Source organism: Paraburkholderia suaedae (genome assembly GCF_040812055.1).
Taxonomy (GTDB): Bacteria; Pseudomonadota; Gammaproteobacteria; order Burkholderiales; family Burkholderiaceae; genus Paraburkholderia.
Genome location: NZ_JBFOAH010000008.1, coordinates 172207 through 263761, shown reverse-complemented (window position 1 = coordinate 263761; position 91555 = coordinate 172207). Strand labels below are relative to the sequence as shown.

78 protein-coding genes, 1 tRNA gene, 1 pseudogene and 1 riboswitch (1 of these 81 cut by a window edge) are annotated in these 91555 nt (G+C 64.1%); of the genes and pseudogenes, 45 read left to right on the top strand and 35 right to left on the bottom strand.

The window, feature by feature from the left end; translation table 11 throughout:
- Positions 1-388 precede the first annotated feature (388 nt).
- Both ABQJ48_RS14545 and ABQJ48_RS14540 read right to left on the bottom strand, forming a co-directional pair.
- Positions 389-1129 (bottom strand): CbtA family protein, encoded by a 741-nt coding sequence (locus ABQJ48_RS14545; protein WP_367838703.1) that lies wholly within the window; start codon positions 1127-1129, stop codon positions 389-391.
- Positions 1130-1143: 14 nt separating this feature from the next.
- Complete coding sequence (locus ABQJ48_RS14540; protein WP_367838702.1) at positions 1144-1377, bottom strand: CbtB domain-containing protein; 234 nt, start codon at positions 1375-1377, stop codon at positions 1144-1146.
- A gap of 2 nt (positions 1378-1379) precedes the next feature.
- Positions 1380-1533, bottom strand: a riboswitch (adenosylcobalamin (AdoCbl) riboswitch).
- An 89-nt stretch (positions 1534-1622) separates the two neighbouring features.
- Between ABQJ48_RS14540 and ABQJ48_RS14535 the strand changes: the two genes are divergently transcribed.
- Positions 1623-2237 carry a histidine phosphatase family protein gene (locus ABQJ48_RS14535; RefSeq protein WP_367838701.1) on the top strand — a complete coding sequence of 205 codons (615 nt, stop codon included), beginning with the start codon at positions 1623-1625 and terminating at the stop codon, positions 2235-2237.
- 25 nt (positions 2238-2262) lie between these two features.
- Here ABQJ48_RS14535 and ABQJ48_RS14530 read toward each other — a convergent pair whose 3' ends face one another.
- Positions 2263-2706: a hypothetical protein gene (locus ABQJ48_RS14530; protein ID WP_367838700.1), complete on the bottom strand. Its 444-nt coding sequence runs from the start codon at positions 2704-2706 to the stop codon at positions 2263-2265.
- Positions 2707-2986: 280 nt separating this feature from the next.
- Between ABQJ48_RS14530 and ABQJ48_RS14525 the strand changes: the two genes are divergently transcribed.
- From ABQJ48_RS14525 to ABQJ48_RS14495, 7 genes are all read left to right on the top strand, one after another.
- Complete coding sequence (locus ABQJ48_RS14525; protein WP_367838699.1) at positions 2987-4504, top strand: ATPase domain-containing protein; 1518 nt, start codon at positions 2987-2989, stop codon at positions 4502-4504.
- 4 nt (positions 4505-4508) lie between these two features.
- Entirely contained in the window at positions 4509-6167 is a 1659-nt protein-coding gene (locus tag ABQJ48_RS14520; RefSeq protein WP_367838698.1) for an ATP-binding protein, read from the top strand.
- Between the two features lie 310 nt (positions 6168-6477).
- Positions 6478-7083, top strand: a complete 606-nt coding sequence (locus ABQJ48_RS14515) for a MarR family winged helix-turn-helix transcriptional regulator (RefSeq protein ID WP_367838697.1) — start codon at positions 6478-6480, stop codon at positions 7081-7083.
- A 6-nt stretch (positions 7084-7089) separates the two neighbouring features.
- Positions 7090-9201, top strand: coding sequence for an FUSC family protein (locus ABQJ48_RS14510; protein WP_367838696.1), 2112 nt, complete (start codon positions 7090-7092; stop codon positions 9199-9201).
- Between the two features lie 45 nt (positions 9202-9246).
- The gene (locus ABQJ48_RS14505; protein ID WP_367838695.1) at positions 9247-9456 is read left to right on the top strand and encodes a DUF1656 domain-containing protein; all 210 of its coding nucleotides are present in this window, start codon (positions 9247-9249) and stop codon (positions 9454-9456) included.
- Positions 9453-10499, top strand: coding sequence for an efflux RND transporter periplasmic adaptor subunit (locus ABQJ48_RS14500; RefSeq protein ID WP_367838694.1), 1047 nt, complete (start codon positions 9453-9455; stop codon positions 10497-10499). Before ABQJ48_RS14505 ends, ABQJ48_RS14500 begins: the two co-directional genes overlap by 4 nt.
- The gene (locus ABQJ48_RS14495) at positions 10496-12034 is read left to right on the top strand and encodes an efflux transporter outer membrane subunit (protein ID WP_367838693.1); all 1539 of its coding nucleotides are present in this window, start codon (positions 10496-10498) and stop codon (positions 12032-12034) included. The genes ABQJ48_RS14500 and ABQJ48_RS14495 overlap by 4 nt, the downstream gene beginning before the upstream one ends.
- A gap of 239 nt (positions 12035-12273) precedes the next feature.
- Here the strand turns inward: ABQJ48_RS14495 and ABQJ48_RS14490 are convergent, their stop codons facing one another.
- The 6 genes and pseudogenes from ABQJ48_RS14490 to ABQJ48_RS14465 form a co-directional block, all read right to left on the bottom strand.
- The gene (locus ABQJ48_RS14490; protein ID WP_367838692.1) at positions 12274-12738 is read right to left on the bottom strand and encodes a (2Fe-2S)-binding protein; all 465 of its coding nucleotides are present in this window, start codon (positions 12736-12738) and stop codon (positions 12274-12276) included.
- 61 nt (positions 12739-12799) lie between these two features.
- Complete coding sequence (locus ABQJ48_RS14485; RefSeq protein WP_367838691.1) at positions 12800-15079, bottom strand: xanthine dehydrogenase family protein molybdopterin-binding subunit; 2280 nt, start codon at positions 15077-15079, stop codon at positions 12800-12802.
- Positions 15080-15385: 306 nt separating this feature from the next.
- Entirely contained in the window at positions 15386-16585 is a 1200-nt protein-coding gene (locus tag ABQJ48_RS14480; RefSeq protein ID WP_367838690.1) for a sugar ABC transporter permease, read from the bottom strand.
- The gene (xylG, locus tag ABQJ48_RS14475; protein WP_367838689.1) at positions 16582-18141 is read right to left on the bottom strand and encodes a D-xylose ABC transporter ATP-binding protein; all 1560 of its coding nucleotides are present in this window, start codon (positions 18139-18141) and stop codon (positions 16582-16584) included. Before xylG ends, ABQJ48_RS14480 begins: the two co-directional genes overlap by 4 nt.
- 77 nt (positions 18142-18218) lie before the next feature.
- Positions 18219-19247, bottom strand: coding sequence for a D-xylose ABC transporter substrate-binding protein (gene xylF, locus ABQJ48_RS14470; RefSeq protein WP_367838688.1), 1029 nt, complete (start codon positions 19245-19247; stop codon positions 18219-18221).
- Positions 19248-19466: 219 nt separating this feature from the next.
- Positions 19467-20553: pseudogene (locus ABQJ48_RS14465) on the bottom strand (xylose isomerase).
- A gap of 272 nt (positions 20554-20825) precedes the next feature.
- On the opposite strand from ABQJ48_RS14465, the gene ABQJ48_RS14460 reads away from it, so the two are divergent.
- The 5 genes from ABQJ48_RS14460 (at position 20826) to ABQJ48_RS14440 (ending at position 25723) form a co-directional block, all read left to right on the top strand.
- Positions 20826-22043, top strand: a complete 1218-nt coding sequence (locus tag ABQJ48_RS14460) for a XylR family transcriptional regulator (RefSeq protein ID WP_367838709.1) — start codon at positions 20826-20828, stop codon at positions 22041-22043.
- Positions 22044-22075: 32 nt separating this feature from the next.
- Positions 22076-23161 carry an aldose epimerase family protein gene (locus ABQJ48_RS14455; RefSeq protein ID WP_367838708.1) on the top strand — a complete coding sequence of 362 codons (1086 nt, stop codon included), beginning with the start codon at positions 22076-22078 and terminating at the stop codon, positions 23159-23161.
- 158 nt (positions 23162-23319) lie between these two features.
- Positions 23320-23625, top strand: a complete 306-nt coding sequence (locus ABQJ48_RS14450) for a DUF4148 domain-containing protein (RefSeq protein WP_367838687.1) — start codon at positions 23320-23322, stop codon at positions 23623-23625.
- A gap of 430 nt (positions 23626-24055) precedes the next feature.
- Positions 24056-24889: an isocitrate lyase/PEP mutase family protein gene (locus ABQJ48_RS14445; RefSeq protein WP_367838686.1), complete on the top strand. Its 834-nt coding sequence runs from the start codon at positions 24056-24058 to the stop codon at positions 24887-24889.
- 201 nt (positions 24890-25090) lie between these two features.
- Positions 25091-25723, top strand: a complete 633-nt coding sequence (locus tag ABQJ48_RS14440) for a helix-turn-helix domain-containing protein (protein ID WP_367838685.1) — start codon at positions 25091-25093, stop codon at positions 25721-25723.
- 71 nt (positions 25724-25794) lie between these two features.
- On the opposite strand, the gene ABQJ48_RS14435 is transcribed toward ABQJ48_RS14440, so the two are convergent.
- Both ABQJ48_RS14435 and pcaQ read right to left on the bottom strand, forming a co-directional pair.
- Positions 25795-26931, bottom strand: a complete 1137-nt coding sequence (locus tag ABQJ48_RS14435) for a 4-hydroxyphenylpyruvate dioxygenase family protein (protein WP_367838684.1) — start codon at positions 26929-26931, stop codon at positions 25795-25797.
- A 296-nt stretch (positions 26932-27227) separates the two neighbouring features.
- Entirely contained in the window at positions 27228-28214 is a 987-nt protein-coding gene (gene pcaQ / locus ABQJ48_RS14430; RefSeq protein WP_367838683.1) for a pca operon transcription factor PcaQ, read from the bottom strand.
- 107 nt (positions 28215-28321) lie between these two features.
- On the opposite strand from pcaQ, the gene pcaH reads away from it, so the two are divergent.
- From pcaH to ABQJ48_RS14405, 5 genes are all read left to right on the top strand, one after another.
- The gene (pcaH, locus tag ABQJ48_RS14425) at positions 28322-29026 is read left to right on the top strand and encodes a protocatechuate 3,4-dioxygenase subunit beta (RefSeq protein ID WP_367838682.1); all 705 of its coding nucleotides are present in this window, start codon (positions 28322-28324) and stop codon (positions 29024-29026) included.
- A 3-nt stretch (positions 29027-29029) separates the two neighbouring features.
- A complete protein-coding gene (pcaG, locus tag ABQJ48_RS14420; protein WP_367838681.1) occupies positions 29030-29617 on the top strand; it encodes a protocatechuate 3,4-dioxygenase subunit alpha in 588 nt (195 codons plus the stop codon).
- Positions 29618-30009: 392 nt separating this feature from the next.
- Entirely contained in the window at positions 30010-30645 is a 636-nt protein-coding gene (locus ABQJ48_RS14415; RefSeq protein ID WP_367838680.1) for a LysE family translocator, read from the top strand.
- A gap of 312 nt (positions 30646-30957) precedes the next feature.
- Entirely contained in the window at positions 30958-31161 is a 204-nt protein-coding gene (locus tag ABQJ48_RS14410; RefSeq protein ID WP_028225987.1) for a cold-shock protein, read from the top strand.
- Positions 31162-31451: 290 nt separating this feature from the next.
- Positions 31452-31676 (top strand): hypothetical protein, encoded by a 225-nt coding sequence (locus ABQJ48_RS14405; RefSeq protein ID WP_367838679.1) that lies wholly within the window; start codon positions 31452-31454, stop codon positions 31674-31676.
- Between the two features lie 67 nt (positions 31677-31743).
- Here the strand turns inward: ABQJ48_RS14405 and ABQJ48_RS14400 are convergent, their stop codons facing one another.
- The 3 genes from ABQJ48_RS14400 to ABQJ48_RS14390 are packed head-to-tail and all read right to left on the bottom strand — an operon-like array spanning position 31744 to position 33930.
- Positions 31744-33249, bottom strand: coding sequence for an acyl-CoA synthetase (locus ABQJ48_RS14400; RefSeq protein ID WP_367838678.1), 1506 nt, complete (start codon positions 33247-33249; stop codon positions 31744-31746).
- A complete protein-coding gene (locus tag ABQJ48_RS14395; RefSeq protein ID WP_367838677.1) occupies positions 33246-33542 on the bottom strand; it encodes a hypothetical protein in 297 nt (98 codons plus the stop codon). Before ABQJ48_RS14395 ends, ABQJ48_RS14400 begins: the two co-directional genes overlap by 4 nt.
- Positions 33543-33576: 34 nt before the next feature.
- Positions 33577-33930 carry a transposase gene (locus tag ABQJ48_RS14390; protein WP_367838676.1) on the bottom strand — a complete coding sequence of 118 codons (354 nt, stop codon included), beginning with the start codon at positions 33928-33930 and terminating at the stop codon, positions 33577-33579.
- A 326-nt stretch (positions 33931-34256) separates the two neighbouring features.
- Here ABQJ48_RS14390 and ABQJ48_RS14385 point away from each other — a divergent pair, with 326 nt between their 5' ends.
- Positions 34257-34514 carry a hypothetical protein gene (locus tag ABQJ48_RS14385; protein WP_367838675.1) on the top strand — a complete coding sequence of 86 codons (258 nt, stop codon included), beginning with the start codon at positions 34257-34259 and terminating at the stop codon, positions 34512-34514.
- A 3-nt stretch (positions 34515-34517) separates the two neighbouring features.
- Here the strand turns inward: ABQJ48_RS14385 and ABQJ48_RS14380 are convergent, their stop codons facing one another.
- From ABQJ48_RS14380 to ABQJ48_RS14350, 7 genes are all read right to left on the bottom strand, one after another.
- Positions 34518-35660: a porin gene (locus ABQJ48_RS14380; protein ID WP_367838674.1), complete on the bottom strand. Its 1143-nt coding sequence runs from the start codon at positions 35658-35660 to the stop codon at positions 34518-34520.
- Between the two features lie 1171 nt (positions 35661-36831).
- Positions 36832-36919: transfer RNA gene (locus ABQJ48_RS14375), tRNA-Ile, on the bottom strand.
- Positions 36920-37071: 152 nt separating this feature from the next.
- Entirely contained in the window at positions 37072-39459 is a 2388-nt protein-coding gene (gene rpoD / locus ABQJ48_RS14370; RefSeq protein WP_367838673.1) for an RNA polymerase sigma factor RpoD, read from the bottom strand.
- A 91-nt stretch (positions 39460-39550) separates the two neighbouring features.
- The gene (gene dnaG, locus ABQJ48_RS14365) at positions 39551-41416 is read right to left on the bottom strand and encodes a DNA primase (protein WP_367838672.1); all 1866 of its coding nucleotides are present in this window, start codon (positions 41414-41416) and stop codon (positions 39551-39553) included.
- A gap of 79 nt (positions 41417-41495) precedes the next feature.
- Positions 41496-41942, bottom strand: coding sequence for a GatB/YqeY domain-containing protein (locus tag ABQJ48_RS14360; RefSeq protein WP_367838671.1), 447 nt, complete (start codon positions 41940-41942; stop codon positions 41496-41498).
- A 222-nt stretch (positions 41943-42164) separates the two neighbouring features.
- On the bottom strand, positions 42165-42377 hold the full coding sequence (gene rpsU, locus ABQJ48_RS14355) for a 30S ribosomal protein S21 (protein WP_027195291.1): 213 nt from the start codon (positions 42375-42377) through the stop codon (positions 42165-42167).
- Between the two features lie 49 nt (positions 42378-42426).
- Positions 42427-43662 carry a BaiN/RdsA family NAD(P)/FAD-dependent oxidoreductase gene (locus tag ABQJ48_RS14350; RefSeq protein ID WP_367838670.1) on the bottom strand — a complete coding sequence of 412 codons (1236 nt, stop codon included), beginning with the start codon at positions 43660-43662 and terminating at the stop codon, positions 42427-42429.
- Between the two features lie 121 nt (positions 43663-43783).
- Here ABQJ48_RS14350 and tsaD point away from each other — a divergent pair, with 121 nt between their 5' ends.
- A complete protein-coding gene (gene tsaD / locus ABQJ48_RS14345; RefSeq protein WP_367838669.1) occupies positions 43784-44812 on the top strand; it encodes a tRNA (adenosine(37)-N6)-threonylcarbamoyltransferase complex transferase subunit TsaD in 1029 nt (342 codons plus the stop codon).
- Between the two features lie 131 nt (positions 44813-44943).
- Here tsaD and folE2 read toward each other — a convergent pair whose 3' ends face one another.
- From folE2 to ABQJ48_RS14325, 4 genes are all read right to left on the bottom strand, one after another.
- A complete protein-coding gene (gene folE2, locus ABQJ48_RS14340; protein WP_367838668.1) occupies positions 44944-45750 on the bottom strand; it encodes a GTP cyclohydrolase FolE2 in 807 nt (268 codons plus the stop codon).
- A 269-nt stretch (positions 45751-46019) separates the two neighbouring features.
- Positions 46020-47927 carry a 1-deoxy-D-xylulose-5-phosphate synthase gene (gene dxs, locus ABQJ48_RS14335; protein WP_367838667.1) on the bottom strand — a complete coding sequence of 636 codons (1908 nt, stop codon included), beginning with the start codon at positions 47925-47927 and terminating at the stop codon, positions 46020-46022.
- Between the two features lie 86 nt (positions 47928-48013).
- Complete coding sequence (locus ABQJ48_RS14330) at positions 48014-48895, bottom strand: polyprenyl synthetase family protein (RefSeq protein WP_367838666.1); 882 nt, start codon at positions 48893-48895, stop codon at positions 48014-48016.
- Positions 48892-49200 (bottom strand): exodeoxyribonuclease VII small subunit, encoded by a 309-nt coding sequence (locus ABQJ48_RS14325; protein ID WP_367838665.1) that lies wholly within the window; start codon positions 49198-49200, stop codon positions 48892-48894. The genes ABQJ48_RS14330 and ABQJ48_RS14325 overlap by 4 nt, the downstream gene beginning before the upstream one ends.
- A gap of 285 nt (positions 49201-49485) precedes the next feature.
- On the opposite strand from ABQJ48_RS14325, the gene ABQJ48_RS14320 reads away from it, so the two are divergent.
- Both ABQJ48_RS14320 and ABQJ48_RS14315 read left to right on the top strand, forming a co-directional pair.
- Positions 49486-50592: an aromatic ring-hydroxylating oxygenase subunit alpha gene (locus tag ABQJ48_RS14320; protein WP_367838664.1), complete on the top strand. Its 1107-nt coding sequence runs from the start codon at positions 49486-49488 to the stop codon at positions 50590-50592.
- A gap of 174 nt (positions 50593-50766) precedes the next feature.
- Positions 50767-51636 carry a sulfurtransferase gene (locus ABQJ48_RS14315; protein ID WP_367838663.1) on the top strand — a complete coding sequence of 290 codons (870 nt, stop codon included), beginning with the start codon at positions 50767-50769 and terminating at the stop codon, positions 51634-51636.
- A 106-nt stretch (positions 51637-51742) separates the two neighbouring features.
- On the opposite strand, the gene ABQJ48_RS14310 is transcribed toward ABQJ48_RS14315, so the two are convergent.
- The 3 genes from ABQJ48_RS14310 to polA all read right to left on the bottom strand — a co-directional run bounded on the left by ABQJ48_RS14310 (position 51743) and on the right by polA (position 56953).
- Positions 51743-52615, bottom strand: a complete 873-nt coding sequence (locus ABQJ48_RS14310) for a dienelactone hydrolase family protein (RefSeq protein WP_367838662.1) — start codon at positions 52613-52615, stop codon at positions 51743-51745.
- 83 nt (positions 52616-52698) lie between these two features.
- A complete protein-coding gene (locus ABQJ48_RS14305) occupies positions 52699-54054 on the bottom strand; it encodes an NAD(P)/FAD-dependent oxidoreductase (RefSeq protein WP_367838661.1) in 1356 nt (451 codons plus the stop codon).
- Positions 54055-54211: 157 nt separating this feature from the next.
- Positions 54212-56953, bottom strand: a complete 2742-nt coding sequence (polA, locus tag ABQJ48_RS14300; protein ID WP_367838660.1) for a DNA polymerase I — start codon at positions 56951-56953, stop codon at positions 54212-54214.
- Position 56954: 1 nt separating this feature from the next.
- On the opposite strand from polA, the gene ABQJ48_RS14295 reads away from it, so the two are divergent.
- From ABQJ48_RS14295 to ABQJ48_RS14285, 3 genes are all read left to right on the top strand, one after another.
- Positions 56955-57698 (top strand): LOG family protein, encoded by a 744-nt coding sequence (locus ABQJ48_RS14295; RefSeq protein WP_367838659.1) that lies wholly within the window; start codon positions 56955-56957, stop codon positions 57696-57698.
- Between the two features lie 239 nt (positions 57699-57937).
- Positions 57938-58507 carry a chromate transporter gene (locus ABQJ48_RS14290; RefSeq protein WP_367838658.1) on the top strand — a complete coding sequence of 190 codons (570 nt, stop codon included), beginning with the start codon at positions 57938-57940 and terminating at the stop codon, positions 58505-58507.
- On the top strand, positions 58504-59034 hold the full coding sequence (locus ABQJ48_RS14285) for a chromate transporter (RefSeq protein ID WP_367838657.1): 531 nt from the start codon (positions 58504-58506) through the stop codon (positions 59032-59034). Before ABQJ48_RS14290 ends, ABQJ48_RS14285 begins: the two co-directional genes overlap by 4 nt.
- A gap of 87 nt (positions 59035-59121) precedes the next feature.
- On the opposite strand, the gene ABQJ48_RS14280 is transcribed toward ABQJ48_RS14285, so the two are convergent.
- Positions 59122-60648, bottom strand: coding sequence for an AMP nucleosidase (locus ABQJ48_RS14280; protein WP_367838656.1), 1527 nt, complete (start codon positions 60646-60648; stop codon positions 59122-59124).
- A 197-nt stretch (positions 60649-60845) separates the two neighbouring features.
- Here ABQJ48_RS14280 and ABQJ48_RS14275 point away from each other — a divergent pair, with 197 nt between their 5' ends.
- The 6 genes from ABQJ48_RS14275 to ABQJ48_RS14250 all read left to right on the top strand — a co-directional run bounded on the left by ABQJ48_RS14275 (position 60846) and on the right by ABQJ48_RS14250 (position 66157).
- Positions 60846-61241, top strand: a complete 396-nt coding sequence (locus ABQJ48_RS14275; protein ID WP_367838655.1) for a hypothetical protein — start codon at positions 60846-60848, stop codon at positions 61239-61241.
- Positions 61242-61404: 163 nt separating this feature from the next.
- Entirely contained in the window at positions 61405-62400 is a 996-nt protein-coding gene (locus ABQJ48_RS14270; RefSeq protein ID WP_367838654.1) for a homoserine kinase, read from the top strand.
- Positions 62391-63200, top strand: coding sequence for a BPSS1780 family membrane protein (locus ABQJ48_RS14265; RefSeq protein WP_367838653.1), 810 nt, complete (start codon positions 62391-62393; stop codon positions 63198-63200). Before ABQJ48_RS14270 ends, ABQJ48_RS14265 begins: the two co-directional genes overlap by 10 nt.
- A 184-nt stretch (positions 63201-63384) precedes the next feature.
- Positions 63385-63837 (top strand): MarR family winged helix-turn-helix transcriptional regulator, encoded by a 453-nt coding sequence (locus ABQJ48_RS14260; protein ID WP_367838652.1) that lies wholly within the window; start codon positions 63385-63387, stop codon positions 63835-63837.
- 191 nt (positions 63838-64028) lie between these two features.
- On the top strand, positions 64029-64448 hold the full coding sequence (locus ABQJ48_RS14255; RefSeq protein ID WP_367838651.1) for an organic hydroperoxide resistance protein: 420 nt from the start codon (positions 64029-64031) through the stop codon (positions 64446-64448).
- Between the two features lie 209 nt (positions 64449-64657).
- Positions 64658-66157 (top strand): cryptochrome/photolyase family protein, encoded by a 1500-nt coding sequence (locus ABQJ48_RS14250; protein ID WP_367838650.1) that lies wholly within the window; start codon positions 64658-64660, stop codon positions 66155-66157.
- Positions 66158-66356: 199 nt separating this feature from the next.
- On the opposite strand, the gene ABQJ48_RS14245 is transcribed toward ABQJ48_RS14250, so the two are convergent.
- Positions 66357-66533 (bottom strand): DUF3563 family protein, encoded by a 177-nt coding sequence (locus ABQJ48_RS14245; RefSeq protein WP_367838649.1) that lies wholly within the window; start codon positions 66531-66533, stop codon positions 66357-66359.
- Positions 66534-66649: 116 nt separating this feature from the next.
- A complete protein-coding gene (locus ABQJ48_RS14240; RefSeq protein WP_367838648.1) occupies positions 66650-67834 on the bottom strand; it encodes an extracellular catalytic domain type 1 short-chain-length polyhydroxyalkanoate depolymerase in 1185 nt (394 codons plus the stop codon).
- Between the two features lie 374 nt (positions 67835-68208).
- Here ABQJ48_RS14240 and ABQJ48_RS14235 point away from each other — a divergent pair, with 374 nt between their 5' ends.
- The 4 genes from ABQJ48_RS14235 (at position 68209) to ABQJ48_RS14220 (ending at position 71228) form a co-directional block, all read left to right on the top strand.
- Positions 68209-68913, top strand: a complete 705-nt coding sequence (locus ABQJ48_RS14235) for a phosphatase PAP2 family protein (RefSeq protein ID WP_367838647.1) — start codon at positions 68209-68211, stop codon at positions 68911-68913.
- Positions 68914-69047: 134 nt separating this feature from the next.
- Positions 69048-69821, top strand: coding sequence for a molybdate ABC transporter substrate-binding protein (modA, locus tag ABQJ48_RS14230; RefSeq protein ID WP_367838646.1), 774 nt, complete (start codon positions 69048-69050; stop codon positions 69819-69821).
- Positions 69822-69850: 29 nt separating this feature from the next.
- Positions 69851-70525, top strand: coding sequence for a molybdate ABC transporter permease subunit (gene modB / locus ABQJ48_RS14225; RefSeq protein ID WP_367838645.1), 675 nt, complete (start codon positions 69851-69853; stop codon positions 70523-70525).
- A gap of 1 nt (position 70526) precedes the next feature.
- Entirely contained in the window at positions 70527-71228 is a 702-nt protein-coding gene (locus tag ABQJ48_RS14220) for an ATP-binding cassette domain-containing protein (RefSeq protein WP_367838644.1), read from the top strand.
- 60 nt (positions 71229-71288) lie between these two features.
- Here the strand turns inward: ABQJ48_RS14220 and ABQJ48_RS14215 are convergent, their stop codons facing one another.
- Positions 71289-72125, bottom strand: a complete 837-nt coding sequence (locus ABQJ48_RS14215; RefSeq protein WP_367838643.1) for a TOBE domain-containing protein — start codon at positions 72123-72125, stop codon at positions 71289-71291.
- 241 nt (positions 72126-72366) lie between these two features.
- Between ABQJ48_RS14215 and ABQJ48_RS14210 the strand changes: the two genes are divergently transcribed.
- Complete coding sequence (locus ABQJ48_RS14210) at positions 72367-73161, top strand: SDR family NAD(P)-dependent oxidoreductase (protein WP_367838642.1); 795 nt, start codon at positions 72367-72369, stop codon at positions 73159-73161.
- Positions 73162-73259: 98 nt separating this feature from the next.
- Here ABQJ48_RS14210 and ABQJ48_RS14205 read toward each other — a convergent pair whose 3' ends face one another.
- Entirely contained in the window at positions 73260-73643 is a 384-nt protein-coding gene (locus ABQJ48_RS14205) for a tautomerase family protein (protein WP_367838641.1), read from the bottom strand.
- A 100-nt stretch (positions 73644-73743) separates the two neighbouring features.
- Between ABQJ48_RS14205 and ABQJ48_RS14200 the strand changes: the two genes are divergently transcribed.
- Positions 73744-74595: a LysR family transcriptional regulator gene (locus ABQJ48_RS14200; RefSeq protein ID WP_367838640.1), complete on the top strand. Its 852-nt coding sequence runs from the start codon at positions 73744-73746 to the stop codon at positions 74593-74595.
- A 171-nt stretch (positions 74596-74766) separates the two neighbouring features.
- Here ABQJ48_RS14200 and ABQJ48_RS14195 read toward each other — a convergent pair whose 3' ends face one another.
- On the bottom strand, positions 74767-75333 hold the full coding sequence (locus ABQJ48_RS14195) for a hypothetical protein (protein WP_367838639.1): 567 nt from the start codon (positions 75331-75333) through the stop codon (positions 74767-74769).
- Between the two features lie 112 nt (positions 75334-75445).
- On the opposite strand from ABQJ48_RS14195, the gene ABQJ48_RS14190 reads away from it, so the two are divergent.
- Both ABQJ48_RS14190 and ABQJ48_RS14185 read left to right on the top strand, forming a co-directional pair.
- Entirely contained in the window at positions 75446-75883 is a 438-nt protein-coding gene (locus ABQJ48_RS14190; RefSeq protein WP_367838638.1) for an MbcA/ParS/Xre antitoxin family protein, read from the top strand.
- Positions 75880-76581, top strand: coding sequence for an RES family NAD+ phosphorylase (locus tag ABQJ48_RS14185; protein ID WP_367838637.1), 702 nt, complete (start codon positions 75880-75882; stop codon positions 76579-76581). The genes ABQJ48_RS14190 and ABQJ48_RS14185 overlap by 4 nt, the downstream gene beginning before the upstream one ends.
- Before the next feature lie 37 nt (positions 76582-76618).
- Here the strand turns inward: ABQJ48_RS14185 and ABQJ48_RS14180 are convergent, their stop codons facing one another.
- Positions 76619-77356 (bottom strand): metallophosphoesterase, encoded by a 738-nt coding sequence (locus tag ABQJ48_RS14180; protein WP_367838636.1) that lies wholly within the window; start codon positions 77354-77356, stop codon positions 76619-76621.
- A 282-nt stretch (positions 77357-77638) separates the two neighbouring features.
- Here ABQJ48_RS14180 and ABQJ48_RS14175 point away from each other — a divergent pair, with 282 nt between their 5' ends.
- From ABQJ48_RS14175 to treZ, 6 genes are all read left to right on the top strand, one after another.
- On the top strand, positions 77639-78301 hold the full coding sequence (locus ABQJ48_RS14175) for a DUF1345 domain-containing protein (protein ID WP_367838635.1): 663 nt from the start codon (positions 77639-77641) through the stop codon (positions 78299-78301).
- Positions 78302-78738: 437 nt separating this feature from the next.
- Entirely contained in the window at positions 78739-82191 is a 3453-nt protein-coding gene (locus tag ABQJ48_RS14170) for a maltotransferase domain-containing protein (RefSeq protein ID WP_367838634.1), read from the top strand.
- Positions 82188-85655 (top strand): maltose alpha-D-glucosyltransferase, encoded by a 3468-nt coding sequence (treS, locus tag ABQJ48_RS14165; protein ID WP_367838633.1) that lies wholly within the window; start codon positions 82188-82190, stop codon positions 85653-85655. Before ABQJ48_RS14170 ends, treS begins: the two co-directional genes overlap by 4 nt.
- Positions 85648-87858 carry a 1,4-alpha-glucan branching protein GlgB gene (glgB, locus tag ABQJ48_RS14160; protein WP_367838632.1) on the top strand — a complete coding sequence of 737 codons (2211 nt, stop codon included), beginning with the start codon at positions 85648-85650 and terminating at the stop codon, positions 87856-87858. The genes treS and glgB overlap by 8 nt, the downstream gene beginning before the upstream one ends.
- A 107-nt stretch (positions 87859-87965) precedes the next feature.
- Positions 87966-90185, top strand: coding sequence for a glycogen debranching protein GlgX (gene glgX, locus ABQJ48_RS14155; RefSeq protein ID WP_367838631.1), 2220 nt, complete (start codon positions 87966-87968; stop codon positions 90183-90185).
- 202 nt (positions 90186-90387) lie between these two features.
- Positions 90388-91555, top strand: the 5' portion of a protein-coding gene (treZ, locus tag ABQJ48_RS14150; RefSeq protein WP_367838630.1) for a malto-oligosyltrehalose trehalohydrolase. The gene runs 755 nt beyond the window's last position; only the first 1168 of its 1923 coding nucleotides appear in the window; it begins with the start codon at positions 90388-90390; its stop codon lies off the right edge, out of view.

The window sequence follows — 91555 nt, the reverse complement described above, 5'->3', positions numbered from 1 at the left end:
CAGACCTTTCTTTCATTACTGTGTGAGACTTGATACTTTTGCCTGCAGGCAGATTCCTCGGAACCCGCCCACCGCATCGCGCATCAAGCGCCCACACTTATCGGCTGTTAGTTTTTAAAGATCATTCGCTCAGAAGCTCTGCTTTCTTCGCGTCCGTCATCAAACGGGAGGCGAATTATGCGATGCAGCCCGCACACCGTCAACCCCTTCGCGCAATTATTTTCATAAAGTCGAGAACATCGCAAATTGAGCGTCACAGCGACGACGCCGGATTGATTAGATGTCCGATGTAATTTGCATCTATTCACCAGACGCCACGATGTCGGGCTTTGCATGCGCCGCACAACCGCCTGCGCGGTTGCACGGCCAATCCAGCTTCCGACAACTATCAAGCCGACTTCACCACCCCACGCCCATGCGAACGCATGAAAGCGCTGCGCTCGACCAGCGCGCCGAACAGCAGTCCGATAGTCGCCCACATGATCGACTGCATGCCGATCGCGGCGACGCGGAACTTCCATAGCACCACCGCCGGAAAAGCCGCCGGCACTTCGTTGATGGCCGGCATCGATAACTGCACCGCCGCGATGATTGCGACGAACACCACTGCCGCCGCAATCGAGCCGTTCCATGCACCGAACCTCATTACTGCGCGGCGCCGCACCTTCAGTGAAAAGACGACGGCGGCCAGCGAGATCGCGATCATCAGAAAGAACAGCCCGGTGCGCGTGCCGATCGTCTCAGGATCGCCGACCGAGGGCGGATTCGCCGGATACTTCAAGGTCGGCACGATCACCAGCGCAATGAACGCGCCGAGCGCGAGCCATGCGGACAGCGCACGCGCACTGAGCGTCCCGACCCGTCCATACGCGTACGCGAAGACCAGCGAGAACAGTCCACCGAACGCCGCACCGTAAGTCACCACGCCCGTCAGCAAACCCACGCCCGCTTGCGTCTGGCGGCTCACCAACTCGGGCTCGGGCGCCTCGCCTTGCGCGGCGTCGGCCTTCTGTTCGAACGAGATCGCCTGATCGACCTGCGGCTCACCGACCCATCTCGCGAAGCCGAACGTGAGCAAGCCCGCGGCGATGCCTGCGAGCATCCCGCGTACCAACAATTTACCAACCATGTTGTTCTACTCCGTCAGTGGCAGGGAAAGCCGAGCAGATGGCGGCCGTCGTGCACGAACTCGTGCACGTACATGCCGGAAACCAGTGACGTGGCGCCCTGTTCCGCCCCGACGAAGTAAAGCGCGAGCAACAGCAGCAAACCGCCGAACACGACCCATGGCAGCAACTCGCGTAGCGGAATCGGCGTGGGTTGATCAAAGGGCTGAGAAGCGGACTGGGAAGCCGGATTGAAGACAGTTTCAGTCATGATGGACATCTCCTGGGGTAGCGCGCCCCGATAGCAGATTGCAGAGGAAGAGTGCGAAGCTCAGGTCTGGCTTTCGGCTCTATGTGCCGATTACAGTGGCGCGACCGCGCCGGGCTTTCACCGGCTTCCGCGCTTCGCAGTCCCGCCATTCTACGCGCTAAACTGCGGCCTCCGTGACGCAAAGTCGCGTAAAGCCGACGCGCCCACGAATCAGCACGGACGTCACATCAATGGAAACCAATCGAATGCACGCGCGACTCCTACTGGTCAGCCACGCATCGACGGCGGCGCAGCGCGCCGGCCGCTTCCCCGCCGACGATCCGCTCGACGCCCTTGGCCTCGCGCAAGCCAAGGCCGCACGGGCGCGCATCGTGCTTCCCGACGACGCGGCGGTCTTCGTCAGCCCGGCCACTTGCGCGCGCGAAACCGCCTCGGCGCTCGGCCTCGCCGCGACGGTCGACGGGATGCTGGCGGACATGGACTACGGTTGCTGGCAAGGCCGGCGCCTTGCCGATCTTGCCGTTGACGCGCAAGCGGCGCTAGCCGCATGGACGCGCGATGCGGACGCGGCGCCGCACGGCGGCGAGTCGTTCAGTCAATTGGTGAAGCGCATGGGGACATGGCTCGACGCACCGCAAGCGGCGATCAGCGGCTCTTCCAGCAACCCGTCGAAAGCAAACCCTACGCGCAACATCGTCGCCATCACGCACGCGAGCTTGCTGCGGGCAGCGGTCGTTCATGCGCTCGGGGCGTCGCCCGCAGTGTTTGCGCGCATCGAGATCGGCCCGCTGTCGGTGATCGAATTACGTCATTCACAACGCGGCTGGACATGGTGGCCGGCATCCCCGATATCTATCTAACGGTGCACGGTGCGTGCTGCAGCCCTCACTTGCCCGACACCACCAGCCGCAACCGGTTCGACCCCGCGGGCGTCAGCGTGATATCAGTGCGGCTACCCTTCGCGCCCAGATAGAAATGCTGGCGGCCAGGCGAGTTCTGATCGTGCGTCGCGTCCGGCAAGCACGACGCGATGTCCGCCGCCACCGCCTCGAGCGCGCCCGCATTCGAGCCGGCGTCGCGATGCGGCGTCCACATGCATTGGAAGCTGCGATGACTCGCCGAACATTGCGCGTCGTCGCCGTAGGGTTGCGCGACGCCTTTGCCGTCGTCCGGCGTCAACGAGGCGAGACCGTCCGGCGCGGCCGCCACGATTCGTTTGAGCGCGGCGCAGGGACTCGGCGCATCGTCGGCGTAGGCGGCACTGGCCACCGCCAGCGCGCCGAGCGTTCCAACGGCAAGCGCGGCGGCGAATAGTCGGATTCTGTTCATATGAGCATACGTCCTTCGCAACAAGCCAACGGGTGACACTGACGCCAGCCAGCGAGCGCGATGAGGCTGGCGTTGCCGTTGCAGCACGCGCCGTGCCGAACGAAAGCCCGCCGCTCCTTAGTTCGCTACCAAGGGGGAGTTCCTTTGCTCACCGCTTGCGTCGAGTGCACACCAATCGCCTCCGGGGGACTCACCAACCAAAGCGCTGGCACGGCAATTGCGTCTGCGCCGTACCGGCACGGCAACCGCCGGCCACCCATTCGACGCACCACGCTACACCATGCCAAACACACATGCCGCAGGCGCGCCGGCGCGCCTGTCTTGCGGAATCGACGGGATCGACGACATCCTGGGCGGCGGCCTCACCCCTTACCGCATGTACCTCGTGGAGGGTGCGCCGGGAACAGGTAAAACTACCCTGGCCTTGCAATTCCTACTCAAAGGCGTCGAGGAGGGACAGGCCGGCCTTTACATCACGCTTTCGGAAACCCGTCCCGAATTGCTTGCGGTCGGCGAGAGCCACGGCTGGGATGTGAGCCGCTTCACGATCCTGGAGCTGCTCTCCGACGAAGGCCTCGACCCACAATACGAGCAGTCCGTGCTGCATCCCGCGGAAGTCGAACTGGGCGAGACGGTGCGCGAGGTGCTCAAACAGGTCGACGAACTCAAGCCTGCGCGCATCGTGCTCGACAGCCTGTCCGAACTGCGTCTGTTGTCGCAAAACCCGCTACGCTACCGGCGGCAGATTCTCGCGCTCAAACGCTATTTTGCGACCCGCGAATGCACGGTGCTGCTGCTCGACGACAACTCGTCGAAACCTGGCGACGTGCAATTGCACAGCATCGCGCACGGCGTGATCAGTCTCGACAACATCACGCACGACTACGGCGGCAACCGTCGCCGTGCGCGCATCGCGAAGATGCGCGGCATCAAGTTCCGCGAGGGCTTTCACGACTTCACGCTCGACACGGGCGGCATCCACGTGTATCCCCGCCTCGTCGCCGCCGAGCACCACGCGCAATTCGACCCGGCAGTGGTCAGCACCGGCACGGCGGGTCTGAACGCCCTGCTCGGCGGGGGCCTGATTCCAGGCACCAATGCGCTGATGATCGGCCCGTCGGGTGTAGGCAAGACGACTACCGTGGTCTCGTGTCTGCTCGCGGCCCTCGAGCGCGGCGAGCGCTGCGTGTACTACGTGTTCGACGAAACGCTCACCACCTTGATGATCCGCTGTGCCACGCTCGGCATGCATCTCGCGCCGCACGTGGAGAGCGGTCTGCTGACGCTGCGTCAGATCGACCCGGCGGAAATCTCGCCCGGCGAATTCGCGAGCGACGTACGTATGTCGGTAGAGAAGAAAGGCGTGCGCTATGTCGCGATCGACAGCCTGAACGCCTATCTCCAGGCGATGCCCGGCGAACGCTACCTGCTGCTGCAAATGCACGAACTGCTCGGCTATCTGAACCAGCAAGGCGTTATCACGATGCTGGTGCTCGGCCAGCACGGCATCATCGGCGAAGTGCAGAACGATATCGACATCAGCTATCTGAGCGACGTCGTCGTGCTGTTCCGCTATTTCGAGTATCACGGCGAAGTGCTGACCGCGGTGACCGCCGTGAAGAGCCGAGCGAATGCCCACGAACGCTCGATCCGCCAGTTCCGGCTTGCCCACGGCGGTGTCGAGGTGGGCGAAGCGCTGCGCGACTTCGAGGGCGTGCTCTCCGGCCTGCCGTCCTATCGCGGCGGCACCGCGCTGCTCGGCGTGCCCGACCGTATCATCGCCACGCCCGGGCAGTAAGGTCATGGAGCAACGCGTCCTGATTCTCGCGCCGTTCGGCCGCGATGCCGATGTGATTGCCGAAGTCCTGCATAAGGATCAGCGCACGTGCGTGACGTTCCGCGACGCCGATGCGCTCTCCGACGCGCTCGACGCCGGCGCGGGCGCCGCGCTGATCGCCGAGGAAGCGTTGGTCGACGAGCGCGCGTCGCGCCTGTTCACATGGCTGGAAAAACAGCCGGCGTGGTCCGACTTTCCGTTCATCCTGCTCGCCGCGTCGCGCGTCAGGCAGCGCTCCGCGCGGGGACTCGAAGTGCTCGAACGGCTCGGCAACGTGGTCGTGCTCGAGCGTCCACTGAATTCGGAGACGCTACGGCGCGCGGTCGCGTCGTCGCTGAGGGCACGCGCGCGGCAGTACGAATCGCGCCGCCATCTCGCCGAACGCATCGAGGCGCAGCAAGCGCTGGTGCAGCTGAACGATTCGCTGGAAAGCCGCATTGCCGCACGCACGCACGAACTCGCGTCCGCCAACAACCGCCTGATGATGGAGATTCACGAGCGCGCCAAGGTGCAGGCGGTGCTGGTGCAATCACAGAAGATGGAAGCGCTCGGGCAGCTCACGGGCGGCATCGCGCACGACTTCAACAATCTGCTGAACGTGATCATGGTCAATGCGGAGTTGATCGCACGGGTGAGCGGCGACGAACGCATTCGCGGCATGGCCGCCACCGTCAAACGCGCGACCGAACGCGGCGCGAAACTGACCGGTCAGTTGCTGACCTTCTCGCGCAACAGCAACCTCGATCTGAAAGCGGTGGACGTGGTCGCGTTGCTGCAAGGCATGCACGACATCATCACGGTGTCGCTCGGATCGAGCATCCGCTACACGAACGAATTCGAGCGCAACGAGATGTGGACGCATGCGGACGCGAATCAGCTCGAACTGGCCATCCTCAACCTGGCGATCAACGCGCGCGACGCAATGCCGGCCGGCGGCCAGCTGCGCATTCGCGTGAAGGAGCGCGCGGCGCCCGATCAGCTGCTCAAGGACGGGCGTTACGTGGTGCTCGAAGTCGCCGATACGGGTTCGGGTGTGCCGCCGGAAGTCGTGTCGCGCGTGTTCGATCCGTTCTTCACCACCAAACCCATCGGCAAGGGTACGGGACTCGGCCTGAGCCAGGTCTACGGCATCGCGACGCAGGCGGGCGGCACCGCGCGTCTGTTCAGCGAAGAAGGCGCCGGCACCACCGTGGAGGTCTGGCTGCCGTTGCGCGAACGCTCGATCCCGCAGACCGAGGTGGCTTCCAACGCGGAAGCCAACGCGGTCGGTGAGAAGCGGGTACTGGTGGTCGAAGACGACGGCGAGGTGCGGGCCATGCTGGTCGAGTCGCTGCGCATGCTCGGCTATACCGTGACCGAAGCAGCGGACGGACAAGCCGGCCTGAACCGACTCGAGGACGACAAGCCCGACCTGCTCATGGTCGACTTCGCGATGCCCGGCATGAACGGGATCGACGTCATCGCTGAAGCGCGCAAACTGCGCGAGGATTTGCCGGTGATTCTCGCGACCGGTTACGCGGACGTGGACATTTCCGGTTTGGCGGTGAAGCGCTGCACGATTCTGCGCAAACCGTTTCAGCTCGACGATCTGGCGCGCACCGTGCGGCTTGGGCTGGCGGCGTGACGGCTGAATGGTCGGGCTCGCACGCTAGTTGGCGGCATCCCATCGCAGGTGTGATAAGCGGCCCGCTGCGCTGACCTGGCGGTTGCATCATGCGGGCATCGCCCCGCGGCGCGCTGTGAGCGGCACTATCGCATTCCCAATCTACTGGCTTCGCCAGGTTACCACGCCCTATCCCCTACGCATTGCAACGGCTCGGCCCCGCAGCGACGGTCGGACCGCTATCGCGTTGCGCCTCTAGACTGTCCCCGCCTCGCAACAATTCCCAATTCAATAGTTTGCTAACGAATATTTTGGAAATACAATACCGGCCATGCCAAATCTCGATGCGCTGCGCCGCACCGTCAGCAGCACCCTGGTCGTGGCCGCCCGGAAGTGGCGGCGCACGAGTCACGGCGCGCTGGCGGCCTTCAATGTCTCCGAGGCGTGCGCCACGCCGCTCCTGATTGCCAGCCGGCTCGGCTCGGCGGTGCGCCAGGTGACGCTGGCCGACCACATCGGCATCGAGGGGCCGTCGCTCGTGCGGCTGCTCGATCAACTGTGTGCTGCGGGCCTGATGCGCCGCGAAGAAGATCCCGACGACCGCCGCGCGAAGACCGTGGCACTCACCGACGAGGGCCGGGCCGTCACCGCGAAAATGGAAGAAGAACTGGTCGCGCTGCGTGCTCACGCGCTCAAACACGTATCGCGCAGCGATCTCGAAGCAGCCTTGCGCGTGCTGAACGCCTTCACGACCGAGCCCGCTGCGCGCACCGAGCAAGGTGGCGCCGAGCCCGCCGGGCACCCCGCGTCCAAGCCCGCGCCGGCCAGGCCGGCATCCGCCGCAGGCAAGCCGACCCGCAAGGCCGAGAAGGCGCCAGGTTCCAACGAAGGCAAAGCACAGGCAGCGGCGCCGCACCACGCCGGTGATCCGGCGTAACGTTTCATGGTCTATCCCTCCCTGCGCGACTGGCTGTTCTCGGTCAAGACCTTTGCCGCCGCCATGCTCGCGCTGTACATCGGTCTCAGGTTCGAACTGCCACGGCCGTACTGGGCGATGGCCACCGTCTACATCGTCTCGAATCCGTTCGTCGGCGCGACCCGCTCGAAGGCGCTGTATCGGGCGCTAGGCACCGTGCTCGGCGCAGCGGGCGCGGTGCTGCTGGTGCCGCCCTTCGTCGAATCGCCATATCTGTTCAGTGTGATCGTCGCGCTGTGGACCGGCACGCTGCTGTACCTGGCCGTGTCCGACCGCACCGCGCGCAGCTACGTGTTCATGCTGGCCGGCTATACGATGCCGATCATCGCGCTGCCCTCCGTAACGAATCCGGCCGGCGTCTTCGATCTGGCGATCAGCCGCACCGAGGAAATCACGCTCGGCATCGTCTGCGCGAGCATTGTCGGCGGGGCGCTGTTTCCGAGCCGGCTTGCCCCCACCATCATCGAGCGGACCGACGCATGGTTTCGCGATGCCGCATTCTATGCAACGGAAACGCTATCCGGACGGATTGCCGGCTCGGCGATCTCGGGCGCCCGGCAGCGGCTCGCGGCCACCATCAACGGTCTGGAACTGCTGCTGAGCCAGCTCGCGTACGATCACACGCGGCCGGACCTGGTGGCGCGCGCGCACGAACTGCGCGGACGCATGCAACTGCTGCTGCCGATCATGTCGTCGCTCGCCGATCCGCTTATCGCGCTATACAACAGCGGCCGCCACCGCTGGCCGGAAGGCCTCGAAGCGTTGCTCGCCGATGTCATCACATGGTTCAACGAGCCGCTGCCCGCCGTCAGCCGCGGCTATCATCCGGACGAAACCGCCAACGCGCTGCGCGAGCGCATCGCCGCCATGCGCCCGCCGGCCGCCGCGCTCACCGGCTGGGACGGCGCGCTGCTGTCCAATGCACTCTGGCGCATGAAGCAGGTCATCGACGTGTGGCAGGACTGCCGGTCGCTACGGATCATCATCACGCGCGAAGAAGGCACGTGGCGGCCGCGCTTTCGCCACTGGCGGCTGGGCGGCACCGAGCGCTTCTACGACCGCGGCATCATGCTGTTCGCGACGACGTCGGCAGCGGCGGCGGTCATTCTCGCGTGCAGTCTGTGGATCAGCTCGGGCTGGAACGACGGCGCCAGTGCGGTGACGCTCGCGGCGGTGGCCTGCTGTTTCTTCGCCGCGCTCGACGAACCCGCGCCGATGGTGTTTCGCTTCTTCGTCGCGACCGGCATCAGCGTCGTCGCGGCAGGCATCTATCTGTTCGCAGTGCTGCCGCACGTACATGACTTCCCGATGCTGGTCATTCTGTTCGCGGTGCCGTTCATCATGGTCGGCACGCTGATTCCGCGTCCGCAGTTCAACATGGCGACAGTGCTGGTCGCGGTGAATACCGCCACTTTCATCAGCATTCAGGACGCGTACGACGCGAACTTCCTGACGTTTCTGAACAGCAATCTCGCGGGCCTCGCGGGTCTGCTCTACGCGTACGTGTGGACCCGCGTGACGCGCCCGTTCGGCGCCGAACTCGCGGCCTCCCGCCTGCTGCGCTCGAGCTGGGCCGATGTCGCGCTCACGGCGACGACGGCGCGGCACATCGAGGACCAGCGCAACCTCGCCGCGCGCATGCTCGACCGGCTCATGCAACTGATACCGCGCCTCGCCGCAACCGACGATCACCGTCATCCGTCGATCGAAAGCTTCCGCGATCTGCGCATCGCCTTCAATGCGCTCGACCTGCGGCGCCTGACCCACAAGCTCGGCGGCGAAGCGCCGGCCGCGATCGAACATGTTCTCGACGGCGTGCGCACCTACTATGAGGAGTGCGTGAACCGCCGCAAACGCGGGCCGGTGCCCGCTAGCCTGATGAGGTCGATCGACGCAGCCGTCACACGCGTGACCGCGCTGGGGCTGGCCAACGCGAGCGCGCCCAGCCCGACTTCGCAAGCCTCGGCGCGCCATTTGCGCGACGCGCTGCACGCGCTGGTCGGCTTGCGTCTTTCGCTGTTTCCCGCGGTGGTGACGGCACCGACACCGCCACCGCCCGAACCGCAGGCCGCCAGCTGATGCACCCGTCCCGCAACCCGTTCCACCTCTTTCCGAGTGCCCGCGATGATCGGTGAAATCGACGTCTTCGGTGTGTTCGTGCCGGCCGTCCTCGTGCTGATGTTGATCGCGTACCTGATCAACCTGGTGATCCGCGCGGTGCTCGCGCGCGTGGGCTTCTACCGCCTCGTCTGGCATCGCTCCATTTTCGATCTCGGCGTCTATGTGCTGGTGCTGGGCCTTGTCGTTGTCGTTTCGCACAAGCTAATAACGTGAAAAAAACCTGGTTCTCCGTCGGTCAGATCCTGCTGACCTTGATCGTCGTCGTGGTTGCAGCACTGGTGCTGTGGAAGCTGATCGCCTATTACATGTTCGCGCCGTGGACCCGCGACGGACACGTGCGCGCCGACGTGATCCAGGTCGCGCCGGATATCTCCGGGCTGGTGTCGTCGGTCGAGGTGGTGGATAACCAGCAGGTCAGGCAAGGCCAGGTGCTGTTCGTGATCGATCAGGCCCGCTACTCGCTCGCGCTGCGCCAGGCGCAGGCCACCGCGTTGCAGCGCCGCGCGACGCTCGATCAGGCGCGCCGTGAAGATGCGCGCAACCGCAAGCTCGGCGACCTCGTCGCAGCCGAAGTCGCGGAAGAAAGCCGCTCGCGCGTCGAGGCGGGCGAAGCCGCGCTGGCCGATGCGAACGTCGCGATCGACACGGCCAGGCTGAACCTGCAGCGCGCGACGATCGTGAGCCCGGTCGACGGCTATCTGAACGATCGCGCGCCGCGCGCCGGCGAATTCGTCGCCGCGGGGCGGCCGGTGCTCTCGGTGGTCGACATGCACTCGTTCCGCGTCGACGGCTACTTCGAGGAAACCAAGCTGCGCGGGATCGAAATCGGTCAACCGGTCGACATCACGGTGATGGGCGAGCCCACGCCGCTGCGCGGTCACGTGCAAAGCATCGTCGCCGGCATCGAGGATCGCGACCGCACGCAAGGCTCGAATCTGCTGCCGAGCGTGAATCCCGCGTTTAGCTGGGTGCGGCTCGCACAGCGCATTCCGGTGCGCGTCGCACTCGACGAAGTGCCCGCCGACTTCCGCATGATCGCGGGGCGCACCGCGACCGTGTCGGTGCGTGATCTGTCGCCGGTCGGAAGGCGTCAGGCGGTGGGGGCTTCGGCTTCTTCGTCCGCTTTGTCGTCCGCTTCTTCGTCCGCTTTTTCGTCCGCTTCGGCTACGGCTTCCGTTGCGGCTGTGTCCGCGGCTTCCACTGCGTCGGCCGCACAGCCGGCATCGGTGTCAACTTCCTCGGGCGCCTCGCAATGAAGCTGTCGCGGGCTCTGCCCTTCCTGCCGCTGCTGCCGTTGTTGCCGCTCGCCGTCGCGCTCGGCGGCTGTGTGAATGTCGGCCCCGACTACTCGCTGCCGCAACAGGCGCTCGTCAACGCGCCGCTCGCCAACGCGCCGATCGAAGGCGCCGACCCCACGCTGACCTCGACGGGCAACGTGCCCGCCGTGTGGTGGAAGCTGTACGACGATCCGGTGCTCAACGGTCTCGTCGACGAGGCCCTGCAATCGAATACCGACTTGCGCGTCGCGGCCGCGAATCTCGCGCGTTCGCGTGAAGCGCTGGGCGTGGCGCAAGCGCAGGGCGGCTTCTCGGGCAAAGCATCGGCGCAGGTCGAGCGTGCACAGGAATCGGCCGAGCAGTTTCTGCTCACGGAGAAAATACCGGTCGTCAACGAAGGCGACATTGGCATCAGCGTCGCGTATGAAATCGATCTGTTCGGCAAGCTGCGGCGCGGCGTGGAAGCGGCGGCGGCGGATACCGAGTCCGTGCAGGCCGCTGGCGATCTCGCGAAGATCACCGTGGTGGCGGACGTGGTGCGCTCGTATGTCGAACAATGCTCAGCCGCCGAAGAACTGAGGATCGCGCAGCAATCGCTCGCGTTGCAGAAGCAGCGCGTGGACGTGTCACGCCGCCTGCGCGACGCGGGCCGTGGCAATCAGACCGAGGTGACGCGCGGGCAGACGCAGGTTGATACGTTGTCGGCGGATATTCCGCGCTATACGGCACGGCGCAAGATTGCACAGTACCGGCTTGCAGCGCTGCTCTCGCGCGCGCCGTCCGACCTGCCGCCGGCTGTGCTGGCGTGCGACCGGCTGCCGCAGATCCGTCAGCCGATTCCGGTCGGCGACGGCGCCGCGCTGCTCAAGCGCCGCCCGGACGTGCGCGAGGCCGAGCGTCAGCTGGCGGCTTCGACGGCGCGCATCGGCGTCGCCACCGGCGCGCTTTATCCGACGGTCAGCATCGGCGCGTCGGCGGGCCTGACCGGGGTTCTCGAGGACCTCGGCACGGCGGCCACCGCGCGCTGGGGCTTCGGTCCGCTGATCAGCTGGACCTTCCCGGCCAATGGCGCGCGCGGCCGCGTGCGGGAAGCGCAGGCGTCGAGCCAGGTGGCGCTCGCCAGGTTCGACGGCGTCGTGCTGACCGCGCTGCGCGAGACCGAAACCGATCTGGCCACTTATGCATCGGACTACGCGCGCGCCGACGCGCTGCGCGCCGCGCTAAAGTCGGCGACCGAGTCGGCGGACGAAACCCACCGGCTCTATCGCGCCGGGCGCGAGTCGTTCATCTCCGATCTGGATGCGACGCGCACGCTGACTTCGACGCGATCGCAGGTGGCGGCAGCGGAAGGCCAGGTGGCCATCGATCAGGTCAATCTGTTCCTCGCGCTAGGCGGCGGGTGGGAAACCGATGCGGCAAGCACCCACGGGGCCGCCACCCCTGATGTAGCCGTGCCCGGGAAAGCCATGCCGGGTGCAGCAACGGCCTCCGCCACGGCAGGCAAAGCCCCGTGACCTTCCGGTTTATTCTGGCAATCTTTCTTTTCCTTTCATTTCCGGTCAAATAGGTGACACTCACTTCACACGTTACGGAGTCACCTATGTCGCCATTCCTGCCAGGCGCAGTCACATTGGGCGGATGCATCGGCATTTTCGCGGCGGCGGTCGCCGTCGTCGAAATGCTGGCGAATTGAGCCCGCCTGGCGTCCCGACCGGGAAAAGCTCAGTTCTGCGAAAGATGCGCCAGTATGCCGCTAAGCCGGCCGGCGCTTTCCCGCCGCCTGATGAATCGCGGCACGCACGCGCGGATAGGTCCCGCAACGGCACACGATGTTGAACATCGCCGCGTCGATATCGGCGTCGGTCGGATCGGGTTTGCGTTTGAGCAGCGCACACGCCGCCATCAATTGCGCGCTTTGGCAATAGCCGCACTGCACCACGTCGACATCGATCCACGCCGCCTTCAACGCTTGCGCTTCGGCGCCCTGCACGCCTTCGATAGTCGTGATCTTCTGGGTGGCGTGCACGGACGACATCGGTGTCTGACACGCAAGGCACGCCGCGCCGTCCAGATGAATCGTGCACGCGCCGCAGATGCCCACGCCGCAGCCGAACTTGGTGCCGGTCATGCCGAGTTCGCAGCGCAGCACCCATAGCAGCGGCATATCCGGTTCGGCCTGCACGGCCACCGCCCGGCCGTTGATGTTCAGTGTTTCCATGCTTGCCTCCCGAGTCGCGGCGCCGTGGCATCGCCGTGAGTCATGTCGAAGCGCCGTTGCGTCACGCGAGCCGCAACGGCAACGTGCGCAAACGCGTGCCGGTCAGGGCGAATACCGCATTCGCGACCGCGGGCGCGATCGGCGGCACGCCCGGCTCGCCGACGCCTTGCGGATGCATCTGGCTGGGCATGATGTGCGTTTCGATCACAGGACAATCGCTGATCCGCACGACCGGGAAGTCGACAAAGTTCATCTGCTTCACCTGTCCCTTCTCGATCGTGATCTCGTCCTGCAACGCGGCCGACAAACCGAACACGATCCCGCCTTCCATCTGCTGACGGATCAGGTTCGGATTCACCGGCAAGCCGCAATCGATCACGCAGACCACCCGATGCACGCGAATCTGCCGCTGCGGCCCGATCGACACTTCCGCCACCTGCGCAACCACGCTGCCGAACGCCTCGTGCAGCGCGACGCCGCGCGCGCACGGCGCGCCATCGGCCGCACGCTTTAACGCACGCCCCCACTGCGACAACACCGCGACGCGCTCGAGCACCGCGAGATGGCGCGGATGGTCGACCAGCAGCGCGGCGCGAAACGCAATCGGGTCCTGGCGGGCGGCGGCGGCGACCTCGTCCGTGAAACTTTCGGTGAAGAAGGCCTGATGCGAATGGCCGACCGAGCGCCAGAAACCGACCGGCACCGGCAACTCGACCACCTTGTGCGCGACGCGCGCGGCAGGCCATTCGTAGGGCTGATCGAACGCACCTTCGCAGGTGGTCTTGTCGATCGGAACGCGGGGCACGCCGTAATAGCGCTTCAGCGATTCCGGCACGATCGCCTGCCCAGCCGACGTGCTGCGCCACGCAAGCAGCTTGCCCTGCGCGTCGACGCCCGCCTTGAGCCGCGACACGCACGCCGGCCGATAAAAGTCGTGTGTGAAATCTTCTGCGCGCGACCAGATGGTCTGCACCGGACGCCCGTCTGCCTCGCGCGCAATTGCGGCCGCCTGCGCGATGAAGTCGAGTTCGAGCCGCCGCCCGAATGCGCCGCCGAGCAATTGCGTCTGCACGTCGACCTTGTCGCTGTCGAGGTTCAGCACTTGTGCGACGTGCGCCCGCGCAAGCGCGGGCATTTGCGTCGAAACCCATACCGTGGCCGCGCCGTCCGCCACTTGCACTGTGCAGTTGACCGGCTCGACCGCGCCATGCGCCAGATACGGCGCGCGATATTCGGCGTCGACGGTCTGTTTCGCTCGGCTCATCGCGGCGTCGACATTGCCGCGATGCAAGTACGCGTAACCGTCGCTGTCATCGAGCGCTTGAGCGAGGCGCGCCTGTGCGTCCGCGCTCGACAGCGTCGCGGCGGCGCCGTGCTGCCACGTGACGCCAGCCGCGCCTATTGCGCTGGCCGCGTTCATCGCGCGAAACGGATTCTGCGCGATCACGGCGACGCCGCCGGTGCCGCCGCTATACGGCGCGACCACGAACGCCTTGACGAAGCCCGGCATTTTTTGCGCAGGCGCCGCGTCGAAATGCGCGACCGTGCCGCCGAGCGTCGGACACATCACGACGCTCGCGTACAGCAAGCCATCGGGCAGCGCGTCGATGCCGAAGCGCGCCGTGCCGTTGATCTTCGATGCCGCTTCGACGCGGCGCAGCGGTCGGCCGATCAGCTTGAAGTCGGCGGGATCCTTCAGCGTCACTTTGCGCGGCAGCGCCTGCTGCGCGGCCAGCGCCGACAGTTCGCCGAAGCTCGCCCGATGGCCCGCCGCGTGCACCACGTGACCGCTTTCAGCGCGGCACTCGCCGGGCGGCACTTGCCATTGCGACGCTGCCGCGCCGATCAGCATCGCGCGCGCCGACGCGCCGGCTTCGCGCATCGGCGTCCACAAATCGTTGATGCTCGACGAACCACCCGTCATCATCGTGCCGCCCTCGCGCACCAGTTTGCGAGTGAACCAGACTGTGGTGCGTTTTACCAGGCCGTCGTCGTCGGGGCGAAACGGCAAGTCGTCGACGATGTTCTGCACGCTGTTGTAGATCTTGTCGATCGGCGCTTCTTCCACCCGCACCTGGGACCAGTCGGCGTCGAGTTCCTCGGCGAGCAGCATCGCAAGACCCGTGTGGATGCCCTGGCCCATCTCGGCCTTGCACACGATGATCGTCACGCTGTTGTCGGCGGCAATCTTGACCCAGCCGTTGAGCGCGACTTGCGAGCCTTCTGCCGGCAGCGGCGTCGACGTATTCAGCCGTTGACGCGGCGGCAGCACCGACCAGCCGACCAGCAATGCGCCCACTGCGCTCGCGCCGCCGAGCAGGAAGGTTCTGCGCTTTAACATGACATGGCTCGATCAGCCTGCACGATGATGACCAACGGAAGCTGCTAAAGCGCGCGGGGCGCCTCGGGGGTTGTTGCGCAATAGTAATAAGACGGATGAGCAGACGGGAGACTTAAATTCGTTTGCTCGGGTCGAGCGGCGTGGGGCGGGGAATCAGGCGACTGCTACGGGGCGGGGTTAATCGTGGTGTGTTTCATTAAATGAGCGGGAACGTGCGCTGCCGCGCGCCGCGTACCGACGCGTCGCGGCGCAACCGGGCGACGGGCCCGGCGCGAGCGCACGTTGAAAGCGGGCTAGCGTGTCACCTCATCGCCGGTTCGATCCCGACACCACATCGATCCACACCGCCAGCACGAGAATGCTGCCCTTCACGATCATCTGCCAGTAGGCGTCCACGTCCAGCATCGACATGCCGTTATCGAGGCTCGCCATCACCAGCGCCCCGATCAATGCACCGTACACGGTGCCGGAGCCGCCGCGCATCGACGTACCGCCGATGAAGCACGCGGCGATCGCATCCAGTTCGCCCATCGAGCCCGCAGAGGGCGAGCCTGCCGCGAGCCGCGCCGTATTGACGATGCCGGCGAAAGCGCACATCAGCCCCATCAGCGCGAAGATCGCCAGCTTCACGCGGTTGGTATTGACGCCGGAGAGCCGCGTCGCTTCGAGGTTCGAGCCCACTGCATAGACGCGCCGCCCGAACACGGTCTGCGTCGCGATCCACATGAAAACGCCGAGCAGCGCAAGCAGCAACAGGACCGGCACCGGAATACCGCCGTAACGATCCAGCGTAGCAACGAAGCCCGCCAGAATCGCGCCCGCGCCGACCCCCTTCGCCACGTCCTGCCACAACGGCACCACCCGCAACTGATAGCGCCGGCGATTCGCACGTTGCCGGATCGTCAGGAACGCGAGCAGCAGGAACAGCACGACCGCGAGCGTGTCGCCCGCGAGCCGCGGCAGATACCCTTGGCCGACGAACACGAAACCGTCGGACACCGGCGCGACGGTCGACCCGCCGGTCACGCCCAGCAGAATGCCGCGGTACGCGAGCATCCCGCCCAGCCCGACGATGAACGAAGGCACGCGCCGGTAAGTCGACCACCAGCCGTTGAACATGCCGACCAGCAAGCCGAGCAGCATCACCACCGGTACGGTGACGGCGATCGGCCAGTGCCGGTTGACGTCGAGTATCGCCGCCGCGCCGCCGAGCAGACCGAGCAGCGAGCCGACCGACAGATCGATTTCACCCGCGATGATCACGAACACCATTCCGCATGCGAGCATGCCGGTGATCGACATTTGCCGCAGCAGGTTCGACAGATTGCGCGGCGTGATGAACGCGCCATGCGTGAGCAGGGAAAAGAAAATCCAGATCGCGGCCACCGCGATCAGCAACGCGAGAATCTTGTAGCGCGCGAACAGTTGCTGAATACGCTGCGGACCGCCGAACGCGCCTCGCGGCACGGTGTTGTCGGCGCGTTGGGAGGTAAGGTCAGGCGTCATGCTGCACTCGCTGCGGTAGGGTTCGTTGATCGCTGCACGGGACGGATCGCGGCGCCGAGGATGTCCTCCTGCGTGAGGCCGTCGTTGACCAAGTCGCCGCGCAGTTCGCCTTCGCCGATCACCAGCACGCGATCGCTGATGCCGAGCACCTCGGGCAATTCGGACGACACCATCACGATCGACATCCCGCGCTGCGCCAGCTGGAAAATCAGCTTGTAGATTTCGTACTTCGCGCCGACGTCGACGCCGCGCGTCGGTTCGTCGAGGATCAGCACTTTCGGATCGGTCAGCAGCATGCGCGTGAGCACGGCCTTCTGCTGATTGCCGCCCGACAGGCTCGCAATCGACAACATGGGATGCGCGGCGCGCACCGAAAGCCGCTTCATCTCCGTGTGAATCGTGTCGAGTTCGGCGGCGGAGTCGATTCGCCCACCGGATGCAAAACGCTCCAGCACCGCGAGCGTGATGTTATGACCTACGCTCATGCCCGGCACGATGCCGTGGCGCTTGCGATCCTCCGGCACCATTGCGATGCCCGCGCGAATCGCGTCGATGGGCGCGCGAATCTTCAGCGGCTTGCCGTTCACCAGCACGCTCGCTTCGCTCGCGCCGGGATACGCGCCGAAGATCGCCTGCATCAACTCGGTGCGGCCCGCGCCCACCAGTCCAGCCACGCCGAGAATCTCGCCCTGACGCAACGCGAACGACACGTCGTTCACGCGCTTGCGGCGAGGGTTGGTCACGTCGAAACAGGTGACGTTACGCGCTTCGAAAATGACCTCCCCCACCGGATGCGGCTCGCGGGGAAACAGGTTCTTGATCTCGCGGCCCACCATGAGCGAGATGATGCGGTCGGTGGTGAGCGCGTGCATCGGCTCCGTCGCGACATGACGGCCGTCGCGAATCACGCTGATCGTGTCGCAGACCGCCGCCACTTCGTCGAGCTTGTGCGAGATGTACACGCAGGCAATGCCGCGCCGCTTCAGATCGCGCACGATATCGAGCAGGATGCTGATTTCCGACGTGGTCAGCGACGACGAAGGCTCGTCCAGAATCAGCAGCTTCGCGCGCTTGTTCAGCGCCTTGGCGATCTCGATCAACTGCTGGTGGCCGCCGCCATAGTTCATCACCGGCTGCGCGGCATTGATACCGCCAATGCCGAGTTCGCGCAGCAATTCGTCGGCGCGCTGGTACATCGCGGCGTAGTTCATGCGGCCGCCGGGCAGCGTGATCTCGTTGCCGAGAAAGATGTTCTCGGCCACCGACAACTCCGGCACCAGCATCAACTCCTGGTGGATGATGATGATGCCGGCGCGTTCGGTATCGCGCACGTTCGCGGCCTTCAGCGGCGCGCCTTCCCAGCTTATTTCGCCATCCCAGGTACCGTGCGGATACACGCCTGATAGCACCTTCATGAGCGTCGATTTGCCCGCGCCGTTCTCGCCGCACAAACCGACGCACTCGCCCGGCGCGACCGTCAGGTCGATGCCGTCGAGCGCCTTCACGCCGGAAAACGCCTTGACGATGCCGCGCATCGCCAGTAGAGCTTGCGTCATTCGCTATGCCTCGCTGCAAGGCGCGCGGCGGCGTCGGTGCTTGTCACATGCGCCGGAGTCCGCCGCGCGCGCGTTACTCATTGGCTCGCAAGCTGGGCCTGGCTATAGAAGCCGTCCTTGACGACTACATCGACATTGCTCTTGGTGAGCAACGTGGGTTGCAGCAGCACCGTGTCGACTTTCTTTTTGCCGTTGTCATACTGCGCGTTGAACGCGGGCTTCTCGCCCTTGGCCAGCGCGACCGAGAGCTTGGCCGCTTCGCTCGCGATCAGCTTCAGCGGCTTGTACACGGTCATGGTCTGCGTTCCGGCGATCACCCGCTTGACCGCCGCGAGGTCCGCATCCTGGCCCGACACCGGCACCTTGCCCGCCATGTGCTGCGCGGCGAGTGCCTGGATCGCGCCGCCCGCGGTGCCGTCGTTCGACGCGACGATCGCGTCGATCTTGTTGTTGTTCGCGGTCAGCGCGTCTTCGACGATGCGCAGCGCCGTCGAAGCGCTCCACTCAGGCACCCACTGCTGGCCGACCACCTTGATGTCGCCCTTGTCGATGGCGGGCTTGAGCACCTTCAGTTGCCCTTCGCGCAGCATCTTCGCGTTGTTGTCGGTCGGCGCGCCGCCGAGCAGGAAGTAGTTGCCCTTCGGCTGCGCGTTGTAGACGCCTTGCGCCTGCAGTTCGCCGACCTTCTCGTTGTCGAACGAGATATAGCCGTCCACGTCCGCGTCCAAAATCAGACGGTCATACGACACCACCTTGATGCCCGCCTTCTTCGCTTCCGCAACCACGTTGCCGAGCGTCTTCGAATTGAACGGCACGATCACGATCACATCCACGCCGCGCGAGATCAGGTTTTCGATCTGCGAAATTTGCCGCTCCTCGCTCGCGTCGGCCGATTGCACCGACACTTTCGCGCCGAGCTTTTCCGCCGCAGCGACGAAATAGTCGCGATCGCGCGACCAGCGCTCGACGCGCAGATCGTCGATGCAGAAGCCGATTTCCGGGTGATCCTTGCTGGCGTGCGCAAGCGGCGCGGCAAGCGAAAGGCTGGCGAGTACCGCTACGCACACGAGGGAACTCAGTACGTTACGACGCGTTTTGAATTGCATGTCTGTCTCCTTTGTCGACCGTAGCGGGTGCGTGAGCACTGACTTCGGACCCGTGAAAGATGGTTTCGTTGTATTAGCGGAATACCGGATTGGTCGGTCCGCGCTGCGAGCGACAGAACCGGTCAAGCGACAAGCCAAAGCTTCCCCTGCGCGCGGTCGACGTGGCCGCGCGATCTTTATGTAATGCCCTCTGTTTCTATTGCATGCGCCGGGCGCGTTTCAGCGTCCGCTATAAATCGCCTGATTGACGATGTTCTCCATCCTCTCCTGCTGACCGCTCGCGTGCTGCGGATTGAGCTCTCGCGCCAGTGCATCGGTGGCGAGGGTCGACAGCGAATAGTCGCCGGAGAGAATCTTGCGGCCGAACTCCGCGTTCCAGCCCGCGTAGCGCTGCTGCCTGAACTGTTCCAGCCGATCGTTTTCGACCAGCACGGCCGCGCGCTCGAAGGCTAGCGCGAGATTGTCGATGGCGCCGATATGGCCGTAGAACAGATCTTCGGGATCGACGCTTTGGCGCCGCACTTTCGAATCGAAGTTCATGCCGCCCGTCGTGAAGCCGTCATGCCTGAGAATCTCGTAGAAGGCCAGCGTCAGTTCTTCGACGCTATTGGGAAACTGGTCGGTATCCCAGCCGTTTTGCGGATCGCCGCGATTCGCGTCGACGCTGCCGAAGATCCCCAGCGCGTAGGCCGACGCGATCTCGTGATGAAACGAGTGGCCCGCGAGCGTTGCGTGATTGGCCTCGATGTTCACGCGAATTTCCTTGTCCAGCCCGTGCTGCAACAGAAAGCCGTGCACGGTCGCGACGTCGTGGTCGTATTGATGCTTGGTCGGCTCCTGGGGCTTGGGCTCGATCAGCAGCGAACCTTTGAAGCCGATCTTGTGCGCGTGATCCACCACCATGTGCAGAAAGCGCGCAAGCTGCTCGCGTTCGCGCGCGAGGTCGGTGTTCAGCAGCGTATCGTAGCCTTCGCGCCCGCCCCACAGCACATAGTTCTCGCCGCCGAGCCGGTGCGTCGCATCGAGCGCGTGGCGCACCTGCGTCGCGGCGAACGCGAAGATCTCCGGATCGGGGCTGGTCGCGGCGCCCGCCGGGCTGCTGCCACGGACGCTTGAAGGTGGCTTGCCCAAAAATGTCGACGCCCGGCCACACGAACGTATGCCAGTAGCACACGGCAATGCGCAGCTGTTCTTCGAGGCTCTTGCCGAGTACCCGCTTGCTTTTGTCGTAATGGCGGTACGCAAGCGGGTTGTCCGATTGCGGGCCTTCATAGCGGATCTCGGGAATGTGTTCGAAGTAGGACATCAGCGTCTCCAAGGTATGCTGCACTGCAACCCTCGCCGGTTCTTCACAGCGGTCTACAGGGTGACGCCATGCTGCCGCGTGCGTGAGGCATCGGCAATTGCGAAATTGCGCAGTTCGCTTGATGTTTCTTACCGCCCGCGCGTTTGTTTGGCACCGGCGCCCGCTTCGGGGCCTAGAATAACCGGACGCGTAAAAATGGCGCTCCATTGAGCGGCCAACAAACAGGAGACAAAGGTGCGGCAGATCCCACCATCTGCGCGCCCCTCACCGCCATGCCCCGTCCGCAGACACCCCAGACGACCCATCGGATCGCACTGCTGTTCAATGCGAACAAGGTTTACGACCGCGAAATCATCACCGGCATCGGCAATTACCTGCTGTCGACCCGGGTTGCGTGGGATCTCTTCCTCGAAGAAGATTTCCGCTGCCGGCTGACCGGCATCGAGCGCTTCGACGGCGACGGCATCATCGCCGACTTCGACGACCCGGCTGTGGGCGAAGCCCTGCGCGGCTGTCCGTTGCCGGTGGTCGCAGTTGGCTCGTCATTCGAAGACCCGGCGCACTACCCTCCCGACTTACCCTATATCGCGACCGACAACAGCAAGCTCGTGTCGCTCGCCTATACGCATCTGATCGGCGCCGGCCTCGAACACTTCGCGTTGTACAGCCTGCCGCAGGCGCAGGAAAACCGTTGGGCGCAGCAGCGCGAACTTGCGTTCGCGCATTTGCGCCGCGCCGATGGTCGCAGCGGCGCGCAGATCGACAGCGAGATGTATCGCGGGCTGTCCACCAGCGCGCCGTCATGGAACCAGGCGACCGAGCAGCTCACCGCCTGGCTCAGGCAATTGCCGAAGCCGGTCGGCATCATCGCAGTGACCGATGCGCGAGCGCGGCATCTGCTGCAGGCGTGTCTGATCGCGGGCATTCCGGTTCCCGAGGAAGTCGCGATCATCGGCATCGACAACGACCCGCTGACGCGCACGTTGACGCGCATTCCGCTTTCGTCCGTGATTCAGGGCACCGAGGAAATGGGGCGGACCGCCGCGCACGTTTTGCATCAGATGCTGCACGGCGCGCGTTTTCCGGGGCGGCGCATTCTCGTGCCACCGGTCGGCATCAATGTGCTGGAATCGACGCGGTATCAACCGCTAGCGAGCCCCTATGTGATGCGCGCGCGGCACTTCATCCGCCAGTACGCGTGCCAGGGAATTCGCACCGAGCAGGTGGCCGACTATGTGGGCGTATCGCGCTCGTCGCTAGAAGAGTACTTCCGGCGCGAGCGGCAGTGCACCGTGCATCAGGAAATCCTGCGCCATAAGCTCGATGTCGCGAAGGCGCTGCTGGCCAAACGCGATGCGTCGAGCGCGGAAGTGGCGATTCGTTGCGGCTTCACGTCATTGCAATACATGTATGCGGTTTTCCGCCGGGAACTTGGCTGTACGCCGCGCGAATATCAGGCGCGCGCGAATCCGGCGACCACCCCCGGCTGAACGTGGCTTTCCCTTCTCCTTCCACCGACGACATGATCAGCATTGCACAACTTTCTTCAGAGCCGTGGGGCACGCTGCAGGGCGGCGATCCCGTGCGGCTCTATACGCTGCGCAACGCGCATGGCATGAAGGTCGCCATCAGCGACCTCGGCGCGACGCTGGTTTCCTGGCACACACCGGATCGTGCGGGACGCCTCGGCGACATTCTGCTCGGCCACGATACGCCCGCCGAGTACGTGGCGGCGACCACCTACATGGGCGGCCTGATCGGCCGATGGGCGAACCGCATCGCCGACGCGCGCTTCACGCTCGACGGTATCGAGTACACGCTCGACCGCAACGAAGGCACGAACCTGCTGCACGGCGGCACGGTCGGTTTTCATCGCGCGTTGTGGGACGTGAGTGAGGACAACGGCGCATTGCTGATGCGTCTGGAGTCGCCCGAGGGAGACGCCGGTTTTCCGGGCAACGTGACCACGCAAGTGCGCTATTCGCTCGACGACGACGGCACTTTGACCATCGAATACGAAGCGATCGCCGATGCGCCGACGCCGCTCAATCTGACGAGCCATGGGTACTTCAACCTGACGGGGCGGCCGGGCAGCGACATTCGCGGGCATGTGTTGTCGATCGACGCGGAGAAGTTCTTCGAAGTCGACGCCGCGATGATTCCCTGCGAGCTTGCCGAGGTAGCGGGCAATGCGTTCGACTTCCGCCAGAGCGCACCGATTGGCGCACGCCTGGACTGGCCGCACGCGCAACTCGGACGGGCTGGCGGCTTCGATCATTGCTACGTGCTGCGGGAGCCAGCCATCGCCGGCGCGAGCGAACGGGCGCGGCCGCTGCGCCAGGTGGCCTGTGCATACGATCCCGGCAGCGGACGCGAATTGACCGTGTCGACCGATCAGCGCGGCTTGCAGTTCTATACCGGCAACTTCCTGAATGGCAACCCGGGACGTGGCGGCGTGCGGTATCAACGGCATGCGGGTTTGTGTCTGGAAGCTGGCGGTTTTCCGAACGAGATCAACATGGCCGCGCGGGACGAGGTCATCTTGCGACCCGGCGATACCTACCGGCAAGTGACGGCTTATCGGGTCGACGTGCGCAAGGGTGTTTGACACTATTCTTGCAAACCACATTACATGACGCCGACTTATTGTTTGCTGCAATACTGAATTAACGATGAGGTGGTTCCCCCTGGATCGAGCGCTTTTTAGACTGCGTGCATGGCGCCAGAGATTGCGGTGCCGCAAACGCAATCCTGGAGGGAAGCATCATGAACTCGCTTGTCAAAACGGTGGCGCTGCTGGTTGTTCTTGCTGCGCCGGTCGCGTCGTTCGCACAAACCGAGCAACCGCTCACGCGTGCCGAAGTCAAGGCCCAGTTGAAGCAGATCGAGCAGGCGGGCTATAACCCCGCCCGGTCCAGCGACCCCAATTACCCCGCTGACATTCAGGCCGCCGAAGCGCGCGTCGCCGCGCAGAACGGCACCGCTGGAGCCGACGGCACCGGTTATGGGACGACGGCAACGGGTTCGTCGCAAGCGGGTGGCGGTGCGGCTGGGCAGAACATGGGGCAATAACTCGCCGCAGCCATGGGGTATGGACGAGCACGTGTGCGGCGACGCAAGTGCTCGTTTTTGTTTGTTGGGCGGCGTACGACGATCGCGCTTCGTGCGTCGGAAAGTCGATCGAAGAAGTTCGCGGCCCGCTTGCCGCGACGCTAATCCCTTCCCGCTTTCGCAGCTGCTCAATCCGGCAACGGGCGCGGCTTCGCGCGTCGCAAGTTTTCTTGCGAGACGCGGGTATCTTATGCTTCATCACAAGTGGCAAAAAGCGGCGAATGCAAATCGCCGGCTAGCCGCAAACATCGGCCATACTCCAAATAGCACATCGCTCAAACGACCTCGAAACTGAATGCGCAGCAAGCGGGAAATAGACTTTCCCGTTGTCGGTCCCGAACGCGCAGGGTCAACGTGGGAGCCTCGGCTCCCTCATTCCCAGGAGACACGCATGCCCCGCACCATCGCTGAAAAACGCACCGCCTTCCGTGCGATGCACACGTCCGGCTGTTTCGTACTACCCAATCCGTGGGATGCGGGTAGCGCCCGCTATCTGCAAACCCTCGGCTTCCAGGCGCTCGCCACCACGAGTTCGGGCTTTGCATGGTCGACCGGCCACGCCGACAACACGCTGCCGCGCGAGGCGATCCTCGCGCACTTGCGCGATATGGTTCAAGCGACCGACCTGCCGGTGAACGCCGACTTCGAGAACGGCTTCGGCGACGATCCGGCAGGCGTCGCCGAAAGCGTGAAGCTGGCCGTGGCGACCGGTGTTGCGGGTCTGTCGATCGAAGACGCCACCGGCGACCCGGCCGGCGCCCTCTTTCCCATCGATATCGCCGTGCAAAGGCTCGCCGCAGCGCGCCGGGCGATCGACGAAACCGGCGGCGAGACGTTGCTGATCGGCCGGGCGGAGAACTTCTTCGCCGGCAAGCCCGATCTCGATGACGCTATCGCGCGCCTGCAGGCCTATGCCGAGGCCGGCGCCGATTGCCTGTACGCGCCCGGCATCCAGACGCGCGAGCAGATCGAGGCCGTGGTCGCCGCCGTCGCGCCGAAACCCGTCAACCTGTTGATCGGCGCCACGTCCACGCTCACGCTGCAGGAAGTTGCCGCGCTGGGTGTGCGGCGTGTCAGTGTCGGCGGTGCACTGGCCCGCGCGGCATGGGGCGGCTTCATGCAGGCCGCGCAGGCGCTGGCCGAGGGGCGCTTCGACGGGTTTGCGGGGGCGGCTTCGGGCGCGCAACTCAACGAACTCTTCCGCAAAGGCGGTGAAAACCGGTGATGGCCCCGCGTCCGCCCTTGGGCCGCCCTCGATGAACGGGAACGTGCCCCGGGTTTCCGATGCGAAAAGGATGCGCGGCTCCTTTCCTGCTTCGGAGCCCGCGTAAGATCGCGCCTGCACGTCTGGCGGTTGGGCCAAATGTTATTATCGGAAACACAATTCGCCACCGTGAAGCGCGTACCCGATAAAGCAGCAAACTCCATGGATACCCATCTCAGCAAACCCGCCGACCCGTCGACCACCGACCTCGGCCGTCGCGTGCGCGCCGCCCGTCAGGCGCAGGACCTGACGCTGGAGACCGCGAGCCGCCTGTGCGGCGTCTCGCGCTCCACGCTATCCAAAGTCGAAAATGGCCTGATGTCGCCTACTTTCGACGTGCTGCAAAAAATCGTCCTCGGGCTGAAGATCGAAATCGGCGAACTGTTTGGCTCGACCCCAAAGGTAAGCGCCAGTGGCCGCCGCGCGCTGACCCGCAAGAACGAAGGTCAGCGCCATGCGTACCGCGGCTACCAGATGGAACTGCTCGCCACCGACCTCGCGCACAAGGCGATGCTGCCGTTTCGCATCCGCATCTCGGCGCACACGCTCGACGCGTTCGACGACTGGGGCCGCCACGAAGGGGAAGAATTCCTGTACGTGATCAGCGGCAGCGTGTGCCTGTATTCGGAGTTGTATGCGCCGACGCATCTGAACGCCGGCGACAGTCTGTACTTCGACAGCCGCACCGGCCACGCCGCGGTCTCGACTAGCGAAGAAGATGCCGAAGTGCTGTGGATGGCGACGAGCGCGGATCTTCCGCAAGCGCCTGCAAACGGCGAGCCGCGCAAGAAGTGACATAGCGCCTGCGCCACCGCGGCGCGCCACTTGCCGACCGTGGTGAGCTCCAGCGGTGCAGCCGGACGCCGTCAATGATCGGCGCCCGGCTCGCGTGCCTGCGCGAGCGCGGCGAGATTGCCTTCGCCGAAACCGTGATGCCCTTGGCGCTGCACGATCTCGAAGAAAATCTCGCCGGTTCTGCGGCGCATGAAGGTCTGGAAAAACAGTTGCGGCACGCCGTCTGCGCCGATCTCGCCATCCACCAGAACATGCGCGCGCTTGAGCCGCTCGACATCGAGCCCATGGCCCGGCAGACGCGCGTCGAGCTGATCGTAGTAGCGGGGCGGCGGCTCGACGAATTCCACCCCGTTCGCGAGCAGGCGCTCGACGCACGCGAAGATATCGTCGGTGGCGAGCGCGATATGCTGCACGCCTTCGCCAGGATGATCCGGCAGGTACTCGTGCATCAGGTCAGTGCGGCGCGTGCCTTCTTCGTACAGCGGCACGCGAATCGCGCCGCACGGCGATACCATCACGCGCGACTCCGCCGACACATGCCAGTTAGCATGCAACTCGTGAATCTCGCGGAAGTTGAGCAGGTCGCGATAGAAGTCGAGCCACTCCTGCATGCGGCCCTCGCCGACCGTTTGTGTCAAATGGTCGACCGCAACGAGTCCGATGCCCTGGTGGCTCAGGTCGGCGTGGGCAGTGTCGATTTCGATCGGCCGGAAGTCGATGTCGAAGATCGAGATGTCGCCGAGCCCGCCGCGCTGGCCGCCCCGTCCGCGCCAGCGGTCGACGAAATAGATGTGCGAGTCGCCGATACCCTGAATTGCGGGGATCAGCAGTTCGCCGACGCCAATCTTCTCGCCTTCGAACGCCCACGCGCCCAGTTCGATCGCCCGGTCGAAAGCGCGCTGTGCGTCAGCCACGCGAATGCCGATCGCGCAGATGCCCGCGCCGTATTCCTCCGCGTAGCGCGCGGCGAACGAATCCGGCTCGGCGTTGATGAGGAACTGCATCTCGCCCTGCCGATACAGCGTGACGTCCTTGCTGATATGGCGCGCGACCGCCTTGAAGCCGAGCTTCGCGAAGGTCTCGCCGAGCGCCTGCGGGTCGCGCGCGGCGAACTCCACGAATTCCAGGCCGGCGGTCCCGAGCGGGTTATGCTCAGGCGCCGACACGGCGCGCAGCGCGGCGTCTGGAGTGGGCAGGTCGTTGGGCATGGCAATCTCCTTGTACGGTCTTTCGGCGCTGGTTCGGGTGGATTCGATTTTCGATGTTCGATGCAACCGTCGACGGCCTGCAAGTGGCGTCGGCTACATGACATGCCGCAGCAAACGCTGCCCGCGACGGCTTCTGCACCGTGTTTGTACACCGGGTGCCGGGGCGTTCGCAACCTTCATTTGTACTGGATGGTTCACCTTGGCCGGCCTGGCGCACTCGCTGCTTTCCGCTGCCGTCGCCACATGCTCTGCGGCCGCCAAGCGGCGCTGCTGCGCGACGATTCGTCCAATCCGTATCAATCCCTTGCTGCTTTGCTCCTGCGGGGCTTTCGCGCCGGTTTATCGGCCTCGGCCGCCGTGCGCTGTTGCGCGACCTCGCGCACCGCCTCGATGAACGCGCGTCCCACCGGTGACGGCTGCGTGTCCGAGCGCCGGATCAAACCTACCGGCTCGCCGGTGCCCGCGAACGGCAGGGCCAGGCGCACCAGCATGCCGCGCGCCAACTCATAGTCCACCGCGCTCGAGGGCACCAACCACACGGCGCCGTTTTCCAGCGCCAATGCGCGCCCCGTCGACACCGACAACACTTCGACGAACGCCGACAGCGGCTGCACGCCCCAGGCGTTCAACAGACTGTCGGCCGATTGCCGGATCAACGTGCCGAACGGCGGGAGCACGACTAGAAAATCCTTCAGCGACGCAGCCGGCAAACCCGGCCCTTTCGCCAACGGATGCCCGGCCCGCACCACCGCGATCAGCGGCTCGGTGAAAAGCTGCTCGAAACTGAGGCCGACCATCCGTTCGGGATCGGCGAGGCGCCCAATCGCGAATTCGATCGTGCCTGCTTTGAGCCGCTCGAGCAATTCCGGGTTTGCGCCGGTCGCCAGACGCACGATCACGCGCGGCCAAAGCGCCGCGAACCGTTTGAGCGCCGGCGGGATCACCGCGGGCGCGACGGTCGGCAGGACGCCGACTTCCAGCGTCGCCGCAGCCGCGCCTTCGGCGCGCGCAAGCAGGTCGACGCCCTCGCGCAGTGCGCTGACGCACGCGCTCGCGTGCGGCATGAAAAGCTGCCCCTCGCGGGTCGGCGCGGCGCCATGGCGGCCCCGCTCGAACAGCTTCACGCCCAGAATCTCCTCTAGTTCGGCGACGGTCTTGGAGACGGCGGGCTGGGTGATCGACAGACTGTCTGCGGCCCGCTGGACGCTGCCGAACTGCGCGACGGCCAGAAAGCACTGCAGATGACGGAATTTGACGCGGGTGTCCGCGAGACTGCGTTGCATAACGAAAGGTTATACCAAAAGCGCGAAAACGTCACTTTGCATAACCGCTTGCGTTCGATACAGTCGCTTCATATCGCCGCACGCAACGATTCCCCAAGGAGACACTAATGGAAGATTCCTTCCTTACCCCGCGTGATTTCCCGTCCCATCCCGCCTACGTCTACCCCAGCTACGGTTCGTCGGCCAAACGCGGCCCTACGCGCCCGCTCATTGCGCTGAAGGAAAGACTGCGCGACCAGCGCGTGCCAGTCTACGGCGCGGAAGACCTGGGTCCGCTCGACAACGACCTCACGCGCAATGCTGTCCGCAACGGCGAGCCGATTGGCGAACGGATCATTGTCACGGGCCGCGTGCTCGATGAAGGCGGCCGCCCGGTGCGCAATACACTGGTCGAAGTCTGGCAAGCCAATGCGGCCGGCCGGTATGTGCATAAGGCCGATCAGCATGACGCGCCGCTCGACCCGAACTTCCTCGGCGCGGGCCGCTGCCTCACCGACGACGAAGGCCGCTATCGCTTCATGACGATCAAGCCTGGCGCCTATCCGTGGGGCAATCACCCGAACGCGTGGCGCCCCCAGCACATCCACTTCTCGCTCTTCGGCGACCACTTCGGCTCGCGTCTGGTTACCCAAATGTATTTCCCGGGCGACCCGCTGTTGGCCTTCGACCCAATCTACCAGGGCACGCCGGCGCATGCGCGCGAGCGCATGGTCTCGCGTTTTTCGCTCGACACCACGCAGGAAGCCTACGCGCTCGGCTACGATTTCGACATCGTGCTGCGCGGCCCGAACGAAACCCCGATGGAGCGCTAAGCCATGACCACTCTCAAGCAAACGCCTTCGCAAACGGTTGGACCTTATTTCGCCTACGGTCTTTGCCCGCAACAATACGACTTCGACTTCAAGAGCCTGTTCACACCTGTTCTGGCCGACCGTGAAGCGGACGGCGAGCACATCACGATCATCGGTCAGGTATTCGACGGCGACGGCAACGTGATCAGCGACGCGATGATCGAAATGTCGCAAGTCGATCCGAACGGCCATTACCCGGACTCGCGCGAGGAAATCCTGAAAAGCGGCTTTCACGGCTTTGCGCGCGTCGGCACGGGTACGGACCCGCACAAGCGTTTTTTCGTCGAAACGGTGAAGCCCGGCCGCATCAGCCCGGATCAGGCGCCGCACGTGAATGTGATTCTGACGATGCGCGGCATGCTGCTGCACACTTTCACGCGCATCTATTTCGAGGACGAAGCCCAGGCGAACCAGCAGGACCCGGTGCTGGCAGCGGTTCCTGCCGACCGGCGCGGCACGCTGATCGCGCGTCGCGAGCCGAATACCGCCAATGTGTACCGCTTCGACATCCACATGCAGGGCGATAAGGAAACCGTGTTCTTCGATTTGTGAAGTGGAGGTTTAGCGGTTTCATCAGGCTTTGCACGTGCTTTGCGCGAGCCGCGCCAGCGACTGGACCGTGAAACCCGAGTAGTTGAGCCCGCCTCGTGCGGGCTTTTTTTCGGCTGGCGAAAAAGGGCTACCGCGTGCTTCGAAAACAGCGATTTGGAGCGCACTCGTTAGTTTGGACCCCGAATCGATTGACAAGACGACGCCCGTGCCCTTTTTCCGTATAGGTTCGTTCATCGACGACATGTGCGGCTTTCGCGCGAAGCAGTGCACGCGCCCAGGCGTGAAGCCAGAATACGCAAATAATCCCGGCTCCCAACGCGCGCATCGACCTAAAATCCAACGCCGTCATGTTATGTTTCATCCATCGACCTCCGTGCACGGGAGACTGGACCATGCCCGCCTCAACCGCCATCCTCACTATCCTCGCCGCGCTGCTGCTGGGCGCCATGAGCCCGGGACCGAGCTTCGTCATCGTCGCTCGCAATGCGATCGGGCTGTCGCGCGGCGACGGTCTCGCCACTGCCCTCGGCATGGGTATTGGCGGCGTCTTCTTCAGCGGCATCGCGCTGCTCGGCCTGTACACGCTCCTGGCAACGGTCGAATGGCTGTACGTCGGCCTGAAGGTTGCCGGAGGTGTCTACCTCATTTACCTGGCGTCGAAAATCTGGCGCGGCGCTGCAAGACCGCTCGCGTTTCACGCCGCGCAAGGCGCTTCTGCGAATCCGCGCAAGTCATTCTGGATCGGCTTGAGCACGCAACTCAGCAATCCGAAAACGGCTGTCTACTACGGCAGTATTTTCGCGGCGCTGCTGCCGCAGCACCCGCCGGTGTGGTGCTACTTCGCGCTGCCGCCTGCCATCTTCGCGATCGAGGCCGGCTGGTACACGATCGTCGCACTGTGCTTCTCGAGCAAACGGCCACGCGAAATTTATCTGCGGTGGAAAGCCTGGATCGATCGCGTTGCCGCGAGCGCGGTGGCCACGCTCGGCTTGCGCCTGATCCTGACCGCACATAAAGTGGGCATCTGAAACATGTCTCGCTGAGGGCGCTTGTCCGTCGCATGGTCGCAACCGCTCGAACGTCGTGTCGCGCCCGGGCAAGCGCGGCAAGGGGGAGCCAGCGCTCAGCGCAACGATTTGCGGCGTCGGGCAACACAGTTACAAGTTATATGTTGACGCTGACTGACCTTGGCGGTTATTGTCTCACCCGAAGTTCAAGAAGTTCGATTGCTGTTCATCAATGTCTCGCTCGTCAGCGGTATTCGTTGTCCTCTCCCTCCTTGACGCTTCACGCGCTCCTAAACCGAGCAACTTCAACTATTTTTTCATCAAGGATTCTTCATGGATACCGGTACCGTTAAGTGGTTCAACGACAGCAAAGGCTTTGGCTTCATCACTCCGGACAAGGGCGGCGACGACCTGTTCGCGCACTTCTCCGAAATTCGCAGCGACGGCTTCAAGACGCTGGCTGAAAATCAGAAGGTGAGCTTCGAAACGAAGCAAGGCCCGAAGGGTCTGCAAGCGGCTAACATCAAGCCGCTGTAAGTTTGAAGGGCTCGGTGTCCGGCAACGGACATCGGGCTGCAGCGACACCCTCGCGGAGCTTCGTCTCCCACAGCTGGCGCGACCGCTTTTAGCTGCATTCATTCAGCAGCTTGCCCAAGCGCCAAACGCCTCGTTGCACTTCATTCTCCCCTCCGGCTTCAACGCCCTTTTTTCGCTTCCCGACTGCGTCAGGATTCGGCTCCCAACGGCTTTGAATCAGCTCGTCCGTGCAACTCGTAGAACGGGTTCGTGCGACCGGGGCGCACTCGAAAAAATCATTCAAATATAAAATGCAAAACCAACATATTCATCATTACAACGGCTATGCCGTCAAGCCCTCGGCGCATCGTTTGCCCGACGGCAGCTTTTCGTCCAATCTGTTGCTCGAACGAGCCGACAGCGCGCGCAGCGAAGGGCGCTATCAGTTCTATTCGCTGGATTACTTCACGAACGAAGAGCAGGCGCTACAGCACTCGACGCGCTGGGGCCGCCATTGGGTCGACACGCGCGGTTGAGCGCCATCAAAGGCAACCAGGCGCGTCCCGGCAGGCTACGTGAACCGCGTGCTATCGCGCTCACGCGCTATTTAGCGTCATTTTTTTCTCTCTTGATTCGCGCGCGCAGTTCGAACTTTTGAATCTTTCCTGTCGACGTTTTCGGCAGTTCGCCGAAGCGCACGGCTTTTGGCAGCTTATAACCGGCAAGAAATAGCCGGCAGTGCGCGATGATTTCCGCTTCGCTCACCTCAGCGCCTTCCTTGAGTTCGACGAACGCGCAGGGCACCTCGCCCCACTTCGGGTCGTCCATCGCCACCACGGCGGCAACCGACACCGCCGGGTGACGGTATAGCGTGTCCTCGACTTCGATGCTCGAAATATTCTCGCCGCCGGAAATGATGATGTCCTTGCTGCGATCGCGGATGCGGACATAACCGTCGGGCGTCCGCACCCCCAGATCGCCGGTATGGAACCAGCCGCCCTGGAAGCTTGCCTGGGTCGCTCGCTCGTTCTTCAGATAACCTTTCATGCAGATGTTGCCGCGGAACATGATCTCCCCGATCGTTTCGCCGTCGTCCGGCACGGGCGCGAGCGTATCGGGATCGACCACGGCGACCGCCGCCTGCAGGTGATAGCGCACGCCTTGGCGCGCGTTCAGTTCAGCGCGCGTGCGGTCGTCGAGCGCGTCCCACTCCTGCTGTTTAGCGCAGACCGCGGCGGGCCCATAGGTTTCCGTCAGCCCGTACACGTGCGTCAGATCAAAGCCGATCTCCTTCATCTTCGCAATGACCGCCGGTGCCGGCGCGGCGCCTGCCACCATCGTCGATACACGATGCACGATGCCCTCGCGCCATTCAGCCGGCGCATTGGCGAGCGCGCTCTGCACGATCGGCGCGCCGCAATAGTGCGTGACGCCCTCGCGGCGAATCAGCTCGAACACCGCCTTCGCGTCGAATTTGCGCAAGCAGACGTTCACGCCCGCACGCGCGGCAACGGTCCACGGAAAACACCAGCCGTTGCAGTGGAACATCGGCAACGTCCACAGGTAGACCGCGTGCTTCGGCATGTCCCATTCGAGGATATTGCTGAGCGCATTCAGATGCGCGCCGCGATGATGATAGACCACGCCCTTCGGGTCGCCGGTCGTGCCGGACGTGTAGTTGAGCGCGATCGCGTCCCACTCGTCGGCTGGCTGCATCCATGAGAAGGCCGGGTCGCCGGATTCCAGGAACGCTTCGTAGTCCGTCGCGCGCAGGAATTGGGCGGGGTCGGCCGGCATCGCGTCGGCCACGGCAATCATGCGCAAGTCGGGCAATTCCAGCGCGGCGCGATGCGCGAATTCACCGTATTCCGTATCGACGATCAGCGCCTTGGCCTCGCCGTGACGCAGCATGAACAGCAGCGACGACACATCGAGCCGGGTATTCAGCGTGTTCAGCACGGCGCCGGCCATTGGCACGCCGAAGTGCGCCTCCACCACCGCCGGCCGATGGCCGTAGACCTCGGCTGCGCGCACGATGAAGTCGATCGGCGTGAGCGGGACATAATTGGCCTCGCGCTGCTCGAGGCCTTCGTCGAACGTGTGCTTCATGGATCGTCTCCTGAGGCGCGGGCCGCGCCGTCGATTTTTCTGATTGTTCCGATTGGTTGATGAGCCAGGCAGGCAATTGTGATGATGAACCGTCTGTCATTCAAATGACAGAGCTGCGGTTCCGAGGCGCCATGGGATGCGAGCTTTAGGCGGACGCGCGCAAGCAGTGGGCTGAGCGGCCCGAACGGATCCCGCGCGCGAAGCTGGCGCGGTTGTTCGAGCGCTGCGTGTCGTTGAGGGTGCCCGGCGGCAAGCATCAGGCGCTGTTCGGTGTCATCGCGGGTGCGAAGCATATGGCGCCCGCCGAGAAGGAAGCGCTCAGTAACCCTACGCCCTGCGGGTACGGCTCTTACGGGTGGCCGGCCGCTCGAGGAGCTCGTCGGTCCTGTACAGCGCCAACGCGACCGCGGCCATGACGCCCGATCTCTTCCAGCGCAGGTAATAGCGATGCGCGGTTTGATACGGAACATAGTGCGCGGGCATCGCGCTCCATGGCTCACGGGTATGCAGCACCCATATCACGCTATCGAGGACCCACCGAATGTCGATGTGGGGACGCCCGCGCCGAGGTCCGTGATTCAGCATTTCAGGCAGCAACGGCACGATGGTCTGCCATTGCTCGTCGGTCAGGTCGTGACTAGCCGGAGGCTGAGCCGCTGCGTTTGCTGGAGGAGTCTTCATGCAGTAACAACGACGGCCGCATCAGCGTGAGTGCTGATATCGCCGCGAAGATTGGGTCTGTGGATCGGGGTTTTTGAGATTAACCGAAGCTCCCCTTCGCGAAAGTCAACTTTTGTCAAATGGCCTGGCGCAATCGTCCAAAGGCGCAATGACTTTGCTGCAACGGCGCGATGGCGCGATGGCGCGATGAAAGCGGTGTCCCATCATTGGCGCAGTTGCACCCGGCGCGTGGCCGCCCGTACGCGTCATGCGTTCAACACCGCGATCGGCAATGGTCAATTGGCAGCGGCTATCGCTCCACGTTCGTGGCGCTAGTTGAGTTTGGCATGTCTAGGCGCACCGACGCGTATGGCACGGTCGATTTCGACAAGATCTCGGGCGCGGGGCGGATCGAAGTTCCGCGCAGTAAAGCTCAGACCGGCGTTGCACTCGGTCCGTGCACGATCTTTGAACCGCACGGCAGCGGCGTCAATAGCAGTGCAGTGCAGTGCAGTGCAGTGCAATGCGCGGCAACACGATTGCCGCGCTCACAAAAAAAGGTGCCGCGAACGGCACCTTTTTGTACTACAGGCAGCTTCTGCTGAAGCTTAGAAGCGGTGACGCAGACCGACCGTAGCAGCCGTCTGGTTCTTAGACGACGACGGCAGTTGCGAGTTGTCGCCGCTGTAGATGGAAGCGACACCACCGTCGCCCATGGCGTGCTGATACACGGCCTGAGCGTAGACGTCGGTACGACGCGACAGCGAGTAGTCAGCCTGCAACCCGATCTGGTGGTAACGGGTCTTCATGTCGTTGCCGTCCGCGTTGACGCCGTAGCCGCGTGCGTCCGTGAACGTGTAAGCGATGCCCAGACCCAGAGCCGGGGTCACGTTGTACTTGCCGTTGACTTCGTAATTGTTCGAATGGCCCTGGCGTTGGCCCGGTGCTGCGCCCACGAGGTTATCCACACGCGACTGCGTCCAGGCCACGCCAAGCGTGGCCGGGCCGAAATCGTACGAAGCAGCTGCGCCGAACTCACGCTGACGGAAGTTGCCCGTCATGATCCCCGAGGTGTTCGCCAGAACGCCGTCCGAAGCACCGCTGGTGTTTGCAGCCGGGTTGTTCTGCTGTGCGTAAGCAGCGCCCAGGTGCAGACCTTGCCACTGATATGCGGCACCGACGCTGTACTGACGGTTGTTTGCGAACGCGCCAGCCTGGTTCGAGAAGCCGTACGTGCCGCCAAACGTGAAGCCGGCGTAGTTAGCGCTCGAATACTTGATCGAGTTGTTGACCGACAGGCCGCCGTTGGTGTTCAGGTTGTCGTTGTTGAACGGGTGCGCGAAATACGTACCGCCCCAGCTTCCCGTCGCGGTCAGCGGTGCCAGGTAGTCTTGCGCTGCGTCGTATTGACGGCCCAGCGTGACCGCACCGAATTGCGCGCTCGACAGACCGACGAACGCTTGACGGTTGAACATGCCGTTGTTGTTAGCAAACTTGCCGTTGTTGACGTTGAAGCCGCTTTCCAACGTGAAGATTGCCTTCAGGCCGCCGCCCAGGTCTTCCGAACCGCGCAGACCGAACATGCTCTGGTTGATGCCGCCGCTGCCTGCCGCCCACTTGGCGTTGTGCGCAACGTTGCTGGTGTACGTCAGGCCCGCGTCCAGCAGACCATACAGCGTCACGCTGCTTTGTGCGTGAGCGACGGAGGCGAACGATGCGGCAACCGCAACGACGATGAGACTCTTCTTCATGTGGGACTCCATTTCGATAAATTTACGCGGGGAGCGGGACCTGCCTCGACAGCGCATGCATCGCATGCGCTGCCGCCCTTTTGGCCGAACCTTTGCGAACAGCCGGGCACCCTTGAAACGAAGCGTGAGTGTAGGGGGACACCCTAATAGCGGCGCGGGCAATTCTCACAACAGGATTTTTCGAATTCCGCAACAATGCTGGGTGGCCAAGCTTAAGTTATTGTTTTGCGGACGTTTATCGCTATTCCGCACGCGTCGCTGAAATGCTCTCGCCATTAATTATTGGCAACGCCTCAATAACCGAAGTTGTGCGCATGCAACAGTATTGTTAATTTGACGTGACGTGATCGACGGAAATGATAAAGACTGAAAATTGCTGATTGCGCAATTGCACGGTTGTAATGGCGCACCAAAATATTATTTCGTAAAACGGGGAACTAAATCCATTTAACGCAGTCTCGGCGGGTTTCAGGCTCGAGTGCCGTTGCTATTGAGATTTTGATTACCGCAATTCGAGTTACATTGAATTACACACTCGCAAATAGCACGCATGTTGCCGAGGGTGAATCGGCCCGTGCGTCGTCCGAAGGCGGTGCGTTGTTGCCCACAAGCCGTGGTGTTCGCTGGGCGAGGCGGTCGAGGATCGGAGCCTTCAGCACAGGCATTGCCCGGAGGTGAACTGCGGCGCCGACCGCCGCGTGACAAAAGCCCGTGCTGAAAGCGGACGGCCAATATCGAACTGCCTTCCGGATTCATTTAACGGCGCGGCCGGCGCCTTCTTGACACGAGGTTTCCCTGGTTGCCAAGCCGCCAGAGCTTACGCTGGCTCGGTGCTTTTTGTGGAAGGCGACTTCCTCGCCACCGCCTGGCCGCAGCACTGACAATCTCGGCGCGCCGCATGTGACTATGCGCGCTGCGCGGCCCAAAACGGCCGCCGACAAAAGCTTGAATCAGCGCTTTTAGCAATGTGGGGCGGCAATGAAGCGCGCTATTGGTCGAATGGGAGATAAGACGAATTAACAAACCTGTCTGCGCCAGGCAGACTACAATCGCGCGCTTTTGAATTCGCCGGATCCGGCGGCACGCGCAATCCGGCGCAACACGTGAATAAGCCGCCTTCCCCTCAAATAAAAAAAGGCTCCGGAAATCCGGAACCTTTTGATTCAAGCTTTGGTGGGCCGGGTCGGATTCGAACCGACGATGTCCTTTCGGAGGCGGATTATGAGTCCGCTGCCTGCAACCAACACGGCGTCCGGCCCAACAAAAGGACTCGGTCGTGAAGGCCGGGCCCATTCGTTGATTGGCCGACATACTACACGAAAAAGGGGCCGCCGCAACCGCCGCGCTTGCGCGACACAGCCGGGAAGCCCCTCCAACGTCAACATGATCCGCCGCGAACCGCTGACCTCGATCAATTCCCTTCGAGGAACGACTTCAGCTTATCCGAGCGGCTCGGATGACGCAGCTTGCGCAGCGCCTTGGCCTCGATCTGACGAATGCGCTCACGCGTCACGTCGAACTGCTTGCCGACTTCTTCGAGCGTATGGTCGGTGCTCATCTCGATGCCGAAGCGCATGCGCAGCACTTTCGCTTCGCGCGGCGTCAACGAGTCGAGCACGTCCTTCACGACATCGCGCATGCTCGCGTGCAGCGCGGCGTCGGCCGGCGCGACCGTGTTCGTGTCTTCGATGAAGTCGCCGAGATGCGAATCGTCGTCGTCACCGATCGGCGTTTCCATCGAGATCGGCTCCTTCGCGATCTTCATGATCTTGCGGATCTTGTCCTCCGGCATTTCCATCTTCTCGGCCAGCGTTGCCGGATCCGGCTCCAGGCCGGTTTCCTGCAGAATCTGCCGCGAGATGCGGTTCATCTTGTTGATCGTTTCGATCATATGCACCGGAATCCGGATCGTGCGCGCCTGGTCAGCGATCGAACGCGTAATGGCCTGGCGAATCCACCACGTTGCATACGTGGAAAACTTGTAGCCGCGACGATATTCGAACTTGTCCACCGCCTTCATCAGGCCTATGTTGCCTTCCTGAATCAGGTCGAGGAACTGCAGACCGCGGTTCGTGTACTTCTTCGCAATCGAGATCACGAGACGCAGGTTGGCCTCGGTCATTTCGCGCTTGGCCTGGCGCGCCTTCAGTTCGCCGGCCGCCATCTGGCGGTTGGTTTCCTTCAGGTCCTTCAGCGGCAGCACGACCCGCGCTTGCAGATCGAGCAGACGTTGCTGCTGTTCGCGAATCGCCGGAATGTTACGCGTGAGGATCGCGCTATACGCGTGACCTTCACCGACGATCTTGTCGGCCCACTCGAGGTCCGTCTCGCTTCCCGGGAAACGCGCGATAAATTCCGCGCGCGGCATCCCGCATTTGTCGACAACGGTATGCAGAATCTGACGCTCGACCTGACGCACTTCGTCCACTTGCGCGCGCAGCGTATCGCACAGACGCTCGACTGTGCGCGCGGTGAAGCGGATCGTCATCAGTTCGTTCTGGATCGTTTCTTGCGCCTTCAAGTACGACTTGGACTTGTAGCCTTCCTTCTCGAACGCGCGGCGCATCTTGTCGAACCATTCGCTGATCATCGCGAATTTCTCGAGCGATGCACGCCGCAGCGCTTCCATCTGCGCGGCGTTGGCCGTGGCTTGTGCGGTGCCGTCGTCCTCTTCCTCGTCTTCCTGATCGTCCTCTTCGACTTCCTCGTCCTCGCTCTCGATCGCTTCCGCTTCTTGCTCGGAGAAGCCGTCCGCGTCTTCCGCGTTGGCGTCCATCAGCCCATCGACCAGTTCGTCGATACGGATTTCCTCGTTCGCCACGCGTTCGGCCATCGCGAGGATGTCGGCGATCGTGGTCGGACACGCGGAGATGGCCATCACCATGTGCTTCAAGCCGTCTTCGATCCGCTTGGCAATTTCGATCTCGCCTTCACGCGTGAGTAGCTCGACCGTGCCCATTTCACGCATGTACATGCGGACCGGGTCGGTGGTGCGGCCGAATTCGGAGTCGACCGTGGAAAGCGCAACTTCCGCTTCCTCTTCCACTTCGTCGTCGGACGAAGCGGCGGGCGCGTTGTCGTTCAGCAGCAGCGTTTCGGCGTCGGGTGCCTGCTCATAGACGGCCACGCCCATGTCGTTGAACGTGCTGATGATGCCTTCGATCGCCTCGGTCTCGGTGAAATTGTCCGGGAGGTGGTCGTTGATTTCAGCGTACGTGAGGAAGCCGCGCTCCTTGCCGAGCTTGATCAACGCTCGCAGTTTGGAGCGGCGCTCTTCGAGTTCCTCCAGCGTGCCGGGCTGCGACGACGCGAAAGCGTCTTTGAGCAGCGCTTTTTCCTTGGCGCGACGGTCGCGAGCCTTGACCTTTTCCACTTTGCCCGGTGCAGCTGCGGGAGTGTCTTCGGCCTGGGTTGCATCGTCGTCGACGGGTACTTCGTTCAGCTTTTTCGTCATGGGGTTCGCCGTACCGGCTGTAGTCTCGACTCGCGGCTGGTGGACAACAGCCGGTAGAACCGTGGATACTGGACTCTCGCGCACTGCCGCATTGTCCTGCGCGGCAGCCGCTTCCCTTGCGCTTCTGACATCTGACCGCTTCACAGTCGGCGACACGGCTTGCGCCGCCCCCACCGGATCGGCTCTCACCGCCGAAGTGGTCGAAGATTTCTTCCTGGCAGCCGGTGCAACGCTGACAGCAGACGCTTTTCTGGCGGAAGAAGCTAACCTGGCCTCGGTGACCTTTCTGGTCGGCTCCTTCGAGCGTGTGCCGGTTGCCTGATTTCCACCTGTAGTCTTTGCCATCGCATCGCCTTTTCGCCTTTGCTAGGAAAACCCTTAAAAAACAAATCGCTAAGAACCTTTTATTGTACCACCCAGGCTTCTAGCCTTTCCGTTACAGACCTAGCTGACGCTTCATGTCAGCCCGTTTCCGATTCAACTCCGAAAGCTCCGCAAACTCTTCCGGCGTGTGCCGGGATTGCCGCGAAAGCTGCTCGAGCCGGTCGCAATAAGCGTCGTACCGCATCTTCAGAATCGCAGCCTTCAGTTCCTCGCCGACGATCCGTTCCTGCTCGCGCCGCTCCTCGATGACGGCCGCGTCCGCCGGGTCTTTCAGCAGCAAATCCCGGACATTTTCATCATAGTCCAGAATTTTGCGAAAGATTTCCTCGAAAGTTGGGGCGTTTGCTCCGTTTCGCAAGAGGTCGGAAAGCAACTGAAACTCCGCCGAATCGCCCAGGGCGCGCGCATGCGTCGTCACTTCTTCGAACAACTCGCCGTGGCGCGTCACGCTCAGCAGCGCCCGCTCGGCGTCCTCATCGAGCACCGCCACCGTGCGGGGATACATCACAAGATTGCGCAAAGTTTTTTCTTCGATCCCCGTCACACTGCGCCGGTCTTTGCGGGCCGGCGCGCGACGCGCGGCGGCCGCGATGCGCGAATCGACCTCACAGAGCGCGGCGACTTCTTCGAACGGCACATCGAGCCGGTCGGCGAACATATGCATGATCTGCGCGCGCAGCGCATTGGCCGGCAGCGCCTGCAACAGCGGCTTCGCGTCGAACAGCGCGCGGGCCTTGCCTTCCGGCTGGTCCAGCTCCTTGCCGGTCAGCACCTCGTTGAGCATGAACTGCGACAGCGGCATCGCCCGTTCCACCTGCCCGGCGAACGCCTCGGTTCCGAACTCGCGCACGTAGCTGTCGGGGTCGTGCTCGGGCGGCAAAAACAGGAAGCGGATCGTCCGGTTGTCCGCCGCGTGCGGCAAACACGCGTCGAGCGCGCGGCGCGCGGCGCGCCGGCCAGCCGAGTCACCGTCGAAGCTGAAAACGACGGTGTCGGTCTGGCGCATCAGCTTGTGGACATGAACCGGCGTGCAAGCGGTGCCGAGCGTCGCGACCGCGTTCTGGAACCCCAATTGGGCCAGCGCGACAACGTCCATATAGCCTTCGACCACCAGCACATAGCGCTGTTCGCGAATCGCCAGACGCGCTTCAAAGAGACCGTACAGCTCGCTGCCTTTGTTAAATAGAGGCGTTTCGGGCGAATTCAAATATTTGGGTTCGCCGCCGTCCAGCACCCGGCCGCCGAAGCCGATCACCTGCCCCTTCACGTTGCGGATCGGGAACATGATCCGCTCGCGAAAGCGGTCATAGCGGCGGTTCTCCCCCTGCGCATCGGACTTTTCGCTGACGATCACGAGACCCGACTCGACCAGCGCATCGTCGCGATAATTCGGAAAGGCCGCTTCGAGGTTCTGCCAGCCGTCCGGGGCATAACCCAACCCGAAACGGGCCGCGATCTCGCCGGTCAAGCCGCGTTTCTTCAGATACTGGATCGCCACCGGTGCGCCGCGCAATTGCTTGCGGTAAAAGTCGCAAGCGGTCTGCATCACATCGGAAAGCGCCGTGGTGACGGCTTTGGACGCCGGCGGCGCATAGCCGCCGGAAGCGCCGCCGTATCCCGGCGACGGCTCGTTGGGCACAGTCAAGCCCACCGATTGCGCCAGTTCGTTGACCGCCTCCGGAAACGACGACCCGACGTGCTCCATCAGAAATCCGATGGCGGTCCCATGCGCGCCGCAACCGAAGCAGTGATAGAACTGTTTAGTCGGACTAACCGTGAACGAAGGGCTCTTCTCGTTGTGAAACGGGCACAGCCCCATGAAGTTCGCGCCGCCCTTTTTCAGCTGCACATACCGGCCGACCACGTCGACGATATCGACGCGGTTCAGCAGATCCTGCAGAAATGACGGTGGAATCACAGTAAATGACGCTACCTGAAAAGCTCGACGGTGCGCGCGCTATCGAGCGACGGCGCGCGCGGGCCGGGCAATACGGAAATCACTTCGCGAGCGCGGCTTTGACTTGCGCCGACACAGCGGTCATATCGGCGCGGCCTGCGAGCCTGGGCTTGAGGACACCCATCACCTTGCCCATGTCCTGCGGACCCGCCGCGCCGGTTTGCGCGACCGCGGCCTGAACCTCGGCAACGATCTCCGCTTCTGACATCTGCTCGGGCATATACGCGGACAGGATGGCCAGCTCCGCCTTCTCCTTGTCGGCAAGATCCGTGCGGCCGGCGGCTTCGAACTGGCTGATCGAGTCCTTGCGCTGCTTGATCATCTTGTCGACGACCGCGATGATCGCGGTGTCGTCGAGCGTCACGCGCTCGTCGACTTCGCGTTGTTTGATGGCGGCAAGCAACAGGCGGATCGTGCCGAGACGCTCGGTCTCGCGCGCCCGCATCGCAGCTTTCATATCGTCGTTGACCCGGTCTTTGAGACTCATCACTCACCTGAATGCGTTGAAAGTTGAAAAAGCGGCCGGGTCGACAGCGTCAACACGAATACCCGCTTGGGACTGCTTCCTCAAGCGGGTTGGCGCAATGTGCGTAGTGGTGCGACCCTGCCGGCTGGCCCGAGGGGCCGTGTTTTCCGTGATGGCAGCTGGCGTGCCGTCACTGGTGGGATGTCGCCGCTCCGGCCGACCGGAACCGCGGCAACGCCAGAATCAGTAGAGCTTTTTTGGCAGCATCTGGCCACGCAGACGCTTGAAATGACGCTTCACCGCAGCGGCCTTCTTGCGCTTGCGCTCGGCCGTAGGCTTTTCGTAAAACTCGCGAGCGCGCAGTTCGGTCAGCAGGCCCGTTTTCTCCATGGTGCGCTTGAAACGGCGCATGGCGACTTCAAACGGCTCGTTGTCTTTTACGCGGATGGTCGTCATTTTTCAATAACGGAACTTTGTAAAGGTTCAGGAGTATATCAGAGCTTTCTCACAAAGCCACTGCGCCGTCAACCCCCCGCACGTACTCCGCGGCCGCCTGGCCAGCGGCCACGCCGGAGGCCCACGCCCACTGGAAATTGTAGCCGCCGAGCCAACCGGTTACGTCGACCGCTTCGCCAATGAAGTAGAGCCCCGGCGCACGCGCGCTCATCATCGTGGTCGAGGACAGCTCGCGTGTATCCACGCCGCCGCGCGTCACTTCCGCCTTGCGATAGCCTTCGGTGCCGTTCGGCGTCAGCGTCCAGCGCGACAGCGCCTCGCCGACGCGGCGCAGTGTCTTGTCCGGCAGATCTGCCACGCGGGCTTCGGCGGGAATCTGGTGAGTCTCCAGCCAGACATGGGCGAGTCGTTGCGGCACCCATTCGGACAGCAGATTGGCGATCTGGCGCTTGGTGGTGCGCTTCGCTTCCAGCAGCGCGGCCGTCGCCTCGCGCTCCGGCAGCAGGTTGATGTGAATCGGCTCGCCGGGTTGCCAGTAGCTCGAGATCTGCAGAACGCCCGGACCCGACAGGCCACGGTGCGTGAGCAGCAGATCCTCGTTGAATTCGGCGCCGGTTTTTTTGCTGCCTGTGGCCAGTTGCACCGGGAGCGACGCGCCGGAGAGCGCCGCGAACGGCGCCCAGTCGGCCGGCGCGAAAGTCAGCGGCACAAGCGCGGGGCGGGTGTCGATCAGCTTGTGGCCGAACTGCCTGGCAAGACGGTAGGCGAAATCCGTAGCGCCGATCTTCGGAACCGACAGTCCGCCCGTCGCGATGACGAGCGCGGGGGCGCTGATCGAGCCGGACAGCGTGTCCAGTGTGAAGCGGCCGTGCGTGTCCTGACGCACCGCCTCCACCGACAGCGGCGTGCGCCATGTCACTCGGCCGGCGTCGCACTCGTGTTTCAGCACGTTGATGACCGCATCGCTCGACTGGTCGCAGAACAGCTGCCCCTTGTGCTTCTCGTGCCAGGTCACACGGTGGCGCTTGAGCAGTGCCATGAAGTCGCGCGGCGTGTAGCGCGCGAGCGCAGAGCGGCAAAAATGGGGGTTTGCCGACAGGTAGTTGGCCGGCCCGGCATACAGATTGGTGAAGTTGCACCGGCCGCCGCCGGAAATGCGGATCTTTTCCGCAAGGCGCTGCGAGTGGTCGATCAGCACCACGCGACGGCCGAGTTGCCCGGCCACCGCCGCGCACATCATGCCGGCCGCGCCTGCGCCGATCACCGCGATATCGAAGGATTCCATGCGGCCGCATTGTACCCGCGCGCCCGTGACACGATGCCCGCACTGCTATACTTTCAGGCTGGCCTTTACATTCGGGGCGCCGAACGGAGTGTTATTCGCGCGTCCGCACATATTTACCCTCATGCTCGTACTCGGCATCGAAAGCTCCTGCGACGAAACCGGCCTCGCTCTCTACGACACCAAGCGCGGGCTGCTCGCGCACGCGCTGCATTCGCAAATCGCGATGCATCGGGAGTACGGCGGCGTCGTGCCGGAACTGGCGTCGCGCGATCACATCCGCCGTGCGCTGCCGCTGCTCGAAGAGGTGATGGAGCGTGCCGGCGCCGGGCGCCGCGACGTCGATGCAATCGCCTACACGCAAGGACCAGGGCTCGCGGGCGCGCTGCTGGTCGGCGCAAGTGTCGCCAATTCGCTGGCAATGGCATGGGACAAGCCCACCATCGGCATCCATCACCTGGAAGGGCATCTGCTGTCGCCGCTGCTGGTGGATGAGCCGCCGCCGTTTCCGTTCGTCGCACTTCTGGTGTCCGGCGGTCATACGCAACTGATGCGAGTGACCGACGTCGGCGTCTACGAAACGCTGGGTGAAACGCTAGACGACGCCGCCGGCGAAGCATTCGACAAAACCGCCAAGCTGCTCGGCCTCGGTTATCCGGGTGGCCCCGAAGTGTCGCGGATGGCGGAGTTCGGCACGCCCGGCGCGGTGGTGCTGCCCCGCCCGATGCTGCATTCCGGCGACCTCGATTTCAGCTTCAGCGGCCTGAAGACCGCCGTCCTCACACACGCGAAAAAACTCGGCGGCGCCAATATCTGCGAGCAGGCGAAAGCCGATCTGGCGCGCGGATTCGTCGACGCCGCGGTGGACGTTCTGGCGGCGAAATCGCTGGCGGCGCTCAAGCGAACCAGGCTTAACCGGCTGGTCGTCGCCGGCGGGGTAGGCGCGAACCGGCAGTTGCGCGACGCGCTATCCGCCGCCGCGAAGAAGCGCAATTTCTATGTGCACTACCCGGACTTGTCGCTTTGCACCGACAACGGCGCGATGATCGCGCTGGCCGGCGCGTTGAGATTGCAGCGTTGGCCCGAGCAATCGGGCAAGGACTACGCTTTCACGGTAAAGCCGCGCTGGGATCTGACTTCTCTCGCGCGCTGAACGGTAGTTTCGAAGCCATAAAAAGCCACTTTGCGAACTGCACTTCGAAATCGTAAAACGGGTGTCCGACCGGCAGGGCAAAGCGGCTTTTTCCTCGACGCCCGTAACCCCATGGGCAACGAACACGCCTATCAACCGGCGCGCTTATCCCGCTCAATCACCGCATACGCGCTGTGATTGTGAATCGACTCAAAGTTCTCGGCTTCGAGCACATACGCAACGATCCGCTCGTCGGCATTCAGACGCTGTGCGACGTCGCGCACGAGGTCTTCGACGAACTTCGGATTTTCATACGCGCGCTCGGTGACAAACTTTTCGTCCGGGCGCTTGAGCAAACCCCACAGCTCGCACGACGCTTCTTGCTCGGCGATCTGAATCAGTTCCTCGACCGCCACTTCGTCGGCCAGCTCGGCGCTGATCGTGACGTGCGAACGCTGGTTATGCGCGCCGTACTGCGAGATTTTCTTGGAGCATGGGCACAGACTGGTGACCGGCACCAGCACTTTCAGGAACAGGCTCGTCGCGCCATTGCGGGTGTCGCCCGTCAACGTGACCTCGTAGTCGAGCAGGCTTTGCACGCCCGAGACCGGCGCGGTCTTGTTCACGAAATACGGGAACGATACTTCGATGCGCCCCGCCTCGGCTTCGAGCCTTTCGAGCATCGCGGCGAGCATGGTGCGGAACGCGGCAGGTTCGAGCGGCACCTTGTTCTCTTCGAGCAGCGCGACGAAACGCGACATATGCGTGCCCTTCTGCCCAGCCGGCAAATGCACATCGAGATTCCACGTGCCGACCGTCGGCTGGGCGTCGCCGCTTTGCGTGCGCACGATCAACGGATGACGCACGCCCTTGACGCCGACCCGCTGGATCGGGATCTGGCGCATGTCGGGCGTGCTTTGCACGTCGGGCATCACAAAGGCGGGATTCATCTGATTCATCTTTTTGTCCTTTCAAGAAAACGCCGGGCTGTCCCAGGTTCTCCGCTTCCAGCGGAGCCCCCGCTGGGGAGCGAGGCGTAGCCGTTCAGGGTCCATCGCCACTGACAGGTTCGCGAAGCGCCCGGCGGCGGCCGTGCGGATCAGCGCACGCAACGGCGAACGCCGGCCCCTGCCCGCGTTCGAAGACAGGCCCCAAGGTCTATCACTTCAGTTGGGGATGGCGCGGGCGGCCGCCACCGCACCGCGGCGGCAACACGGATGGCGAAGCCTTAAGCGACCCGCTTTACCGACGACTGACCGCCGACCACGCCATTCGCCTCAAAGCGCTCGCGAATCGACTTCAGGATGCCGATGGCGTCGAGACCGCACGCGGCGAGCAGCTTGGCCGGGTCGCCATGATCGATGAACCGGTCCGGCAGGCCCAGTTGCAGCACGGGTCGCAGGGTCCCGCTTTCGAGTAGCGCTTCGACGCAGGCCGAGCCCGCGCCACCCATCACACAGCCTTCTTCGACCGTGACGATCGCGTCATGCGTCTCCGCGAGCTGACGGACCAGCGCGGCGTCCAGCGGCTTCACGAAGCGCATGTTGGCAACCGTGGCGTCCAGTTGCTCGGCCGCCGCCAGCGACGGCGCGACCATCGTGCCGAACGCGAGGATCGCAATGCGCTTACCCACGGGCTGCGACGATTCGCGACGCAGTTCGCCCTTGCCGATCGGCAACGCGGCCATCTGCTTGACGGTTGCGACGCCCGCGCCGGCGCCGCGCGGATAACGCACCGCCGTCGGATTCGACTGCTGCAGCGCGGTGTACAGCATCTGCCGGCATTCGTTTTCGTCGGAAGGGGCCATCACCGTCATATTCGGGATGGAGCGCATGAACGCGAGGTCGTAAGCGCCCGCGTGCGTTGCGCCGTCCGCGCCGACCAGGCCCGCGCGGTCGATCGCGAACACCACCGGCAGATTTTGTAGCGCGATGTCGTGGATCAGTTGATCGTACGCGCGTTGCAGAAAGGTCGAGTAGATCGCCACCACCGGCTTCATGCCGTCGGCAGCCATGCCGCCGGCAAACGTCACCGCATGCTGCTCGGCAATGCCGACGTCGAAGTAACGGTCCGGGAAGCGCTTTTCGAACTCGACCATGCCCGAGCCTTCCCGCATGGCCGGCGTGATGCCGATCACGCGTGAGTCCAGTTCCGCCGCATCGCACAGCCATTCGCCGAATACCTGCGTATAGGTCTTCTTCGACGGCGTGGCGGCCGGCTTGATGCCTTCGGCCGGATTGAACTTGCCGGGGCCGTGGTACAGCACCGGATCGGCTTCGGCGAGCTTGTAGCCCTGGCCTTTCTTCGTCACCACGTGCAGGAACTGCGGACCGCGCAGCTCCTTGATGTTCTGCAGCGTCGGGATCAGCGAATCCAGATCGTGACCGTCGATCGGGCCGATGTAGTTGAAGCCGAACTCTTCGAACAACGTTGCCGGCACGATCATGCCCTTCGCGTGCTCTTCGAGCTTGCGCGCCAGATCGAGCATAGGCGGCGCGACGCGCAGCACGCGTTCCACACCTGCGCGCGCGGCGGCATAAAACCGCCCCGACATCAGACGCGCCAGATGGCGATTGAGCGCGCCGACCGGCGGCGAAATCGACATGTCGTTGTCGTTCAGGATGACCAGCAGCGGCACGTCGTCTTCGACGCCGGCGTTGTTCATCGCCTCGAAGGCCATGCCGGCGGTCATGGCGCCGTCGCCGATCACGGCGATGCCCATGCGGTTCTCGCCCTGCAGCTTGCTCGCGATCGCCATGCCGAGCGCGGCGGAAATCGACGTGCTGGAGTGCGCGGTGCCGAACGTGTCGTATTCGGACTCGTCGCGCTTCGGGAAGCCGGAGATGCCACCCAGTTGACGCAGGGTGTGCATCTGGTCGCGGCGGCCCGTCAGGATCTTATGCGGATAAGTTTGATGGCCGACATCCCAGACGATCCGGTCATGCGGCGTGTCGAACACATAGTGCAGAGCAATGGTCAACTCGACCGTGCCGAGGTTGGACGAAAGATGGCCGCCCGTCTGCGATACGCTTTCGAGCACGAAGGCACGCAACTCGTCGGCAAGCGGTTGTAATTGGCGGCGATCGAGGCGGCGCAAGGCGGCCGGGTCGTCGATGGTTTTCAGCAAGTCGTACATCGTCGTTCCATGGTAGGAAAACTTGCGCGCCCGCACTTCATACATGCACCCCGGGCCTGAAGGTGCGCGGCGGCGGGCTTTCGCGTTCAGCTGACCCGGTTCACCACCAGGTCGGCCAATTCGGCAAGACGCTGCGCGCGCGCGCCGAACGTCGCCAGTGCGGCGTGCGCGTCGCTGCGCAACTGGGCCGCGAGCGCGCGCGACGCGTCGAGCCCGATGATCGACACATAGGTAGGCTTGCCGTCCTTCGCGTCCTTACCCGCGGTCTTGCCGAGCGTGGCGGAGTCGGTCGTGACGTCGAGAATGTCGTCGACGACCTGAAAGGCGAGACCGACAGCGCTCGCATACGCGTCGAGCGAACGCATCGCGTCCGCATCCGGCGCGACGCCCGCCAACGCACCCATGCGCACCGCGGCGCGTAGCAATGCGCCGGTTTTCATCCGGTGCATGGTTTCGAGTTGGCCGCGCGTCAGAGTGTGACCGACGCTTGCAAGATCGATGGCCTGCCCGCCGCACATGCCGATCGAGCCGCTCGCGAGCGCCAGCTCCCGCACGAGCGAAGCCTGCTGCGACGCCCCCAGCGCCTCCGAAGTCAGCGCGACGAAAGCCTGCGACTGCAGCGCGTCGCCGACCAGCAGCGCCGTGGCCTCGTCGTACTGCACATGCACCGTGGGCTTGCCGCGGCGCAATGCGTCGTCGTCCATGCATGGCATGTCGTCGTGCACGAGCGAGTACACGTGGATCATTTCCAGCGCCGCCGCTGCCGCGTCGAGGGATTCGGCGCGCGCGCCGGTCAATTCGCCCGCGGCATGGCACAGCAATGGCCGAACCCGCTTGCCGCCGCCCAGCACCGCATAGCGCATGGCCTCATGCAGTCTGGCGGGCTCGGTGGTCACGCTCGGCAGGTAGTGTTCCAGCGCCGTTTCGACGCGTTCGAGCACCCCGCGCGTCCATTGTTCGAATGTCATAGGTCGTCCCCGCTCTCCGCAACGGCTGTACCTGCAATATTCATGGGCAGCGGCTTGAGCGTCTCGCCGTCGAGCACGCGGACCTGCTGCTCGACCTTTTCGAGCTGCTGCTGGCAAAACGCCACCAGAGCTGCGCCGCGCCGGTACGCGGCGAGCGACTCCTCGAGGCTGAGACTGCCGCCTTCCATGCGCGCCACCAGTTCTTCGAGTTCCGCCTGCGCGGCTTCGTAAGTCTCCGGCAGCTGAGCCGTATCGACGCCTTCGGCTGGCGCGGCAGCAAGATCCTTCGACGCAGTTTTCGCCATGAATAGTCGCAAAATTAAAACAAGTCGAACATTCTACGGCAAAAGCGACATTTCCGATCCGCTCGCCGGCCTGCCACGCACACGCGCATCGCGCGCCGCCCCAAAGTCTCGCAGAAAAAAAACGATCGGTCTGCGGCAAAAACCCCGAACTTTCCTGGGATTTTTGACCCGAATCAGGTACTTAAGCGCCCCGGGAAAGGGGAAACGGGTATAATCGCGGGCTCCCTAAATCGAATCTTCGATGGTTGGGTTGTTCACTGCTTTCACGTCTTAACGGGAGTGGGAATGTCCAATCTGAGCAATGCATTGCAGTTGCGGTCTATCCACAGCCAGCTGCCAGTCACGGCTTACTTTGACCAAGCGCTTCTAACGCGCGAAATCGAAACCCTTTTCAAGAAAGGTCCTCGTTACGTCGGCCACGAACTCATGGTGCCCGAAGCGGGGGATTACTTTGCGTTGCCGAGCGAAAGCGAGGGGCGCGTGCTCGTCCGTAACCAGCGCTCGCAAGTCGAACTGCTGTCGAACGTGTGCCGCCACCGGCAAGCCATCATGCTCAACGGCCGGGGCCACGCAGAGAATATCGTCTGCCCGCTGCATCGCTGGACGTACGACCTGAATGGCCAGTTGCTCGGCGCACCGCATTTTGCGGACAACCCCTGCCTGAATCTGGGCGCCACGTCGCTGCAGAACTGGCAAGGTCTGCTGTTCGAAGCCAGCGGGCGCGACGTCGCACGCGATCTGGCACGGCTTGGCACCAAACAACACTTCGATTTTTCGGGCTTCATGTTCGATCACGTCGAAGTGCACGAGTGCAACTACAACTGGAAGACCTTCATCGAGGTCTATCTCGAGGATTACCACGTCGCGCCATTCCATCCAGGCCTCGGCAGCTTCGTCAATTGCGACGACCTGACCTGGGAGTTCGGCGAGTGGTACAGCGTCCAGACAGTTGGCGTGCATAGGGGCCTGGAGCAGCCGGGCAGCCCGACCTACCGGAAGTGGCACCGCGAGGTGCTGCGTTTTCGCGAAGGCAATCCGCCCGAGTTCGGCGCGATGTGGATGGTGTACTACCCCGGCATCATGATCGAGTGGTATCCGCATGTGCTGGTGGTGTCGTGGCTGATTCCCCGCGGCCCGCAGAAAACCACCAATGTTGTCGAGTTCTATTACCCCGAGGAAATCGCGCTGTTCGAACGGGACTTTGTCGAAGCCGAGCGCGCCGCCTATATGGAAACGGCTCGCGAAGACGACGAGATCGCCGAGCGCATGGACGCGGGCCGCCGTGCGCTGATGGACCGCGGTGAATCGCAGGTGGGCCCGTACCAGAGCCCGATGGAAGACGGCATGCAGCACTTCCACGAGTTTTTGCGGCGCGAACTCGGCGAAATCTGAGCGCGCTCGGGCGGCCGGGACCACTGCGCTCCGGCTCTCGCAAGCAGCATCGGCACATGGAAAGACAGGCTTCGGCCTGTCTTTTTTGTTTAGACTAACAAGGTAGCCCGGCCATCCGTTGCCCGTTGCCGAACGCGCCAACGGAGCCGCCATCGCCCGTATCGAGGAGACGCCATGCCCCACACTCACTACACCACCCTGATCTCCGCGACCAACCTCGCCGAACGGCTCGCCGCCGCGCCCGGCAGCGTATTCGTGATCGATTGCCGGTTCGATCTGGCCGACCCCGAAGCGGGCGAGAAAGCCTACCTGAGCGAGCATTTGCCTGGCGCGCATTACCTGCATCTGGATCGTGATCTGTCCGGCCCGAAAAGCGGCACAAATGGCCGGCATCCGCTGCCGGATCGTGCGCGGCTCGTCGAGACGCTGGTGTCGCGCGGGCTGAAGCAAGGCCAGCAAGTGGTCGCTTATGACGCACAAGGCGGCATGTACGCCGCTCGCGCGTGGTGGCTGCTGCGCTGGCTCGGACACGATGCGGTGGCGCTGCTCGACGGCGGCCTGCCCGCCTGGCAAGCCGCCGGTCTGCCGTTGACGCAAGACGTGCCGGCCCAGAACACCGGCGACTTCTCGGCCGGAGCGCCGCTCTCCGTCACGGTAGACGCGCAGACCGTGGAGCGCAATCTGGGCTCGAAGGAGCGCGTGGTGATCGACGCGCGCGCGGCCGACCGCTATCGCGGCGAGAACGAGACGCTCGATCGCGTCGGCGGCCACATTCCGGGCGCGCTCAACCGCTTCTTCAAGGACAACCTCACTACCGACCAACGCTTCAAGCCCGCTCACACGCTGCGCGAGGAGTTCCATGCGCTGCTCGGCGACACCCCGCCGGAGCATGTCGTTCTGCAATGCGGCTCCGGCGTGACAGCGTGTGTGAACGCGCTGGCGATGGAGGTGGCAGGCCTGCATGGCGCGGCATTGTATGCGGGCTCATGGAGCGAATGGAGTTCGGATCCGAAGCGGCCGGTTGCGACGGGGCCGAATCCTTAAGCGGGAGTCTCACCGCAAGCGCCAAGCAAAAGGCCGTCGCCGCCCATGACCGGCGACGGCCTATCGCGCATCGTCACAGCCAGCCGAATGCGTCAGGCTAGCCCCGTCAAGCCACCCCATGCTGCTTGAACCACACTAGCGTCCGGCGCCAGCCATCTTCGGCATCGGTCTTCTTGTAGCTCGGCCGGTAATCCGCGAAAAACGCGTGGCCCGCATCGTCATACACGACGAACTGCGAGCCGCGCCCCGCCTGTGGACCTTGCGCGATGGCCTGCTTCATCTGCTCGAGCGAGGCTTGCGGGATGCTCTGATCCTGCAAGCCGTAGAGCCCCAGAACCGGCGCATGCAGATCGCCAACCAGGTCGAGCGGATTGGCCGGCGTGGTCGCGGTATGGTCTCCGCCCACGCGCCCGTACCATGCGACCACCGCCTTCAGCCGCGGGTTATGCTCCGCATACAGCCAGGCGATGCGGCCGCCCCAACAGAAACCGTTCACCCCGAGCCGGTTCAGATCGCCGCCATTGTCGCCCGCCCATGCGACGGTCGCGTCGAGATCGGCCAGCGCCTGCGCGTCAGGCACCTTGTCGAGGATCTGCGTGCTGAGTTGCTGGATGGTCGGATACACCATCGGATCGCCTTCGCGGACAAACAGATCCGGCGCAATCGCCAGATAGCCGAGCTTCGCAAAGCGGCGGCATACGTCGGCGATATGCTCATGCACGCCGAATGCCTCATGGATCACGACGATCACCGGCAAATGCGTCTTGCCCTTGGGCTGCGCACGATACGCGGGCACCAGCGTGCCGCCCGAACGCACGGCCACTTCGCCGGCTTCGAGACCGTCACTGTCGGTATGGATGGTTTGCGCCGAAACCGGCAGCACGGCCGCCGCGAAACCGGAGCCGAGTGCCGCCTTGAGGAAGGTGCGCCGATCGAAGGGTACGTGGGGGACGAGGCTATCGATTTCAGGTTTAAGCATGCGTGCTCCTCGGTTGAATGACAGAAGCAACAGGATACGCCCGGCCCGTATCCTGTTGCAGATTCAACCGTTGCTAGCAGCCGTCAGTGCAGCTTGACGCGCGGCAGCGCGGAGCGCCGCAGCCAGTGCGCGAAGGTGTCGAGCATCATGCGCGCGTAGCCGTGCAACGCCGCAACATGCAGCCGGTACAGCGACATGTACATGAAGCGCGCGAACAGCCCCTCGATCAGCATGTTGCCGCCGATCACCCCGCCCATCAGGTTGCCGACCGCGCTGAAGTGCCCGAGCGACACTAGCGAGCCGAAATCGCGATAGGTGAACTCAGGCAGCGGCTTGTTGTCGAGCCGCGCCGCCAACGCTTTCAGCAAGAAGCTGGCCTGTTGATGGGCAGCCTGCGCGCGCGGCGGCACATTGCGCTCGTTGCCCGGCCACGGACATGCGGCGCAATCGCCAAGTGCGAAGACGTTGTCGTCGATTTCGGTTTGCAGCGTGCGGCGCACGTCGAGCTGGCCCAGCCGGTTGACCGTCAGGCCGTCGAGCTGGCTCAGCACGGACGGCGCCCTGATGCCCGCCGCCCAGACCGTCAGGTCGGCGCGCACGGTATGCCCGCTCGCGGTGCGGATAATGCCGGGCGCCACCTCGGCCACCGTCTCGCCGATCATCAGCTTGACACCGAGCTTGGTGAGCAGCCCGGCGGTAGCGGTCGAGACGCGCTCCTGCAAGGCCGGCAAAATACGCGGCCCCGCCTCGATCAGCACGATGCCGACGTCATGCCGCGGATCGAGCTTATGCAGACCGTACGCGGACAACACCTGCGCGGTGTTGCGCAATTCCGCCGAGAGCTCGACCCCCGTTGCACCGCCGCCGACAATCGCCACCTGGATGCGCGGCTCGCTGGATGTCGACGTGCCGGGTCCCGGTCTGGATTCGACGGGCTCATGAACCTGATGCTCCGCGCGCATGCACGCCGCGATCAGGCGCTTGCGGAAGCGCTCTGCCTGGCCGACCGTGTCGAGCGCCATCGAGAATTCCGCTGCGCCCTTCACCCCGAAGAACGCCGTGGTGCTGCCTATTGCGATGATCAGCGTGTCGTATTCCAGCTGCCGTTCGGGCAGCAGTTCGGCGCCGTCGTCGTCGAGCACGGGGCTGAGCGTCAGACGCCTGTTGGCGCGGTCGAGGCCGGTCAGCTCGCCCTGCTGAAACTCGAAGCCATGCCAGCGAGCTTGCGCCGCGTATTCGAGTTCCTGCGTGAACGGGTCCATGCTGCCGGCCGCCACTTCGTGCAACAGCGGCTTCCAGATATGCGTGGGATAACGGTCGACGAGCGTGATCAGCGCCCGCGCGCCACTCTTGTTTTTCAGGGCGCCATAGCGATCACCCAGACGTGTCGCCAGCTCGAGCCCACCCGCACCCCCGCCCACGACGATAAATCGATGCATTGAACTCTCCGTGTTTGCCGATGAATATGCGTCGCAACGGCGCGCAGCAAACGCGCCTTATTTCAGCGATTGTCCGTGAGCAGCATCGGTTGTCACAAGCTGTCAAATTGGCATGTGTGACATGCGCACGACGATATCGCGTGTCTTCACGAGCGCGTCAATGCGCTTCCTCCCAATTCAGCCCGGCCCCCACTTCGGCGACCAGCGGCACTTTCAGCTCGGCGACACCGCACATCAGCTCGGGCAAACGCTTGCGCACGTCGGACAGTTCGGCGTCGGGCACTTCGAGAACCAGTTCGTCGTGCACCTGCATGATCATGCGCGTGCCGATCTGCGAGTCTTCGATCCACTTCTGCACCGCGATCATGGACAGCTTGATGAGGTCGGCGGCCGTACCTTGCATCGGCGCGTTGATCGCGGCGCGCTCGGCGCCCTGGCGGCGCGGGCCGTTGCCGCCGTTGATCTCGGGCAGCCACAGGCGGCGGCCGAACACCGTTTCGACGTAACCCTTCGCCTTCGCGCTCAGACGCGTTTCGTCCATATAACGTGCGACGCCCGGATAACGCGTGAAATAGCGGTCGATATACATCTTGGCCGCGTCGCGCGTAATGCCGAGATTCGACGCGAGACCGAACGCGCTCATCCCGTAGATCAGGCCGAAGTTGATGACCTTGGCCACGCGCCGCTGATCGTTCGACACTTCGAGCGGCGTCACGCTGAAGATTTCCGCCGCGGTGGCACGGTGGATGTCTTCGCCCTGAGAAAACGCGCGCAACAACGATTGGTCGCCGGAAAGGTGCGCCATGATCCGCAGTTCGATCTGCGAGTAGTCCGCCGACACGAGCTTGTGCCCCGGCGCCGCAATGAATGCCTCGCGAATCCGGCGGCCCTCGCCGGTGCGCACCGGAATGTTCTGCAGGTTCGGGTCGTTCGACGCGAGGCGCCCCGTCACCGCGACGGCCTGCGCGTAGTTCGTGTGCACGCGGCCCGTTTGCGCGTTGACCATGCGCGGCAGCTTGTCGGTGTACGTCGACTTCAGCTTCGACAAGCCACGGTGCTCGAGCAGAATCTTCGGCAGCGGATAATCTTCGGCCAGCTTCTGCAGCACTTCTTCGTCGGTGGACGGTGCGCCGCTCGGGGTCTTCTTGACCACCGGCAACTCGAGCCTCTCGAAGAAAATCTGGCCAATCTGCTTGGGCGAGCCCAGGTTGAATTCGCCGCCGGCCAGCGTGTACGCCTCTTCTTCGAGCTGGATCAAGCGCGTAGCGATTTCACTGCTTTGCTGACGCAGCTTTTCCGCGTCGATGAGTACGCCCGCGCGCTCCATTTTGCGCAGCACACGCGAAGTGGGCACTTCGATCGCGCGGTACACATGCTCGAGCGCCTTTTCGACGACTAGCTGCGGATGCAGGGCCTGATGCAAACGCAGTGTGATATCGGCGTCTTCCGCCGCATATTCGGCGGCTTTGTCCAACGCGACCTCGTCAAAGCCGATCTGCTGCGCGCCCTTGCCGGCAACCTCTTCGTACGTGATCGTCTTGATGCCGAGATGGCGCAGCGCGAGGCTGTCCATGTCGTGCGTGCGATGCGATTCGAGCACGTACGATTGCAGCAGTGTGTCGTGTTCGATACCGCGCATTTCGATGCCGTAATTCGCCAGCACCTGCTCGTCGTATTTCAGATGCTGCCCGACCTTCTTGTGCTCCGCGCTTTCCAGCCATGGCTTGAGCTTCGCGAGCACTTCGCCGCGCGGCAGTTGCACGGGCGCGTCCGGGCCGCGATGCGCGAGCGGGACGTAAGCGGCGTGGCCGGCTTCCACCGACAACGACAAGCCTACGATCTGCGCGGTCATCGGATCGAGCGCGGTGGTCTCGGTATCGAACGAGGTCAGTGCGGCCGCGTTGATTTTCTCGAACCATGCGTCGAATTGCTCCCACGTCTGCACGGTGTCGTAGTGCCGCTCGTGATCCACCGACAGCGCCGGCGGCACGTCGGTTTCCGGGCCTTCCACGGCGTCCGCGATTTCGACTTCGCGCAGCCAGGTCTTGAAGCCGTGGCGCGTGAACAGGTCGCGCAGTTCCTCGCGCGATTCGGGCCGGCTTTGCAGGCTTTCCTCGATCGACACGATATGCTCGGTCAGATCGCAGTTGCGCTCGACGGTGACGAGCTTCTTCGCCATCGGCAGAAAATCGAGCGCACGTCGGAGATTGTCTCCTACCGCACCTTTGATCTCGTCCGCATGTGCGACGATGCCATCCAGCGACTCGAATTGCGTCAGCCATTTCAGCGCTGTTTTCGGCCCGCATTTCTCGACGCCCGGCACGTTGTCCACGGTATCGCCGATCAGTGACAGGTAGTCGATGATGCGCTCCGGCGGCACGCTGAACTTGGCGATCACGCCAGCGCGGTCGAGCTTTTCGTTGGTCATCGTATTGATGAGGGTGACATGATCCGACACGAGCTGCGCCAGATCCTTGTCCCCAGTCGACACGATCACGTTCATGCCGAACTGTTCCGCCGTGGTGCTGAGCGTGCCGATCACGTCATCGGCCTCCACGCCGTCTATCATCAGCAGCGGCCAGCCGAGCGCGCGCACGGCCACATGAATCGGCTCGATCTGGCGCGACAGGTCGTCGGGCATCGACGGACGATTTGCCTTGTAGTCGGGATACCAGTCGTCGCGGAACGTTTTGCCCTTGGCGTCGAACACGCACGCGCTATACTCTGCTGTGACTTCCTTGCGCATGCGCCGCAGCATGTTGATCATCCCATAGAGCGCACCCGTCGGACCGCCCCCGGGGCCGCGCAGATCAGGCATCGCATGGTAGGCCCGGTACAGATAACTCGAACCGTCGACCAATAGCAGGGTCTTACCTTCAAGGCTTCGTTCTTCAGGCATTATGACTAAGAGAAAAGTGATTCCGAGTCTGCGATCACTCGCAGATCAAGAGCGCGCAACGGCCAAAAAAGCCCGCGCATCGTGGCAGATGTTCACGATTATGGCAGAGTTTATCGAGGCGACCGAGTACCTCTCGGAGATTCGCCCGGCTGTCAGTATTTATGGTTCAGCGCGCCTGAAACCGAATTCGCCGTACTACAAACTCGCTATGCAAATCGCGCGCAAGCTGTCGGACGCCGGCTTTGCAGTGATCTCCGGCGGCGGTCCCGGCATCATGGAAGCGGCGAACAAAGGCGCCCATGCGGGCAAGGCGCCTTCGGTCGGCCTGAACATCGAACTGCCGCATGAGCAATCGGGCAACCAGTGGCAAGACATCTCGCTGCGCTTTCGCCACTTCTTCACGCGCAAGGTCACATTCGTCAAGAACTCGGACGCGGTGATCGTCATGCCGGGCGGCTTTGGCACGCTTGACGAACTCGCCGAAGTGCTCACGTTGATCCAGACCAAGAAGTCGCGCCATGTGCCGATCATTCTGGTCGGCGGGGAGTTCTGGGAAGGCCTGCTTACCTGGTTCAAAAACTCGCTGACGCCTATGGGGCTGATCAACCCGACCGACATGGACCTGATGCAGGTGATCGACGATCCCGACCAGGTGCTGGAAGCGGTGCTCAAGTTCTATGAAGACCGCGAAGAAGCCGAACCGCATCCGGCCAAGTCGGATGAGGACCGGATGTTCTACCTGTGACGTGATGTTGCGTCTTCGGTTCGCGCGTCGGCGTGAAGCGATTGCGCGCGCGGCAATGAACTGGTGCATTGATTGTGCGAGCAACCTCCCGGCTGCCCGCTTTCATTTCGCCCGCCCGCCTGAATAGCCCGCTTCACGGTCCTCTTCGGGTGGCCGTCGCGGTCGTGGCCAAAAACCGTTTTGCCCGCCGCGAGTTCGGCGCTAAGCTCCCGAGCTTGAACTGGAAGCTCGCTAGCGACATGGACGACAACCTCTCCTCCTCCAACTCCGCACTCGCACCCACACCCACCCTGCGCCAAATCTTCGGCGGCTTTCTCGGCCTTGGACTGATCTCATTCGGCGGCGCGCTGCCGCTCGCGCGTCGCGCGCTGGTCGAACAGCGCCGCTGGCTGAGCGCGGACGAATTCACCGACCTGCTCGGCCTGTGCCAATTTCTGCCGGGCGGCAACGTAATCAATCTTTCCGTGGCAATGGGCATGCGCTTTCGCGGCGTGCCCGGCGCGCTGGCTGGCCTGCTCGGTTTGATTGCGGGACCGTCGCTGGTCGTGATCGGCTTGGGCGTACTGTACGAACACACGCAAAACGACCCGCACGTGCGTCATCTGTTCGCCGGTCTCGCTGCGGCGGCGGCAGGCCTGTTGATCTCGATGGCCGTCAAAATGGTGCGGCCGTTGCGCCACAAGCCGCTTGCCGCGCTCATTGCCGCGCTCGGGTTCGTCGCGATTGCGATTCTGCGACTGCCGCTTTTACCCAGCATGCTGGTGCTGACGCCGCTCAGCATCTACCTGGCGGCAAGGAGCGCACGATGAACGGCACGCTCGTTTCGCTCGCCGCGATCTTCAGTCAGCTTTCACTGCTCGCGTTCGGCGGCGGCAATACGATTCTTCCCGAGATGCAGCGTCAGGTAGTGGACGTGCATCACTGGATGCCCGCCAGCGAATTCAGCGCGCTATTCGCACTGGCGCAAGCTGCGCCAGGCCCGAACCTGATGATCGTCACGCTGGTCGGCTGGCATGTGGCGGGCTGGGCGGGGATGCTCGTGACGTCGGTGGCGAAGTTCGGACCGTCGTCGCTCGTGACGATCGTCGCGCTGCATGCGTGGGACCGCTTCAAGGGACGTCCGTGGCGACGCCACGCGCAATCGGGTTTGATCCCGGTGACGGCGGGCATCGTCGCGGCTAGCGCAGCCCTGATTGCGCAGGCGTCGAACCCGACCGCCATCGCGTGGGCCATCACCGCGTTCACCGCCGTAATGGCGCTGAAGACGCGGATTCATCCGTTGTGGCTGCTGGCTGCGGGCAGTTTGATCGGGCTCACGGGCTTCGGCCAGCCGTGACGCGAAATGCCCAGGCAAGAGGGGTCACGCGAGGCCGCCTGCCGATGCGTCACAGCAGCGTAGACGAGCCGTCCGCCCAGGCTGCCCTTACTGAAACGCCACCTCGGCGAAGCTGCGCAGCTTGCGACTATGCAAGCGATGCAAGCCGTTCGTGCGCAATATCTCCATCGCCTTCACGCCGATCTGCAAATGCTGATCCACTTGCGCGCGATAGAACTGATCCGCCATGCCCGGCAGCTTCAGTTCGCCATGCAGCGGCTTGTCCGACACGCATAGCAAAGTGCCGTAAGGCACCCGGAAGCGGAAGCCGTTCGCGGCGATCGTCGCGCTTTCCATATCGAGTGCGATCGCGCGGCTTTGCGACAGCCGCTGCACCGGCTCGCGATGATCGCGCAATTCCCAATTGCGGTTGTCCACGCTCGCCACCGTGCCCGTACGCATCACGCGCTTCAACTCGACGCCGTCCAGCTGCGTGACCTGCGCGACCGCGCGCTCCAGCGCCACCTGCACTTCGGCGAGCGCCGGAATCGGCACCCATAGCGGCAGATCCGCGTCGAGCACGTGATCCTCCCGCACATAGCCGTGGGCGAGCACGTAGTCGCCCAGCCGCTGCGTATTGCGCAGACCCGCGCAGTGGCCGAGCATGATCCACGCGTGCGGACGCAGCACGGCGATGTGATCCGTGATGGTCTTCGCGTTCGACGGCCCGACGCCGATGTTGATCATCGTGATGCCGCTGCCGTCCCCGCGTTTGAGGTGATACGCGGGCATCTGCGGCAGACGCGGCGGCGCCGTGCCTTCCTGCGACTGTTCGCCGAGATTCTCGTTGTACGTGACCACGTCGCCAGGTTCGACGAACGATGTGTATTCGCTGCGATAGGCGCGCAATTCGGCGTCGCCGGTATGAGCCATCATCGTGCGGCCGAGTTTGACGAACTCGTCGATATAGAACTGATAGTTCGTATACAGCACGTAATTCTGGCAATGGGTGGGCGAAGTCGCCGTGTAGTGCTTCAGCCGGTGCAGCGAGAAATCGACCCGCGCCGCCGTGAATAGCGCGAGCGGATACGGCTCGCCCGCCCCCGGTTCATACGTGCCGTTGACGATACGGTCGTCCAGCAGTGCGAGGTCCGGTGTGTCGAACACGTCGCGCATCAGGAACAGGCGCTCGCGGTCCAGATCGCCTTCCAGATGAATGCCCTCGGCGAACGCGAAATGAATCGGGATCGGCTGATCCGACACGCCGACCTCGATTTGCACATGATGATTCTTCGACAGCAAACGCAGCTGCTCGCGATAGTAGTCGCCGAACAGATCGGGCCGCGTCACGGTCGTCTCGAACACGCCCGGACCCGCGACGAAACCGTATGAGCGGCGCGAGTCGACATGCGTGTTCACTTCGGTGCAGACGCGCACGAACGGATAGCAGGCGCGCACGCGGCGCTCGAATTTTTCGTTGCGGCGATAACGCGCGAACGCGTCGCGCAAAAACGAGGTGTTCGCTTCATAGATCGCCGAGAGACGGGTGACGGCCTCGGTCGCGTCGTCGAACGACTCGGTCGGAAAGCTGTTGGCGGGAGTCTGCACCGCGCGTTGATTGGTATCGTTGTTCATCTTCATTCGCCTCTATTGATGAGACGACATTACCACGGAACACGGCTTCGCCAAATCACCGGCGTTGCCTGCAACCCATGCCGCCACACGGTTTGCGCGATTGTCGGCGCGTGCGGCGAAAGCGGCGCAAAATAAGGCCATGCGCCCGATCCGCAGGCCGGATTTGCTAGAATCGGGGACCCTATCGGAGAATCACCATGAAGCCGCTCCTTCCCGTCGCCGTTGCACTGGCCCTCGCCTTTGGCAACGCCGCGATGGCTGCCCAGCCAGTCGATGACGCTCCGCCTGCCAACGCGCCACAGACCGCCAATGAACGTGCCGGTCTGCCCGACCTGCGGCAGATCAATCGTCCTGCCGCCGAGGTCAGCTCGAAGGTCGAAATCAACGTGCCGCGCAAGCCCAGCTTTTACGAGCGCAGCGGCAACGGCACGGAAATCATCGAATACCGCGACAAGGGCAAGCCGGTCGAGATCGACGTGCGTTCCAATCTGGGTACGCGCTACCAGATGAGCGCGCCGCTCGACACGTCGCCCACCGTGCGCGAGAACGGCCGCCCAAGCACGCGCCTGCCGTCGGTGGGTTTGCACTATTGACGCCTGGGTGAGCGGCGCCGTCCCCGAGACAGCGCCGCCCCCTGCCGCATTGGCTGCGCGGCCCGAGGGACCAGCGCTCAACACCGTTTTCCAGCACCGCATTTGCCTGCTATCGCACTGGCCGCACCGCGCCAGCCCGACCATCTGACCCGACGTTTCCCGCATGGCTGTCTTCACCGCTGTCAACGAACCCCAACTAGCAGAATGGATGCGTCACTACGATCTCGGCGATGTCGTCGAATTTCGTGGCATCTCCTCCGGCATTGAAAACAGCAACTTCTTTCTGACGACGACGCGCGGCGAATACGTGCTGACGATTTTCGAAAAGCTGACGGCCGCCCAACTGCCTTTCTACCTCGAACTCATGCGCCACCTTGCCGCGCACCGCGTGCCGGTGCCGGACCCGATGCCGCGCGAGAACGGCGCGCTATTCGGCATGCTGCTCGGCAAGCCGGCAGCCATCGTGACCAGGCTCGAAGGCGCGCCTGAGTTGTCGCCGGGCGTCGAGCACTGCATCGAAGTGGGGCAGATGCTCGCGCGCATGCACCTCGCCGGACGCGACTTCACGCGCTATCAGCCGAATCTGCGCAGCCTGCCGTGGTGGCAGGAAACGGTGCCCACCATCCTGCCGTTTCTGGAAGGCGCGCAGCGCGAGCTGCTGTCGTCCGAGCTGGCGTATCAGGAAGCCTTCTTCGCATCCGCGGATTACGCCGCGCTGCCTGAAGGCCCATGCCACGCCGATCTGTTTCGCGATAACGCAATGTTCGCGCACGCCGCCCCGGATACCGGCCACGAAGTGCGCCTCGGCGGATTCTTCGACTTCTATTTCGCCGGTTGCGACAAGTGGCTATTCGACGTCGCGGTGACCGTCAACGACTGGTGCGTCGACCTCGCCACCGGCAAGCTGGACGATACGCGCACCGAGGCCATGCTGCGGGCGTATCAGACCGTGCGCCCGTTCACTGACGAAGAGAACCGCCATTGGGGCGATATGCTGCGGGCCGGCGCGTACCGCTTCTGGGTCTCGCGCCTGTATGATTTTTATTTGCCGCGCGCGGCCGAACTGCTCAAGCCGCACGACCCCGGCCATTTCGAGCGCATTCTGCGCGAACGCCTGTCAGGCGTTGCACATCCAGGCATCCATACCCCATGCAATTGATCGAAGTCCCCGCGAAAACCGGCTACGTGTGGTTCAGGCAGGGTATCTGGCTGTTCCGCAAGAATCCGCTCGCATTTCTTACACTGTTCTTCACCTATCTGCTGGTCATGACGCTGGTCTCGCAGATTCCGGTGATCGGCGGCGTGCTGCCGCTCGCGCTCATTCCGGGCGTCGCAGTGGGCTTCATGGCGGCGTGCCGCAACACGATCGCCGGCAAGCCGGTGTTCCCGACCCTTCTGGTGGATGGCTTTCACTCGTACGGCCCGGTGGTCGCGAGGCGGCTATTGGTGCTCGGCGTGCTGTATGTCGTCGCGATGGCCCTCGTGCTGGCGGGCTCGGCGCTCGCCGACGGCGGGATGCTGCTGAAGGTGATGCTCGGCGGCGGCGTTGCGATGGATCAGGATGCGATTGCCAACAGCAATATTTCGCTCGCGGTGATCACGGCACTCGCGTTCTACCTTCCGGTGGCCATGATCTTCTGGTTCTCGCCGATTCTCATCGCGTGGCATGATGTGCCGCCCGTCAAGGCGATGTTCTTCAGCATCGTCAGTTGCTGGCGCAACCGCGGCGCGTTCATCGTGTTCGGCGCGCTGTGGTTCGCCGTTGCGGTCACGGTATCCCTCGGCCTGTCAGCGCTGATGCAGGCGCTGGGCGCGGCCGATTTCGCGTTCGCGGTCCTGATGCCCGCCACGATGATCGTCACGACCATGCTGTACTGCTCGTTTTACGCAACTTATCGCGGCTGCTTCGGGGTGCCAACCCCTGCAGCGCCGGATCTGCCGACCACGCCGGCACCGTAGATGGCAGCTTGAGTCGTTGGACTCGCGCTGTTCTGGCGCCCGCCCCTATTCTTGCCGGCCGCCCCGCGACGGCGCTCGCCGTCCCGCTTCGCTCGATCCCGTCTTCACTCGTCAAGCGCCAGTAAATTGCGGCACAATGGTTTGAGCGCAATCCATTTGTGCGCTCTTTTACCTGAGATGCACCATGACCCAGCGCCCCGCCTTGCCGTTTACGCTCGACGAGCAACTGTGCTTCGCCCTGTACTCGACCTCGCTCGCCATGACGAAAGCGTACAAGCCGTTGCTCGAGAAACTGGGGCTCACGTACCCTCAATATCTGACGATGCTGGTGCTGTGGGAGAACAACGACGTCACCGTCAAGGACATGGCCACCCGTCTGAACCTCGACTCCGCGACGGTCACACCGCTACTCAAGCGCCTGGAAACGCAGGGCCTGCTACAGCGCGTGCGCGGTGTCGACGATGAGCGGCTCGTCTATATCCGGCTCACCAAAGCCGGCCGGGCGCTCAAGCGCCAGGCGCGCGAAGTCCCTGGGGAAATCTTCTGCGCGACCCAGCAAACGCCGGAATTCCTGCTGCGTCTGCGCGACGACCTCACTCGCCTGCGGGCCACGCTTAACGATCATCTGGATCGCTAGCCGGCGTGCGGCAAACGCAGGCTATCGGCTAAATACCAAAAATTAGTTTGCACACAAATGATTTGTACTCTATCTTTGACACACGCCGCTCCGATAGCGCACCGCCACAACGGTGGCCGGGAAATCGCGGCAAGCATGCAAACCCAGGCAAATCCAACCGATCCAGAACGATCCAGACAAGGAGCAACACCATGAACATCCTCTACAAAGCAAGCGCAACGAGCACTGGTGGCCGCGACGGTCACGCCGTATCGTCGGACAATGCGTTGGACGTCAAGCTGGCCGCGCCGCGTGAGCTGGGCGGCAATGGCGCCGCGGGCACCAATCCGGAACAGCTGTTCGCGGCTGGGTACTCGGCCTGCTTCCTGAGTGCAATGAAATTTGTTGCGGGCCAGAAAAAGCAGGCTTTGCCCGCCGACACGCAAGTGACCGCGGAAGTGGGCATCGGTCCGAACGACACAGGCGGCTTCGCGCTCGACATCGATCTGCGCATCTCGCTGCCTGGCCTGCCGGCTGACTCGGCGAAGGAACTGGTCGACGCGGCGCATCAGGTGTGTCCGTATTCGAACGCTACTCGCAATAACGTGGCTGTGCGGCTGCACATCGCGTAAGCGGCAGTCTCAACCAGGCGCCTATGAAGCAGGTGCGCGGCGCACGGCAAGACGGTCCCGCGCCACGGCGAGCGCCCGCACCGTGCAAAATGGGGCGGGCGTTGATCCATTTGTGAACGTGGCAGGCCATCTGTAACATCGGTGGACGTCGCCATCGCTGGTGGCCTGCAATCGCTGGAGCAGCAAACCCTCATCCCAACGACAACCCGATGACACGCGTCCGGCGTCTGTACGACAGCTTGAATACCGGCCTGGTGTGGTTTCGCCGCGATCTGCGCAGCACGGACCATGCAGCCCTCTACTACGCGCTCAAGCATTGCGAGCGCGTCTGGTGCACGTTCGTGTTCGACACGACCATCCTGCAGCCGCTCGTCGATGCGTGGCAGGCGCGCCATCCGGGCAGCCAGGCGCAGGACCGCCGAATCGACCTGATTCTCGCCGCGCTGCAGGAACTGGATGACGCATTGCGCGCACACGGTGGCGGCCTGATCGTGCTATACGGCGACCCCGCTGACCTCGTGCCCAAGCTCGCCGAAGAACTCGGCGTCGAAGCGGTATTCGCGAACCACGATTACGAGCCGGTCGCGATCGAGCGCGACGAGACCGTGCATCAGCGTCTCGCCGCAGCCGGTCGGCAGTGGCTGACGTTCAAGGACCAGGTGATTTTCGAACGGGACGAAATATTGACCGGCCAGGGGAAGCCCTTCACCGTGTTCACGCCCTACAAGAACGCGTGGCTCAAGCGCGTGAGCGCTTTCGATCTGAAGCCGTACCCGGTGGAAACCTACGCGAAGCATCTGGCCGCGCTGCCACCCAAGCTGAACCGCCCGCTACCGACGCTGGATGCGCTCGGCTTTGCGCCGAGCAACCTCTCCGAGCTGAAGCTGCCCACCGGCATGAGCGGCGCGCAACGTCTGCTCAACGACTTCACGACCCGCATCGACAGCTACGCGCAGCGGCGCGATTTCCCCGCCGCCAAGGGTCCAAGCTACCTGTCGATGCATCTGCGCTTCGGCACGGTTTCAATCCGCACGCTCGCGCGCCTTGCTCACGAGATGTCGTTGCAACCCGACGGACAGGGCGCGGCCATCTGGCTGTCCGAACTCATCTGGCGGGATTTCTACTTCATGATCCTGGCACACCATCCGCGTCTCGCGAGTGGCGCGTCGTTCAAGGAAGAGTACGACCGGCTGCGCTGGGAACGCGGCCCCGAGGCCGACGAGGCATTCGCCGCCTGGTGCGATGGGCGCACCGGCTACCCGCTCGTCGACGCGGCAATGTTGCAGCTAAACCGCACCGGCTACATGCATAACCGTCTGCGGATGGTGACAGCGAGTTTTCTGGTGAAGGATTTGGGCGTGGACTGGCGGCTCGGCGAGCGCTACTTCGCGCAACAACTTAACGACTTCGATTTCGCGGCGAATAACGGTGGCTGGCAGTGGGCAGCATCGACGGGATGCGACGCGCAGCCGTATTTCCGGATCTTCAACCCGATCACGCAATCGGAGAAATTCGATCCTGAGGGCCGCTTCATCAAACGCTATTTGCCCCAGCTTGCGAAGCTGCCTGCCAAATGGATACACGCACCATGGCTGGCTGGAGCCGAGCGGCTGGCCGAGTACGGCGTGGAGTTGAATAAGGACTATCCGGCACCGATTGTCGACCACGCCGAAGCACGCGCACGCACGCTCGCCCGTTTCGGCAAGTGAGCGCCCGCTGAGCGGAGAGGAGAGGAGAGGACCGGGGGTGTCGGGATGCAACGGTCACGTTCGCCGCAGTGCTGAACCACACCAGAGTGCCATTGACTCGGGATGACCGAAGCGAGCGTGCGCCTCTCTAAATGACAGCTTGCGCGCGTCGCCTGAACATCGGCCAAACTTTACGCGCCGATGCTGAAGCTTTAGCAGCTCAGTGCTGCATCATCCATGACGGTTGGCGAACGTCCACTTCGCGATCGAGCTTGCGCATGCGGAATTCGAGGTCGTAGAGATCCGTAGCCTCCGCGAGATAAGCGTCAGCACGTTCTTTCGCGAGTTGGTCGGGCGACTTGGTCAGGAAGAGAAACAGGCGGCTAAGCAGGTACATGATCAACCTCGGCAATGAGTAGGCATAACGCCTAGGGGATAACCCGTATTATAGGGAAAACCCTAGGATCGCGCCAGCGCTCATTTCGAAGTGTTGCCTGGAAGACACCGGTCGCCTCAAGAGGCCGCTGCGGTGGCGCTCTCAGCGGTCCTACCGGCGCCCGTGCGCCGTTGGTGCTTGAAGAATTCCCAGATCATCGCGCTCGCGTCGGGGCCTTTGGCGGAATGAAACGGCACGGCGTCGTCGCCGCCGGACCAAGCATGGGCAAGCCCCTGCACGCGGCACAGACGCACCACGCGCCGGCCGCTGCGCACGTGGTCGCGCATGACCACACCGCTCTTGCGCTCCTCGCGCACGTCACCGGATTTGCGCGCGCCATTTGCGTCGACGATGCGGTTCAGCCGCAGGAATTGCACCGCCAGTTGGTCCGCATTGACCGGCGCGACCACGTGATCGGCGTCTCCATGGACGATGATCGCCGGCATGCCCGGGTAGTGGGCCACGTCGACCACTTCGTCGGCGAGCGCGACCGGCTCGCGGCGCGCGCCTCGCCGCATCACGTCCATCGCGGTAATGCCCGAGCGGGCTTCGCCGAGCGCGGGGCCGGAATGCAGCGCGACCGCGGCGAAATGCTCGGGATATCTGACGGCCAGAAGCGCCGTGAGTCCCGCGCCGGCGGAAATGCCGGCGACATACACGCGCTCGGCATCGAATCCATGCTCCGCGACCAGCGCATCGACCAGTGACACCACCGCGCGCGCCTCGGCACCGCCGGCGGTGTCGCCGGCGTCGTACCAGTGCCAGCAGCGGTGCGAGTGCGCATGTTTCGACTGCTCCGGATAAACCACCGCAAAGCCGTAGCGATCGGCCAGCACGTTCATCCGCGTGCCTTCGGCAAACTCCTCGATGGATTGGGTGCAACCGTGCAGCATCACGACCAGCGGCATCGCTTCGAGGGCATGTCCCGGCGGCACATACAACCCGAACTGAAGATGATTGACGAGCCGCCCCGGCGCGGCGGGCGCGGAATGAAACGAGCGGCTCCACGAACCGCTCGTCCAGGCGGACGCGCGCGGGCGCACCCGCGACTCGCGCGGGGCGGCGCGCGGTGCTTCGCGCTTCGCGGCGCCGCGCAGCGCAGATGCCGGCTTGGCCGGACGAACCTTGGCGGACGGCTTGCTGCTGGCAGCGCGCGCCGGCCGCGCGGCGACGCGCTTGGTGGTCTTTCGAGCGTGCTCGGTTTGAATGGCGAGCAGTCGCTTCAGACCGCGCAGCCAGATTTTCGATAGACTTTTTGCCATCGGTGAATGACCTCGCAAAAAGGGGCAGGCGGTTCGACAAAACCGCGCAACGATGGTTCTTGTGCAATGCACAATAACATCAATTTGCAGGCGATGCCGGTTTGCCGCGACCGCAGCTCAATGCCCATTTCCGCTCGGCGACCAGCGGGCACCGCAGCCAGCGTGAAGGCTGCGCGCTGGTTCGCCAGCCGCGTGCGCCGGCCGGTTCGACTGTCAAACTGCGCAGCAGCCGGCGCGACCGTGGCGCCGCACCCGTCTATACTGGCGGTTGAGCCAAAGACCCGCGATCTGTGCCGCGTCGATGCTCCGCGCCGTGCGCGCGTTGCTTTCTTCCCCAACCTGACGCTACGCGGCCTGGGTCGCGCGCTCCTGCCATGCCCGATTTACCTCTTCATCTGTGGTATTCGATCACCAGTCTCGGCGGGGCCGGCATGACGCTGCCGCTCGCCCTCGCGATCGCCCTGTGGCTGGCGCTCGGCTACTCGTGGCGCATGGCAGCGGGCTGGCTGCTGCTGCTCGGCGCGGCCATCGGCGTGGTCACGGTGACCAAGCTCGCGTTCCTCGGCTGGGGTGTCGGCGTGCGCGAACTGGATTTCACCGGCGTCAGCGGCCATGCCATGTTGTCGACCGCCGTCTATCCGGTCGCTTTCTTCCTGATGCTGCTGCCCGCTACCCGGGCGATTCGCCTGTTCGGCGTTGTGCTCGGGCTGGCGGCGGGTGTCGCGGTGGGTTTGTCGCGCGTCGCGCTGAGCGCTCATTCGCCGTCCGAGGCCGTCACCGGTTGCCTGACGGGGGCGCTGGCAGCACTGCTGTTTGTGCGCATCGTATGGAATCGCGAGCCGGGACGTCTGTCCGCGTTGCCGGTCGCCGTCAGCATGCTGGTGCTCGCCGTGTTGATGCACGGGGTGCATGTGCCCACCCAGCGCTGGGTCACGCATATTGCGCTCAAGGTTTCCGGTCACGACAGGCCGTTCATCCGCGCGAAGTGGAAGGCTGTGCGCGAGGTGCGCCCGGCCGCGGCCGCGTCGCTGCCGCAAACGCTCAATACGCTCGCGCCGCCCCGAACCACGCCGGTCTGACGCGTTCCCCCTGCTTACCAACGCATTAGAAGCGTTACTGAACCGTCATAATTGCGAGCACCGCTATGTTGTTTGGTATATTACGATCGTCGTTTAGCTCGCCGCGCCGGCTCCCGCCGGCCATTCAGCCCCTCATGACCCTTTTACCGTGCCTTCCGAAACGCGCGCTATGCGTCGCCAGCGCATTGTCCGTCGCTATCAGCGCGAATGCGCGCGCCGACGAACTCGTGGTGTCTGCCGCAGCCAGCCTGACCAACGCGTTCGAGGCGGTGGGCGAAGTCTTCGAGCAGCAGCACCCGGGCACCAAGGTGCTGCTCAATTTTGGCGCCTCCTACGTGCTGATGCAGCAGATCGTCAAAGGCGCGCCCGCCGACGTCTTCGCGTCCGCGGATCAGAAGGCGATGGACAAAGCCGCCGCCGCCCACGTGATCGTGCCGGCCTCGCGCCGCGACTTCGCCGCCAATTCGCTGGTGCTGATCGTGCCCGCGGACAGCCATTTCGCGCCTGCGACGCTGAGCGATCTGACCTCGGCGAACGTGAAGCGGGTCGCGTTCGGCGATCCGGCTTCGGTGCCGGTGGGCCGCTATGCGCAAGGCGCGCTGCAAGCCGCCGGCCTGTGGGACGCAGTGAGCGCGAAGGCCGTGCTGGCGTCGAACGTGCGTCAGAGCCTCGACTACGTGGCGCGCGGCGAAGTCGACGCCGGCTTCGTGTTCAGCACCGACGCCGCGATCCAGCCCGGCAAGGTCAAGGTCGCGCTGAATCTGCCGGCGCAAACGCCGATCACCTATCCGATCGCGCAGGTCGAAGGTAGCCGACATGCCGCCGACGCTCAGGCGTTCATGAAGTTCGTGCTGTCGCCGGCCGGCCAGGCCGTGCTCGCGAAGTACGGCTTCAAGCCCGCGCATTGACGCGCATTCGTTCACGGGATCGCGCGCTCATGGAACAGGTCTGGATTCCGCTGCTGCTGTCATTGAAAGTGGCGGGCTGGGCCACCGCGCTCAATCTGGTGTTCGGTGTCGCGGCGGCCTTCGGTTTGTCGCGCTGGCGCAGCAACGCGCGCGATGTAATCGATTCGCTGCTGATGCTGCCGCTCGTGCTGCCGCCCACCGTGCTCGGCTACTACCTGCTGGTGCTGCTGGGGCGGCGCGGCGTGATCGGCGCGTGGCTCGACCGCCTTGATATTCAGCTGGTGTTCACTTGGCAGGGCGCGGTGATTGCGGCGACTGTCGTGGCGTTTCCTCTGGTGCTGAAATCGGCGCGCGCCGCGTTTGAATCCGTCGATCCGCAGCTCGAGCGGGCGGCACGCACGCTCGGCATCGGCGAAACGGCGGTGTTCTTTCGCGTGAGCCTGCCGCTCGCCGCGCGCGGCATTCTCGCCGGCGGGCTGCTGGCGTTCGCGCGCGCACTCGGCGAATTCGGCGCGACGCTGATGATCGCGGGCAATCTGCCGGGCCGCACACAGACGCTCTCGGTGGCGGTGTACTCCGCCGTGCAGGCCGGCGACGACAGCAGTGCGAATCTCCTCGTGGTCGTGACTTCGGTGACGTGCGTCGTGATCCTGCTGCTCGCGGGCCGTCTCGTGCCGCAGCACACGTTGTTGAGTTCACGCTGACATGCCGCTCGCCGTCGACATCCGCAAGACCTTCGAAAGCGCCGAGCGCCGCTTCACGCTCGACGTGACGTTCAAAGCCACCGCGCAACGTGTCGTGATGTTCGGCCCGTCGGGCGCCGGCAAAACGCTGACCTTGCAGGCGATCGCCGGCCTCTTGCGCCCCGACGAAGGCGCGATCACGCTGTACGGCGATGCGCTCTTCGACAGCGCGCGCGGCGTCGACCTCAGACCCCAGTCGCGCAAGATCGCGTACCTGTTCCAGGACTATGCGCTGTTTCCACATCTGAACGTGCGGCAGAACATCGGCTTCGGCTTGCAGCGAGGCTGGCTCAATCCGCGCCCGCGGCATGCGCATGCGCAAGTCGAATACTGGCTGGACGCGCTGGAGCTGAGGAGCGTCGCGGGCAATCATCCGGTGCAGTTGTCGGGGGGACAAAAGCAGCGCGTGGCGCTGGCGCGGGCACTCGTCGCGCAACCTCGGCTGCTGTTGCTGGACGAACCCTTCTCCGCACTCGACAGCGCGTTGCGCCAGCGCATGCGCCGCGAACTTGCGGAGCTGCAAACGCGGCTCGACATTCCGATGGTGTTGATCACGCACGATCCCGAGGACGTCGCCGCTTTCGGCGATCAGGTCGTGCAAGTCAGCGACGGCTGCGTGCGCGAGCATCCGACTTTCGTCGGGTATGCGCCGAGCGCGCCCTGAGGTGGACGGGCGCGCGGTGCCGGGCCGCCTCACCGGGGGCCGCCTGCCTGCGCCCAACGCTCAGTCCTTCACCCCTAGAATCACGCTCGATGCCTTGAACGCCGCCACCGCGTTCGCGCCTTCCGTGAGACGCAGCGCATCCACGCTCTCATTGGTGACGACCGCGGTCACGACTGCGCCGCCTGCGAGCGCTAGCGTGACCTCGGCATTCACCGCACCCCGCTTCACGCTCTGCACCGTGCCGCGCAACTGATTGCGCGCCGACAGCCTGAGCGGCGCGCAACTCGCGTCCTCGACGAGCAGCACAACCCACGATGCCTTGATCAACGCAAACGCCGCCGCGCCTTCGGCGAGGCCCAGCGTTTCGGTGCTCTCATGCGTGAGCACGGCGACGATCGTGTGGCCGCCGGGCAGCGTCAGCGAGACCTCGTCGTTGACCGTGCCGCGTGTGATCGTCGACACGGTGCCGTAGAACTGGTTTCGCGCGCTGGTCTTTACGCCGATGCGGCCGATCAGATCCCAATCCGTCGCGAAACCTTCGATCGCCGCGCCGGCGCGTTCCAGAAAACGCCGATGCTCGCGCTCCACCGCGCGAAACGTCTCGATCAACTTCACGGCGCGCGGGGTCAGCGTGGTGCCGCCACCGCCCTTGCCGCCGGTCAGCCGTACGACGAGCGGTTCGCCGGCGAGGTTGTTCATCGTGTCGATGGCGTCCCACGCGCCTTTGTAGCTCATGCCGACCGCTTTGGCCGCGCTCGTGATCGATCCGGTTTCGCCGATGGCCGCGAGCAGCGCGATCCGCGACGCGCCGCCGAGCGTGTGCGCGCCGGCCTGAAACCAGACGGAGCCGCCGAGTTCAAGGGATTCGTTGTGAGGATCGGGTTGTTCGGATGCCATGGCGAAAAGCGTTCAAATCTCCAGCAAGCGACCGCAAAGGACATCGAAGCATTATAACGACGCGCGCCCAAGCCACTGCCCGCTGGTCCGCCCGCTCATCGGCCCGCGCGCCAGCACGGCGCGAAATCGGACGAACGGATAGATGGGATACTTTCAGCTCGACGCTTCGACACTTCGCCTTTGCATTCTTCAGCACGACCGGCCATCGCCGGTTCCCGCAACGTCAAGAAGGAGCAACACAGTGAACATCGATCTCTCGGGCAAAACCGCTATCGTCAGCGCATCCACGGCGGGCATCGGACTGGCGATCGCCACCGGCATTGCCGCGGCGGGGGCGCGCACCATCGTCAACGGACGCACGCAGGAAGCGGTAGAGCGCGCCATCGAAACGATCCGCGAGTCGGCGCCGCAAGCGAGCTTGCAGGGATTCGCCGGCGACCTGGGCACGCGCCAAGGCTGCGACGCGCTGGCGCAAGCGGTGCCGCACGCGGACATCCTCGTGAACAACCTCGGCGTTTTCGGACCCGGCGATATCTTCACCACCGCCGACGACGACTGGGAGCGCTACTTCCAGACCAACGTGATGTCGGGCGTGCGGCTCACGCGCCATTACCTGAAGGGGATGATGGAGCGCAAGTGGGGACGCGTCGTGTTCATCTCGTCGGAGTCGGCGTTGAATATTCCGGCGGATATGCTCGCGTACGGTTTCTCGAAAACGGCGCAGTTGAGCATTGCGCGAGGCATCGCCAAGCAGGCGGCCGGCAGCGGCGTGACGGTCAATGCCGTGCTGCCCGGACCCACCCTTTCAGCGGGTTTCCGCTCGATGGTGGAAGACACCGCGAAGCAACAAGGCAAAAGCGTCGAACAGGTCGCCACGGAATTCGTGCGCGAACATCGGAGCAGTTCGATCATCCAGCGCCCGGCTACGACTGAGGAAGTGGCCAATATGGTCGTGTACGTCTGTTCGCCGCAGGCCTCCGCCACCACGGGCGCGGCGCTGCGCGTGGACGGCGGAGTGATCGATACGATCGCGTGAGGGGTGGGGGCTTTGCTCACGAACCGAGTGCGGGGAACGACGCATGTGGAGGCGCCACCCCGCCGCTTCCCGAGCGTGACGTCCCACCATCGCGGCGTTCACACCGCGTACTGCGCGATTCCGTTGCCGAACGACCAGTTCTCCTTCTCCACCTCGACGAGATTGATGAACACATCCTCTCGCCGCAGCCCCGGCGATTGCGCCAACTCGTCGACGACGCGCCGGTATAGCGCCTTCTTCTGGTCGATCGTGCGGGTATTGCTCACCGTGAGCTGGATCACGACGAAATCGTCGCTGCGCTCGATGTTCAGGTACTGCCTGTCGTAGATCAGATTGCCGGCCTCGTGTTCGGTGATCAGCACGAACTGGTCGTCCTTCGGCACGTTGAACGTTGCCACCAGCGAGCGCTGGATGCTGTCGGTCAACGCCTTCCGGTATTCGACGGACTTGCCGGCGCGCAATGCGATTCGGGTCAGCGGCATGATGAAACTCCCTCGTGGCGGTGATGAGACGATCACAGCATAGGCGCGCTCAGTCATAATAAACAGATATCGCCGGCTATTTCAGCTATATTCGAATGAAATGAAAGTCCTCGATCTCGATTCGGTGCGCGCGTTCGTGCTGGTGGCGGACCTACGCAGTTTCACCCGCGCCGCAAACGCGCTGGATACTACGCAATCGGCCGTCAGCCTGAAGCTCAAGCGGCTCGAAGCCCAACTCGGCAAGCAGTTGCTGGAGCGCACACCGCGCGTAGTACGTCTTTCCGTCGACGGAAATGCGTTTCTTGACGCCGCACGCGAGTTGTTGAACGCACATGAGCGCGCGCTGGGCTCACTGTCGGTTGAGCGGCGGCGGCTCGTGCTGGGGTTGAGCGAGCATGTGGCGGGGCCCGACTTGCCGCAACTGCTCGGCCGGCTTAACGCGCACGATCCGGGTCTGGTGATCGAACTGCACATGGGGACGTCGGCGGCGCTGCTCGCGCAATTCGACGAGCGCCGGTTCGACGCGGTGATCGTCCGCTATGGCGCCGACGAAGCACCGCGCGACGACACGCAAGTGCTATTCAGCGAAGCGCTCGGCTGGCTGGCAACGCCGGCTTGGCTGCCGAGGGTCGGCGAGCCGCTGTCGCTGGCGCTGCTGAGCCCGCCGTGCAACGTGCGGGACACTGCGCTGCGCGCGCTCGGCGAGGCGGCGATTGCGTGGCAGGAGGTGTTTGTCGGCGGGGGCGTGGCAGCCGTAGGCGCCGCGGTCGCCGCGGGGCTGGCCGTGTCACCGCTGGCGCGCCGCATCGCGCCGCGCGGCTTGCTCGATGTCGGCGCGCGGCTCGGCTTGCCGGCGCTGCCGGAGTCGCGGGTGACGCTGCATTCGCGGGTGAGGGATGCGCGCTCCAGGGAGACGTTGCGCTTGATGGCGAATGGATTGGCCATGCAATGACGAGACCGCGCGCTCCACGGATGGTGCGCGCGGCTTTTTCGCCAGGCTAGAAAGCTACGCTGCCGGAAGATCAACAGTCGGGTGCCGAAGACCGTCCGCGCGGATTTTCCGGACCGGGCGCACAGCGGCGCGGCCACCGCCACGACACGCGCGCCGCAAACCCAGCCAGCTTTAATGGATGATGGGCGGCAACGAACCGCTACTCGCGGTTGCCGGATCAGTATTTGCGCGAGCCTGCCCCCCGCTAACGTTTGCGGTGATCGCCCGAGTGTTCGCGGTGGGCGCCGCCGGCTTCGCCGCCACCGCTGCGACTTGCGGACGAGCCGTACGCGGCACGACCAGGTTGGCGTGCTCAACCCCGCCTTGCCCCGGCTTGCTTCGGATGAGTTGGGCATGCGGCTTGCCGCCCTGCGCCATCAATGTGGCCTTCCCTTGGAGCCTGCCTGAACCCAGCGCCTTGGCGCTCTGCGTCGCGCCACCTTTCCCTGCGAACTTCTTCACGCCGCCATGCGCGGCCAATTTGCTGCCGCGTGCCGCTTCCACCGCCGGCGCCCCGTGCCGCACACTCGCCATGTGCTTCGACTCGGCCTTGGTCGCAACGCCCGGCTTCTTGGCAGCATGCTTCGTCACATGCCTGCTCGCCTCAGGCGGATTCCACACTTCCGCATAACCCGCCGCCATCGCCGCTTCCGACACACACCACACCGCCAACGCCGCTGCCACTACTCGAATGCCCATCTTCTGCTTCTCCCGATCTTCCACTGCATGACGAGCCGTGATTATATTCTCTTGCAAAAATCCATATTTAGACTAACATCATTTTTAAGTACACATAGGGACTTACCCACTCATGGCTCACGCTGCCCGCCTCGACCCGCCTGAAGCGCCGATTCGCCGGCCGATTTCGGAACCTACGTTTTCCGAAATGTCCGCCGCAGGGTTGCGCGCGTTCTTCAAGATCGCGCATGACTGGGACCTGAACGCCGACGAGCAGATCGTGCTGCTCGGCTCGCCCGGCCGCTCCACCTTCTTCAAATGGAAGCAGACGCCCGAGGCAGCGCGGCTCGGGCGCGACACGCTTGAACGCTTGTCGCTGCTGCTCGGTATCTACAAGGCGCTGCAGATTCTGCTGCCGCAGCCCCACGCCGCCGATGCCTGGATCAAGCGCCCCAACAGCGCGCCGCCGTTCGGCGGCCGTCGTGCGCTGGACCGTATGCTGGCCGGCAACATCAGCGACCTCGTGGCCGTGCGCCAGTATCTCGACGCAATGCGAGGCGGCTGGGCGTGACACAACCGCATTGGCAGGACCGCTGGCGCACCGCGCCGCTCGACTGGTCGCCCGCGTATCGTGTGATTCCCACGCGGTTCCCGGCCATCAACCTGTTCGACCGCGTCGCTTCGCCCGAAGACTTTGACGCGCTGTACGCGCTCGAGGCGATGACCAACGACCGGCTGCGCACCGAAATCGGCGAACTCGACCTGGTGCCGCGCGAAGAGCGGCGCTTCGGCCCCGGCTATGGACCGATCATGGCCGCGCTGACGCATCTCAATCCGCTTGGCAGCCGCTTTTCAGACGGCACTTACGGCGTGTTCTATTGCGCCCGCTCGCGCGCCACCGCGATCGCGGAGACGCGCTATCACACCGGGAAATTTTTGGAAGCGACCGCCGAGCCGCCGAGCCGCCAGCAAATGCGTCTCTACACAGTGGCCGCGCAAGGCAAGGTGGTCGATCTGCGCGACGACCCTTCGCTCGACCTCGCCGTGCTGTCGCCGGACGATTATGTGGCGGGTCAATCGCTCGGCCGCGCGGTGCGCGAGGCGGGTGCGCCGGGTATCGTCTATCCGTCGGTGCGCGATACCGGAGGCGAGTGCCTCGCAGCGTTCCGCACCACGTTGCTGCGCGACTGCCATCACGCGGCGTATCTGGAATACAACTGGAATGGCAGAAGCGTGGACATGGTGTTCGAACTCAGCCAGGTGGGCTGAGCGACGCCAGTGCGGCAACGGGCGCTGCGAGCCGCGCTCAGGGTAAAGCCAGCGCCGCTGCTCCTTCGGCGCGCGCTTCGTCGACCGAAACCGACCAGCGCAGCAACGCCTCGGGCTGCACGATCGTCAGTTTGCCACCGGGGCCGAACGCGCCTGTGTCGATGAACACTTGCGAACCGATCTGCGTGATGTCTCGCATCGGCGTATGCCCGCAATAGGTCAGCGAAAGCCCGCGTTGCCTCGCCGCATCGTAGTTGCCCACCGCCAGGTCGCGTCCCCAGAGCATTCGCTCGCGGGTTTCGAACGAGAAATCTCCCGCATCGAGATCCGCGTCTGTGCCGAAGAATTCGGCATGCAGAACATTGAAGCGCCCTTTCCCGCTGCCGACCACGCGCGCAAGCGGCAACGTGCGCAAGACTTCCGCGTAATGCTGCAAGCGTTCGTCGGGCACGTTCACGGCCCACGCGCCGCCAATGCCGAACCACCACTCGCGCCGCAATCGCCCTTCGGCGACCGCGCACAGCGCGTCTTCGTGATTGCCGAGCACGGGGAAGAACCAGGGCTTGTCGAGCAACGCCAGCGCCTGCTCGGAATGCTCGCCGCGATCGACCAGATCGCCGACCGAAAAAAGCCGGTCGCACAGCGGGTCGAACGCGATAAGGTTCAGCAGATAGCGCAATGCATCGACGCAGCCGTGCAGATCGCCGACCACGAAGTCGCGACCGTGCGCATTGGCGGGATGATGCTGGACGGGGTTGACGAGTACGGAAGCCATTCACTCATGATAATGCTGCATCGCCCGGTACGTATGCGCGGTTCCGATCGTATCCTGGCGTGTTGACTGGCAAAAACGACGGAAAACGACGCAAAATCGGTCGGTTTCAGGGACGCTTTTACCGCAAACCCAACATCTCCGAGGAGTATTGCGACGTGCGTAGCGGGTGCGGCCGCGCCGGCATGCACCGACGTGGCGGCGGCCGTTGCAGAACAGCAAGGTAGAATCCGCCACACCGTTGCCGCTCACACTACCGCTCACTTGTCTTTCACGCCCGATCCCATGCTCACCAAATACTACCCGCAAGTGCTTCGCAATCGGCCGCGCACGGTGCTTGGCCTCCTGATCGGCATCGTGGTCACGCTGCTGGTACCCTGGCATGTCAGCGCGACGGCGCGCGCGCTGATCGGCTGGGACGCCGCCATCTGGAGCTATCTGTTGATGATCTGGGTGCACATGGCCTTCGCCGACGAACACCGGGTTCGCGAATCCGCGCGGCGCGAGGATGAAAGCGCGGGCGTCGTGCTCTTCGTGATCTGTGTCGCGACCATTGCGAGCATTGCGGCGATCGTGCTGGAACTCGCATCGGCGAAAGGCACCGCTGGAGCGTCGAGTGCATGGCATTACCTGTTGACCGGTCTCACCCTGATCGGCGCATGGTTCATGATTCCTACCATCTTCACGCAGCACTACGCGCGGCTCTACTTCGACACGGACGCTACCGAGACCGCGTTGCTGTTTCCCGATCACAGGCTCGAGCCGAACTACTGGGACTTCCTGTATTTCTCGTTCACCATCGCGGTCGCTTCGCAAACCTCGGACGTGGTATTGCGCTCGCGTTCGATTCGCCGCGCCGCGCTCGCGCAGTCCATTCTGTCGTTTTACTTCAATGTCGCCGTGCTGGGCTTGTGCGTGAACATCGCAGCGGGACTGCTCGGGTCGTGACGCCACCCACCGTACGAGGATCGCTCGCGCGGTCGCCTTGCGCTGCGACGCTGCCGTTTCACGTACGGCCGTTGTAAAAGCCGCGCGACGCCCGCCCGTTTTACACGCAAGCCCTGCCTGATCGCACCGGGCTACCGGTTCACGTCCGGCGCGCTTTGGCCTCAACACGTTCGTTCGCCCTCCCTTTCGATTCGCTGCAGGCACCGCCTGGCACAACGCTTGCTGCCGCTCCCCGATAGCTGTGCCCGGCCAGGGCTGCGGGAGTCTGGCGCCAAAGCACCGTCGACTGGCCAGCGGCGTGACGATCTTTGCACTACATTGACCAGTACGCGCCCTCGCTGACGCTGCTCGCGGTAGCCGGCTCTGGAAGCCCAATGAGCGCTGTGATCGCATGCCAACTGCATCCACACGCAGCAGGACGAATCTGGAAACCATCGATGGAACCTCCAAACGGGTATGCGCCGCGGATTTACTTTTTTCATTCACTGCTGGTGGGGCCGCTCGATGCCTGGCCTGCGCAGTTCGCTCATGCGGCCGCGCTGGGCTTCGATCACGCGCTGATCGGCGGCCTGTTCGAGCCGGGACAGGCGGGCCACGGACAGGTGGTCGGCAATCACGCCCGGCTGCATCCGGTGTTCGAGGCGCAGCAACCCGCGCCGGATGCACTGCAAACGCTCTGCAACGCCGCTCGCCAGCATGGCCTGACCTTGCTGGTCGATCTGGTGATCGACCGGATCGCCGCCGATGGCGCGCTATACGCCGAGCATGCCGACTGGTTTCACCCGTTCGAGTCCGAAGAGGCGCGGCTCGATCCGCGCCATGTGCATCGCGAGGACAACGTCGCGTACGCGAACTTCAACGACGCCGGCAGCCGCGATGCGCTCACCGGCTGGTGGACGCAGCAGCTGCTCGCGTTGGCCGACGCGGGCGTCGGGGGATTCCGCTTCGATTCGCCGCATCGGGTGCCAGCCGCCGTGTGGCGCCAACTCGGCGACGCGCTGCGCGCGAAGCATCCCGAGGTGCGCCTGCTTGCCGCCACTCCCGGCCTCGCGCGCGACGATCTGCCTGGGCTCGTGAGCGCGGGCTTCGATAGCGTGTTCTCGTCGGTGCGCTGGTGGGACTTTCGCGCGAGCTGGATGATCGAGGAGCATGCCGCGCTTGCGCGCATCGGCGCTCCGATCGCGTTTCCGGAAGCGCCCTACGGCACGCGTCTGGCCGCGGATCTGACCGACGTACATGACGCCGCCATCGTCGAACGGGCTTACCGGCGCGCGCTCTTCACGTCGGTCGCGCTCGGCACCGGCTGGATGATGCCGATGGGCTTCGAATACGGCATCGCCGAGCCCATGTCGCAAACGCGCGGCGACGCGTCGCAATTCGCGCTCGCGGTGCAGGCAAAGCAGTTCAATCTCACGGAGCGGGTCACCCATGCCAACGAACTCGCACGCCGTTCGCGGACGCTGCACGCCAATGGTGAATTGCGCCCGTTGAGCGGGCCCGGCGCCCCCGCCGCCGTCCTGCTGCGCGCCGACCAGCCGGACCTGCGCGACGCCGACGAAGCGGTGCTGATCGCGATCAATCCCGAACTCGGCGCGCCGGTGCGCGTCGATCCCGCGCGCTTTCTCGCGGGCGTGCCGGGCAACTTCACGCGCTTCCTGCCGCTGGATGCGCCGGCCCACGCCGTGCCCGCCGGCCTCACGCCGTTCACGCTCGGGCCTGGCGCGGTGCGTCTGATGCGCGCGGTGACGGAAAAGCCGATCCGCCTCGCGCCGCCCGTCGACAAGCCCAACAGCAAGCGCAGTGGCCGCAGGACCGTGCTCGAGGCGCTCAACGCGCCGCGCGTGGCGATCGAAAGCGTGATGCCCTCGGTCGACAACGGCCGCTTCGCGGCGAAGCGCTCGGTGGGCGAGCGCGCCGAAATCAGCGCCGCGATTTTTGCCGAAGGTCACGATAAGATCGCCGCCGCCGTGATCTGGCGCGCCGCCGACGAAACCGCCTGGCACGAAGCGCTGATGCGCCCCGCGCAGCCTGCCGGACTCGACATCTGGACAGCGCGCATTCCGCTCGAACGGCTCGGCCGTCATGAGTTCAGCGTGATCGCGTGGCGCGACGACTTTGCATCGCTCGTCGAGCATATCGAGAAAAAGCTGAAGGCAGGGCAGACCGTCGAACTCGAACTGGAGGAAGCCGCACATCTGTTCGCGCTGGTGCTCGCCGAAGTGGAGACGACCGAAGGCGCGCAGAAGGAGCCGCTGGAACACATCGTCAAGCAGTTCGCGAAGGCCGACGCCGCCGAGAGGCTCGCGCTGATTCTCGCGCCGGGCACCGCGAAGGCGATGACCGCCGCGCGCCACCGGCCGTTCCTGAGCCGCGACCCGGTGATCTACAAGATCGACGCGGACCGCGCCGCCGCGCGTTTCGCAAGCTGGTACGAGATATTCCCGCGTTCGATGAGCGACGACGAAACGCGCCACGGCACCTTCGCGGACGTGACCACGAAGCTGCCACGCATCCGCGATATGGGCTTCGACGTGCTGTATTTCCCGCCGATCCACCCCATCGGCCTCGCCAATCGCAAAGGCCGCAACAACACGCTGAACGCACAGCCCGGCGACGTGGGCAGTCCGTATGCGATCGGCGCGGCCGAGGGCGGCCACACCGCCGTGCATCCGCAACTGGGCACGCTCGACGACTTCAAGGCGATGCTCGCCGCCGCACATGCGTACGGCCTCGAAATCGCGCTCGACTTCGCGATCCAGTGCTCGCCGGATCACCCCTGGCTGAAGGAGCATCCGACATGGTTCGCATGGCGGCCCGACGGCACCTTGCGTTACGCGGAGAATCCGCCGAAGAAGTACCAGGACATCGTCAATCCCGACTTCTATGCGCACGACGCGAAGCCCGACCTGTGGCTCGCGCTGCGCGACGTGATCCTGTTCTGGATCGAAGCCGGCGTACGCATTTTTCGTGTCGACAACCCGCACACCAAGCCGCTGCCGTTCTGGGAATGGATGATGGCCGACGTGCGTGCGCGCTATCCCGACACCCTCTTCCTCGCCGAAGCGTTCACACGTCCGCGCATGATGAACCGGCTCGGCAAGATCGGCTTCTCACAGTCGTACACTTACTTCACGTGGCGCGAGTCGAAGCGCGATTTGATCGAGTACATGAACGAGCTCACACAAACCGGTGCGCGCGACTTCTACCGGCCGAATTTCTTCGTCAATACGCCGGACATCAATCCACGTCATCTGCAATCGCAGGGACGTACGGGCTTTCTGATTCGCGCGGCGCTCGCTTCGACGCTGGCGGGGTTGTGGGGCGTGTATAGCGGTTTTGAACTCTGCGAGGCCGCCGCGCTGCCCAACAGCGAGGAATATCTGAATTCCGAGAAGTATCAGTTGCGCGCGTGGGACTGGAACCGGCCGGGCAACATCGTCGGCGAGATCACGGCCTTGAACCGGATTCGCCGTGCGAACCCGGCGCTGCAAACGCATCTCGGGCTGACTTTCCTGACCGCGCACAACGACCACATCCTCGTGTTCGAGAAGGCGACGGAGGCGCGCGACAACGTGATCGTCGTCGCGATCAACCTCGATCCGTTCAACGAGCAGGGCGCGGATATCGAACTGTCGTGGCACACGTTCCAATGCTGGCATCTGCACGATCATGGCGCGCTGGAAGTGACCGACCAGATGACGGGCGCGCGCTTCGAATGGCACGGCCGCCGGCAGCATGTGCGGCTCGGGTCGGGCCAGCCGTTCTCGATCTGCAGCATCGCGCCGCTCGGCGGCCTGCCCGCCGAACGCCCCGCTGAGGCCGACAACGATTCCGACAGCGCCGATCAGGCGGACGCTGGCAACCCAACCCCAACCGAAGGTGCAATATGAAGCGCGACGATACAGCCCAAACCACGTCGCCGGGACAAGCGGGCATAGTGACGAGCAGCGCGGCCAACCCACGCTCGCGGCGGCGCGGCAAGCCGGCGGCCCTGAGCGACGATCCGCTCTGGTACAAAGACGCCATCATCTATCAGGTGCACATCAAGTCGTTCTTCGATGCCAACAACGACGGGGTAGGCGACTTTCCCGGCCTGATCGCGAAGCTCGACTACATCGCCGAACTCGGCGTGAACGCGATCTGGCTGTTGCCGTTCTATCCGTCGCCACGGCGCGACGACGGCTACGACATTGCCGACTATCGCAACGTGCATCCGGACTACGGTCAGATCTCGGACGTCAAACGCTTCATTCAGGAAGCGCATGCGCGCGGCATCCGCGTAATCACCGAGCTGGTGATCAACCACACGTCGGACCAGCACCCGTGGTTCCAGCGCGCGCGCCGGGCAAAGCCGGGTTCGAACCATCGCAACTATTATGTGTGGTCCGATACCGATAAGAAGTATCCGGAAACGCGGATCATCTTCATCGACTCCGAACCGTCGAACTGGACGCACGATCCGGTTGCGGGCGCTTATTACTGGCACCGGTTCTATTCGCATCAGCCCGATCTGAACTTCGACAACCCGTCGGTGCTTAAAGAGGTGCTGCAAGTGATGCGCTTCTGGCTCGACCTGGGGATCGACGGTCTGCGGCTCGACGCGGTGCCGTATCTGGTCGAACGCGAAGGCACGAACAACGAGAATCTGCCGGAAACGCACGCGGTGCTAAAGAAGATCCGCGCGACCATCGACGCCGAGTATCCGAACCGGATGCTGCTCGCCGAAGCGAACCAGTGGCCGGAAGACGTGAAAGAGTATTTCGGCGACGAGGACGAATGCCACATGGCGTTCCACTTCCCGCTGATGCCGCGCATCTACATGTCGATCGCGAGCGAGGACCGCTTTCCGATCACCGACATCATGCGGCAAACGCCGGACCTCGCGGAGTCGAACCAGTGGGCGATTTTCCTGCGCAACCACGACGAGCTGACGCTGGAGATGGTCACCGATTCCGAGCGCGACTATCTGTGGAACACCTATGCGAGCGATCGGCGCGCCCGGCTGAATCTCGGCATTCGCCGACGCCTCGCGCCGCTCATGGAACGCGACCGCCGCCGCATCGAGCTGATCAATTCGCTGCTTTTATCCATGCCCGGCACGCCCGTGATCTATTACGGCGACGAACTCGGCATGGGCGACAACATCCACCTTGGCGACCGCGACGGCGTACGCACACCCATGCAGTGGTCGTCCGACCGCAACGGCGGTTTCTCGCGCGCCGACCCCGAGCAACTCGTGCTGCCGCCGGTGATGGGTTCGCTGTACGGCTTCGACGCGGTCAACGTCGAAGCGCAAAGCCGCGATCCGCATTCGCTGCTGAACTGGACCCGGCGCATGCTCGCCACGCGTCGCGCGAAGCAGACCTTCGGGCGCGGCACGATTCGCTTCCTGAAACCGGAGAACCGCAAGATCCTCGCGTATCTGCGGGAGATGCCGGACCAGCCGCCGATTCTCTGCGTGGCGAATCTGTCGCGCGCGCCGCAAGCGGTCGAACTCGACCTGTCCGAGTTCAATGGCGCGGTGCCGGTCGAAATGACCGCCGACTCCGTGTTCCCGGCGATCGGCCAACTGACTTATCTGCTGACGTTCCCGCCGTACGGCTTCCTGTGGTTCATGCTGTGCCAGAGCGGTCAGCGTCCCGCCTGGGCGCAGCCGCACTCGGAGCCGTTGCCCGAATTCGTCACGATCGTGATCCGCGAAGGGCAAAGCGGCCCGACGCCGGAAAACGTGCGCCTGCTCGAATCGGAAGTGCTGCCTTCATGGCTGAGCCGGCGCCGCTGGTTTGCCTCGAAGGATCAAAAGATGCACGCGGTGCGGCTCGCCGCGTTGACCACGATTCCGAACGGCGGCTTTGCATTCACCGAAATCGAAGCAGACGTGGGCAACCACACCGAACGCTACGTAGTGCCGATCGCGATCACCTGGGGCGGGGAAACCACCACGCCCCTCTTCATGCAACTCGCGTTGGCGCGGGTGCGGCGCGGCCGCAATGTCGGCCATCTGACGGATGCGTTCGCGCTGCCGATCTTCGCGCACAACGTGTTGCGCAAGCTGCGCGAACGCGCGGTCGTGCCGACCGTGCAGAAGAGCGAAATCAAATTTTTGCCCACCGAGCGTTTCTCCGAACTGGACAACCTCGGCGAGCGGCCGGAGATTCGCTGGCTCGCGGCCGAGCAGAGCAACAGCTCGCTGATCATCGCGGACGCCGCTGTGCTCAAGCTGGTGCGACGGCTGGTCAGCGGCATTCATCCGGAAGCGGAAATCAGCCGCTATCTGACCCAGCTCGGCTACGCGAACACCGCGCCGCTATACGGCGAAGTGGTGCGCGTCGATCCAGAAGGCGTGCCGCATACGCTCGCGATCCTGCAAGGCTTTATCGATAACCAGGGTGACGCGTGGAACTGGTCGCTCGATCACCTGCGCCGCTCGGTGGACGAACTCGCGATTGCGATCGATCCGGAAACCGCGACGGCGCCGGACCGCGACAAGGAAACCATTCTGATGGAGGGCTACAGCGAGCTCGCGGGCATCATCGGCAAGCGGCTCGGCGAACTGCATGTGGCGCTTGCGTCGCCGACCGACGATCCGTCGTTCGCGCCAGAGCCGGCCGACGCGAGCCACCTGAAAGCGTGGGTCGACGGCACGCAGTCGATGCTCGCCGCCGCGCTCGACGTGCTCGCGCCGCGCATCGAACAGATGAGCGATCCGGACATCAAGGCGTTGGCGCAAAGCCTGATCGACCGGCGCGCGGCGCTCGTCGCCGCAGTGGAGCAGCTGGTCCCGGCCGACGCCGGCGCCATGCGCATTCGCATTCACGGCGACTTCCACCTGGGCCAGGTGCTGGTCGCGCAAGGCGACGCGTTCCTGATCGACTTCGAAGGCGAGCCGGCGCGCTCGCTCGAAGAGCGTCGGCAGAAGTCGAGCCCGCTGCGCGACGTGGCCGGCTTGATGCGTTCGTTGTCGTATGCAAGCGCGGCCGCGCAATCCACGATGGAAAGCGCGCCGCAGATCACCGCCGACCGCAAGCGGACGTTTTTCGACCGCTTCCGCGCGCATGCCACCGAAGCTTTCGTCGCCCAGTACCGCGCGGCCGTCGCGCAGGCGCCGACGCCGCTGGTGTCGCCCGAAGCGGAACAGGCGCTGCTCGACCTGTTCCTGATCGAGAAGGCCGCCTACGAGATCCGCTACGAAGCGGCCAACCGTCCAACGTGGCTCAGCTTGCCGGTGCGCGGCCTCGCCGCGCTCACGAGCCGCTTGCTGGGCGACACCGGCGCCCCGGCGCAGCACGATTCATCAACCCAGGCGCCACGCGCCGCCACCCCGCCTAATGCGGCCGAGGGCGACCATGAGTGAGCATGATCCGGCCGCTGGCCTCCAACCGCTCGACATCGACGCGCTCGTCGAAGCGCACCACCCCGACCCGTTCTCGCAGCTCGGGCTGCATTGGACGGACGCGGGCCCGGTGGTGCGCGCGCTGTTGCCCAACGCCGCGCATGTCACCGTGATTTCGCGCGCCGACGGCACCACGGTCGGCGAGCTTCAGCAGTTGCGCCCCGGGCTGTTCGCCGGCCGCGTCACGTCGGGGGCGCCGTATCGCTTGCGGATCGATTGGCATGGTGTGGTGCAGGAAATTGAGGACACCTACTCATTCGGCCCTGTTCTCGGCGCAGAACCGCTCAGCCGCCTCGCGCACGGCGATCCCTACGCGGTGCTCGAATGCCTCGGCGCGCGTCCGATGCAAGTGGACGGCGTGCCCGGCGTGCGCTTTGCCGTGTGGGCGCCCAATGCGCGGCGCGTGTCGGTGGTGGGCGACTTCAACGCGTGGGACGGCCGCCGTCATCCGATGCGGCTGCGTCACGAGGCCGGCGTGTGGGAGCTGTTCGTGCCGCGCGTCGGGCCGGGCACGCGGTACAAATACGAGCTTCTCTCGCGCGACGGCCACCCGCTGCCGCTGAAGGCCGATCCCTGCGCGATGCAGACGGAAAAGCCGCCGGGCACCGCGTCGGTGGTCGCGCATGTCGACGAGATCGAGCAGTTTCCGTGGACCGATCACGACTGGATTCAGTCGCGCGCCGACAGGCAGACCGCGCGCGCGCCGATCTCCATCTACGAAGTGCATGCCGAATCATGGCTGCGCATCGCCGAAGAAGGTCAGCGCGGCCTCGACTGGGACGAACTCGCCGAGCGCCTGCTGCCCTACGTGACGAGCATGGGCTTCACGCACGTCGAGTTCATGCCGATCGCGGAACATCCGTTCGGCGGCTCGTGGGGTTATCAGCCGCTCGGGCAATTCGCGCCGTCCGCGCGCTTCGGCAAGCCCGAGCAGTTCGCGCGCTTCGTCAATCGGGCGCACGAGGCCGGAATCGGCGTGATTCTCGACTGGGTACCCGCGCATTTTCCGAACGACGTGCATGGTCTGATCGACTTCGACGGCACGCCGCTCTACGAGCACGCCGACCCGCGCGAAGGCTATCACCAGGACTGGAACACGATGATCTACAACCTCGGCCGCAACGAGGTAAGCGCGTTCCTGGTCGCATCGGGCCTCGCGTGGCTCAAGCGTTATCACGCCGACGGCTTGCGCGTGGATGCGGTCGCGTCGATGTTGTATCGCGACTATTCGCGAGCGGCCGGTGAGTGGGTGCCGAACATTTACGGCGGCCGCGAGAATCTCGAATCCATTGCATTTCTGAAGCGCCTCAATCACGAAGTCGGCTACGTGCCGGGCGTGCCAGGTGCGATCACCATCGCCGAGGAATCGACCGCGTGGCCAGGAGTGACGGCACGCGTCGAAGACGGCGGCCTCGGCTTCCAGTTCAAATGGAACATGGGCTGGATGCACGACACGCTGCATTACATGCACGAAGATCCGGTTTATCGCCAGTACCATCACCACAATATGACGTTCGGCATGGTGTACGCGTATTCGGAGCGCTTCGTGCTGCCTCTCTCGCACGATGAAGTGGTGCACGGCAAAGGCTCGCTGCTCGGCAAGATGCCCGGCGACAGATGGCAGCGGTTTGCGAATCTGCGCGCGTACTTCGGCTTCATGTGGACGCATCCCGGCAAGAAGCTGCTGTTCATGGGCGGTGAATTCGGACAGATGGCGGAATTCAATCACGACGCTTCGCCGCATTGGCATCTGCTCGACGATCCGCATCATCATGGCGTGCAACTGCTCGTGCGCGACCTGAACCATCTCTACTGCAAGGAGCCTGCGCTGTATCTGCTCGACAGCGAGCCGGGCGGCTTCGACTGGCTGATCGGCGACGACAACGTCAACAGCGTGTTCGCCTATCGGCGCACCGACGGCGCGGGCCGTGAGCTGGTCGTGGTCTGCAACATGACGCCGGTGCCGCGCCTCGGCTACCGGATCGGCATGCCGGCCAGCGGACGCTGGGCGGAAGTGCTGAACACGGACGCCAGCGCGTACGGCGGCTCGAATATGGGCAACGGCGGGCTGATTCATACCGACGAGATGCCGAGCCACGGCTGGCCGCATTCCGCTTCGCTGACATTGCCGCCGCTCGCAACCATCGTTTTGCGTGCGGAATGATTGACATGCTGTAGCGCGAGCGCGCGGCGCAGCGGGTAGGGCCGCCGCACGCCCGATGCATGAAGACCCAGGCTGGCATTGAATAAATCAGAACTGGAAGGGGAATCATGTCGCATGCAATGCCCGACCGGCTTTTGCCCGGTTCGCCGTATCCGCTCGGCGCCAGCTGGGATGGCCTGGGCGTCAACTTTGCGGTGTTTTCGGCGAATGCGCAAAAAATCGAGCTTTGCCTGTTCGACCCCACCGGGCGCAAGGAGATTCGCCGCTTCCCCTTGCCCGAATGCACCGACGAGGTCTGGCACGGCTATTTGCCGAACGCACATCCGGGCACCGCTTACGGCTTTCGCGCGCATGGGCCGTATCAGCCGCATCAGGGACACCGCTTCAATCCGCACAAGCTGCTGCTCGACCCGTATGCGCGCAAACTCGTCGGGCAGTTCCGCTGGTCCGATGCGCTGTTCGGATATCGCGTGCATTCGAATCGCGCCGACCTCTCCATCGACCGGCGCGACTCGGCGCCGGCCATGCCGAAATGCGTGGTGATCGACGAAGCGTTCGACTGGTCGCACGACAAGCGCCCGGACGTGCCGTGGGGCGAGACCATCATCTTCGAAACGCATGTGCGCGGCGTCTCCATGCTGCGCCCCGACTTGCGCCAGCATGAACGCGGCACGTTTGCCGCGCTGGCATCGCCGGAGTTCATCGAGCATTTGCTGAAGCTTGGCGTGACCGCGGTCGAATTGCTGCCGGTGCATGCGTTTCTCAACGACCGCTTCCTGGTGGAGCGCGGCCTGCGCAACTACTGGGGCTATAACAGCGCTGCGTTCTTCGCGCCGGAGCCGTCGTATCTGAGCACGCACCGGCTCGACGAAATGCGCATCGCAGTGCGCCAGTTGCACGCGGCAGGCATCGAGGTGTTTCTCGACGTGGTCTACAACCACACCTGCGAAGGCAACGAAATGGGCCCGACCGTCTCTTGGCGCGGTCTCGATAACGCGAGCTACTACCGCCTCGTGCCGGGCGACGAGCGTCACCATATCAACGACACAGGTTGCGGCAATACGCTGAACGTGCCGCACCCGCGCGTGCTGCAGATGGTGATGGATTCGCTGCGCTACTGGTCGAGCGCGTTCAACATCGACGGCTTTCGCTTCGATCTGGGCGTGACGCTCGGTCGCGAGCAGCATGGTTTCGATCCGGGCTCGGGCTTTTTCGACGCCCTGCGCCAGGACCCAATTCTTTCGCAACGCAAGGTGATCTCCGAGCCGTGGGACATCGGCCCCGGCGGCTATCAGTTAGGCAACCATCCGCCGGGCTTCGCCGAATGGAACGACCGTTTCCGCGACACGGTGCGCCGTTTCTGGCGCGGCGACGCGGGCTTGCGGCCCGACCTCGCCGCGCGCCTGACCGGCTCGGCCGATCTGTTCAACCGGCGCTTCAGGAAGCCGTGGGCGTCGATCAACTTCATTACGTCGCACGACGGCTTTACGTTGGCCGATGTCACCGCTTACGAACAGAAGCACAACGAAGCGAATCGCGAGGACAATAACGACGGCCATAACGAGAACTGCAGCCGCAACTGGGGCGTGGAAGGTCCGACCGACGATCCCGCGATTCTCGACACGCGCAAACGGGTGGCGCGCTCGCTGATCGCGACGCTGCTGATTGCCCTCGGCACGCCGATGGTGCTGGCCGGCGACGAAACGCTGCGCACCCAGCACGGCAACAACAATGCGTACTGCCAGGACAATGAAATCTCATGGCTCGACTGGGAGCGTGCAAGCTCGCCGGACGGCCGGCAGCTGACCGACTTCGTCGCGCGCGTGATCGCTTTGCGCAAGCATCATCCGCTGCTGCGGGAAACGCGTTTTCTGTTCGGCGACCGTGAAGTGCTGCCGGGACTGTTCGATGTCGGCTGGTTCGACGAACACGGCGACCCGCTCACCATCGAGGCGTGGGAAGACCCTGAAGGCCGCGCGTTCACGCTGCGTCGCGCGGGGCCGGGCTTGAACGGCGAAACGGAAGTATTGTTGATGATGCTCAACGCACACGAGGAAGCACGGCGCTTCACACCGCCCGCCCCGCACCTGGAATGGCACGTGCTGCTAGATACTGCCGAACCGGAGCGCGGGCCGCATCGGCTGGCGGCGGCCGAGATCGAGGTGGCCGCGCACGGGCTCGTGATGCTGGCCGCACAGCCGGTGGGCGAAGCGGACTGGCAGGCGGGCTGGAAAGCCGGCGCTCAGCATGGGCTGCGCCTTTTGACGGCGCTGCCGCCGGATCCGGGCGGGCATGAGGGGAGCAGCGACACGCCGCCGAGCGCGTAGACACGAGCGCCGTAACCGCGAAGTTGCGGGGAGGCAACGGCGCGGCGGCGGCCGGATCGCAGCGGGATCGCAGTACGAACACACATGCATGGCGGCCGCGTGTTCAGGTGCGCTTGCTCGACAAGCGCTTCGTAGCGAAGCGCACAACGCAAGGCGCACAAGCACAACGCGGCTCGACAGTACCCTGGAATGGTGAAGAATCATGTCTGAAACTCCGATCGACCCTCACGCGCATCATCACGCGCACTGCCTGCCGTTCAGCGCGCAACTGCTCGGCGCCGCAGGCACGCAACCGCGCACGCGATTCCGTTTCTGGGCGCCTTCGTGCAAAACAGTGCAAGTCGCGATCGAAAGCGGACCGGCGCAAGGCATGCACGACATGACGCCGACCGGCAACGGCTGGTTCGAAGCAACCGTGGAGGGCGGCGCGGGCATGCTGTACCGCTTCCGGCTCGACGACGGACAGCTGGTGCCCGATCCGGCGTCGCGCTTTCAGCCGCAGGACGTGCATGGGCCGAGCGAAGTCATCGACCCGCGCGCGTACCGTTGGGAACACACCAGCTGGCATGGCCGGCCATGGGAAGAGACGGTGCTGTACGAACTGCACGTGGGCGCGCTGGGCGGCTACGCGGGCGTGCAGCAGCGCTTGCCGGCGCTCGCCGCGCTCGGCGTCACCGCAATCGAACTGATGCCCCTGAACGATTTCCCCGGCAAGCGCAACTGGGGTTATGACGGCGTGCTGCCCTATGCGCCCGACTCCGCCTACGGCCGCCCCGACGAACTGAAGGCGCTGATCGACGCCGCGCACGGTCTTGGCCTGATGGTGTTTCTCGATGTGGTCTACAACCACTTCGGGCCGGACGGCAATTATCTGCACGCGTATGCCCGCCCGTTTTTCCGTGAAGGCACGCATACGCCGTGGGGACCGGCCATCGATTTCGGCCGCAGCGAGGTGAGCGACTTCTTTACCGACAACGCCGTCTACTGGATCAACGAATATCGCATCGACGGGCTGCGTTTCGATGCGGTGCACGCGATCGACGATCATGCGTGGCTGCGCGAGCTCTCCGACCACATCCGCGCGAAGGTGCAGCATGGCCGGCACGTGCATCTGGTGCTGGAAAACGAGCACAACTCGGCGAGCCTGCTGGAAACGCACTACGACGCGCAATGGAACGACGACGCGCACAACACGCTGCACGTGCTGCTGACCGGCGAAACGGAAGGCTACTACCACGCGTACGAGGACCAGCCGATCCGCCGTCTCGCGCGCGTGCTGGCGGAGGGCTTCGCTTATCAGGGCGACCCGTCGCCGATTCACGACGGCAAACCGCGCGGCGAACCGAGCGGGCATCTGCCGCCCACATCGT

Excerpts from the sequence above, each read along its gene's own strand:
- ABQJ48_RS14445 (WP_367838686.1), top strand. The coding sequence starts at position 24,056 with ATGCCCCGCACCATCGCTGAAAAACGCACCGCCTTCCGTGCGATGCAC.
- ABQJ48_RS14520 (WP_367838698.1), top strand. The coding sequence starts at position 4,509 with ATGGAGCAACGCGTCCTGATTCTCGCGCCGTTCGGCCGCGATGCCGAT.
- ABQJ48_RS14215 (WP_367838643.1), bottom strand. The coding sequence starts at position 72,125 with ATGGCATCCGAACAACCCGATCCTCACAACGAATCCCTTGAACTCGGC.
- ABQJ48_RS14320 (WP_367838664.1), top strand. The coding sequence starts at position 49,486 with ATGTCCAATCTGAGCAATGCATTGCAGTTGCGGTCTATCCACAGCCAG.
- ABQJ48_RS14220 (WP_367838644.1), top strand. The coding sequence starts at position 70,527 with ATGCCGCTCGCCGTCGACATCCGCAAGACCTTCGAAAGCGCCGAGCGC.
- ABQJ48_RS14325 (WP_367838665.1), bottom strand. The coding sequence starts at position 49,200 with ATGGCGAAAACTGCGTCGAAGGATCTTGCTGCCGCGCCAGCCGAAGGC.
- ABQJ48_RS14490 (WP_367838692.1), bottom strand. The coding sequence starts at position 12,738 with ATGGAAACACTGAACATCAACGGCCGGGCGGTGGCCGTGCAGGCCGAA.
- ABQJ48_RS14275 (WP_367838655.1), top strand. The coding sequence starts at position 60,846 with ATGAAGCCGCTCCTTCCCGTCGCCGTTGCACTGGCCCTCGCCTTTGGC.
- ABQJ48_RS14455 (WP_367838708.1), top strand. The coding sequence starts at position 22,076 with ATGATCAGCATTGCACAACTTTCTTCAGAGCCGTGGGGCACGCTGCAG.
- ABQJ48_RS14295 (WP_367838659.1), top strand. The coding sequence starts at position 56,955 with ATGACTAAGAGAAAAGTGATTCCGAGTCTGCGATCACTCGCAGATCAA.
- ABQJ48_RS14415 (WP_367838680.1), top strand. The coding sequence starts at position 30,010 with ATGCCCGCCTCAACCGCCATCCTCACTATCCTCGCCGCGCTGCTGCTG.
- pcaG (WP_367838681.1), top strand. The coding sequence starts at position 29,030 with ATGACCACTCTCAAGCAAACGCCTTCGCAAACGGTTGGACCTTATTTC.
- ABQJ48_RS14505 (WP_367838695.1), top strand. The coding sequence starts at position 9,247 with ATGATCGGTGAAATCGACGTCTTCGGTGTGTTCGTGCCGGCCGTCCTC.
- ABQJ48_RS14195 (WP_367838639.1), bottom strand. The coding sequence starts at position 75,333 with ATGGGCATTCGAGTAGTGGCAGCGGCGTTGGCGGTGTGGTGTGTGTCG.
- ABQJ48_RS14310 (WP_367838662.1), bottom strand. The coding sequence starts at position 52,615 with ATGCTTAAACCTGAAATCGATAGCCTCGTCCCCCACGTACCCTTCGAT.
- pcaH (WP_367838682.1), top strand. The coding sequence starts at position 28,322 with ATGGAAGATTCCTTCCTTACCCCGCGTGATTTCCCGTCCCATCCCGCC.
- treS (WP_367838633.1), top strand. The coding sequence starts at position 82,188 with ATGAAGCGCGACGATACAGCCCAAACCACGTCGCCGGGACAAGCGGGC.
- ABQJ48_RS14510 (WP_367838696.1), top strand. The coding sequence starts at position 7,090 with ATGGTCTATCCCTCCCTGCGCGACTGGCTGTTCTCGGTCAAGACCTTT.
- xylG (WP_367838689.1), bottom strand. The coding sequence starts at position 18,141 with ATGACGCAAGCTCTACTGGCGATGCGCGGCATCGTCAAGGCGTTTTCC.
- ABQJ48_RS14280 (WP_367838656.1), bottom strand. The coding sequence starts at position 60,648 with ATGAACAACGATACCAATCAACGCGCGGTGCAGACTCCCGCCAACAGC.
- ABQJ48_RS14525 (WP_367838699.1), top strand. The coding sequence starts at position 2,987 with ATGCCAAACACACATGCCGCAGGCGCGCCGGCGCGCCTGTCTTGCGGA.
- ABQJ48_RS14515 (WP_367838697.1), top strand. The coding sequence starts at position 6,478 with ATGCCAAATCTCGATGCGCTGCGCCGCACCGTCAGCAGCACCCTGGTC.
- ABQJ48_RS14250 (WP_367838650.1), top strand. The coding sequence starts at position 64,658 with ATGACACGCGTCCGGCGTCTGTACGACAGCTTGAATACCGGCCTGGTG.
- ABQJ48_RS14380 (WP_367838674.1), bottom strand. The coding sequence starts at position 35,660 with ATGAAGAAGAGTCTCATCGTCGTTGCGGTTGCCGCATCGTTCGCCTCC.
- polA (WP_367838660.1), bottom strand. The coding sequence starts at position 56,953 with ATGCCTGAAGAACGAAGCCTTGAAGGTAAGACCCTGCTATTGGTCGAC.
- ABQJ48_RS14265 (WP_367838653.1), top strand. The coding sequence starts at position 62,391 with ATGCAATTGATCGAAGTCCCCGCGAAAACCGGCTACGTGTGGTTCAGG.
- ABQJ48_RS14540 (WP_367838702.1), bottom strand. The coding sequence starts at position 1,377 with ATGACTGAAACTGTCTTCAATCCGGCTTCCCAGTCCGCTTCTCAGCCC.
- ABQJ48_RS14285 (WP_367838657.1), top strand. The coding sequence starts at position 58,504 with ATGAACGGCACGCTCGTTTCGCTCGCCGCGATCTTCAGTCAGCTTTCA.
- ABQJ48_RS14360 (WP_367838671.1), bottom strand. The coding sequence starts at position 41,942 with ATGAGTCTCAAAGACCGGGTCAACGACGATATGAAAGCTGCGATGCGG.
- ABQJ48_RS14460 (WP_367838709.1), top strand. The coding sequence starts at position 20,826 with ATGCCCCGTCCGCAGACACCCCAGACGACCCATCGGATCGCACTGCTG.
- ABQJ48_RS14170 (WP_367838634.1), top strand. The coding sequence starts at position 78,739 with ATGGAACCTCCAAACGGGTATGCGCCGCGGATTTACTTTTTTCATTCA.
- ABQJ48_RS14260 (WP_367838652.1), top strand. The coding sequence starts at position 63,385 with ATGACCCAGCGCCCCGCCTTGCCGTTTACGCTCGACGAGCAACTGTGC.
- ABQJ48_RS14535 (WP_367838701.1), top strand. The coding sequence starts at position 1,623 with ATGCACGCGCGACTCCTACTGGTCAGCCACGCATCGACGGCGGCGCAG.
- rpoD (WP_367838673.1), bottom strand. The coding sequence starts at position 39,459 with ATGGCAAAGACTACAGGTGGAAATCAGGCAACCGGCACACGCTCGAAG.
- ABQJ48_RS14290 (WP_367838658.1), top strand. The coding sequence starts at position 57,938 with ATGGACGACAACCTCTCCTCCTCCAACTCCGCACTCGCACCCACACCC.
- xylF (WP_367838688.1), bottom strand. The coding sequence starts at position 19,247 with ATGCAATTCAAAACGCGTCGTAACGTACTGAGTTCCCTCGTGTGCGTA.
- ABQJ48_RS14255 (WP_367838651.1), top strand. The coding sequence starts at position 64,029 with ATGAACATCCTCTACAAAGCAAGCGCAACGAGCACTGGTGGCCGCGAC.
- ABQJ48_RS14175 (WP_367838635.1), top strand. The coding sequence starts at position 77,639 with ATGCTCACCAAATACTACCCGCAAGTGCTTCGCAATCGGCCGCGCACG.
- ABQJ48_RS14190 (WP_367838638.1), top strand. The coding sequence starts at position 75,446 with ATGGCTCACGCTGCCCGCCTCGACCCGCCTGAAGCGCCGATTCGCCGG.
- pcaQ (WP_367838683.1), bottom strand. The coding sequence starts at position 28,214 with ATGCAACGCAGTCTCGCGGACACCCGCGTCAAATTCCGTCATCTGCAG.
- ABQJ48_RS14435 (WP_367838684.1), bottom strand. The coding sequence starts at position 26,931 with ATGCCCAACGACCTGCCCACTCCAGACGCCGCGCTGCGCGCCGTGTCG.
- ABQJ48_RS14390 (WP_367838676.1), bottom strand. The coding sequence starts at position 33,930 with ATGAAGACTCCTCCAGCAAACGCAGCGGCTCAGCCTCCGGCTAGTCAC.
- glgX (WP_367838631.1), top strand. The coding sequence starts at position 87,966 with ATGTCGCATGCAATGCCCGACCGGCTTTTGCCCGGTTCGCCGTATCCG.
- ABQJ48_RS14180 (WP_367838636.1), bottom strand. The coding sequence starts at position 77,356 with ATGGCTTCCGTACTCGTCAACCCCGTCCAGCATCATCCCGCCAATGCG.
- ABQJ48_RS14400 (WP_367838678.1), bottom strand. The coding sequence starts at position 33,249 with ATGAAGCACACGTTCGACGAAGGCCTCGAGCAGCGCGAGGCCAATTAT.
- ABQJ48_RS14305 (WP_367838661.1), bottom strand. The coding sequence starts at position 54,054 with ATGCATCGATTTATCGTCGTGGGCGGGGGTGCGGGTGGGCTCGAGCTG.
- ABQJ48_RS14410 (WP_028225987.1), top strand. The coding sequence starts at position 30,958 with ATGGATACCGGTACCGTTAAGTGGTTCAACGACAGCAAAGGCTTTGGC.
- ABQJ48_RS14495 (WP_367838693.1), top strand. The coding sequence starts at position 10,496 with ATGAAGCTGTCGCGGGCTCTGCCCTTCCTGCCGCTGCTGCCGTTGTTG.
- ABQJ48_RS14480 (WP_367838690.1), bottom strand. The coding sequence starts at position 16,585 with ATGACGCCTGACCTTACCTCCCAACGCGCCGACAACACCGTGCCGCGA.
- ABQJ48_RS14545 (WP_367838703.1), bottom strand. The coding sequence starts at position 1,129 with ATGGTTGGTAAATTGTTGGTACGCGGGATGCTCGCAGGCATCGCCGCG.
- ABQJ48_RS14315 (WP_367838663.1), top strand. The coding sequence starts at position 50,767 with ATGCCCCACACTCACTACACCACCCTGATCTCCGCGACCAACCTCGCC.
- ABQJ48_RS14405 (WP_367838679.1), top strand. The coding sequence starts at position 31,452 with ATGCAAAACCAACATATTCATCATTACAACGGCTATGCCGTCAAGCCC.
- ABQJ48_RS14235 (WP_367838647.1), top strand. The coding sequence starts at position 68,209 with ATGCCCGATTTACCTCTTCATCTGTGGTATTCGATCACCAGTCTCGGC.
- ABQJ48_RS14450 (WP_367838687.1), top strand. The coding sequence starts at position 23,320 with ATGAACTCGCTTGTCAAAACGGTGGCGCTGCTGGTTGTTCTTGCTGCG.
- ABQJ48_RS14240 (WP_367838648.1), bottom strand. The coding sequence starts at position 67,834 with ATGGCAAAAAGTCTATCGAAAATCTGGCTGCGCGGTCTGAAGCGACTG.
- ABQJ48_RS14350 (WP_367838670.1), bottom strand. The coding sequence starts at position 43,662 with ATGGAATCCTTCGATATCGCGGTGATCGGCGCAGGCGCGGCCGGCATG.
- ABQJ48_RS14245 (WP_367838649.1), bottom strand. The coding sequence starts at position 66,533 with ATGTACCTGCTTAGCCGCCTGTTTCTCTTCCTGACCAAGTCGCCCGAC.
- folE2 (WP_367838668.1), bottom strand. The coding sequence starts at position 45,750 with ATGAATCAGATGAATCCCGCCTTTGTGATGCCCGACGTGCAAAGCACG.
- ABQJ48_RS14200 (WP_367838640.1), top strand. The coding sequence starts at position 73,744 with ATGAAAGTCCTCGATCTCGATTCGGTGCGCGCGTTCGTGCTGGTGGCG.
- modA (WP_367838646.1), top strand. The coding sequence starts at position 69,048 with ATGACCCTTTTACCGTGCCTTCCGAAACGCGCGCTATGCGTCGCCAGC.
- ABQJ48_RS14530 (WP_367838700.1), bottom strand. The coding sequence starts at position 2,706 with ATGAACAGAATCCGACTATTCGCCGCCGCGCTTGCCGTTGGAACGCTC.
- ABQJ48_RS14205 (WP_367838641.1), bottom strand. The coding sequence starts at position 73,643 with ATGCCGCTGACCCGAATCGCATTGCGCGCCGGCAAGTCCGTCGAATAC.
- ABQJ48_RS14385 (WP_367838675.1), top strand. The coding sequence starts at position 34,257 with ATGTCTAGGCGCACCGACGCGTATGGCACGGTCGATTTCGACAAGATC.
- ABQJ48_RS14270 (WP_367838654.1), top strand. The coding sequence starts at position 61,405 with ATGGCTGTCTTCACCGCTGTCAACGAACCCCAACTAGCAGAATGGATG.
- glgB (WP_367838632.1), top strand. The coding sequence starts at position 85,648 with ATGAGTGAGCATGATCCGGCCGCTGGCCTCCAACCGCTCGACATCGAC.
- tsaD (WP_367838669.1), top strand. The coding sequence starts at position 43,784 with ATGCTCGTACTCGGCATCGAAAGCTCCTGCGACGAAACCGGCCTCGCT.
- ABQJ48_RS14395 (WP_367838677.1), bottom strand. The coding sequence starts at position 33,542 with ATGCTTCGCACCCGCGATGACACCGAACAGCGCCTGATGCTTGCCGCC.
- rpsU (WP_027195291.1), bottom strand. The coding sequence starts at position 42,377 with ATGACGACCATCCGCGTAAAAGACAACGAGCCGTTTGAAGTCGCCATG.
- modB (WP_367838645.1), top strand. The coding sequence starts at position 69,851 with ATGGAACAGGTCTGGATTCCGCTGCTGCTGTCATTGAAAGTGGCGGGC.
- ABQJ48_RS14330 (WP_367838666.1), bottom strand. The coding sequence starts at position 48,895 with ATGACATTCGAACAATGGACGCGCGGGGTGCTCGAACGCGTCGAAACG.
- ABQJ48_RS14440 (WP_367838685.1), top strand. The coding sequence starts at position 25,091 with ATGGATACCCATCTCAGCAAACCCGCCGACCCGTCGACCACCGACCTC.
- ABQJ48_RS14485 (WP_367838691.1), bottom strand. The coding sequence starts at position 15,079 with ATGTTAAAGCGCAGAACCTTCCTGCTCGGCGGCGCGAGCGCAGTGGGC.
- dxs (WP_367838667.1), bottom strand. The coding sequence starts at position 47,927 with ATGTACGACTTGCTGAAAACCATCGACGACCCGGCCGCCTTGCGCCGC.